Origin of the sequence: Cognatilysobacter xinjiangensis (assembly GCF_014651995.1) — a bacterium.
Classification (GTDB): domain Bacteria; phylum Pseudomonadota; class Gammaproteobacteria; order Xanthomonadales; family Xanthomonadaceae; genus Cognatilysobacter; species Cognatilysobacter xinjiangensis.
In genome coordinates this window covers 165,216-261,960 of sequence record NZ_BMXY01000003.1, presented here as the reverse complement: position 1 = coordinate 261,960, position 96,745 = coordinate 165,216, and the positions used below count along the sequence as shown (strand labels likewise).

The 96,745-nt window shown below is 70.8% G+C and carries 93 protein-coding genes (1 of these 93 running past the window's edge); 43 read left to right on the top strand and 50 right to left on the bottom strand.

The features are described 5' to 3' along the window. The 4 genes from IE066_RS14890 to IE066_RS12010 form a co-directional block, all read left to right on the top strand. The coding region (locus IE066_RS14890) for an energy transducer TonB (protein WP_189450204.1) at window positions 1–462 on the top strand (462 nt) is incomplete at its 5' end. A gap of 63 nt (window positions 463–525) precedes the next feature. Further along, window positions 526–1,299 (top strand): MotA/TolQ/ExbB proton channel family protein, encoded by a 774-nt coding sequence (locus IE066_RS12020; RefSeq protein WP_189450202.1) that lies wholly within the window; start codon window positions 526–528, stop codon window positions 1,297–1,299. Between the two features lie 31 nt (window positions 1,300–1,330). Continuing rightward, window positions 1,331–1,747: an ExbD/TolR family protein gene (locus IE066_RS12015; protein WP_189450200.1), complete on the top strand. Its 417-nt coding sequence runs from the start codon at window positions 1,331–1,333 to the stop codon at window positions 1,745–1,747. Between the two features lie 9 nt (window positions 1,748–1,756). Next, complete coding sequence (locus IE066_RS12010) at window positions 1,757–2,176, top strand: ExbD/TolR family protein (protein ID WP_189450198.1); 420 nt, start codon at window positions 1,757–1,759, stop codon at window positions 2,174–2,176. Window positions 2,177–2,484: 308 nt separating this feature from the next. On the opposite strand, the gene IE066_RS12005 is transcribed toward IE066_RS12010, so the two are convergent. The 4 genes from IE066_RS12005 to cls all read right to left on the bottom strand — a co-directional run bounded on the left by IE066_RS12005 (window position 2,485) and on the right by cls (window position 5,792). Continuing rightward, on the bottom strand, window positions 2,485–3,264 hold the full coding sequence (locus IE066_RS12005) for a pyridoxine 5'-phosphate synthase (protein WP_189450196.1): 780 nt from the start codon (window positions 3,262–3,264) through the stop codon (window positions 2,485–2,487). 229 nt (window positions 3,265–3,493) lie between these two features. Beyond that, entirely contained in the window at window positions 3,494–3,940 is a 447-nt protein-coding gene (locus tag IE066_RS12000; protein ID WP_189450194.1) for a hypothetical protein, read from the bottom strand. Window positions 3,941–3,979: 39 nt separating this feature from the next. Beyond that, a complete protein-coding gene (locus tag IE066_RS11995; protein WP_189450192.1) occupies window positions 3,980–4,246 on the bottom strand; it encodes a hypothetical protein in 267 nt (88 codons plus the stop codon). A gap of 115 nt (window positions 4,247–4,361) precedes the next feature. Next, on the bottom strand, window positions 4,362–5,792 hold the full coding sequence (gene cls / locus IE066_RS11990) for a cardiolipin synthase (protein WP_189450190.1): 1,431 nt from the start codon (window positions 5,790–5,792) through the stop codon (window positions 4,362–4,364). Between the two features lie 229 nt (window positions 5,793–6,021). Between cls and IE066_RS11985 the strand changes: the two genes are divergently transcribed. Together IE066_RS11985 and IE066_RS11980 are read left to right on the top strand one after the other, a co-directional pair. Next, entirely contained in the window at window positions 6,022–7,110 is a 1,089-nt protein-coding gene (locus IE066_RS11985; RefSeq protein WP_229790800.1) for a PA0069 family radical SAM protein, read from the top strand. 132 nt (window positions 7,111–7,242) lie between these two features. Continuing rightward, a complete protein-coding gene (locus IE066_RS11980) occupies window positions 7,243–8,370 on the top strand; it encodes a sensor histidine kinase (RefSeq protein WP_189450186.1) in 1,128 nt (375 codons plus the stop codon). Window position 8,371: 1 nt separating this feature from the next. On the opposite strand, the gene IE066_RS11975 is transcribed toward IE066_RS11980, so the two are convergent. Then, complete coding sequence (locus IE066_RS11975) at window positions 8,372–10,192, bottom strand: SLC13 family permease (RefSeq protein WP_229790799.1); 1,821 nt, start codon at window positions 10,190–10,192, stop codon at window positions 8,372–8,374. Between the two features lie 98 nt (window positions 10,193–10,290). Between IE066_RS11975 and IE066_RS11970 the strand changes: the two genes are divergently transcribed. Both IE066_RS11970 and IE066_RS11965 read left to right on the top strand, forming a co-directional pair. Continuing rightward, window positions 10,291–11,277 (top strand): sensor histidine kinase, encoded by a 987-nt coding sequence (locus tag IE066_RS11970; RefSeq protein ID WP_189450184.1) that lies wholly within the window; start codon window positions 10,291–10,293, stop codon window positions 11,275–11,277. A 7-nt stretch (window positions 11,278–11,284) separates the two neighbouring features. After that, on the top strand, window positions 11,285–11,716 hold the full coding sequence (locus tag IE066_RS11965; protein ID WP_189450182.1) for a response regulator: 432 nt from the start codon (window positions 11,285–11,287) through the stop codon (window positions 11,714–11,716). A gap of 25 nt (window positions 11,717–11,741) precedes the next feature. Here IE066_RS11965 and IE066_RS11960 read toward each other — a convergent pair whose 3' ends face one another. Next, complete coding sequence (locus IE066_RS11960) at window positions 11,742–12,449, bottom strand: 2OG-Fe(II) oxygenase (RefSeq protein WP_189450180.1); 708 nt, start codon at window positions 12,447–12,449, stop codon at window positions 11,742–11,744. Window positions 12,450–12,779: 330 nt separating this feature from the next. Between IE066_RS11960 and IE066_RS11955 the strand changes: the two genes are divergently transcribed. The 6 genes from IE066_RS11955 to IE066_RS11930 all read left to right on the top strand — a co-directional run bounded on the left by IE066_RS11955 (window position 12,780) and on the right by IE066_RS11930 (window position 17,626). Beyond that, window positions 12,780–13,265, top strand: a complete 486-nt coding sequence (locus IE066_RS11955) for a hypothetical protein (RefSeq protein ID WP_189450178.1) — start codon at window positions 12,780–12,782, stop codon at window positions 13,263–13,265. Next, window positions 13,262–13,897, top strand: a complete 636-nt coding sequence (locus tag IE066_RS11950) for a hypothetical protein (RefSeq protein WP_189450177.1) — start codon at window positions 13,262–13,264, stop codon at window positions 13,895–13,897. The genes IE066_RS11955 and IE066_RS11950 overlap by 4 nt, the downstream gene beginning before the upstream one ends. A 44-nt stretch (window positions 13,898–13,941) precedes the next feature. Next, window positions 13,942–14,715, top strand: coding sequence for a hypothetical protein (locus IE066_RS11945; protein ID WP_189450175.1), 774 nt, complete (start codon window positions 13,942–13,944; stop codon window positions 14,713–14,715). 65 nt (window positions 14,716–14,780) lie between these two features. Next, window positions 14,781–15,479 (top strand): C39 family peptidase, encoded by a 699-nt coding sequence (locus IE066_RS11940; RefSeq protein WP_189450173.1) that lies wholly within the window; start codon window positions 14,781–14,783, stop codon window positions 15,477–15,479. Window positions 15,480–15,511: 32 nt separating this feature from the next. Then, complete coding sequence (locus IE066_RS11935) at window positions 15,512–16,285, top strand: hypothetical protein (protein WP_189450171.1); 774 nt, start codon at window positions 15,512–15,514, stop codon at window positions 16,283–16,285. A 27-nt stretch (window positions 16,286–16,312) separates the two neighbouring features. Then, window positions 16,313–17,626 carry a transporter gene (locus tag IE066_RS11930; RefSeq protein ID WP_189450169.1) on the top strand — a complete coding sequence of 438 codons (1,314 nt, stop codon included), beginning with the start codon at window positions 16,313–16,315 and terminating at the stop codon, window positions 17,624–17,626. Here IE066_RS11930 and IE066_RS11925 read toward each other — a convergent pair whose 3' ends face one another. From IE066_RS11925 to IE066_RS11915, 3 genes are all read right to left on the bottom strand, one after another. Beyond that, the gene (locus tag IE066_RS11925) at window positions 17,627–19,117 is read right to left on the bottom strand and encodes a sigma-54 dependent transcriptional regulator (protein WP_189450167.1); all 1,491 of its coding nucleotides are present in this window, start codon (window positions 19,115–19,117) and stop codon (window positions 17,627–17,629) included. A gap of 102 nt (window positions 19,118–19,219) precedes the next feature. Further along, on the bottom strand, window positions 19,220–20,272 hold the full coding sequence (locus IE066_RS11920; protein ID WP_189450165.1) for a class 1 fructose-bisphosphatase: 1,053 nt from the start codon (window positions 20,270–20,272) through the stop codon (window positions 19,220–19,222). Window positions 20,273–20,336: 64 nt separating this feature from the next. Further along, complete coding sequence (locus tag IE066_RS11915; RefSeq protein ID WP_189450163.1) at window positions 20,337–20,657, bottom strand: hypothetical protein; 321 nt, start codon at window positions 20,655–20,657, stop codon at window positions 20,337–20,339. 216 nt (window positions 20,658–20,873) lie between these two features. On the opposite strand from IE066_RS11915, the gene dinB reads away from it, so the two are divergent. From dinB to IE066_RS11900, 3 genes are all read left to right on the top strand, one after another. After that, entirely contained in the window at window positions 20,874–21,983 is a 1,110-nt protein-coding gene (gene dinB / locus IE066_RS11910; protein ID WP_189450161.1) for a DNA polymerase IV, read from the top strand. Between the two features lie 117 nt (window positions 21,984–22,100). Then, on the top strand, window positions 22,101–24,488 hold the full coding sequence (locus IE066_RS11905; RefSeq protein ID WP_189450153.1) for a sensor domain-containing protein: 2,388 nt from the start codon (window positions 22,101–22,103) through the stop codon (window positions 24,486–24,488). A gap of 103 nt (window positions 24,489–24,591) precedes the next feature. Next, window positions 24,592–24,963, top strand: a complete 372-nt coding sequence (locus IE066_RS11900) for a hypothetical protein (protein ID WP_189450151.1) — start codon at window positions 24,592–24,594, stop codon at window positions 24,961–24,963. Between the two features lie 67 nt (window positions 24,964–25,030). Here IE066_RS11900 and phhA read toward each other — a convergent pair whose 3' ends face one another. After that, window positions 25,031–25,921 carry a phenylalanine 4-monooxygenase gene (gene phhA / locus IE066_RS11895; protein ID WP_189450149.1) on the bottom strand — a complete coding sequence of 297 codons (891 nt, stop codon included), beginning with the start codon at window positions 25,919–25,921 and terminating at the stop codon, window positions 25,031–25,033. Window positions 25,922–26,041: 120 nt separating this feature from the next. Here phhA and IE066_RS11890 point away from each other — a divergent pair, with 120 nt between their 5' ends. After that, window positions 26,042–26,518, top strand: coding sequence for an Lrp/AsnC family transcriptional regulator (locus IE066_RS11890; RefSeq protein ID WP_189450146.1), 477 nt, complete (start codon window positions 26,042–26,044; stop codon window positions 26,516–26,518). A 3-nt stretch (window positions 26,519–26,521) separates the two neighbouring features. On the opposite strand, the gene IE066_RS11885 is transcribed toward IE066_RS11890, so the two are convergent. The 6 genes from IE066_RS11885 to IE066_RS11860 form a co-directional block, all read right to left on the bottom strand. Then, window positions 26,522–27,706, bottom strand: coding sequence for a GGDEF domain-containing protein (locus IE066_RS11885; RefSeq protein ID WP_189450144.1), 1,185 nt, complete (start codon window positions 27,704–27,706; stop codon window positions 26,522–26,524). Between the two features lie 80 nt (window positions 27,707–27,786). Further along, window positions 27,787–28,239: a BLUF domain-containing protein gene (locus IE066_RS11880; protein WP_189450141.1), complete on the bottom strand. Its 453-nt coding sequence runs from the start codon at window positions 28,237–28,239 to the stop codon at window positions 27,787–27,789. Between the two features lie 33 nt (window positions 28,240–28,272). Continuing rightward, window positions 28,273–29,298 (bottom strand): patatin-like phospholipase family protein, encoded by a 1,026-nt coding sequence (locus IE066_RS11875; protein ID WP_189450139.1) that lies wholly within the window; start codon window positions 29,296–29,298, stop codon window positions 28,273–28,275. Between the two features lie 182 nt (window positions 29,299–29,480). Next, entirely contained in the window at window positions 29,481–30,509 is a 1,029-nt protein-coding gene (locus IE066_RS11870; RefSeq protein ID WP_189450137.1) for a TIGR00266 family protein, read from the bottom strand. Between the two features lie 194 nt (window positions 30,510–30,703). Further along, on the bottom strand, window positions 30,704–31,246 hold the full coding sequence (locus IE066_RS11865; RefSeq protein WP_189450135.1) for a hypothetical protein: 543 nt from the start codon (window positions 31,244–31,246) through the stop codon (window positions 30,704–30,706). Continuing rightward, window positions 31,243–31,995 carry a ComFC family protein gene (locus tag IE066_RS11860; protein ID WP_189450132.1) on the bottom strand — a complete coding sequence of 251 codons (753 nt, stop codon included), beginning with the start codon at window positions 31,993–31,995 and terminating at the stop codon, window positions 31,243–31,245. Before IE066_RS11860 ends, IE066_RS11865 begins: the two co-directional genes overlap by 4 nt. 77 nt (window positions 31,996–32,072) lie before the next feature. On the opposite strand from IE066_RS11860, the gene bioB reads away from it, so the two are divergent. Genes bioB through IE066_RS11830 form a run of 6 tightly spaced genes read left to right on the top strand, consistent with a single transcriptional unit; the run spans window position 32,073 to window position 37,360 of the window. Then, a complete protein-coding gene (gene bioB / locus IE066_RS11855; RefSeq protein WP_189450388.1) occupies window positions 32,073–33,125 on the top strand; it encodes a biotin synthase BioB in 1,053 nt (350 codons plus the stop codon). Then, window positions 33,061–34,308: an 8-amino-7-oxononanoate synthase gene (gene bioF / locus IE066_RS11850; protein ID WP_189450131.1), complete on the top strand. Its 1,248-nt coding sequence runs from the start codon at window positions 33,061–33,063 to the stop codon at window positions 34,306–34,308. The genes bioB and bioF overlap by 65 nt, the downstream gene beginning before the upstream one ends. Further along, window positions 34,305–34,700: an ACT domain-containing protein gene (locus IE066_RS11845; protein WP_189450129.1), complete on the top strand. Its 396-nt coding sequence runs from the start codon at window positions 34,305–34,307 to the stop codon at window positions 34,698–34,700. The genes bioF and IE066_RS11845 overlap by 4 nt, the downstream gene beginning before the upstream one ends. A 1-nt stretch (window position 34,701) precedes the next feature. Then, window positions 34,702–35,499, top strand: coding sequence for a pimeloyl-ACP methyl ester esterase BioH (gene bioH / locus IE066_RS11840; RefSeq protein WP_189450127.1), 798 nt, complete (start codon window positions 34,702–34,704; stop codon window positions 35,497–35,499). Continuing rightward, the gene (gene bioC / locus IE066_RS11835) at window positions 35,496–36,410 is read left to right on the top strand and encodes a malonyl-ACP O-methyltransferase BioC (RefSeq protein ID WP_189450125.1); all 915 of its coding nucleotides are present in this window, start codon (window positions 35,496–35,498) and stop codon (window positions 36,408–36,410) included. The genes bioH and bioC overlap by 4 nt, the downstream gene beginning before the upstream one ends. Further along, window positions 36,407–37,360 (top strand): multidrug resistance efflux transporter family protein, encoded by a 954-nt coding sequence (locus IE066_RS11830; RefSeq protein ID WP_189450123.1) that lies wholly within the window; start codon window positions 36,407–36,409, stop codon window positions 37,358–37,360. The genes bioC and IE066_RS11830 overlap by 4 nt, the downstream gene beginning before the upstream one ends. Here the strand turns inward: IE066_RS11830 and IE066_RS11825 are convergent. The 3 genes from IE066_RS11825 to IE066_RS11815 all read right to left on the bottom strand — a co-directional run bounded on the left by IE066_RS11825 (window position 37,320) and on the right by IE066_RS11815 (window position 40,804). Continuing rightward, the gene (locus IE066_RS11825; RefSeq protein WP_229790798.1) at window positions 37,320–38,846 is read right to left on the bottom strand and encodes an ArnT family glycosyltransferase; all 1,527 of its coding nucleotides are present in this window, start codon (window positions 38,844–38,846) and stop codon (window positions 37,320–37,322) included. The two genes, IE066_RS11830 and IE066_RS11825, sit on opposite strands and share 41 nt — an antisense overlap. Then, the gene (locus tag IE066_RS11820; protein ID WP_189450121.1) at window positions 38,843–39,787 is read right to left on the bottom strand and encodes a pyridoxal-phosphate dependent enzyme; all 945 of its coding nucleotides are present in this window, start codon (window positions 39,785–39,787) and stop codon (window positions 38,843–38,845) included. The genes IE066_RS11825 and IE066_RS11820 overlap by 4 nt, the downstream gene beginning before the upstream one ends. Window positions 39,788–39,853: 66 nt before the next feature. Then, on the bottom strand, window positions 39,854–40,804 hold the full coding sequence (locus IE066_RS11815; protein WP_189450119.1) for a DMT family transporter: 951 nt from the start codon (window positions 40,802–40,804) through the stop codon (window positions 39,854–39,856). A 209-nt stretch (window positions 40,805–41,013) separates the two neighbouring features. Here IE066_RS11815 and IE066_RS11810 point away from each other — a divergent pair, with 209 nt between their 5' ends. After that, on the top strand, window positions 41,014–41,550 hold the full coding sequence (locus IE066_RS11810; protein WP_229790797.1) for a hypothetical protein: 537 nt from the start codon (window positions 41,014–41,016) through the stop codon (window positions 41,548–41,550). A gap of 679 nt (window positions 41,551–42,229) precedes the next feature. Then, window positions 42,230–44,119, top strand: a complete 1,890-nt coding sequence (gene mnmG, locus IE066_RS11805) for a tRNA uridine-5-carboxymethylaminomethyl(34) synthesis enzyme MnmG (protein WP_189450116.1) — start codon at window positions 42,230–42,232, stop codon at window positions 44,117–44,119. A gap of 181 nt (window positions 44,120–44,300) precedes the next feature. On the opposite strand, the gene IE066_RS11800 is transcribed toward mnmG, so the two are convergent. Both IE066_RS11800 and IE066_RS11795 read right to left on the bottom strand, forming a co-directional pair. Continuing rightward, on the bottom strand, window positions 44,301–44,498 hold the full coding sequence (locus tag IE066_RS11800; RefSeq protein WP_189450114.1) for a DUF378 domain-containing protein: 198 nt from the start codon (window positions 44,496–44,498) through the stop codon (window positions 44,301–44,303). Window positions 44,499–44,525: 27 nt separating this feature from the next. Further along, window positions 44,526–45,059, bottom strand: a complete 534-nt coding sequence (locus IE066_RS11795; protein ID WP_189450112.1) for a fasciclin domain-containing protein — start codon at window positions 45,057–45,059, stop codon at window positions 44,526–44,528. 95 nt (window positions 45,060–45,154) lie between these two features. Here IE066_RS11795 and IE066_RS11790 point away from each other — a divergent pair, with 95 nt between their 5' ends. Further along, the gene (locus IE066_RS11790) at window positions 45,155–46,063 is read left to right on the top strand and encodes a MerR family transcriptional regulator (protein ID WP_189450110.1); all 909 of its coding nucleotides are present in this window, start codon (window positions 45,155–45,157) and stop codon (window positions 46,061–46,063) included. A 60-nt stretch (window positions 46,064–46,123) separates the two neighbouring features. Here the strand turns inward: IE066_RS11790 and IE066_RS11785 are convergent, their stop codons facing one another. From IE066_RS11785 to IE066_RS11765, 5 genes are all read right to left on the bottom strand, one after another. Then, on the bottom strand, window positions 46,124–46,660 hold the full coding sequence (locus tag IE066_RS11785; protein ID WP_189450107.1) for a PA2171 family ribosome-binding persister protein: 537 nt from the start codon (window positions 46,658–46,660) through the stop codon (window positions 46,124–46,126). Between the two features lie 69 nt (window positions 46,661–46,729). Further along, a complete protein-coding gene (locus IE066_RS11780; RefSeq protein ID WP_189450104.1) occupies window positions 46,730–48,658 on the bottom strand; it encodes a S9 family peptidase in 1,929 nt (642 codons plus the stop codon). Window positions 48,659–48,764: 106 nt separating this feature from the next. After that, window positions 48,765–48,935, bottom strand: a complete 171-nt coding sequence (locus IE066_RS11775; protein WP_189450102.1) for a hypothetical protein — start codon at window positions 48,933–48,935, stop codon at window positions 48,765–48,767. 203 nt (window positions 48,936–49,138) lie between these two features. After that, window positions 49,139–49,867: a ferritin-like domain-containing protein gene (locus tag IE066_RS11770; RefSeq protein WP_189450099.1), complete on the bottom strand. Its 729-nt coding sequence runs from the start codon at window positions 49,865–49,867 to the stop codon at window positions 49,139–49,141. Between the two features lie 114 nt (window positions 49,868–49,981). Then, window positions 49,982–51,061, bottom strand: coding sequence for a hypothetical protein (locus IE066_RS11765; protein WP_229790796.1), 1,080 nt, complete (start codon window positions 51,059–51,061; stop codon window positions 49,982–49,984). 224 nt (window positions 51,062–51,285) lie between these two features. Between IE066_RS11765 and IE066_RS11760 the strand changes: the two genes are divergently transcribed. Both IE066_RS11760 and IE066_RS11755 read left to right on the top strand, forming a co-directional pair. Then, the gene (locus tag IE066_RS11760) at window positions 51,286–51,960 is read left to right on the top strand and encodes a DUF4142 domain-containing protein (protein WP_189450097.1); all 675 of its coding nucleotides are present in this window, start codon (window positions 51,286–51,288) and stop codon (window positions 51,958–51,960) included. Window positions 51,961–52,110: 150 nt separating this feature from the next. After that, complete coding sequence (locus IE066_RS11755; RefSeq protein WP_189450095.1) at window positions 52,111–52,287, top strand: hypothetical protein; 177 nt, start codon at window positions 52,111–52,113, stop codon at window positions 52,285–52,287. Here IE066_RS11755 and IE066_RS11750 read toward each other — a convergent pair. From IE066_RS11750 to glyQ, 6 genes are all read right to left on the bottom strand, one after another. Further along, window positions 52,272–52,526 (bottom strand): hypothetical protein, encoded by a 255-nt coding sequence (locus IE066_RS11750; RefSeq protein ID WP_189450093.1) that lies wholly within the window; start codon window positions 52,524–52,526, stop codon window positions 52,272–52,274. The two genes, IE066_RS11755 and IE066_RS11750, sit on opposite strands and share 16 nt — an antisense overlap. A gap of 68 nt (window positions 52,527–52,594) precedes the next feature. Continuing rightward, window positions 52,595–56,734, bottom strand: coding sequence for a translocation/assembly module TamB domain-containing protein (locus IE066_RS11745; RefSeq protein ID WP_189450091.1), 4,140 nt, complete (start codon window positions 56,732–56,734; stop codon window positions 52,595–52,597). Beyond that, the gene (locus tag IE066_RS11740) at window positions 56,731–58,521 is read right to left on the bottom strand and encodes an autotransporter assembly complex protein TamA (RefSeq protein ID WP_189450089.1); all 1,791 of its coding nucleotides are present in this window, start codon (window positions 58,519–58,521) and stop codon (window positions 56,731–56,733) included. The genes IE066_RS11745 and IE066_RS11740 overlap by 4 nt, the downstream gene beginning before the upstream one ends. Window positions 58,522–58,596: 75 nt before the next feature. Then, on the bottom strand, window positions 58,597–60,687 hold the full coding sequence (glyS, locus tag IE066_RS11735) for a glycine--tRNA ligase subunit beta (RefSeq protein WP_189450086.1): 2,091 nt from the start codon (window positions 60,685–60,687) through the stop codon (window positions 58,597–58,599). Continuing rightward, the gene (locus tag IE066_RS11730) at window positions 60,684–61,331 is read right to left on the bottom strand and encodes a glutathione S-transferase family protein (protein ID WP_189450084.1); all 648 of its coding nucleotides are present in this window, start codon (window positions 61,329–61,331) and stop codon (window positions 60,684–60,686) included. Before IE066_RS11730 ends, glyS begins: the two co-directional genes overlap by 4 nt. Then, window positions 61,328–62,236 (bottom strand): glycine--tRNA ligase subunit alpha, encoded by a 909-nt coding sequence (glyQ, locus tag IE066_RS11725; RefSeq protein WP_189450082.1) that lies wholly within the window; start codon window positions 62,234–62,236, stop codon window positions 61,328–61,330. Before glyQ ends, IE066_RS11730 begins: the two co-directional genes overlap by 4 nt. Window positions 62,237–62,401: 165 nt before the next feature. On the opposite strand from glyQ, the gene IE066_RS11720 reads away from it, so the two are divergent. Both IE066_RS11720 and IE066_RS11715 read left to right on the top strand, forming a co-directional pair. Beyond that, window positions 62,402–63,121 (top strand): glutamine amidotransferase, encoded by a 720-nt coding sequence (locus tag IE066_RS11720; RefSeq protein ID WP_189450080.1) that lies wholly within the window; start codon window positions 62,402–62,404, stop codon window positions 63,119–63,121. A gap of 17 nt (window positions 63,122–63,138) precedes the next feature. Then, window positions 63,139–64,014 (top strand): BPSS1780 family membrane protein, encoded by an 876-nt coding sequence (locus tag IE066_RS11715; protein ID WP_189450078.1) that lies wholly within the window; start codon window positions 63,139–63,141, stop codon window positions 64,012–64,014. A 3-nt stretch (window positions 64,015–64,017) separates the two neighbouring features. On the opposite strand, the gene tatC is transcribed toward IE066_RS11715, so the two are convergent. Genes tatC through IE066_RS11695 form a run of 4 tightly spaced genes read right to left on the bottom strand, consistent with a single transcriptional unit; the run spans window position 64,018 to window position 66,328 of the window. Continuing rightward, a complete protein-coding gene (gene tatC, locus IE066_RS11710) occupies window positions 64,018–64,761 on the bottom strand; it encodes a twin-arginine translocase subunit TatC (RefSeq protein WP_189450075.1) in 744 nt (247 codons plus the stop codon). Next, window positions 64,748–65,170 carry a Sec-independent protein translocase protein TatB gene (gene tatB / locus IE066_RS11705; RefSeq protein ID WP_189450073.1) on the bottom strand — a complete coding sequence of 141 codons (423 nt, stop codon included), beginning with the start codon at window positions 65,168–65,170 and terminating at the stop codon, window positions 64,748–64,750. Before tatB ends, tatC begins: the two co-directional genes overlap by 14 nt. 18 nt (window positions 65,171–65,188) lie before the next feature. Next, complete coding sequence (gene tatA / locus IE066_RS11700) at window positions 65,189–65,422, bottom strand: twin-arginine translocase TatA/TatE family subunit (protein ID WP_189450070.1); 234 nt, start codon at window positions 65,420–65,422, stop codon at window positions 65,189–65,191. 57 nt (window positions 65,423–65,479) lie between these two features. Then, entirely contained in the window at window positions 65,480–66,328 is an 849-nt protein-coding gene (locus tag IE066_RS11695; protein WP_189450068.1) for a lipid-binding SYLF domain-containing protein, read from the bottom strand. Window positions 66,329–66,483: 155 nt separating this feature from the next. On the opposite strand from IE066_RS11695, the gene hemH reads away from it, so the two are divergent. Next, window positions 66,484–67,452, top strand: coding sequence for a ferrochelatase (hemH, locus tag IE066_RS11690; RefSeq protein ID WP_189450066.1), 969 nt, complete (start codon window positions 66,484–66,486; stop codon window positions 67,450–67,452). A 1-nt stretch (window position 67,453) separates the two neighbouring features. Further along, window positions 67,454–68,311, top strand: coding sequence for an alpha/beta fold hydrolase (locus IE066_RS11685; RefSeq protein WP_189450064.1), 858 nt, complete (start codon window positions 67,454–67,456; stop codon window positions 68,309–68,311). A gap of 72 nt (window positions 68,312–68,383) precedes the next feature. Here IE066_RS11685 and IE066_RS11680 read toward each other — a convergent pair whose 3' ends face one another. The 8 genes from IE066_RS11680 to ttcA form a co-directional block, all read right to left on the bottom strand. Beyond that, window positions 68,384–69,817: a tol-pal system YbgF family protein gene (locus IE066_RS11680; protein ID WP_189450063.1), complete on the bottom strand. Its 1,434-nt coding sequence runs from the start codon at window positions 69,815–69,817 to the stop codon at window positions 68,384–68,386. Between the two features lie 20 nt (window positions 69,818–69,837). Next, the gene (locus IE066_RS11675) at window positions 69,838–70,311 is read right to left on the bottom strand and encodes a hypothetical protein (RefSeq protein WP_189450060.1); all 474 of its coding nucleotides are present in this window, start codon (window positions 70,309–70,311) and stop codon (window positions 69,838–69,840) included. 1 nt (window position 70,312) lies between these two features. Then, a complete protein-coding gene (locus IE066_RS11670) occupies window positions 70,313–70,993 on the bottom strand; it encodes a C39 family peptidase (RefSeq protein WP_189450058.1) in 681 nt (226 codons plus the stop codon). Further along, on the bottom strand, window positions 70,990–71,415 hold the full coding sequence (locus tag IE066_RS11665; protein ID WP_189450056.1) for a hypothetical protein: 426 nt from the start codon (window positions 71,413–71,415) through the stop codon (window positions 70,990–70,992). Before IE066_RS11665 ends, IE066_RS11670 begins: the two co-directional genes overlap by 4 nt. Window positions 71,416–71,529: 114 nt before the next feature. Further along, window positions 71,530–72,489, bottom strand: a complete 960-nt coding sequence (locus IE066_RS11660) for a hypothetical protein (protein ID WP_189450054.1) — start codon at window positions 72,487–72,489, stop codon at window positions 71,530–71,532. A 368-nt stretch (window positions 72,490–72,857) separates the two neighbouring features. Further along, a complete protein-coding gene (locus IE066_RS11655; RefSeq protein WP_189450052.1) occupies window positions 72,858–73,643 on the bottom strand; it encodes a M48 family metallopeptidase in 786 nt (261 codons plus the stop codon). A 6-nt stretch (window positions 73,644–73,649) separates the two neighbouring features. Next, window positions 73,650–74,555 carry a recombination-associated protein RdgC gene (locus tag IE066_RS11650; protein WP_189450050.1) on the bottom strand — a complete coding sequence of 302 codons (906 nt, stop codon included), beginning with the start codon at window positions 74,553–74,555 and terminating at the stop codon, window positions 73,650–73,652. 286 nt (window positions 74,556–74,841) lie between these two features. Next, the gene (gene ttcA, locus IE066_RS11645; RefSeq protein ID WP_189450047.1) at window positions 74,842–75,765 is read right to left on the bottom strand and encodes a tRNA 2-thiocytidine(32) synthetase TtcA; all 924 of its coding nucleotides are present in this window, start codon (window positions 75,763–75,765) and stop codon (window positions 74,842–74,844) included. A gap of 111 nt (window positions 75,766–75,876) precedes the next feature. Here ttcA and IE066_RS11640 point away from each other — a divergent pair, with 111 nt between their 5' ends. Further along, complete coding sequence (locus IE066_RS11640) at window positions 75,877–76,086, top strand: YdcH family protein (protein ID WP_189450044.1); 210 nt, start codon at window positions 75,877–75,879, stop codon at window positions 76,084–76,086. On the opposite strand, the gene plsB is transcribed toward IE066_RS11640, so the two are convergent. Then, window positions 76,087–78,837 (bottom strand): glycerol-3-phosphate 1-O-acyltransferase PlsB, encoded by a 2,751-nt coding sequence (gene plsB / locus IE066_RS11635; RefSeq protein WP_189450041.1) that lies wholly within the window; start codon window positions 78,835–78,837, stop codon window positions 76,087–76,089. A 413-nt stretch (window positions 78,838–79,250) separates the two neighbouring features. On the opposite strand from plsB, the gene IE066_RS11630 reads away from it, so the two are divergent. After that, window positions 79,251–82,454: an autotransporter domain-containing protein gene (locus tag IE066_RS11630; protein ID WP_229790795.1), complete on the top strand. Its 3,204-nt coding sequence runs from the start codon at window positions 79,251–79,253 to the stop codon at window positions 82,452–82,454. Window positions 82,455–82,571: 117 nt separating this feature from the next. Here IE066_RS11630 and IE066_RS11625 read toward each other — a convergent pair whose 3' ends face one another. Further along, complete coding sequence (locus tag IE066_RS11625; RefSeq protein WP_189450036.1) at window positions 82,572–84,551, bottom strand: UvrD-helicase domain-containing protein; 1,980 nt, start codon at window positions 84,549–84,551, stop codon at window positions 82,572–82,574. Between the two features lie 115 nt (window positions 84,552–84,666). Here IE066_RS11625 and IE066_RS11620 point away from each other — a divergent pair, with 115 nt between their 5' ends. The 3 genes from IE066_RS11620 (at window position 84,667) to IE066_RS11610 (ending at window position 87,013) form a co-directional block, all read left to right on the top strand. Then, entirely contained in the window at window positions 84,667–85,446 is a 780-nt protein-coding gene (locus IE066_RS11620; RefSeq protein ID WP_189450033.1) for an SEL1-like repeat protein, read from the top strand. Between the two features lie 182 nt (window positions 85,447–85,628). Further along, complete coding sequence (locus IE066_RS11615; protein ID WP_189450031.1) at window positions 85,629–86,348, top strand: sel1 repeat family protein; 720 nt, start codon at window positions 85,629–85,631, stop codon at window positions 86,346–86,348. Window positions 86,349–86,377: 29 nt separating this feature from the next. Next, the gene (locus IE066_RS11610) at window positions 86,378–87,013 is read left to right on the top strand and encodes a thymidine kinase (protein ID WP_189450028.1); all 636 of its coding nucleotides are present in this window, start codon (window positions 86,378–86,380) and stop codon (window positions 87,011–87,013) included. 33 nt (window positions 87,014–87,046) lie between these two features. On the opposite strand, the gene IE066_RS11605 is transcribed toward IE066_RS11610, so the two are convergent. The 3 genes from IE066_RS11605 to mutM all read right to left on the bottom strand — a co-directional run bounded on the left by IE066_RS11605 (window position 87,047) and on the right by mutM (window position 91,390). Beyond that, on the bottom strand, window positions 87,047–89,887 hold the full coding sequence (locus IE066_RS11605) for a serine/threonine-protein kinase (RefSeq protein ID WP_189450025.1): 2,841 nt from the start codon (window positions 89,885–89,887) through the stop codon (window positions 87,047–87,049). A gap of 22 nt (window positions 89,888–89,909) precedes the next feature. After that, a complete protein-coding gene (locus tag IE066_RS11600; RefSeq protein ID WP_189450023.1) occupies window positions 89,910–90,485 on the bottom strand; it encodes an ECF-type sigma factor in 576 nt (191 codons plus the stop codon). 92 nt (window positions 90,486–90,577) lie between these two features. Then, on the bottom strand, window positions 90,578–91,390 hold the full coding sequence (mutM, locus tag IE066_RS11595) for a bifunctional DNA-formamidopyrimidine glycosylase/DNA-(apurinic or apyrimidinic site) lyase (protein ID WP_189450020.1): 813 nt from the start codon (window positions 91,388–91,390) through the stop codon (window positions 90,578–90,580). Between the two features lie 210 nt (window positions 91,391–91,600). On the opposite strand from mutM, the gene IE066_RS11590 reads away from it, so the two are divergent. Genes IE066_RS11590 through IE066_RS11580 form a run of 3 tightly spaced genes read left to right on the top strand, consistent with a single transcriptional unit; the run spans window position 91,601 to window position 94,037 of the window. Continuing rightward, the gene (locus IE066_RS11590; RefSeq protein ID WP_189450018.1) at window positions 91,601–92,806 is read left to right on the top strand and encodes a DesA family fatty acid desaturase; all 1,206 of its coding nucleotides are present in this window, start codon (window positions 91,601–91,603) and stop codon (window positions 92,804–92,806) included. A 1-nt stretch (window position 92,807) separates the two neighbouring features. Beyond that, on the top strand, window positions 92,808–93,167 hold the full coding sequence (locus tag IE066_RS11585; RefSeq protein WP_189450016.1) for an EF-hand domain-containing protein: 360 nt from the start codon (window positions 92,808–92,810) through the stop codon (window positions 93,165–93,167). Then, the gene (locus tag IE066_RS11580) at window positions 93,168–94,037 is read left to right on the top strand and encodes a pseudouridine synthase (protein WP_189450014.1); all 870 of its coding nucleotides are present in this window, start codon (window positions 93,168–93,170) and stop codon (window positions 94,035–94,037) included. A 382-nt stretch (window positions 94,038–94,419) separates the two neighbouring features. On the opposite strand, the gene IE066_RS11575 is transcribed toward IE066_RS11580, so the two are convergent. Beyond that, entirely contained in the window at window positions 94,420–95,106 is a 687-nt protein-coding gene (locus IE066_RS11575) for a glutathione binding-like protein (protein WP_189450011.1), read from the bottom strand. Window positions 95,107–95,257: 151 nt separating this feature from the next. Here IE066_RS11575 and IE066_RS11570 point away from each other — a divergent pair, with 151 nt between their 5' ends. After that, window positions 95,258–96,616, top strand: coding sequence for an erythromycin esterase family protein (locus IE066_RS11570; RefSeq protein WP_189450008.1), 1,359 nt, complete (start codon window positions 95,258–95,260; stop codon window positions 96,614–96,616). A gap of 43 nt (window positions 96,617–96,659) precedes the next feature. Next, window positions 96,660–96,745 carry the 5' end (the start) of a diguanylate cyclase gene (locus tag IE066_RS11565; protein WP_189450006.1) on the top strand. Its footprint extends 478 nt past the window's final position, so 86 of the gene's 564 nt are visible here — the first part of the coding sequence; the start codon lies at window positions 96,660–96,662; the stop codon falls past the right edge of the window.

Here is a 96,745-nt window from a genome sequence, read left to right as displayed (position 1 = left end):
CCGCCGCCGCCGCCGCCGCCGCCGGAACCGCCGAAGCAGCTGATCCTGAATCCGCCCAAGCAGCAGATCGTCCAGCCGACGCCGACGCCGCCCCCGCCGGAGAACCCGCCGGTGGTGAACACGGATCCGAGCCCGATCGATCCGCCCGCGCCGCCGCCGGCTCCGCCCGCGCCGCCGGCCGCCGCGCCGCCGCCGCCGACGCCGCAGACCGGTGGCGCCGCCAGCGTCTGCAGCCGTGCGCCGATCTCGTACCCGCCCTCCGCCCTGCGCGAGCAGGCCGAAGGCACCACCTCGGTCACCGTCAGCTGGTCCGCGGACGGCACGATCACCAGCGCGAGCGTCCGCAAGAGCTCGGGCAACCGTGACCTCGACCGCGCCGCCCTGTCGCAGATCAAGCGCTGGAAGATCTGCCCGGGCACCACCGGTACCGGTTACGTCGACTTCCAGTTCTCGCTGGGCTAACGCCCTCGCGCCGCAAATCGATCCTTTGCATCAACTTTCAACTACTCAACAAAGGTAAGCGTCATGCTGCTTGAAACCCTCGCCCAAGCTGCCCCCGCCGGAGGCAACGCCGCATCTGCTCTGACGCAGATGGGCCCGCTGCACCTGCTGCAGGAAATGACCAGCGACCCGGGTGCGTTCCTCGTCTCGTGGGTCGTCCTGCTCACTCTGACCCTGATGTCGGTGCTGTCGATCTACTGGATCGTCATGAACCTCATCAACAACATCCGCCTGCGCTCGCACAGCGACCGCGTGATCAGCACGTTCTGGGAGACCCCGAACGCGCAGGACGCGATCCGCTACATGGAAGAGCAGCCGCGCTCGGAGCCGTTCTCGAAGATCGCGCTCGATGCCGCCCAGGCCGCCGCTCACCACCAGCGCCACGAGGGTTCGCGTCTCGTCGAGTCGCTGAACCGCTCCGAGTTCGTCGACCGCGCCCTGCGCCAGGCCGTGACCCGTGAGTCGTCGCGCCTCGAGGCCGGCCTGACCGTGCTCGCCACCACCGGTTCGACCGCGCCGTTCGTCGGCCTGCTCGGTACGGTGTGGGGCATCTACGGCGCCCTGATCCGCATCGGCGCGTCCGGCCAGGCTTCGATCGACGCCGTCGCCGGCCCGGTCGGTGAGGCGCTGATCATGACCGCGCTCGGCCTGTTCGTCGCGATCCCGGCGGTGCTGGCGTACAACTTCTTCAACCGCCTCAACCGCGTCACCAACAACAAGTTCGATACGTTCGCGCACGACCTGCACGACTTCTTCGCCACCGGCGCTCGCGTCGGCGAAGTCCCGGCCAAGCGCTAAGCCGGTTCGAACGTCTTAACCGGAGTCGAAAATGGCCTTCAGTTCAGGCAACAGCAGCGGCCCCATGGCCGAGATCAACGTCACCCCGCTGGTGGACGTGATGCTGGTGCTGCTGATCATCTTCATGATCACGGCCCCGCTCATGAGCCACAAGGTGAAGGTGGAGCTGCCCGCTGCCAACCTCGATAAGCGCCCTGATCAGGCACCTCCGGTCCCGCCGATCACGCTGACCGTCAAGGAAGACGGCTCCGTGTTCTGGAACGACGAGGCGATCAACCGGAACCAGCTCGAGAGCCAGTTCTCGGTGGCCGCTCAGCAGACGCCGCAGCCGCAGCTCAACGTGCGCGGCGACAAGACGACCAAGTACCAGGTCCTTCGCGAACTGGTCGACATGGCCCAGAAGCAGGGCATGCGCAAGGTCGGCTTCGTCGCCACCAAGGAAAAGTAAGGAACCGCCATGGCTTTCAGCACAGGCTCCGGCAGTGGCCCCATGGCCGACATCAACGTGACGCCGCTCGTCGACGTCATGCTGGTGCTGCTGATCATCTTCATGGTGACGGCGCCGACCCTCTCGTACCCGATCGACATCAACCTGCCGCAGCCCACCCTGAACCCGCCGCCGCAGGATCAGGAGCCGCCGCCGCCGGTCTCGCTCCGCATCGACGCCTCCGGCGTCGTGTACTGGAACGACGCACCGACGCCGCTGAACCAGCTGCAGAACGTGATGACGCAGACGGTGCAGCGCGACCCGAGCAACCAGCCGCGGCTGGAGATCGACGTCAACGGCCAGGCCGAATACGAAGTGCTGGCGCGCGTGCTCGCTTATGCGAAGAACGCCGACATGCAGAAGATCGGCTTCGTCCAGAAAGACCAGTAATCCAGAAACAGAAAACGCGCTTACCTTGTTGAAAACGCCGCCTCCGGGCGGCGTTTTTTTATGCGTGCCGCATGCCCATGCGATGGTGCACCTGCGCGCCGTTTCGGAAACGACGGAAGCCGCGTCGACGCGATGCGCTTCGCACGCGGCAGCGCCGCCAGATTGCGCGTTCTCGTCGTCGGTCGATTCGTCGCATCACCACGCGCGCTGCCGATCGACGCACATCGCCTAGGCGACTGCCCTCGCACCACCGGGCCAGCGCCGCCTTGCATCGACCGCGCCGACCCGCGTGCAGGGTGTCGCGGCCTTCAGCGCACCGAATCGATCAAACGCAGGTAATTGGCGACCGTCGGCGCGAGGCCGTGGTACAGCGCTTCGCCGATCAGCGCGTGTCCGATCGAAACCTCGAGCACGCCGGGCACGTCGGCGAGGAACTGCGCGAGGTTGGCCTGGCTGAGGTCGTGGCCGGCGTTGACGCCGAGGCCCGCGGCCTGCGCGCGCAACGCGATCGTGCGGGCCGAGGCGAGCGCGCGCGTGGCGTCGCCGGCGGCGAAGGCTTCCGCGTAGGGACCGGTGTAGAGCTCGATGCGATCGGCGCCGACGTCCTTCGCCCGTTCCACCCCCGATGCCGCCGATCGCCCGGCAGCGAGGTCGTCCGCGTCCACGAACAGCGAAACGCGGCAACCGAACGACTTCAACGTGGCCACGACGTCCCGCAGCGGCGCGAGGTCGCCGCGGAAGTCGAAGCCGTGATCCGACGTCACCTGGGCATCGCCGTCGGGCACCAGTGTCGCCTGCGCCGGCCTCACCGCGCCGCAGAGCGCGATGAAGCCGGGATAGCCCGGACGCGGCGGCGCGAACGGATTGCCTTCGAGGTTGAGCTCGACGCCGCGCGTGCGGGTCAGTTCGGCCAGCGCGTAGACGTCGTCGCGGGTGACATGGCGCGCATCGGGGCGCGGATGCACGGTAATGCCGAAGGCGCCGGCGTCGAGGCAGGTGCGTGCGGCCTGCACGACATCGGGCTCGCGACCGCCGCGCGAATTGCGCAGCACGGCGACCTTGTTGACGTTGACGCTGAGGTGGGTCATTCGCGGATCGAAGGCCGGCGCCGTCGCGCCACCACCGCGATGCTTGGCCGAAGCCGGGGCGATTGCAAGCCCGCCCGCGAGCCGTGGGTGAAGCGGCATACGCGCGAAGCGGGCGCAGTGGCGACGTGCGCCCATCGGCCGCGCGCTCTCCGGATGGCGGGTTTGCGAGGTGCGACGTGCGGCCTGCAAGGCCACCGACCGCGCGTCGAGACCGGCTGCGCCGTTGCGCTCACTCGCGTGCCCGAGCGGCGTCGGCATCCGCCGTCGTGCAGGGCGGTAGCGCGGCCGAACGATGCGGGCGCCATGCGATGTCGCGCAGCTCGAGCACGAACCGCCCGCTATCGTCGGCGGCCGGCATCGCCGCGGGTTCGATGATGAAAGCCGCCCCGTCGCCCGGCTCGATGACGGCTTCGAACGACGCCGGCCGCGAGTGCTCGAGCAACCGGCTCCAGACGGCGCCGGTATCGGCGTGCAGCAGGGCCACCTGATCCGGTTGCAACCGCCAGGGCGGGCCGTCCGGCCCGTAGACCGCAAACGCGACCGCGCGCGGGCCTGAATTGCGGATCGTCAGCGGCAGCACTCGCGCCGGCAGGCAGTCGCCCGCATCGATGAGCACGCCGTCGGGCGCCAGGGCCGCCAAGTGTCGGCAACCGGCCAGCGTCAGCACCCCCAACACGAGGGCGCTCCGCGCGTGCAGGCCGCGGGGCCTGCGGGCTCAGCCGGCCTGGGGCGGCTCGCTGCCCGCTTCGGCGGCGGCGCGGCGCGCCTCGGCCTGTTCGCGCATGCGCTGCAGCTCGACCGGGTCGATGATCGTCGACGGATCGCCGCTGCGGCTTTCCATGCGGCTCGCCAGCAGGCCCATGAGCCAGGCGCCGAGCAGGCCGAGGCCGGCGAGCAGCGCGACCGCCATCAGCGCGCCGGACGAGGTCTTCAGGGCCACCGCGAACGCGGCGATCGACAGCAGGAGATAGAGCCAGGACATCCCGTACCCCTCGGGTGTTTGGCCGGAGTGTAGCGGAGCGGCCTGGCCGACCGTCGCCCGCAGGGCGCGGTCGTGGATCCGTCCATCGCGATCGCGCCCCCTGCGGTGGCGCCGCTCAAAGCAGCGGCGACATCAGCCGCGCCAGCGCCTCGGGCAGGCGCACGCGCCAGAAGCTCTGGCGGCCTTCGCGGCGCACCCGCGGGGCCTGCGACATGTCGTGCTGCAGCAGCGCCTCCAGCGAGTCGGCGATGCCGGCGTCGCGGAACAGCATCGACACCTCGAAGTTGAGGCGGAAGCTGCGGTGGTCGAAGTTCGCGCTGCCGATGATCGCCATGTCGTCGTCGCAGAGCAGCGCCTTGGTGTGCAGCAGGCGCGGGCCGTACTCGTGGATGCGCACGCCGGCGGCCAGCAGATCGTCGAAGTAGGAGCGGGTGGCGAACGTGACCAGCCGCGAGTCGCTGCGGCGCGGCACCAGCAGGCGCACGTCGAGGCCGGCGAGCGCGGCGGAGGTCAGCGCCATCATCGCCGCCTCGCCGGGCACGAAGTAGGGCGTGGCCAGCCAGACGCGGCGGCGCGCGGCGTGGATCGCGGAGACGTGCAGGCGGTGGATCGCCTCCCACGGCCCGTCCGGGCCCGAGACCAGCACCTGCGCGGCGACGGCGCCGGGCTCGCAGGCCACGCGCGGCATGCTCGGCGCGCGCTGGCCGGTGGCGTAGATCCAGTCCTCGAGGAAGACCTGCTGCAGCAGCGCCACCACTTCGCCTTCCAGGCGCAGGTGCAGGTCGCGGTAGGCGTCGGCGCGCAGGCGCTCGTCCTGCTCGTCGGTGACGTTGATGCCGCCGGTGAAGGCGACGCAGCCGTCGACGATCACGATCTTGCGATGCGAGCGCAGGTTGAGCCACGGGCGGTGCCAGCGCGCGAGCATCGGGTGGAACCAGGCGACCTCGCCGCCGGCCTCGACCAGTGGCGCGAGGAACTGGCGACGCATCTTCGCCGAGCCCACCGAGTCCAGCAGCAGCCGCACCGTGACGCCGGCGCGCGCGCGCTCGATCAGCGCGTCGCGCAGCCGCGTACCGGTGCGGTCGGGCTCGTAGATGTAGTACTCGACGTGGATGTGGTCCTGCGCGGTCGCGATCGCCTCGACCAGCGCGTCGTACTTGGCCGCGCCGTCGACCAGCAGGCGCACGTCGGTGGCGCTCGCCGCGGGCAGGCGGGTGGTGGCCTGGCCCAGGCGCGCGAGCTCCAGCGCGTCCGGCGGCAGCGAGCTGCTTTCCGGCGCGTCGGGCAGGCGCTCGCGCGACCGCCCGCGGCGCAGGCGCTGGCGACGGATGCGTTGCGGGCCGAACACGTAGTAGACGACGAAGCCGAGGTAGGGCAGCGCCGCGAGGCTGATCAGCCAGGCCAGCGTGGCCGCGGGCTCGCGCTTCTGTAGCACGATCCACAGGCCGAGGCCCAGCAGGTAGGCCACCCAGCCGCCGACCAGCCAGTGCCAGAGCGCGGGCTGTGCGCGCACGCTGTCGCAGAGCCACTCGACGAGCCTCAGCATCCGCGTCGGGCCTTGGTGCGACGCGTCGACCCGTGCTCGCGCACGCGCCCGGCTGCCGCAGCGCCGGCTGCGCGGGAATCCGAGGCGGGGAGGCTGGGCGAAAGGGCGTCGTGCATGTCGGCTCGCAGGGCCGGCCGGCCCGGACGTTTCGATGATACGGTCGCTGTGCAAAGCGACCGTCACGACCGCGGTCACCGCCGATGAGACCGGCGCGCCCGACAATCCACGCATGACCGACGCGCGCAAACCGACCTCGCCGATCAAGGGCCGCGGCGCCGCCTCGCGCGTGGCGTCGCGCTTCGACGCCACCACCACCGAGGGCGTCGACGACGGCTGGGGTTCGGTCTACGAGGACCTCGCCGACGCACCGAAGCCGCAGACCACCGTCACCGAGGAACGCGCGCGCACGATCCTGACGCGCAACACATCGCCCGACGTCGGCTTCTCGCAGTCGCTGAACCCGTACCGCGGCTGCGAGCACGGCTGCGTGTACTGCTTCGCGCGGCCCACGCACTCGTATCTCGACCTCTCGCCCGGGCTCGACTTCGAGACCAAGCTGTTCGCCAAGACCAATGCGCTCGACCGACTGCGCGACGAGCTCGCCAAGCCCGGCTACGTGCCGCAGGTGACCGCGCTCGGCATCAATACCGACGCCTACCAGCCGATCGAGCGCCGCTACGGCATCACCCGGCAGGTGCTGGAACTGTTCGCGGAAACCAAGCACCCGGTGAGCTTCGTGACCAAGGGCGCATCGATCGAGCGCGACGTCGACCTGCTCGAGCGGATGGCACGCGAGAACCTGGTCAGCGTGCATTTCTCGGTGACTACGCTCGACAACCGCCTCGCTTCGAGACTGGAACCGCGTGCGTCAGCGCCGCACGCCAAACTGCGTGCGATGAAGGCGCTCAGCGAGGCCGGCGTGCCCGTGGGCGTGATGGTCGCACCGGTGATCCCGATGATCACCGACATGGAGATGGAGCACATCCTCGAAGCCGCGCGCGAGCACGGGGCGCGCGAGGCCGGCTACACGCTGCTGCGCCTGCCGAACGAACTCAAGGACGTGTTCCGCGAATGGCTGGAGCTGCATTACCCCGAACGCGCCGCGCACGTGATGAGCCTGGTGCAGCAGATGCGCGGCGGCAAGGATTACAGCGCCGAGTTCGGCACCCGCATGACCGGTACCGGCGTGTTCGCGCAGCTCATCCAGCAGCGCTTCCGCAAGGCCCGCGCGCGGCTGGGCTACGGGCGCCTGCCCGACCTCGACACCACGCGCTTCGTGCCGCCGCGCAGGCCCTCGCCGCAGGGCAGCCTGTTCTGATCGTCGCGCCTGCCTGCGACGGCGAAGCCCTACACTGATCGGACACCGGCGGCCGTCCACCGCCGCAGCATCGTGCCTGTTGCCGATTCCGACGCCGGCTCCGCAGCCCCTCGTCGAAAGGAACCCCTCCCGATGCAGCTTTCCCGATTCATCGAAACGCAGATGGACGCGATCCTCGTGGACTGGGAGACGTTCGCGCGACGCAACGCGCCGGACGGCTCCGGCATGACCGACCTCGCGCTGCGCGATCACGCCAAGGACATCCTGCAGGCCGTCGCGCTGGATCTCGCGCTGCCGCAGTCGACGGAAGAGCAGTTCGCCAAGTCGCAGGGCGATTCCGACGACATGCCCGGCCCGCGCACCGCCGCGGCGATCCACGGTGCGCTGCGCCAGGACAGCGACTACTCGCTGCTGCAGCTCAGCGCCGAATTCCGCGCCCTGCGTGCCACGGTGCTGCGCCAATGGCTGCCGACCGTCGCCGCGATCGACGAAGCCGCGCTCGACGACATGGTGCGGTTCAACGAATCGATCGACCAGGCGCTCGCGCAGTCCATCGTCGCCTATTCCGAACGCGCCAACGTCGCGCGAGACCTGTTCCTCGCGGTTCTCGGCCACGACCTGCGCTCGCCGCTCGCCAACGTCGCGATGATCGGGGAACTGCTCACCCGCGCCGGCGTGTCCGCGGCGCAGGTACGCGACCTGGGCGAGCGCGCCTCGCGCTCGGCGAGGTTCATGAACCACATGGTCGACGACCTGCTGGGCTACACGCGCGTGCAGATGGGCCGTGGCATCCCGACCTTGCCGGCCGAATGCGACCTCGCCGACGTCGTCAACGCGGCCGTGGCCGACGCCGGCGCCACCTATCCCAACACGCGCTTCGACATCGCGACCGAAGGCGACCTGCGCAGCGATGTCGATGCGGTGCGCGTCCAGCAGTTGCTGACCAACCTGCTGGTCAATGCCGCCCAGCACGGCGGCACGGCCTCGCCGGTGCGCATCGAAGCCGGCGGCAGTGCCGATGCGGTGGTGCTGCGCGTGATCAACCACGGCCGCCCGGTGCCGCAGGAGGACATCGAGCGCATCTTCAAGCCTCTGGTGCAGCTGCCCGCATCCGACACGCGCGCCACCAGCCTAGGGCTCGGGCTCTACATCGCCCGCGAAATCGCGATGGCACATGGCGGCACGCTCGCACTGACCTCCGACGCCGACCGCGGCACCGTGTTCGAGGCACGCCTGCCGCGCCGCGCCACGGCGGCCTGACTCACGCCGGCCACAGCGGCCCGCCCAGCCAGAGCCAGCGCGACATCCATGCGCAGACCAGCGCGATCAGCGCCGTGAGCGGCAGGCCGATCTTGAGGAAGTCGGCAAAGCGGTACTGGCCGGGGCCGAGAATGATCAGGTTGCCGTGGTGGCCGATCGGGGTGAGGAAGGCGACCACCGCGCCGAGCGCCGTGCACACCACGAACGGTGTCGGCGGCAGTTCCAGCGACTGCGCGAGGTTGAGCGCGACCGGCGCGAGCAGCACGGTGGTCGCGCCGTCGGAGAGGATCTGCGTGAGCAGCGCGGCGGCGCCGAACATCACCAGCAGGATCGCGAGCGCGGGCCAGTCGGCGACGAGGTGCAGCAGGCCGTTGGCGAGCAGCTCGGCGGTGCCGGTTGTCTCCATCGCGATGCCGAGCGGGATCACGCCGGCGATCATCACGAAGATGCGCACGTCGATGCCGCGATAGGCCTGCTCGACGTCGATGCAGCGCGTCGCCACCATCGCGACCGCGCCGAACAGGAACGCGAGCGGTGCGGGCACCCATTCGGTGACCGCGGCCAGCACCGTGGCGACGAGGATCGCCAGCGCGAGCGGCGCGCGCAGGCGGCGGCGCGCCTCGCCCGCGAACGGCATCAGCATCAGGAAGCCGTGGTGGCGCGCCAGCTCGGCCAGGCGCGACGCGCGGCCGTACAGCACCAGCAGGTCGCCCTCGCGCAGGCGCTGTTCGGCCAGCCGCAACGTGTGCGGCCCGCGCCGGCGCCACAGCCCCGCGACGACCACATGGAAGCGCCGCGCGAAGTCGAGCTCGCGGATGCTGTGCGCGATGAACTCCGACGCGGGCGCCACCAGCGCCTGCACCAGCTGCGGGTCGCCGTCGCCATCGACGTGGTGCGAAAAGCGTGTCACCGCATGCAGGTCGAGGCCCGGATCGTCGTGCAGCGAGGCCAGCGCGTCGGCCGAGGCTTCCACCAGCAGCACGTCGCCGGCGATCAGCGGACTGTTCTCGCCGAGGTCGCGACGCACGTGGTTGTCGCGCATCCAGCCGTGCAGCTTGAAGCGATCGCCGAGCGCGTCCTGCAGCTCCTTGAGCGGTCGCGTGCTCCAGCGCCCGCCCTCGACGATGCGCAACTCGGTGCGGTAGCAGCCCAGCTGCATCCAGTCCTCTTCGTTCGCATGGCCCGCGCGACGCGGCAGCAGCCAGCGCATCACCAGCATGTAGGGGACGCTGATCCCCACCAGCGCCAGCCCGATCGGGGTGATGGAGAAGATGTGCAGCTCGCCGGCGTCGGCGCGTTCGAGCAGGTCGGCGGCGAGCAGGAAGGCCGGCGCGCTCACCAGCGTGAGCGTGGTGCCCAGCGACGCGGCGAGCGACATCGGCATCAGGAGTTTCGATGGCGACAGCCCGCGTGCCTGCGCGATGCGGGTGACGATCGGCAGCATCATCGCGGTCACCATCACGTGATGGGTGAACGACGACAGCGCCGCCACCGCCGGCATGATGACCAGCACCGCCCGCCATTCCGCCTGCCCTGCCGCGCGGCCGATCCATTGGCCGAGCCGCTCGGTGATGCCGGTCGCCGCGAGCGCGCCGGAGATCACGAACACCGCGGCGACGATGATCGCCGGCTCGCTGGCGAAGCCCGACAGCGCCTGTTTCGGATCGAGCACGCCGGTGAGAACCAGCGCCGCGAGCGTGATCATCGCGGTCACGTCCACGCGCAGCCGCTCGCTGACGAAGAGGTAGAGCGCGCCGGCGAGGATCAGCAGGAACGTGATCTGGTGCAGGTCCATGGCGGAGACGTCGTAATGGAGCGCCATCCTGCCATCCGCGCGTGGACGCCGCGCCTGCGACGCCGCGTGGACCGCCCCGTCACCGCGGTTGCTTACACTGGGCCGTTTTCCGCGAGTCCCGCACCGTGCCCGTCTCCCCGCTGCCCACCGACCGGATGGATCCGACGTCGCCCTCGTTCGAGGCGCTGGTGCGGGCCTGCACGGCACCGAGCGCACTGCTCGATGCACAGGGCACCGTGCTCGCCGCCAATTCCGCATTCGTGCAGCGCCTGCGCCTCGACGCCGGTGCGCGGCTGGACGGGCTCGATGCGTCGCCCGGCGAAGGCGGCGTGTCGATCGACATCGACGGCGGCCGGCTGCACGTGCGCGCACTCGACGCCACGCACCGGCTCGCGCAATGGCTAGAAGCGCCGGTCGACCGGACCGCCGAGCAGCGCCAGCTGCAGATGTTCGCCGACACCGTCGCGCACGACCTGCGCGCGCCACTGCGCTCGATCGACAGCTTCGCGCGCCTGCTCGAGGAGCGCGCCGCGGCCAAGCTCGATGCCGCCGAGCGCATGCACCTCTCGCGCATCCGCGCCGCCGCCACGCGCATGTCGGGACTGCTCACCGCCTTGGGCGAACTCTCGCGCGCGGCCAGCGCGGCGATGCAGCGGTCGGACGTCGACCTGTCGCTGCTCGCCGAATGGGCGATCGCCGAACTGCACGACGCCGAGCCCGAGCGGGATGTCGTGGTGCACGTGCAACCGGACCTGCATGTCCTCGGCGACGAGCGCCTGCTGCGGCAGATGCTGCGCGAGCTGCTCGGCAACGCGTGGACATTCACGCGCCACACCTCGCCTGCCGAGATCGACGTGCGCGGCGAGCGCGTCGGCAACATGTTGCGGATGTCGATCCGCGACACCGGCGCGGGTTTCGACATGCAGTATGCTCACAAGCTCTTCCAGCCGTTCCAGCGCCTGCACGGCGCGGAGCAGGGCGCGGGCCACGGGCTCGGCCTGGCGATCGCGCAGCGCATCGCGCAACGGCATGGCGGCGGCGTGACGGCGGAATCCGTCGAAGGACAGGGCAGCACGTTCACCGTGGAGCTGCCGGTCGCGGACGACGAATGAGGCGACGATGCACAAGGAAATCCTGCTGGTCGAGGACAATCCCGACGATGTCGAGCTGACTCGGCTCGCTTTCGACGAGGCGAAGATCGCCAACCAGCTCGCGGTGGTGGGTGACGGCGCCGAAGCGCTCGACTACCTGTTCGCGCGCGGACGCTTCGCCGATCGCGATCCGGCCGATCTTCCGTCGCTGGTGCTGCTCGACCTCAACCTGCCCAAGATCGACGGCCGCGAAGTGCTGCAGGCCATCCGTGCGAACGAGGCGACGCGCGCGCTTCCCGTGGTCGTGCTCACCACCAGCACCGAGCCGTTCGACGTCGAGGCGACCTACGCGCTCGGTGTGAACAGCTACATCCAGAAGCCGGTCGACTTCGAGCAGTTCGTGTGGGCGGTCAAACAGGTCGGCCTGTACTGGCTCGTGCTCAACCACGCGAAAACCTGAGCGCGCTTGCGGCGCGCCGCAGACATTACGCGCCGAACAGCATTTCCGAGCGCTGGAACAGGATCCAGCTGGTCGCGATCACCTTGTCGCCGCCCTGCGGGCGATTGCCGCGATGGGTGTGCGTGAACGCGGCCGGCGCGATGAGCAGCGAGCCGGCCTTCGGCGCGATCTTGCGGCGCTGGTAGAGGAACTCGGTCTCGCCTTCGTCGAATCCGTCGTTGAGGTAGACCGTCCACAGCAGGTGGCGGTGCAGCGTTTCCGCCGACGCATCGCGCGGGAACAGCTCGCAGTGCCAGTACGGATACCCGCCGCGGCCCGCGCTGTAGCGCTGCAGGTTGATCGCGCCGGGACGGAACACGTGCATCAGCACCGGCATGAGCTGTTCGTCGTCCATCGCCTGCAGACGCTCGGCGGTGAGGCGATGGCGTTTGTCGCCGTCCTGCGTCTCCAGCATCAGCGGCGCCACCAGCGTGTGCGGATACAGGCGCACGTAGTCGCGCAGGCCCGCGATGACCGCCTGGTTGAGTACGTCGACCTCGGCGCTCCAGTCCTCGCGGCCGGAGATGGTCAGATCGAGGCTGTCCTTCATGTCCGGGAACACGCCGCTGCCGATGCGTCCGGGCTGCAGGTCGCGGCTGGCGGCGAGGCGCTCCACCACCCGGCGGCACCAGTCGGCGTCGAGCGCGCCGTCGACGACGTGGATGAAATCGGGCGCTGCGGCGTCGGCGTCCATGCGGTCACGGGAGCGGGTAGGGAGCCGGATCGTCGCATGCCGGGCGACGTTGCGTGGATGAAACTTCCTCGCCGGCGCATGCATCGAAATACTCGCGCACACGGAAGAGGCCGCTGTGACGTGCTTTCGACGCCTGCCGGCAGCCGCCGGGCTGTCGACGCCAGCCTCACGAATCCGAATTCCCGCTGAGCGGCGTATCGCCGCTGCAACGGATTTCACTGAGCGCGCGATGAACGCAGCCGCCATCACAAGAAAAACACGTTTCAAAACAACGGCTTAAGAAGTTGGCACGGGACTGGCTCCATGGGGGATGCCCACCGAGGAGCCGCCGTGTCCCGATCCCCCGCCGTCCTGCTGATCGCCCTCCTTGCCTCGTTCGCGGCGGACGCCGCGTGGGCCGGTGAGCCCGGCGCGCCGGTTGCGGCGCAGGACGAGATGCTGGTGGTCGCCCGCAGCGTGATGCCCCGCATCGCCTATCGCGGCCTCGAGCCGACCGCCAATCCCGTGCGGGTCGAAGCGACGGTGTTCCCGGGCCGCGTCTTCCACGGCGTGCTCGACGGCATGGTCCAGCGCCTCGTCGGCGACGACGACCTCGGCGACCGCGCGCCGCTGCTGCGCCAGGGTCCCGCCGCGGCGCGCGGCATCGGCGTCGACGTGCCGGTGGCGGGCCTCGGCTTGGGCGGCGCGGGCGCGGGCCCCGGTGCATCGCGCGGTGGCGGCTCGATCGGCGGCATGGTGACGTCCGCTACCGCCGGCATCGGCGATCGCGTCAACCAGGCCATGCAGCGCGCGACCGGCGCGGGAGTCGGCCCGTGAAGCGGATGCTGCTCCTGCTGATGCTCCCGCTGGCCGGCGTGGCGATGGCACAGGACGCGCCGACGCCGGACACCCCGGCCGAGCCGCCACGCCCCTCGCTCGACCAGACGGTGATCGGTGGCAGCTTCGCGCACGCGCCGGACGGCGTCTTCAGCGCGAATGCCGCGGCGGGCGTCGGAAACGTGCAGGTCAACCTGCGGTCGATCGCCGACGGCGCCTCGTCCGGCGCGGCCGCCTATGCACGGCAGCGTATCGACGCCACCGGCGCCGACCGCGCACGCGACGCCAGCGCCGTCCTCACCGGCGCGGCGCTCGCCTTGCCGCGCGGCATCGTGGGCCTGAACCAGGCCGCCGGCAGCGCCAACGCGCAGGCCAACGTGCTGGCCATCGGCACGCGGCCCGTCGCCGGCATCGCGCAGCAGATCGACAACCTCGTGCTCGCGTCGGTGCATGCCGACGCCGCGCCGGCCGACGCCGCCACGGCGCCGGCCGCCACTCCGCTGCGCGAAGCGCGCATCGAAGGCAACGCCGGCCGCTCACCGGCCGGGATCTTCCAGCTCAACCAGACCGCCGGCGTCGGCAACGCGTCGGCCAACGTGCTCGTGCTCCAACTGCCGGGGAGTACGCCTTGAACCATGTCCTTCGGCAGAACCGTCGACCCCACAGGAGAGAACCCATGAAACTGCACCGCACCCTGATCGCCCTTGCCGCCGCCTCCCTCTTCGCCGCTCCCGCCTTCGCCTTCGGCGACGACGCCTGGATCGACGGCTACGTCTATGTCGACGACTGGGCGATGACGACGGCCTATGTCGACGTCTCCGGCGACGTCGATGTCGCCAGCCGCTCGTCCGCCACGGTCGATCAGGACCAGGCCGCCGGCTTCAACTACTCGTACGGCGAAGGCGACCAGGCCGCCGACTTCAACGGCAACGCGATGGAAGACGCCAGCGGCAACATCGGCGTGAACATCTCGGCCGGCGCCGGCAACGCGCAGGCCAACGACGCCGCGCTTTCGGCGGTCGACGGCAACCGCGTGTTCGCCAGCGCGCAGGTCTTCGGCTACCAGGAATCGCTGCTCAACGAAGGCACGTCCTACATCGGCGGCTTCTACAGCGCGGTGATCGACGACGACGCGCTGTCCGACGCTTCCGGAAACATCGGCGTGAACGTCGCCGCGGGCGTCGGCAACGTCCAGGGCAACGCGATGGCCGCTTCGGTCAACAGCTCGGGCCGCTACGCGCTCGCCAGCGCCGACAGCGACCAGATCGCCGACTCCAATACGTGGGGTACGTCGACCTTCGCGCCGCACGACCTGTTCGCGGTTCTCGGCGGCAATGCGCTGTCCGACGCCAGCGGCAACATCGGCGTGAACGTGTCGGCAGGCGTCGGCAACCTGCAGCACAACGGCCTGGCGATCGCCTCGGCCTCGTGCGGCACCTGCACGCCGTAATCCACGCCCTGCGGTACTGCGGTGGCCGGCTCCGGCCGGCCACCGGCTTCCGGACGATGATCCCGATGCTCCGTCGAACCTTCCTGGCAATCGCCGCAGGCCTATCGCTCGCCGCTTCGGCCGCGCACGCGGAAAGCCGCATCGAGCTGGCACCGCTGACCGGCGTCAGTGGCCAGAAGTCGATGCGCACGCTGCGCGACATGCGCTTTCTCGACATGACGCCGCAGCGCTACGACTTCAGCTGCGGCTCGGCGGCGCTCGCCAGCCTGCTCAGCTCCGGCTACGGGATCAGGACCACGGAAGAGGACCTGATCCGCTGGATGATGGAAGGCGCGGACACGCAGGAGATCATCCGCAACGGCTTTTCGATGCTCGACATGAAGCGCTACGTCGAGCACCTCAGGGGCTTCCGGGCCCACGGTTTCAAAGTCGACGCCGATGCGCTGTACCGCCTGCAGATGCCGGTGATCGCGCTGCTCGACGTCAAGGGCTACAAGCATTTCGTGGTGGTGAAGGGCGCGTCCGCCGGGCGCGTCTTCGTCGCCGACCCCTCGCTCGGCCATCGCGTGATGAGCGAGCAGGACTTCGTCAAGGGCTGGAACGGCATCCTGCTCGCGGTGGTGGGCGATCGACCGCTCGCCGATTCCTATCTCGTCAACGGACGCGTCTCGCCGGCACTCGCACGCCGCACCGAGGCGCTGGGCATCGCGTCGATGCCGGTGCCGGTGGTCGAGCTCGGGCTGGTGCGCGCGGACCTGTTCTGACCGATGACGACACGTACCGAATCGAGGCACCCATGAAGAGTCGCTCCCTCCCCCTCGCCTTTTTCATGGTCCTCGTGGCAGCGGCGAGCGCTCCGGCGCTCGCCCTGCCCCCTTCTTCGCAGCCCGCGGCGGACGTCCAACCGGTGCGCGTGCAACTGGTCGACGACGCCACCCTTGCCGGCATGACCGGCAAGTTCTTCGGCGCCGACATGCTGGTCGGCGTGCGCATCGACCTGGTGTCCACGCTGTCGACCGCGCAGGGCGCCACCGCCACCGCGACCGGTTCGCTGTACGTGCGCCGCGTCGGCAACGGTTTCGACGTGCGCGTCGACAGCCAGGCCGATGCCACCGCAGGCGCGACCGATGCAGCGCAGGGCGGCGGCGCGCTGGCCATCGGCGGCGACGGCATCCACGTCGACGGCATCGGCCAGGTCACGCAGATCGCCGGCGACGGCAACCGCATGGGCAACCTCGCGGTGGTCCAGCTCGGCAGCGCGCCGGGTGCGCCTTCGGGCTTCAACGGGCAGATGGGCGCGCAGGCCGAGGCCGGCGGCCTCACCGCGCGGGTGAGCTTCGTCGGCGGCGGCGTGCAGCTTGGACTGGTCGCGCCAGGCGCTACCATCCGGCAGGAGGTGACGCCGGGCGCGTCGACCCGGGTGCTGCAGACCGGGCGGATCGCCGGGGATGGCTTCACCGGGAGCAATGCCCTGCATCTGCAGATGATGACGACGGCGCTGCCGACGTCCTCGATGCAGCAGCTGGGCATCCAACAGGCGCTGTCGGCGCTGTCCGGCCTGCGCCGCTGACCGCCTGCCGACGTCAAGGATCACGACATGCCGCCACGCCCGCCGCGTCTCGCCGACGCGCTGCTCGTCACCGCTCTCGCCGTCGCCACGCCGGCGGCCTTCGCCGCCGAACCGCCCGCCAGCGAGGCGGGCGACATCGATTCCACGCTCCGCACGCTCACCACCAAGCTCGATGCGCAGGAAGCCGAGATCGCGCGCCTGCGTGCGCAGGTCGAGGAACTGCAGCTTTCGCAGCAGCGCGGCCGCGGCCTGGCCGACGGGCCTGCGCCCCAGCAGCAGGCTCCCGCGCCCGTGGATGCCGCGCGCATCGCGCGCGAGCAGGCGCCGCCACCCGCCGATGCGCCCGTGCAGGTCGGCGAGGCGCGCCGCGACGAGGACGAGCAGCGCCGCCAGCAGGAGAAGGCGCTGGTGATCCGCGAGCACGCGCCGCTGTTCGAGCGCCGCTTCACCCTCGACGTCGGCGGCTCATACAGCTACTACGACCGCCGCGCGCTCACGCTCAGCGGCTTCCTCGCGCTCGATGCGATCTTCCTCGGCACCATCAACCTCGACCAGAGCAAGGCCAGCATCGGCACCTTCGATGTGACCGGGCGCTGGGGCCTCACCGATCGCCTTAGCATCGAAGCCAACCTGCCCTACGTGGTGCGCGACACGCGCTTCGTGAGCGGCGGCGCCGGCGGTGCGGCGAACACGGTGAGCGAGGTGCACGTGCGCTCGCACGGCGTCGGCGATGCGAGCGCGGCGGTGTACTACCAGCTGGTGAAGGAAGCCGCACGCCGGCCGGACATCGTCGCCAGCCTGCGCGTGCGCGGGCCGAGCGGCCGCGATCCGTTCGGCCTCAAGCTGATCCAGGCCGACGGCGACAACACCAACCTCAACGTGCCCGAGGAACTGCCCACCGGAACCGGCGTGTGGAGCGCGACCGCGAACGTGTCGCTGCTGCGCACCTACGACCCGGTGATCCTGTTCGGCAACCTCGGCTACACCTACAGCCGTCCGCAAGGCTTCGACGACATCTCGCCGATCGTCGGCACCGTGGCACCGGCGGACGTCGCCCTCGGCCATATTCTTCAGCTCAGCGGCGGCGTGGCGATCGCGCTCAACGACCGCGCCGCGATGAGCTTCAGCGTGGCCAGCGCGTTGCAGGCCGCGACGCACACGCGCGCGCCCGGCGGCGCGTACTCACGCGTGCCCGGCAGCTCCAGCAATGCCACCGCGTTCAACATCGGCGCCAGCTACGTGCTGCCGTCGGGCTGGACGTTCAACGGCCAGCTCGCTGCCGGCCTCACGCCCGACGCGCCCAACTTCGTGTTCGCCCTGCGCGGCTCGAAGCCGTTCTGATCAGGCCAGCGACAGGCCGCGCGCACGACGGCGATCGGTCGCCGGCGGCGCGCGGCGGTCGCTGGCGCGACGCCCGCCGGTGACCGCCAGCGTCGTTGCGATGGGCGTCGGCACGAGGCCCGCGGCCGGCGCGTCGTCGCCGGCATCCTCGCGCAGGCCGTAGCGCACCATCAGGCGGTAGAGCGTCACGCGCGAGACGTCGAGTTCGCGCGCGGCATCCACAAGGCGACCCTGACAACGCTGCAGCGCCGCCTCGATCGCGCGCCGCGTCGCGTCGGCGCGAACCTCTTCGAGCGTCGGCGGCGTGGGCGGGGCGATCGCGTCGAGGCCGAGGTCGGCCGCGGTGATCAGCCGGCCCTCGCACATCACCACGGCCTGACGCACGCGGTTGATGAGTTCGCGCACGTTGCCCGGCCAGTCGTAGCTGTGCAACGCGCGCCGTGCGCAGGACGAGTAACCGCGGATCACGCGCTGGCCCTCGCTGGAATAGCGCGACAGCGCATGCGCGGCGAGCAGGTCGATGTCGCCGCCGCGCTCGCGCAGCGGCGGCTGCGCGAGCCGCAGCACGCACAGGCGGTGGTAGAGGTCGGCGCGGAAGCGGCCCTGCTCGATCAGCGCCTCGAGGTCGTGGTGCGTGGCCGAAACGATGCGCACATCCACGCGCACCGTGTCGTGGCCACCGAGACGCTGGAAGGTGCCTTCCTGCAGGAAGCGCAGCAGCGAAGCCTGGCTTTCCATCGGCAGGTCGCCGATCTCGTCGAGGAACAGCGTGCCGCCGTGGGCCATCTCGATGCGGCCGAGCTTGCGCGCCTGTGCGCCGGTGAACGCCCCGCGCTCGTAGCCGAACAGCTCGGACTGGATCAGCGAATGTGGGATGGCGCCGCAGTTGATCGCCACGAACGGCATCCCGCGGCGCCTGGAATGCGCATGCAGCGCCTGCGCGGCGAGCTCCTTACCGGTGCCGGTCTCGCCGGCGATGAAGACCGGCGCTTCGGTCATCGCGGCCTTGCACAGCGCACGCGCCAGGGCCTTCATCGCCCCGCTCTCACCGATGATGCCTTCGAGCCCTTCCTGCACCAGCCGCACCGCCGACTGGCAGGCCAGCCGCGCCATGCCGTGCGCATGCCCGATCACCGTGTCGATCACGTTCTCGGGGCAGGGCAGGGTGACGTAGTCGTAGCAGTAGTCGCGGATCAGCCGGCGCACCGCGGGCTCGTCGAGCTGTTCGGCGGTGACGCCCGCGACCCAGCCGACGTTGCTGGCGGCCAGCGCCGGCCCGAATTCGGCCAGCGCCTGCTCGTCGAAGCCGTCGCGCAGATCGAGCAGGCCCGCGAACGGATGCGTCGCGCGTCGCTGCACGATGCGCAGCACCCCGCGCACGTCGGCGGCGGGATGCAGCTTCCAGCCCAGTGGCTGCAGATGCGCGGGCGGCGGCGCGCATCCCGCCCGCGCAACGTGAATCAGGTCCCGGCCCGCGCTCCCACTCGTCATGCGGCGACTCCCTGTCGTCGGCGCCCACGCGCCGAAGGCCAAAGGTAGCCCCTGCAGGTGTCAGGTCAAGCTTTCGTGACAGCCTTCACACAACCTTGACGTTTACGCGACGGCGCGTGCCTGTGCGTCGTGCTCCGCGTGATAGCGCACCGCGGCCTCGACCTCGTTCTTCGAGCCGAGGAACACCGGCACGCGCTGGTGCAGGCCGGTGGGCCGCACGTCGAGCATGCGCTGGCGGCCGGTGCTGGCCGCGCCGCCCGCCTGCTCGACCAGGAACGCCATCGGGTTGGCCTCGTACATCAGCCGCAGCTTGCCGCCCTTGGGCGCGCACTTGCTGTCGAGCGGATAGCTGAAGATGCCGCCGCGGGTCAGGATGCGGTGCACGTCGGCCACCATCGAGGCGACCCAGCGCATGTTGAAGTCCTTGCCGCGCGGGCCTTCCTTGCCGGCCAGCAGGTCGCCGACGTACTGCTGCATCGGTTCTTCCCAGAAGCGCTGGTTCGACATGTTGACCGCGAATTCCCTGGTCTCCTCGGGAATCCGCATGCCGCGCGTGGTCATCACGAACGAGCCGATCTCGCGGTCGAGCGTGAAGGCGTGCGTGCCGTTGCCGATCGTCAGCACGAGCATCGTGCTCGGGCCATAGGTGCAGTAGCCGGCCGCGACCTGCGCGGTGCCCGGCTGCAGGAAGTGCTCGTCGCCGACCGTCTCCACGTCTTCCGGGCAGCGCAGCACGGAGAAGATCGTGCCGACCGAGATGTTGACATCGATGTTCGACGAGCCGTCGAGCGGATCGAACAGCAGCAGGTACTTGCCGCGCGGGTACTCGTCGGGGATGGCGACGCAATGGTCCATCTCCTCCGATGCGAGGGCGGCCAGATGCCCGCCCCAGGCATTGGCCTCGAGCAGGATTTCGTTGGAGAGCACGTCGAGCTTCTTCTGCGCCTCGCCCTGCACGTTGATGCTGGCTTCGCCGCCGCTGCCGGCATCGCCGAGCACGCCACCGAGCGCGCCCTTGCCGACCTGGATCGAGATCGACTTGCAGGCGCGCGCCACCACCTCGATCAGCAGGCGCAGGTTCGGGCCGATGCGGCCTTCGCGCTGTTCCTCGATCAGGTAGCGGGTGAGCGAAACGGGCGAGGCGGTCGGGTTCATCGGCGGTCGGCATCCGGACGGGATGCGCATTGTCGCCGATCGCGCCGGAGGCAGCGTCGAGGCGTCAGGCGGCGTGGTGGCGCGGCAGGCCGAGCGCATGGCGGCGCACATGGCGCGCGAGGTTGTCGCGCGCGATCGCCAGCATGTGCAGCGGCGCGTCGGGATCGGCTGCGTCCATCACCCGACATGCGGCCTCGGCGGCATCGGCCGCGGCCTGCGCGGCGGCGCGGTCGGCCAGCATCGTCTGCAGCAGGCGCGCCTGCCCCATCAGCCGGCGCTCGAGCACGAAGTCCGGGCCCGCGCCGGCGCGGCGCATGGCATGGCTGATGCCGTCCTCGAAGTAGGCATGCTGCTGGTGGAGGCGGTCGGCGGTGATCTCGTGCATGGAGCGGGTCCGGCAGGGGGCGCAGAGCGTGGTCGTCCGCGCGTGAGCGCGAGGTCGCGATCGCCCGGGAACGTTGCCGGCCGCCTAGACCGGCAGTGGCGACGCGCGCCCGTTCGCGGGCGACAATCGCGGGGCCGTGTCCGTCCGCATCGCCCGTAGCCCAACGCCGACGCGCGCCGTGCGCGCAGGCGTCGTCGCGTGCGCGGGGGCCGCGCGATGAGCGCACCCGTGCGCAAGGTGATCCACGTCGACATGGACGCGTTCTACGCGAGCGTGGAGCAGCGCGACGATCCGTCGTTGCGCGGCCGCCCCGTCGTTGTCGCCTGGAAGGGCCTGCGCTCGGTGGTCTGCGCGGCGAGCTATGAGGCGCGCGTGTTCGGCATCCGCTCGGCGATGCCCGCGGTGCGTGCCGAGCGCCTTTGCCCGGATGCCGTGTTCGTGCCGCCGGACTTCGCGCGCTACAAGGAGGTCTCGCGGCAGATCCGCGCGATCTTCGCGCGACATACGGCGCTAGTGGAGCCGCTGTCGCTGGACGAGGCCTATCTCGACGTCACCGTGCCGCTGTCGGGCCTGGCCAGCGCCACCGACATCGCGAAATCCATCCGCGCCGAGATCCGCGAGACCACTCGGCTGACCGCATCGGCAGGCGTCGCGCCGAACAAGTTTGTCGCCAAGATCGCCTCGGACCACCGCAAGCCCGACGGCCTGTTCGTGGTGCCGCCGTCGAAGGTCGAGGCCTTCCTCGCGCCATTGCCGGTCGGACGCCTGCCGGGCGTGGGCCGGGTCACCCAAGGCGAGCTTGAAGCGATGGGCCTGCGCACGGTCATCGACCTTCGCGAGGCCGGCCGCGAGGCGCTCATCGAACGTTTCGGCCGATGGGGCCGGCGCCTGCACGAGCTGAGCTGGGGCATCGACGAGCATCCGGTGGAGCCCGAGCGCCCGCACACGCAGATCTCCAGCGAGGACACGCTTGAGAACGATCTCGCGCTGGACGCGCTCGCGCCGCACATCGCGCGCATGGCCGAACGCACCTGGGCCGCGTGGCTGCGCCAGCGCGAGCGCGACGCGCACGAGGGGCGCCCCGCCCGCCGCCCCCGCACCGTCGTGCTCAAGCTCAAGACGTCCGACTTCCGCATCCTCACCCGCTCGCTCACGCCGGCGCGCATGCCCGGCGACGCCGCGGCGCTCGCCGCGCTCGCGGTGTCGCTGCGCGAGCGCGTGGCGCTGCCCGCGTCGACGCGGTATCGGCTGATCGGCGTGGGCCTGGCGAACCTCCACGAGCCCGGCCCGCAGGTCGACCTGTTCGAACCCGCGCACGACGCCTGATGCGCGCGGCGCGGGCGTCGGCACGTGGCATCGGTCACGGCCGCGCAAGCATTCCTTTCGACCCCGGCGCATGGCAATGTGAACGGGGGACGGTGCTTCACACCGTGGACAACCGGAATGGCCGCCGATTTCAACGCGTTCGACGCCAGTCCTGTGCCCATGTGGGTCTACGAGCCCGGCAGCCTTCGCATCCTCGCCGCCAATGCCGCGGCCGCCGCGGCCTACGGCTACGACCGCGAGGCCATGCGCTCTCTGACCCTGCTCGACCTGCGCCCCGAATCCGAACACGAACGCCTGCTCGCGCACCTGCGCCGCCCGCGCGGCGCGCGCGACGAGGGCTTCTGGCTGCACTGCCACCGCGACGGCAGCCACATGCACGTGCAGGTGCAGGTCGCAGACATCGATTACGACGGCCGCCCCGCGCGCCTCGTGGTGGCGCGCGACGTCAGCGAGGCCGAGCGCGCGCAGGCCCGCGTGCGCCTGATGGCGCAGGCGATGAGCGATGCCGGCTACGACTGGGACATGGCCACCGGCCGCATCTGGTTCAGCGACAGCTTCGCCATCAACTTCGGTTTCGACTCGGCCACGCTGCCGACCCTGATCGACGACTGGACGCGCCTCGTGCATCCCGACGACCGCAGCCGCGTCACCGCGGGGCTGGATGCCGCGATCCGCGCCGGCGAAACCTACTGGACCGACGAGTACGCGTTCCAGCGCGGCGACGGCACCTACACCGACGTGCTCGACCGCGGCTACATCCAGCGCGACGGCCACGGCCACGCGGTGCGCATGGTAGGCGGCATGATCGACCGTCGCCCGCAGCGCATCATGTCCACGCGCCTGCGCCTGCTCGAGCGCGCGGTGCACGCCTCGGGCAACGGCATCCTGATCGCCGACGCCGCCGATCCGGCGCTGCCGATCGTCTACGCCAATCCCGCGTTCGAACAGATCACCGGCTACGCCGCGGTCGACATCGAAGGCCGCCCGTTCGACTTCCTGCAGGCCGACGAGCCGGCCGTTGCCGAGGCCGTGCACCGTGCGCTGCGCGAGGGCGAGGAAGTGCAGGTCGAGCTGCAGGGCCTGCATCGAGACGGCACCGCGTTCTGGTACGACTACCGCATCACCCCGATGCGCGACGCGCAGGGCCGCGTCAGCCATGTGCTCGGACTGATGGCCGACACCACCGAGCGCCGCCAGCATGCACTGCAGATGCAGTGGCGCGCCACGCACGACGCGCTGACCGGCCTGCCCAACCGCCACTTCGTGCTCGAGCGCATCGGCGAGCTGCTGCGCGGCCTGCAGGGCGAGGCGCGGGTGAGCGTGCTGATCGTCGACCTCGACGAGTTCCGCCTGGTCAACGACGGCTTCGGCCATGCCGCGGGCGATCGCGTGCTGTGCGAAATCGGCGCACGCCTGCGTCGCGTGCTCGGGCCGGCCGCGCTGGTCGGCCGCTCCACCGGCGACGAGTTCGTCGTCGTGCTCGACGGCGAGGACGAGATGCAGGCCGAGCGCGTCGCCGCGCGCGTGCATGCGGCGCTGGTCGAGCCGCTGGAAAGCGTGGTCGAGCGCTGCAACCTCAGCGCCTGCATCGGCTACAGCCATTACCCGGAGGACGCCGGCAGCGCCGAGAGCCTGCTGATGTGCGCCGAGCTCGCGATGGGCAAGGCCAAGAAGCAGGGCCGCAACTGCACGGTGGCCTACCGCGCCGGCGCCACGCCATCGGGCGGCGGCAAGCTGCAACTGCTGCAGGAGCTGCGCGAAGGCCTGGAGCGCCGCGAATTCCGCCTGCTGTTCCAACCGCTGTTTTCCGCCGACCTGCGCCTGGTCGCGCTCGAAGCGCTGGTGCGCTGGCAGCATCCGCGTCGCGGCCTGTTGCCGCCCTCGGAATTCATCGCCGTCTGCGAGGAGAGCGGCCTGATCGTGGAACTCGGCCGCCGCGTGCTGCACGAGGCCGCGCGCCATCATGCGCTGCTCGCGCAACAGGGCCTGGGCCACGTGCGGCTGTCGGTGAACGTGTCGGCCATGCAGTTCGCGCACGGCTTGCTCGACGACGTGCAGCAGGTCGTGCGCGAGTTCCAGTTGCCGCCCGGCGCGCTGGAGCTCGAACTCACCGAGAGCGTGATCGTCGACGATCCCGCGCGCGCCGCGCAGGTGATGGTGGCGCTGGCCGAACTGGGCGTGACGCTCGCCATCGACGATTTCGGCGTCGGCTATTCGTCGCTGAGCTACCTCAAACGCCTGCCGATCCATCGGCTCAAGATCGATCGCTCGTTCGTCAACGACCTCGAATCCGACGCGAGCGACCGATCGATATGCGAGGCGGTGATCGCGCTCGCGCGCACGCTGCAACTGGGCGTGGTGGCCGAGGGCGTGGAATCGGAGTTCCAGCGCGACTGGCTGCGCAGCAGCGGCGCGGGCGAGCTGCAGGGCTACCTGTTCGCCAAGCCCCTGCCGTTCGAGACCGCCACGCAGGTGGCGCCGGTCGCGGCCGAGCCCGCCGGCTGAGCGGCCGTTCAGGCTCTACGGCCGGTCTTCGCCTGGTCTTTACGGCCGCTGGCGATCCTGTGCGCGACGCGAGACCGCGTCGTCTCGAATCCAGGAGCTTTCCATGAACACCAACAAGATGCTGCTCGCGATCGCGCTCGGCCTGGCGCTGACGGCCTGCAACAAGGATCAGGCCGCCGATTCGGCCGGCGAGGCCGCCCAGGCCGCCGGCGAGGCGCAGGAAGCCGCGACCAACGCCGCCGCCACGGGCGATGCGCAGGCTGCCGCCACCGCGCAGTCGGCCGCTGACGCCGCCGCCGCCGCCGCCGATACCGCCGCCAACGCTGCGGCCAATGTCGGTGGCACCGAAGAGACCCGCCGCGACGACCTCGCCGACGCCGCCGAGCAGTCGGCCGACGCCGCCGAGCAGGCGCGCAATGCCGCCGAGGAGGCCAACGCGGCCGCCGACGGCAAGAACAACACGAACGGCCAGTAATCCGCGTTCGGGTGGAAACGAAAAGGGCCGCCTCCGGGCGGCCCTTTTTTTGTGTCGCCAGCGCGGCTCAGACGTCGCCGTCGGTCAGCCAGCCCTCGCCGGTGCCGCGGTTGAACACGCGATCGCCCTCGCGCACGTGGCCGGCGGGGATCGAGTCCTGTTGCGCAAGGCGCGCATAGATCGGGGTGAAGTCCGGCTGCGTCGCCTCGAACAACTGCTCGAACGAGTCGATGACGAAATACGTCTTCTGGTAGGTGTCGATGCGGTAGCGCGTGCGCATGATCCGCTCGAGGTTGAAGCCGATGCGGTTCGGCGCATCCGACTCGAGGCAGTGGATCGATTCGCCCTTCGACGACAGGATGCCGCTGCCGTAGATGCGCAGTCCGTCCGGATCGCGGATCAGGCCGAATTCCGCCGTGTACCAGTACAGGCGCGTGAGATTGGCCAGCGCCTCCGGACCAATGCCGTGCGCCTTGACCCCGCCGCGGCCGTAGGCCTGCATGTAGTCGGCGAACACCGGGTTCATCAGCAGCGGCACGTGGCCGAACAGGTCGTGGAACAGGTCCGGTTCGGACAGGTAGTCCATCTGCTCGGGCGTGCGGATCCACCACGTGACCGGGAAGCGCCGGTTCGCGAGGTGGTCGAAGAAGTCGAGCTCGGGCAGCAGGCCCTGCACGCCGATCAGCTCCCAGCCGGTGGCCGCGCGCAGCACCTTGTTGAGGTCGTCGAACTTCGGGATCTCGTGCGCGCTCATGTGCATGGCGCGCTGCGCGTCGAGGAACGCCTGGCTGGCGCGGCCGACCAGGATCTTCTGCTGGCGCTCGAACAGCTGCGCCCAGACGTCGTGGTCGATCGGCGTATAGCCGGACCAGGGCTGCTCGATCACGGCCGTGGTGTAGACGGGCACGTAGCCCTTGTCGGTGAGCTGGTGCTCGATGCGCTGCGGCTGGGCGTTCATGGCGGGCCTCCGGCTGACGCTCCAATCTAGACGGCGCGGCGCGCAACGGGGTTGCGTTGTTGCGCCCCTGCAGGCCCGTGGCGCACGATCCGTGCGTCATACGAGGAAAACGCGCAACAGATGGCCACCATCGACCTCGACCGCACCGACCTGCTCCTGCTCGCTGCCCTGCAGCACGAGGGCCGGCTGACCAACGCCGAACTGGCCGAGCGCGTGCACCTCTCGCCCTCGGCCTGCCTGCGCCGTGTGCAGCGGCTCGAGCGTGACGGGGTGATCGCCGGCTACGCGGCGCAGGTCGATCCCGAGCGGCTGGGCCTGGGCCTGCAGGCCTTCGTGCGCGTGCAGCTCGTGCGCCACGATGCGGCCTCCGTGGCGGCCTTCAGCGGTTTCGTCGAGCAATGGGAGGAGGTGGTGGCCTGCCATGCGCTGACCGGCGACATGGACTACCTGCTGCAGGTCGCGGTACGCGACCTCGAGCATTTCTCGCGCTTCCTGCTCGACCGCCTGCTCAACCAGGCTGGCGTGGCCGACGTCAATTCGAGCTTCGTGCTGCGCACCGTCAAGGCGTTCCGCGGCCTGCCGCTGCCGCGCGGCTGAGGCTCAGCCGGCCGCCTCGCCCGCGCGGCGGCCACCGGCCGGCTCGACGTCGAGCACCACGCGGTCGCGACCGGCGCGCTTGGCCTCGTAGAGCGCGACATCGGCCCGCGCCAGCGCCCGTGCGAAGGCCACGTCCGCGGGCCAGCCCGCGACGCCGACGCTGATCGTGACCGGCACCCCGCCCAGCGGCGCGGCGGCGATCGAGGCACGCAGGCGCTCGGCGGCCTGCACCGCCTCGTCCAGCGAACCGGCGTCGAGCAGGGCGAGGAACTCCTCGCCGCCGTAGCGCGCCAGCCGCGTGCCGGCGCGCAGCTGGCGCGGCATGTGGCGCCCCAGCGCGCGCAGCACCTCGTCGCCGCCCTCGTGGCCGAAGGTGTCGTTGACACGCTTGAAGTGGTCGACGTCGATGAGCAGCAGCGCGGCCCGCCGCCCCTGCGCGAGCACCTCGGCATGCCAGGCGTCCACGCCCTCGTGCAGCGCGCGGCGCGACATCAGCCCGGTGAGTTCGTCGGTGCCGGCCTGCACCCGCAGGCGCTGGCCCAGCCGCGCATTGGCGAGGTTCAGCACCAGCGCCCCGACCACCAGCGGCAGCAGCGCATAGGTCGCCGCGTACAGGCTGAGCGCGGGCTCGGGCACGTACATGAGGTGGCGTCGCTCGGGGCCCGAGTAGGTCATGGCGCCGAACAGCCCGTAGGCCCAGGTGGCGGCGTAGAACGTCATCGTGGCGGCCACCGTCATCTCGGCCGCGCTGCGCGGCGCCAGCAGCGCGGGGCGCAGGGCCACCGCCGCGGCGCTGGAAACGGCCAGGCAGGCCGCATGGAAGACGATGCCGAACGCGTGGTGGCCCTGCGTCCACGCGAGTGCCAGCACGCCCGTCGGCAGCAGCACGTCGAGCAGCGCCGGATGGCGCACCACGTGGCCGGTTGCCAGGGCCAGCAGGCCGCGCGAGACCAGCGCGGTGGCCGCCAGTGTGGCCGACGCGCCGACGAGGATCGGCAGCCGCCAGGCCCAGCTGGTGAACGCGTTCTGCGACAGCCCGAAGCCCAGCAGCAGGAATCCCCACAGGCACCAGCGAAGCGGCCGGCGCAGGCTGCGGTCGGTCTGCATGGCCAGCCGCATCATGCCGGCACTGACGAACGCGCCGCTGCCGCCGATGACAAGGGCCGACATCATGTCGATGGTGTGCATGGGCGGGCGTCAGGAGGCGTTGGCGCGATATCGGCGCGGCACGGAAGCTCTACAGCGACAGCGACAGCGACAGCGGCGCGTCAGGCGGCCTCGAATTCGTCCCAGAGCGCGACCAGCCGTGCGAGCGGCGCATTGCCCTCGATGCGGTCGCGGACCAGGGCCAGCGAATCGACCCATTCCCCGGTGGCCGCGGCGCGGCGATGGTCGGCATGGAAGCCGCGGAAGCCCATGTACCAGCGGTCGAACGCGCGTTCGACGCCGGTGGCGCGCTCGATCACCGCGAGGTCGTGGTGCAGCGGCGAGGCCTGGATGGCGCCGAGCGTGCGCTCGATCGCGGCGGGCTCGCCTTCGAGGTACTGCACGATGCGGTCGCCGTCGCGCAGCAGCGCGCCGGTGATGCCGCGACGGGCGTTGCGCACGCGCGAGCCGATCAGGATCACCTCGAGTTCGGCATCGGTGAGGCGCTCGTCGGCGCGGCTTTCGTAGAGAAGTGCATCGATCATCGCGACAGTCTGCATGTCGCGCGTCGACATCGCGCGTACCGGCGTCACGCGCCGGCGGATCGATCAACAGGCGGGATCGCGGCCCACCAGCTTCGACAGCCGGCCCTGCTGCGCCTTGCAGGCCGCGCGCGCGCGTTCGGCGTCCTTGGCGGCCTGCGCTTCGGCGCGACTGCGCGCGGCCTGCGCACGCGCCTGCTGCAGCTGCGCGATCTTCGCGCGGATCTGCGGCAGCGCCGCCACCGCCGCGCGCTCGCCCTCGAGGATCGCGGTGGCCTTCTGCTCGAATGCCGCCGGGCCGATGTCGTTGACGCTCGGGCGGATCACCACGTCGGCGCGCGCGAGTTCCTGCGCGCCGAGCTTCTGGCCCATGATCGTGATGGACTGGTTGACCGTGCCCAGCAGGCTGCCCGGCGCCTTGCCGCTGGCCTTGGTCGAGATGTCGACCGCGATGACGATATCGGCGCCGAGCTGGCGCGCGGCGTCCACCGGCACCGGGCTGACCACGCCGCCGTCGACGTAATGCGACCTGCCGATCGCCACCGGCTCGAACACGCCGGGGATGCTGCTGGACGCGCGCACCGCCTGGCCGGTGTTGCCGCGCACGAACACCGTGCGCTCGCCGGTTTCCAGCTGCGTGGCCACCGCAGCGAACGGCTTGCCGAGGCGGTCGATCGGGCGGTTGCGCACCTGCGCGTTGACGTAGTCCTGCAGCGCCTGGCCCTGCACCAGGCCGCCGGAGAACAGGCGCACGTCCTTGATGCGGTCTTCGTCGAGCGCGACCGCCTGCTTCTGCAGCGCGAACGCGTCCATGCCGCTCGCGTAGAGCGCGCCGACCACGCTGCCGGCGCTGGTGCCGCTGACCACGTCGACCTTGATGCCGTTGGCCTCGAGCATCTTGATCACGCCGATGTGCGCGAAGCCCTTGGCCGCGCCGCCGCCGAGCGCGAGGCCCACGCGCACCGGCGCGACGGGCGCGGCGACCACCGCGGGCTTCACCGCCGCCGGGGAGGGGCGCGTCTCGTTGCCGCCGCAGCCGGCGAGGACGGCGGTGAACAGCGTGGCGGTGGCGAGCGTGCGCAGGGACGTCATGGGCTTGATCGGGGCAGCGGGGCGGGCATTGTCGCCGCCCCGCGCCGGTGGCCGCTTAAGACGGGCTGACGGCGTGTGCGTCGTCGCGCAGCGCCATGTCGCGGCCGACGGGGACGCCGGGGACGGCGTTCGCGCCACCGCGGCGGCGACCGCCGCCGTGCGCCATCGTGGCGCCCGCAGGCTCAGAAGCCGTTGTCGCCGTCGAGCAGGCGACCCAGACCGCCGAGCATCGAGCCCTCGCCCACGTTCTTGCCGCCGCCCTGCGGCGCCGCGGCCAGCATGCGCCCCGCCATGCGAGAGAACGGTAGCGACTGCAGCCAGACCTTGCCCGGGCCGGTCAGCGTGGCCAGGAATACGCCTTCGCCGCCGAAGAACATCGACTTGATGCCGCCGACCGGGCGCACGTCCATGTCGACGGTGGGATGGAAGGCCATCACGCAACCGGTGTCGACGTCGAGGCGCTCGCCGGGTGCGAGGTCGCGCTCGACCAGCGTGCCGCCGGCATGCACGAACACCCAGCCGTCGCCCTCGAGCTTCTGCATGATGAAGCCCTCGCCGCCGAACAGGCCGGTGAGGATCTTCTTCTGGAAATGGATGCCGACCTGCACGCCGCGCGCGCCGGCGAGGAACGAGTCCTTCTGGCAGATCAGCCGGCCGCCGTGCTCGGACAGGCGGATCGGCAGCACGGTGCCCGGATACGGCGCGGCGAAGGCCACGCGCGCCTTGCCCTGGCCGTTGTGCGTGTACACCGTGGTGAACAGGCTCTCGCCGGTGATGACGCGCTTGCCCGCGCTCATCAGCTTGTCCATGAAGCCGCCGCCCTGGCCGCTGCGCGAGCCGTCGCCGAACGCGGTCTCCATGCCGACCACCGCGTCCTTGTACATCAGCGCGCCGGCTTCGGCGATCGCGCTCTCACCCGGATCGAGCTCGATCTCCACGAACGGCATGTCGTTGCCGACGATGCGGTAGTCGATGTCGTCGTTCATGCCGCGCGAGCCGGCCATCGGCGGCGGAGGCGGCGGCATGTGCGTGCCGGGGCCGCCGAAGGCCTCGGCGAACTCCGGCATCGCGCGCACCGGCTGCCAGCCCGACAGGCCGTCGCGCCAGCACACGTGGTCGGGGTTCTGCCGCGCGTAGGCGAAGGCGGCGTCCGGATCGAGCGGGCCCACGCGCTCGCTGGTGCGGGAATTGACGAAGAACCACTGGCTCACGGCGCGCTCCATGTCGGCGGAAGGGAGGAAGTGTAGCGAGGGTGCGAAGGCGGGCATCCGTCGCAGGTCATGCGCGCGACACGCAGGCGCCGGCATGCTGCCTGTACGGGAAGCGATTCACCGTGCGCGTCCATCACGCTCCGGCGTCGGACGCGGCCCATTCTCTGGTCGGACCGCGCCGCTGCGGACGCGACTCAGCGTTCCGGGCCGGCCTGGCACGGATCACGGCGCGCATTGAACACCTCGCGCTCCGTGTCGTCGCGGCCATCGCCACACAGCCAACGCCGGCCGGTCACCGCCTCGGGCAGCACGATCGGTACTTCGACCGGCTGGAGGCCGACCGCGGCCGCAAGATTGCGCCAGCGACGCCCGTCGCGCACGTAGACGTAGGCGAGGTCGATCGCGCGGCCATTCACTTCGACCGTCCAGTACGCGCGGCCTTCGGGGCTGCGGTAGACGGTGGCGCCGCGCGGGTCGTCCCAGATGCGGGCGATTCCGCTGGAACGGACGGTCATGCGGCGCGAGGCCGTTTCGCCGCAGGCCGCGCAGTAGACGTGGACGACGCTGCCGATCTGCAGGCGCCGCAGCGCCGCCTGTGCATCCGGCAACTGCACGTATTCAAACTGGTCGGCGCGCACCGCGGGTACGGCGAGCACGGCCAGCGCGGCGAGCAGCAGGGCGGCGAGATGGCGCAGGCGCGCCTGCTGCCGGCGGCGCGGGCGGGGGGCGCCACTCATGGCACGCGTGCCGCCACCCAGGCGTCGACGCGCTTGACCCCGGCCTGGCGCAGGGCGCTCGCGGCCGCGCGCAGCGTGGCGCCGGTGGTCATGACGTCGTCGACGATCGCCACGTGTTCGGGCAGCGGCAGCTTCGGCCAAGCCTGGAACGCGCCCTTGAGGTTGCGCCGGCGCGCGATCGCGGACAGCCGCGACTGCTCCTGCGTCGCACGCAGCCGCACCAACGCTCCCGGCAGCACCGGAACGCCCAGCGCGCGCCCGAGCGGACGCGCGATCTCCAGCGCCTGGTCGAAGCCACGCCGGCGCAAGCGCGCGCGGTGCAGCGGCACCGGCACGATGGCCTGCGGCCGTGCCGCCTCGCGCAGGCGCGTGGCCATCAGCTGTGCGACCAGCCGGCCCGCGGCGAGGTCGCCGCCGAACTTCAGCCGCGGCAGCAGGCGATCGAGCGGCGCGGCGTAGAGGAAGGGCGCATGCGTTTCGGTGATCGGCGAGCGGCCGTCGAGACAGGCGCCGCAGATGCCGCCGGCGTCGGGCAGCGGCAGCGCGCAGCCCAGGCACGCGCTGCGGTTCACCGGCAGCGCGGCCTCGCAGGCGGCGCAGAGATCCAGGCCGTCCAGGCCCGGGTCCTCGCAGGCGAGGCAGCGGGTCGGCCACAGCAGGCGGGTGGCGTCGTTGCGCAGCCAGAAGGCCAGGCGCTCGCGCAGGCCGTCAACCGGCGGCGGGGCGATCGGGTTGACAGTCGCGTCCATAGGTTTCCAGACTGCCCGCCCCGCCTCGGCGTGACTGTCGGAAAAATCCTATGGAAGCTGTCAGTGAAGTGCGCGCCGTGCCCGCCGGCCTGCGCCACGACTGGTCGCGCGAGGAGATCCTCGCCCTGTTCGCGCTGCCGCTGACCGAGCTGCTGCATCGCGCCGGCACGGTGCACCGCCAGCACTTCGACCCGGCCGAGGTGCAGGTCTCGACGCTGCTCTCGGTCAAGACCGGCGGCTGCCCGGAGGACTGCGCCTACTGCCCGCAGGCGCAGCGCTACCACACCGGCGTCGACGCCACGAAGCTGATGGAAACCGACGCCGTGCTCGCCAAGGCCCGGCAGGCCAAGGCCGCCGGCGCCACGCGCTTCTGCATGGGCGCGGCCTGGCGCAGCCCGAAGGACCGCGACATCCCGAAGGTCGCCGAGATGATCCGCGAGGTGAAGGCGCTCGGCCTGGAAACCTGTGCCACGCTCGGCATGCTGTCGGGCACGCAGGCGAAGGCGCTGCGCGAGGCGGGCCTGGACTACTACAACCACAACCTCGACACCGCGCCCGAGTTCTACGGCGAGATCATCCAGACCCGCGAGTACCAGGACCGCCTCGACACGCTGTCGCACGTGCGCGACGCCGGCATGAAGACCTGCTGCGGCGGCATCGTCGGCATGGGCGAGACGCGCGAGCAGCGCGCGGGCCTCTTGCAGGCGCTGGCGAACCTGCCCGCGCATCCGGATTCGGTGCCGATCAACAAGCTGGTGCAGGTGGAAGGCACGCCGCTCGCCGGCACCGCGGCGCTCGATCCGTTCGAGTTCGTGCGCATGATCGCGGTGGCGCGGATCATGATGCCGCGCTCGATGGTGCGCCTGTCGGCCGGCCGCGAGTCGATGAGCGACGAGCTGCAGGCGCTGTGCTTCGCCGCGGGCGCGAACTCGATCTTCTACGGCGAGAAGCTGCTGACCACCGGCAACCCCGACACCGAGCGCGACCTTGCGCTGTTCGACCGCCTCGGCCTGCGCGCGATGCAGGTGACGGAGACGGCGAACACCGTGCACGCCGACATCGTCGATGCCGAGCCGGCGTTCGGCGCCGCCTCGATGGGCTGCGGCACGGGCTGCGGCTGCGCGGCCTGAGGTGATCTGGCGCGAGCGCATCGCCGAATCCAACGCCGCCCGTGACGCCGCGGCGCGACGCCGCGTGCGCCGCACCGTCGGCAAACGCGATGGCATGCGCTGCGAGGTCGACGGGCGCGCGCTGCTGAATTTCTGCAGCAACGACTACCTCGGGCTGTCGCAGCATCCCGAGGTGATCGCCGCGCTGCGCGACGCGAGCGTCGACGGCGTCGGCAGCACGGCCTCGCACCTGGTCTGCGGCCACCATGCGCTGCACGACGCGCTCGAGCGCGAGATGGCCGACTGGCTGCAGGCGCCGCGTGCGCTGCTGTTCGGCAGCGGCTTCGTCGCCAACCTCGCCGTGCTGCAGGCGCTGCTGCGCAAGGGCGACGTCTGCCTGCAGGACAGGCTCAACCACGCCAGCCTGATCGATGCCGCGCGGCTGTCCGACGCCACGCTGCGCCGCTATCCGCACGGCGAGGTCGGTACCGGTGAGCGCCATATCGTGGCCGCCGGTGGCGCACCGGCGCTGATCGCGACCGACGGCGTCTTCAGCATGGACGGCGATGTCGCGCCGCTGCACGACCTCGTTGCCGTCGCGCGGCACCACGACGCGCTGCTCTACGTCGACGATGCGCACGGCATCGGCGTGCTCGGCCCCGAAGGCCGCGGTAGCGTGGCGGCCGCCGGTTACGGCGTTCGCGACGTGCCGCTGCAGCTCGCCACGCTGGGCAAGGCGCTGGGCACGTACGGTGCGGTCGTCGTCGGCGACGAGGACATCGTGCAGTACCTGTCGGAAACCGCGCGCGGCTACGTCTACACCACCGCGTTGCCGCCCCCGCTCGCGGCGGCGAGCCTCGCGGCCGTGCGCATCGCGCGTCGCGCCGACGACCGCCGCGACACGCTGCGCGCGCTCGTCGCGCGTTTCCGTGAGCGCGCCGCGCAGAACGGCCTCGACGTGCTGCCGTCGGACACCCCGATCCAGGCGGTGATGACGCACGACGACCGCCGCGCGCTCGCGATGTCGAAGTCGCTGGAAGACGCCGGCTACTGGGTCTCCGCGATCCGCCCGCCCACGGTGCCGGAAGGCGCCGCGCGGCTGCGCGTCACGCTGACCGCGCTGCATGCCCCGCACGACGTCGATGCGCTCGTCGAAGCGCTGGCGCGTGCGCGCGACACCGCATTCGAGGCGGTGAGTCCGTGAGCGGCGAGACCGATCTCGCGACGATGCTCGGCACGCTCGACGTCGAGCCGCGCGACGGAACCTGGACGCTGCTCACGCGCCGTGCGCCGGACGCCGCGCTCGACGCGCAGGCCGCCGCGCGCATCGACGAGCGCGAGGGCATCACCTACGTCGTGCCGGAACACGTGGCGCGCGAACACGGCGAGTCGCCCCGCTTCGTCGCGGCATGGCTTACCTTGCGCGTGCATTCCGCGCTCGACGCGGTCGGCCTTACCGCGGCCGTGTCGCGTGCGCTGGCCGATGCCGGCATCGCCTGCAACGTGCTGGCAGGCTTTCATCACGATCACCTGCTTGTGCCGGCGGCACGTCGCGCTGATGCGATCGCCGCGCTGCACGCGCTGCGCGGGAACTGACATGCACATCGAATCGCACGGCGATGGCCCGTCCATCGCGCTCGTCCACGGCTGGGCCATGCACGGCGGGCTGTTCATGCCGCTGGTCGAACGCCTGCGCGGCCACTACACGCTGCATCTCGTCGACCTGCCCGGCCACGGGCGCTCGCACGACAGCGACATGCCGCTCGATCCCGCTGCGCTCGCGCCGGTGCTGGTCGATGCGGTGCCCGACGCGGTGTGGCTGGGCTGGTCGCTCGGCGGGCAGTTCGCGCTGCGCGCGGCGCTCGACCAACCGGCGCGCGTGCGCGGACTGGTGATGCTCGCTTCGTCGCCGCGCTTCGTGGTCGCCGACGACTGGCCTCATGGCGTCAAGCCGACGCTGTTCCGCGATTTCGGCGACGCGCTGTCCAGGGATTTCCGCGGCACGCTCGACGGTTTCCTCGCGCTGGAAGCACTGGGCTCGGCCAGTGCGCAGACCGAGCTGCGGGACCTGCGCGCGCGCGCCTTCGAACGCGGCGAGCCCGCGCCCGCGGCGCTGCTGCGCGGGCTCGAACTGCTCGACGCATTCGATGCACGCAATGAACTGCCGCAGCTTCGCGTGCCGAGCCTGTGGATCTCCGGCCGCCGCGACCGTCTCGTGCCCGCCGGCGCCATGCCCGCGGCCGCCGAACTCGCGCCGGATGCCACCAGCCTGGTGATCCGCGACGCCAGCCACGTGCCTTTCCTCGGCGCGGCGGACGAGGTCGCGCAGGCCATCGACGATTTCGCCACGCGCGCTTTCGCGCACGGCCACGACATGACGATGCAGCTTCGATGAGCGAGATCTTCGACCACCGCCAGGTCGGCCGCGCCTTCTCGCGCGCCGCCACGCATTACGACGAAGCCGCCGCGTTGCAGCGCGAGGTCGGCGTGCGCCTCGCCGAATCGCTGCCCTACTACGAGGACAAGGCGCTGGGCGCGCGCACGCCGCAGCTGGTGCTCGACGTCGGCTGCGGCACCGGCCACGGCACCGCGCTGCTGCAGGCGCAGTGGCCGAAAGCGCAGGTGATCGGCCTCGACCTCGCGCCCGGCATGGCGCGCGAGGCGCAGCGTCGCGTGTCGACGAAGCGCGGCCTGCTGGATTTCTCGAGGAAGCCGCAGATCCTGCGCGCCGATGCGCTCTCGCTGCCCTTGCGCGAGAGCAGCGTCGACGTGCTGTTCTCCAACCTCTGCCTGCAGTGGATCGAGGACCTGCCGGCGGTGTTCGCGGGTTTCCGTCGCGTGCTGAAACCCGACGGCCTGCTGCTGGTGTCGACCTTCGGCGACCAGACGTTGATGGAGCTGCACGAGGCGTTCTCGCAGGCCGACGACGCGCCGCACGTGAGCCCGTTCGTCGACATCGCGCGCTTCGGCGACGCGCTGATCGCCGCGGGCTTCCGCGATCCGGTGCTCGACCGCGACCTGTTCCGCGTGTCGCAGCCCGACCTGCCCACGCTGATGCGCGAGCTGCGCACGCTGGGCGCGACCAATGCGATGCGCGATCGCCGCCGCGCGCTCACCGGCCGCGCACGTTTCGCGCGCGCCGCGCAGGCCTACGAGGCGCTGCGCACCGAGCAGGGCCTGCCGGTCACCTGGGACGTCGTCTACGCGCAGGCCTGGGGCCCGAAGCCGGGCGCGCCGATCCGCATGGGCGGCATCGACGAGGTGCGCGTGCCGGTCTCGCAGATCCCGATCCGGCGACGCGGTTGAACGCGCCCGCACGCCTGGCGCTCGCGGCGGTCGGACTGGCGCTCGCGTCGGCGCTGTTCTTCACCTCGACCTACGTGCTCAACCGCGCCGCCGCGCTCGACGGTGGGCACTGGGCGTGGACGGCGTCGCTGCGCTACCTGTGGACGGTGCCGCTGATGCTGCCGCTGATGCGCGGTCGCTGGACGCCGCTGTGGCGCGCGATGCGTGCGCATCCGGGCGCTTGGCTCGCATCGAGCGGCATCGGTTTCGTGCTGTTCTACGCCTGCCTGAGCTATGCGGCGGCGAGCGGCCCGGCGTGGCTGGTCGCTGGCACGTTCCAGCTCACCGTGGTCGCCGGCATGCTCTGCGCGCCGCTGCTGTACCGCGATGCGCGAAGGCGCATTCCGCCGGCGGCGCTGGTCACTGGCCTGATCGCCTTCGCCGGCGTGCTGCTGATGCAGCGCTCGCAGGCCGGTGGACGGCTCGACGCTCAGGCATGGATCGCGATCGCCTGCGTCGCGGTGAGCGCGTTCGCCTATCCGCTGGGCAATCGCGGGCTGATGCTGCACCTGGAACGCGCGGGCATCGAACTCGACGCCACCCAGCGCGTGTTCGGCATGACGCTCGCGAGCCTGCCGCTGTGGCTGCCGTTCGTGGCCTATGCGCAGCTGGCCGCCGGCGCGCCGCCGCTGCGCCAGGTCGGGTTGACGGGCGGCGTCGCGCTCGGCGCGGGCATCGTCGCCACGGTGCTGTTCTTCCGTGCGACGGGACTGGTGCGGCGCGATCCTGTCGCGCTGGCCGCGGCCGAAGCGATGCAGGCGGCGGAGATCCTGTTCGCCACCGCGATCGGCGCGCTCTGGCTCGGCGAGGGCTGGCCGACCGGCCATGCAGCAGTCGGCGCGTTGCTGGTGATCGCCGCGATCGTGCTGTTCAGCGCGCTGGTCGCGCGGCGTCCGCCGGCCGCGGCGTGACGCGGAACAGCACGCGTTCGCGGTAGGGCGCGCCCAGCGCCTCGACGTCGAAGCCCTGCGCCTCGATGCGCTCGCGTACCTGCGGCCACAACCGCGCATGCGTGATCCACAGCGTGTCCGGCTCGTGCTCCCCGAGTTCGGTGGCGAGGTCCTCGTCGTAGTCGGGGTTGAAGCGCGACTGCGGATACGGGTCCAGCGTGATGCGCTCGATCTCCACGCCACGCCCGAGGTGCAGGTGCAGGCCGTAGCGCGCCATGTCGTCGACGAACAGCACCTCGCCGACGCGATCCTGCGTGCGCGCGCGGATCTCGCGCGCCCAGTCGGCGGCGTTCTTGTGCGTGGGCCAGTAAGCCGCGGCGGCCTTGAGCGCGAGCAGCAACACGGCCCAGGCCACGAGCCGCGGCCACGGCGGCAGCGCGCGGCCCTCGCGCTGGCGCTGCATCGCCACGAGCAGCGCGAGCGCGCCGAACAGGGGCAGGATGTAGAGCGGCAGCCGCGAGCGCGACAGGCAGAACACGATCAAGGGCAATGCGAGCCACAGCGTGACCAGCAGCCAGCCACGCTGCTCGTCGCGGCGCACGGGCAGGCGCCATTCGCGCAGTTGGACCGGCAGCGCGCGCAGCCAACGCCACAACGTGCCGGTCCATGGCAGCGTGCCGAGCAGCAGTGTCGGGGCGTAGATCGCGATCCAGCCCCACCACTGGCCATGCCGTCGGAATTCGTTGCTGGCGATGCGGCCCACCACCTCGTCGCCGAGGAAGTAGCGCAGCAGCCCCGGGTTGCCGTGGATCACCGCCGCGTACCAGGGCAGAGCGACCGCCATGAACACCAGCAGCCCGCTCCACTGCAGCACGCGGCGATGCGCATGGCCGCGCAGCAGCCAGTCGTAGGCGAGGATCGGCAGCAGTGGCAGCAGCCCGGGCGGGCCCTTGGTCAGGAACGCGAGGCCGAAACCCGCCCACATCAGCACCAGCCAGTACAGCGCGCGGCGAGCGGAACCGAAGCGCGCCTCGACGAACGCCCATACCCCCAGCGTCTCGGTGGCGGCGAGCACGTAATCGGTGGTGATGAGCTGCGTGGCGCCGAACGGAAACAGCATCGTCGCGTAGACGACGGCCGCGGTGCGTTCGCTGCCCGGCGCGATCCGCCGCGCCATGCGCGCGACGAACAGCACGCACAGCAGGTACGAGAGCGCCGCAGGCAGACGCGCCGCGAAAGGCGTCTGCCCGAACAGCGCGATGCTGCTGGCGATCGCCCAGTACGTGAGCGGCGGCTTGGTCCAGTGGCCGACCTCGTCGTTGCGGCGCGGATTCAGCCAGTCGCCGCTGTCGAGCATGTTGAGCGCGACGTTGGTGTAGCGGCCCTCGTCCGGGTCCCAGATGCCGCGCGAGCCGAGAAAGCCCAGCGCCAGCACGACGGCGAGCAGCGCGATCCACGGCCACGGCCGTCGCAGCATGCGCGGCAGCCGGACCGGGGCCTCGCTCATGCGCGCACCATTGCCTCGATATCGACGTTGCCGCCCGACAGCACGATGCCCACGCGCCGCTCGGCGAAGAGATCGGGATTGGCGAGCACCGCCGCGAGCGCGACGGCCGACGACGGCTCGACGAGCTGCTTCATGCGCGTCCAGACCAGCCGCATTGCCGCGAGCGTGGCGGCGTCGTCCACCACCAGCGCCCTGGCGCCATGCGCGCGCAGCATGTCGAAGTTGATCGCGCCGAGCGTGCCGCGCAGGCCGTCGCAGACGGTGTCGGGCGTGAATGCGGTGACGCGCGCGCCGCGCTCGAGCGAGGCCGCGGTTTCCGCCGCGCCGGCGGGCTCGGCGAGATACAGCTGCGTCGATGGCGACACGCCGGCGATCGCGAGCGCGGTGCCCGCGGCGAGCCCGCCGCCACCGACCGGCACCACGATGGCATCGAGCGCCCGTGTCGCCAGCAGCTCGAGTGCGGCGGTGCCCTGGCCGGCGATGACCAGCGGATCGGTGTACGGATGCACCAGGCGCGCACCGAGCGACTGCTGCAACTGCGCGCACATCGCTTCGCGCGCTTCGATGGTCGGCTCGCATCGATGCAGCACGGCGCCGTAGGCGGCGATGGCCGCGAGCTTGCCGGGCACGGCGCCCTCGGGCACGACGACGTGGCAGGCGATGCCGCGATTCGACGCCGCCAGCGCGAGCGCCGCGCCGTGGTTGCCGGAGGAATGCGTGACCACGCCGCGCCGCGCCCCGTCCTCGTCGAGCGACCACACCGCATTGCAGGCGCCGCGGAACTTGAACGCGCCGATACGCTGCAGATGCTCGGCCTTGAAGTGCAGGTCGCATCCGGCGAGCGCATCGATCGTGCGCGAGGTCAGTACCGGCGTGACGTGCGCATGCGGCGCGATGCGCGCGGCGGCGGCGAGGACGTCGTCGAATCCCGGGTCGGTCATGAAAGCGGGGCGGTCGAAAGAGCGCCTAGGGTAGTGGCTGGCCCGCGATGCGCGCAGCGCCGGTCGTCACGTGGCGCGGCGGCGTCCGAGCAGGCTCACCGCGGTGGAGCCGGCGACCACCAGCGCCGCACCGATCCAGCCGATCGCCGACATCGGCTCGGGCGCGAGCATCGACGGCCACAACCCGTGCACGATCGCCACCACCGCCAGGCACAGCAGCGGCGTCACCGCGAGCACCGCCGACACGCGCGAGGCCTCCCAGTGGGCGAGCGCCTCGGCGAAGGCGCCGTAGGCCACGACGGTGTTGAGCGCGCAGAACGCGAGCAGGCCCCACTGCGCGCCATCCAGGCGCAGCAGCTGCGTCGGATGCGCGAACGGCCACAGCAGCAGGGTGGCGACGACGTAGATCGCCGCGAGGATCTGCATGGAACCCAGCTTCACCAGCAACTGCTTCTGGGCGAGCGCGTACACGGCCCACACCACCGCGCCCAGCACCACCAGCAGCGAGCCGGTGAGGTAGGCCCGGGTACCGCCGTGGCCCGGCGTGGTGTCCACGTGTGCGAGCTGGTCGCGGAAGAACAGTCCGAGCCCGGCGACCAGCAGCGCCATGCCGAGCCACTGCGCGGCGCGGAAGCGCTCGCCGAACACCACGATGCCGCCGACTGCCATCAGAAGCGGCGCCAGCTGGATCAGCAGCTGCGCATTGCCGGGCGAGGTGCGGCCCACGCCCAGCAGGTAGAAGACGTAGTTGCCCACCAGCATCGCCGCGGCGAGCGCCAGCAGGCCCATGCCGCGCCCGCCCAGCCCGCGCAGGCCGCCGAGCTTTCCGCGCAGCGCCAGCCAGCCCATGGTGAGCACGGCGGCGACCAGGAAGCGGAACCAGGTGAGTGTGAGCGGATCGAGCGCCTGCAACGTCACCTTGAGCGCGACGGGCAGCGTCGCCCAGCACAGTGCGGTGACCAGGCTCAGCACGAGGCCGAGGCGGGTGCGCCCGGAAGCGCGATGCAGGTTCGACATGTCGGGCTCCGGGCGAAGGCGTGCGATGCTCGCAGGCGCCCCGTCACCCGGCAATGCGGGCGCGCGCACCACTGTGTGCGGGCGATGCGTCGCGCGCTGCCTGAACCGTCGCGCTGAACCGGTCAGCGGCGTGCGGTCGACAGCGGAAAAGTTAAGCGGTAGTTCAATGCCACCGGCCGAAGCTGCATCGACCGCTACAGGGGAAGTCCATGATCCGCAAGCTGCTGATACCGCTCGCCGCGACCACGCTGCTCGCCGGCTGCGTCACCACCGCGCCCTACGGGTATCGCGGCGGCGGGCAGGGCGACTACTACTACGGTTCGCCGTCGGTCGATTACCGCTACCACGGCGCGTACCCGGGCTACGGCTACGGCTCGCCGTACTACGGCCCGTACCGCTCGGGCATCTCCGTCTGGGGCCGCTACGGCTCGCCGTATTACTACGGCCCGTCCTACTACACCTATCCGCGCTACTACCCGCGCCCGGTGCCGCGGCCGCATCACCCGGGCGACAACCGCCCGCGCGTGGACCGTCCCGATGGCGCGCCCTGGCGCAATCCGGGCGGGCTGACGCATCGCCCGCGCAACGACGACGGCGGCAACCGCCGCCCGCCGCCGCAGATCGCGCGCCCCGAGGGCGGCAGCCGGCCGGCGCCGGCGATTCGTCCGCGCGGTGGCGACGGCGGCTCGCCGATGGGCGAGATGATCCGCCGCGCGCGTCGCGACGGCGGCCAGCAGGAACGCTAGAAACCGTGACGGCGGCGGCTTGCGGGCCCAACCGCCGCTGGTCAAGCTAGCGGCGCATCGCCCGCACCGCGGCCGATCGCGTCTTTCCGCCATGTCGGACCCCGGCGAGGAATCTCGGATCCCCCCTGTTCCGCCCCTCGCCGGGGCCGGCACCCGGTCGCCGACCGGATGGCATCGAGGCATCCTGAAAAGGTGAAGGGCCGGACGTCCCCCGACATCCGGCCCTTCGTGCTTCCCCGCGGGCGCTTGGCCAGCCCCTGTTCCAATACCGGCCGACGCATGCGCCTGCCCCGCTGGGTGCAGGGAAAACAGCTGCATGAAGCGTGCCAGTGCCCGGCGACGGCTTTCCGCGGCCGCTCGGCGGACCGCAGTCACAGATCGGCGCCTGGCGCGCGGGCGCAAGGTGACGCAATGCGGCCATGCCCGGCCGCGGCGGTCAGGCGCTGACGCAGGCGTCGGTCGCCTGTTCAGCCACGCGCCGCCTGTGCCTGCGCGACAATGCGCGCGCATTTCCGGGATCCGCGATGCCTTCTCCCGTTTCGACGTGAGGGCTCGGTGTCGATCCGTCGGCAGGCGTGCGCGCCCGTGGCCGCGCGGACGCCGCCAAGGCGCCGCGCCATCGACGTCCGCCGTGACCCGGCCGGGGCCATGCAGGCCGCCGTCGCATGTGGAGCAATCGATGAGTAACGACTTCTACCGTTTCGACGTGATCGTGGTCGGCGGCGGCCACGCCGGCACCGAGGCCGCGCTCGCGGCCGCCCGCGCCGGCGCGCGCACGCTGCTGCTCACGCATTCGATCGAGACCGTCGGTGCGATGAGCTGCAACCCCGCCATCGGCGGCATCGGCAAGGGTCACCTGGTCAGGGAGATCGACGCGCTCGGCGGCGTGATGGCGCGTGCGGCCGACGCCGCCGGCATCCAGTGGCGCCGCCTCAACGCGAGCAAGGGCCCGGCTGTGCGCGCGACGCGCTGCCAGGCCGACCGCGCGCTGTATCGCGCCTACATCCGCCGCGCGGTGGAATCGCAGCCGGGGCTCACGCTGTTCCAGGCCGCCGTCGACGACATCGGCTTCGACGACGGCCGCGTCTCGTCCGTGCTCACGCAGACAGGGCTGCGCTTCTTCGCGCCTGCCGTCGTGCTCACCGCCGGCACGTTCCTCGCCGGCAAGGTGCACGTCGGGCAGACGACGTACGCGGCCGGCCGTGCGGGCGACCTGCCGGCGACCGCGCTTGCCGCGCGCCTGCGCGAAGGCCCGTTCGTGGTCGACCGCCTGAAGACCGGCACGCCGCCGCGCATCGACGGCCGCACGCTGGACTACTCGGTGATGGAGGAGCAGCCCGGCGACGATCCGCGCCCGGTGATGTCGTTCATGGGTTCGACCGCCGACCATCCCGCGCAGGTGTCGTGCTGGATCACGCACACGAGCGAGCGCACGCACGAGGTCATCCGCGCCGCGCTCGATCGCAGCCCGCTCTACACCGGCCAGATCGAAGGCATCGGCCCGCGCTACTGCCCGTCGATCGAGGACAAGGTGGTGCGCTTCGCCGAGAAGGCGAGCCACCAGATCTTCGTCGAGCCCGAAGGCCTGGACGTCGCCGAAATCTATCCGAACGGCATCAGCACCTCGCTGCCGTTCGACGTGCAGCTCGAACTCGTGCGCAGCATCCGCGGCTTCGAGCAAGCGCACATCACGCGCGCCGGGTACGCGATCGAATACGACTTCTTCGATCCGCGCGGGCTCAAGACCACGCTGGAAACGAAGGCAATCGACGGCCTGTTCTTCGCCGGCCAGATCAACGGCACCACCGGTTACGAGGAAGCCGCGGCGCAGGGCCTGCTGGCCGGCGTCAATGCCGCGCGCTTCGTGCGTGGCGAGGCCGGCTGGAGCCCGCGTCGCGACGAAGCGTATCTGGGCGTGCTGGTCGACGACCTCACCACGCAGGGCACGTCCGAGCCCTACCGCATGTTCACCTCGCGCGCCGAGTACCGCCTGCAGTTGCGCGAGGACAATGCCGATGCGCGGCTCACGCCGGTCGGCCGCGAGCTCGGCCTGGTCGACGACGCGCGCTGGCAGCGCTTTTCCGACAAGCGCGAGGCGATCGAGCGCGAGACCTCGCGCCTGCGCGCGCTTTGGGCGGCGCCGAACAACGCGCTGGGTCGCGACGTCGCCGCCGCGCTCGGCATCGAGGTCAGCCGCGAGACCAATGCGCTCGACCTGCTCAGGCGCCCCGAACTCGACTACGCGAAGCTCGCGTCGGTGCCGATGCTCGGCCCGGCGGTGGCGGATGCTGACGTCGCCGAGCAGGTCGAGATCGGCGTGAAGTACGCGGGTTATCTCGATCGCCAGCGCGAGGAGATCGAGCGCGCGCGGCGCCACGAGGACACCACCATCCCCGAGGCCTTCGACTACGCCGACGTGCGCGGGCTGTCGGCGGAGATCCTGCAGAAGCTCGAGCGCGTGCGTCCGCAGACGGTGGGCCAGGCGCAGCGAATTCCCGGCATGACGCCGGCGGCGATCTCGCTGCTGCTCGTGCACCTGGTGCGCCGGCAGCGCGAACGCGTGGCCTGACCGCACGCGAAAAAAAGAGCCGCGCCTGCGATGACAGGCGCGGCTCCGGCCGGAGCGCGGATCGGCGTGTTCGTTCACCCTCCAGTGCACGGATGCCGACGTGCTGCGTCGACGGCATCGCGCGATCGATCGCGCCCCTCGGACGATGGCGGGAGCAGCGCCCTCGTCCGCCGCCGATCGCTCAGCCCGGGCGGCGCACCAGCGAGCCGATCTGCCACAGCGCCGACAGGCCGACCAGCACGTAGACGATGCGTGCCAGCGGCGCGGACTGCCCGCCGAACAGCGCGGCGACCAGGTCGAACTGGAACGCGCCGACCAGGCCCCAGTTGAGGCCACCGACGATCACCAGCACCAGCGTCACGAGATTCAATGCCTTCATAGCGTTCTCCTGTTAGGGGACGACGGCTCAGCGCGGCGGCATGAGCACCTTGTCGATGACGTGGATGACGCCGTTGCTGGCCATCACGTCGGCCTTGACCACGCGCGCGTCGCCGACGTTGACGGTGCCGCCCGTCGCGCGGATGGCGACGTCGCCGCCCTGCACGGTGGTGGCCTTGCTCATGCCGGCCACCTGGCTCGCGGTCACGCGGCCGGGGACTACGTGGTAGGTGAGGATCGCGACGAGCTGCTCGCGGTTCTCCGGCTTGAGCAGGTTCTCGACGGTGCCGGCCGGCAGCGCGGCGAACGCGGCGTCGGTGGGCGCGAACACGGTGAACGGACCGGCGCCCTTGAGCGTGTCGACCAGGCCCGCGGCCTGCAGTGCGGCGGCGAGCGTCTTGAACTGGCCGGCGGCGACGGCGGTGTCGACGATGTCGGCACGGGCCTGCGTCTGTGCGGCGGTGGAGGCGGCCGGCTGCGCGGCGAACACGGGCGCGGCGACGGCGAGCGCCAGCGCGGTGGTCAGCGCGGCGAGGGGCGCGGGGACTTTGCGGGTGTGCATGGCGAGGCTCCTGGACAGGGACGCCCGCCAGTCTCCGCAGTGCCGGTTAACCGGCTGTACAAGACAGCCTTGTACAGAGGCTGTACATTCGAGCCATGTACCCCATCAAGGCCGCTGCCGACCTCACCGGGCTGAGCCCCGAGACGCTGCGGGCCTGGGAGCGTCGCCACGCCGCGATCCGGCCGGTGCGCGACCCGCAGGGTCGCCGCCTGTACGACGCCGCCACCATCGAGCGCCTCGGCCGCCTGCACCGGCTGACAGGCCGCGGCCATCCCATTCGCGACCTCGCCGCCCTGGATGACGACGCGCTCGAGCGCCTGCTCGACGACGGCCGCCAGGCGGCCTACGGCGGCGTGGAGACGCTGCCCGGCCGGATGCTCGACGCCATCGCCGACTACCGCGTCGACGAATTCGACCGCGACCTGTCGGTAGCGATCGCCACGCTCCCGATGCCGGTGCTGATGGCGCGCGTGGTGATGCCGTTGCTGCGCGAGGTGGGCCTGCGCTGGTCGGACGGGCGCCTGGCGATCGCGCAGGAGCGCCTGGTCAGCAGCCTGCTGCGCATGCGCCTGCTGGCCGTGCTGAACCCGCCGCCGCGCGAGCGCCGCGCACGCGTGCTGTTCGCCACGCTGCCCGGCGAGCGTCACGAGCTCGGCCTGCTCGGCGCCGCGCTGCAGGCGCACGAGGCCGGGCTGCCCGTGCTCTACCTCGGCACCGAGCTACCGGCCGCGGAAATCGCGCGCGTGGCGACGCGGCTGGACTGCGCCGGCATCGCGTTGGGTTCGGTCGACCCCGAGCAGGCGCGCGCGACGCTGGCCGAACTGCGCGAGCTCGACGCCGCGCTGCCGCCGGGCCTGCCGGTGTGGATCGGCGGTGCCAATGCGCGCTACCTCGCCGAGGCGCTCGGGCTGCCGCGCGTGCAGGCGGTGCTCGATCCCGACGCACTCGCGCGCTTCGCCGCCTCGCGCACGCGCGGGCGGCCATCGCAGCGCGCGGCCGCCTGAGGCCGCAAACGCGAAACGCCCGCACGGGGCGGGCGTTCCGTCGAAGCGCGGGTGATGGACTTACTGCAGCGACGCGCGCGGCGGCGCCTGCTCCGAATCGACCTGGCCCTGCTGGCGCTTCATCAGCTCGATCTGCTCGGCGCCCATCTCCAGCAGCTGCTTCTTGCGCTCGGCCATCTGCACGCCGAGCTCGTCGAGCTGCTCGCGGCTGAAGAGCTCGCGCGCCTTCTTGAACATCTCTTTCTCTTCTTCCTCGGCGTGGTGCTCGACGAGTTCCTTCAGCACCTTCGCGCGGCCGCTGAAGCGGTCGCTGGTGATGTCGGTTTCCAGCAGGTCGGGCAGCACGAGCTCGCCGGCGGCGCGGTGCTCCTCCAGCGCCTCGAACACCATCGCCTCGTCCTCGGACTCGCCGACGGCTTCCTTGAACGCGGGATAGAAGATCTCCTCCTCGATCTGGGTATGCACGTCGAGTTCGAGGCGGATCTTCTCGACGAGTTCGGCACGCGTCTTCTCGGCGCGCTTGGTGGTGTTGGTCAGCTGTTCAAACAGGCCGCGCACCTTGTCGTGGTCGGCCTTCAGCAATTCGATCGCATTCATGGAAGCACCCGTGTCAGGTGGGGAAGGAAGCCGGGCGATGACGGTGCCAGCCGCTCCGTGAGGCCGGCGTCAGACATGCGTGTCGATCCATTTCACGACGCGGTCGTGGTAGTCGACGCGGTGCGCGGGCTTGCCGCTGCCGGCCAGCGAGTGCGAGCCGCCGGGGTAGACCACCATCATCGCGTTGGGGTGCCCGGCGCGGATGACGTTGGCGAACATCTCCTCGCATTGGCCGACCGGGCAGCGTTGGTCGTCCTGGCCGTTGAGGAACAGCGTCGCCGTATCGATCTTCGCCGCGTACTCGACCGGCGACAGCCGCGCGTACTGCTCGGCCGACTCGTGCAGGTCCGCGCCCATCGCATACGGCGTGACGTAGTAGCCGGTGTCGGACGTGCCGCCGTGCGACTGCAGGTTCGCGACCGGCGCGCTCACCACCGCCGCCTTGAACATGTCGCTGTTCGCGGCGGTCCACGCGCTGAGATAGCCGCCGTAGGACTTGCCGTAGCAGCCCAGCGCCTCGCCGACCACGCGCTCGTTGCGCAGCTGCGTCAGCACCGCCTCGACCTGCGGCAGGTCGTACTCGCCCCAGTGGCCGATCAGCCGGCGCGCGAACTCGCCGCCGTAGCCGCCCGAGCCGACCGGGTTCGGTGCGATCACCGCATAACCCTTGGCGATCAGCGGATACCAGTAGAGATGGCTGGCGAAGTCGATCAGCGTGATCGACTCGGGACCGCCGTGGAAATCCACCAGCGCCGGGAACGGACCGTCGCCGTCGGGCGGCAGCATCACCCAGGCATCGATGCGCTCGGTGCCGCCCTTCGCGTCCGGGACCTCGAAGCTGCGCTTGCTCACGCGCGGGCGGATGCGCTGGCCGAACCACTTGCGGTTGAACGCCGTCAGGCGCCTCTCGTTGCGGCCGTCCCAGTCGACGCGGAACACCTCGTCGAGCTCGCGCAACGTGGAGGCCACGAACACCAGCGCGTCGCCACTCGGTGCCAGTGCGGTGACGTGACGAAGGCCGCCCTCGATCGGCGTCACCTCGCCGCTATCGACATGCAGTACGGCGATCTCGAACAGGCCGTTGCGCGAGGCGATCGTCGCGATGCGGTCGCCGTCGGGATGCCAGACCACCGTCGCACCTTCGAGTTGCAGGTCATCGCCCCGCGGCGCGCGCTTCTCGCCGCTGTCGACGTCGTAGACGAACAGCGCAACCAGCGACTCGCCTTCGATTCGACCCGCACCGAACGCGAGCTTCTTGCCGTCCGGGGAGAAGCGCAGGCCCGACACCGAATACAGGTCGCGGGTGACCTGCCGCGCATCGCTGCCGTCGCCCTTGGCCAGCCACAGGTCGGCCTGGTGGCGCTGCTGGCCGCTGCGCTTGCGCGCGAACGCGAGCGTCGCGCCATCGGGCGACCACATCGCATCGGCCACGTCGAAATCGCCTTCGACCAGCGTGGTCACCTCACCCGACGTCGCGTCGATCGACACCAGCCGCGTGCGCTCGCCGACCTTCGGTCCCGAACCGTCCATCTTGTACGGCAGGTAGCGCACCACCAGCGGGCGATCCTGCGATTCGGGATCGTCGTTCTCGTCTTCCTTCCACTTGAAAGACTGCAGCGCGAGCAGGCGCTTGCCGTCCTGCGACCACGCGACGAGGCTCGAGACGCCGTTATCGCTCTTCGTCAGCACGCGCGCTTCGCCGCCGTCGGTCGCGATCGTGTAGACCTGCGGGCTCTCGTCGTCCGTGCGTTGCGAGACGAAGGCCACGCGGCTGCCCGTCGGGTCGATCACCAGCGACTGCGCGTTGAACTTCGAGGACGTGAGCTGGCGTGCGCGGCGATCGGACTGCGTATCGAGCAGCCAGGCGGTGGAGCGATAGCCACCCTTGGCCTTGCTGGCGCGCGACATGACGAAAGCGACCCGACCGTGTTCGGTCACGCCGCTGATGTCCTGGAGATGGCGATGCTGGTAGACGTCGTCGGGTGTGACGGGTTCCATGGCGCCTCTGACGGGGCTTGCCGGAAACGGGAAAAAGAAACGCCTTGGCCGTCAAGCCAAGGCGCTCCGGAAAGGAGAAGCGGTCGCGAAGGCGACCGCGGGTTCCTCAGCGACGCTCTTCGCGGTTGTTCTGGTTGTTGCGGTTCTGCTCGTTCTGCTGCGAGCTGCCTTCGCGACGCTGCTGGTCGTTCTGCTGGCCCTGGCCTTCGCGGCGCTCGTTCTGGTTCTGGTTGTTCTGACCTTCGCGACGCTCGTTGTTCTGGTTGTTCTGGCTCATTCGGTCGTCTCCTGGGGGATTTGGGATGGGCCGGCCGAAGCCGGCCCTTTTCGCTGGAGCGCCGCCCTCGGCGCCTGGTCTTTTCGTCGTTGTCTTCTTGAGTCCAGTTCACCGAATTCACGGTTAGCGCTGCGTGCAAAAACGGTCGCTGCAGCGTGACGATGAACCGGGATGCTGAAGAGTTAACCGACGTGCACGACTCGTCAGTGACGGACATGCGAGACGTTGTTCAACTCCGCCGCGAGCCAGCTGCGCACCAGCGTTTCATGGCGCTGCTCGGCCGCGAGTGCGTGGCGGAACCCGTCGGCGATCTCGTCGCGGCCGAAGCCTTCGGCGAGCTCGATGAGAAGCTCCCACGATGCGTTGTCGATCAGCTCCGCCGCCAGCAGCGTGTCCAGCGCCTGCGCGAGCGTGGTGCGCGGGTCGTTCATCGCCTGCAGCAGGCCCATGCCCTGCACGCCAGTGACGTCGGCGCAGGGCGTCATCGCCGTGCTGTCGCCGCCGAGGCGCTCGATGGTGTCGGCGAGCAGGCGGAAATGCGCGGCCTCCTCGTCGCGGATCTCCTGCAGCGCCGCCATCGTCATGCCTTCGGGCAGGCGGTCGAGCTGGCCGATCTTCAGCAGCGCAGCGTCGTACAGGCGCGTGCCGCTGCGCTCGAAGGCCAGGCGCTCGGCGATCTTGTCCAGCAGCACGTGCATGCGATGACCGGTGAGCGCCTGCGCGGTTGCGCCGACCATGCCCTTGACCGAGGTCGGCGGCGGGATCGAGCCGACGCTCTCCTCGCTCATGTACGACGCACGGAACTCCTCCACCGTGACCGGCGGGCGGCCGACGTCTAGCTGATAGCCGTGCATGTCCTGCAGTTCGACCGCATCGAGCGGCGAGGCCTTGAGGCCGGTGCGGTTCTTGCCCAGGGAAACTTCGGGTTGCATGGATGACTCCTTAGTTCGTGCGTCAGGCGGCGCGCGGCATCGGCGGCGCCAGTTCGGTGCCGGGGCGGTAGACGTAGCCCTCGGCCACGGCCTCGGTCGGCGAGCCCTGCGAGTTCATGTGCTCGCGATAGGCGAGCGTGGCCTCGCTCTCCGAGCCGTCGGTCGTGTACTCGTGCCGATCGCGCGGTAGTCGACCTCGCGGGTGAGCACCTCGCGCACGAAATCACGCTGGCTGGCGAACGGGATCGGGTCGGGCAGCGTGTCGCCGATCACCTCGGCGGGATCGCGCCGTTCGTACTGCTTGAACAGCTCCATGACCATCGAGAGCTGGCCCATCTCGTAGTCGAGGAAGCGTTCCCACAGGGCCTTGATGCGCGGGTTGGTCTCCTGCTGCACGCAGCCGTAGTAGTTGTAGACCTCCATCAGCTCGTGCATGAGCCACTGCTCCATCCACGTCTGGTCGGGGTCGATGATCGACTCGTACTGCGTGGTGTGCTGCTCCTCGATCGAGGCGATCTCGGCGTACAGCAGGCGCGCCACCGGGTCGGTGAACAGCGGCCCGATGTTCATGTAGTAATTGTGGGTCTGCTGCTCGGCCGACATGATCGTGAGCGCGTGCAGCTTGCTCAGCGGATGCGCGATCTTCGCGTCCATCGGCGTGCGCAGGTCGTCCTCGGGATCGCGGTGTTCGACGATGGTCGGCCGGCCCGGGAGGATGTCGGTGTAGCACTGCAGGATGTTGTTCGCGTCCTTGCCTTCCAGCCGGTCGAGCATCGCGCTGTAGCGATACATGTGGTCGAAGTCCTCGAGCAGGCCGAAGCGATAGGTCTGCGCGAGGTATTCGTCGGGCTCGCGCTGCGCGACGGCCGCGGTGACCTCGATGGCCACCTGCTCGTAGGCGATGGTGGTTTCCAGCGGCGAGTGGTCGGCGCCGATCAGCCAGTTGATCGCCGTGGCCTGGTGCTGCTCGACGCGGCGGATCTTGGCGAGCGGAAGTCGCAGGTCGCGGTTCATGCGTGCGCACATGTGCGAGAAACGGTTGGCTTCCAACTCCAGGCCGTTCATCAGGATGATGCACACGCGAGTGAATGCGTCATCGTCCAGCTTGCTGATCGGCGTCTGCACCAGCTCGCGCCAGGTGAAGCGCTGCCGGTCTATCGGACATCCCTTGATGTCGTTGAGGCTCAGGGCCATCGGGTATCTCCTTGCACGGGGTCGGAATGCGGCAAACGTCGCAACCTCCGTGCCAGCATGCAGCGACAGCGACAGCGCGCAATGCGTGTCCACATGCCTGAAAAGTTTTCGTTTGCCGGCAGCGGCCGTGCCTTCACGGTGTCTCGCGATGGCGCCGGTTAGCGTCGCGATCCGGCCTCACGGCTGGCCGTACGTGCATCCCCATCCCACGGAGAGACCGACACATGAACACCAAGACCCCGCTCGCACTGGCCGCCGCTGCGCTGGTGCTGTTCGCCACCACCGCCTGCAACCGCAACGAGGATGCGGCCGGCGGCACCAACAACACGCCGGCCGCCACCGCCGACACCGCGCCGGCCGATGCCACCGCCACGCCGGACGCCACCGGCGGCACGATGCCGACGGGCGATGCGGCCGCTGCCGCGCCTTCGCAGACCGAAGCGCTCGCACTGGTCAACGTGATCAACGATCACGAAGTGAAGGCGGCCGAGCAGGCCAAGTCGAAGAACGTCACCGGCGACGTGCTGGCCTACGCCAACATGATGCAGGCCGAGCACACCAAGAACATGGCCGACACCACCGCGCTGCTCGACAAGAACGGCGGCGCGCCGGCCGATACCGCCGCCATCACCGCGCAGAAGCAGAAGGGCGAGGCCGAGCGCCAGCAGCTGGCGTCGCTCGACGGCGATGCGTATGCCAAGGCCTACATCGATGCGATGGTCGCCGACCATGCCGACGCGCTGGGCAAGCTCGACAGCATGCTGATCCCGGCCGCCACCGACGACGCCGTGCGCCAGCACCTCACCACGACGCGCGACCACGTCAAGCAGCACCACGATCGCGCGGTGGAGATCCAGGGCAAGCTCGGCGGTACCGCCGGCGCCCCTGCCGCGCAGTAATTACCGACGTTTCCGTCGCGTAACGGGACCCGCGCTCCGGCGCGGGTTCTTTTTTGCATCGCGAATGACGGGCGCTGCGGTAGCGCCCGCTGTCACGCCCGCTTACGCGCGAGCGGCGAGCCTATCCACCCCTGCTAGCGGATGCGCGACATGTCCCCGAAGGCTCCTCCGTCGAAGACACCCGAACCGCGGGCGCGCAGCCAGCGCGACGAGCGCGAGGAAGTCCGCCGTCGCGAGGAACGGCTGCAGAGCGCCGCGGGGCGCGATGCCGAAGCCGGACGCAACGCGGGGCGCGCCTCCGACGAGATGCGTCAGTCGACCGAGTGATCGACCGGCGCCGCGCCCCGGCCGTTGCCGCCGTCCACCGATGGCGTGCCGGCCGGCGCGGTTTCCGTACGTGGCTCGGTGGCCGGGTCGCGACGCCTGTCGCGCTCGTGGCCGTCGTTCGGCGGCGTCAGCGAGCCGCCCTGGCCGGGCTCCTCGTGGCGGTCGTCGGGCTTGCGCAGCTCGCCCTGCTCGAAGCGCACTTCCTCGCCCTGAGGCCGGTCGCCGTGCAGCTTGCTCATCGCGATGCTCCCGCCGTGATCGATGAGGCGACTCTAGCGCGCGCGGCGAACAATGCGCGTGAGGGCGCTCAGCGTTCCTTGCGGTAGTTGAGCGAGGCGCGGTTCTCGACCGTGCTCGATTCGAACGTGGCATCCACGCCGCGGCGGATCAGGTACTTCAGCGTCAGCACCTGCCCGCTGCCGAACAGCGACACGCCGTAGCCCACGTACAGCCGCGGCGACAGGTACTTGCCGATGCCGAGCACGCTGCCGCCGAGCGTGCGGCTCTCGATCACGCCGGCGTCGTCCAGGCCCAGCCGCGTGCCGAGCTCGGAGGCCAGCAGCGAGCCGCCGGCCGACAGCGCCGCGCTGGCCGCGCCGATCTGCCGCCCCTGTTCGCCGCCGACGGTGCCCAGCGGCCGGCCCAGCGCGAGCATCGACAGCGCCTCGGATTGCGTGCCGCCATTGCTCGACCACACGTTGGCGCGCGGCTCGGTGGCATGGCCGGTGACGTCGATGCCGGCGGTGACGCCGCCGACGTCGCGCTCGGCGCGGATGTTGAGGATCGGATCGGCGATCGCGCCGCCCGACCAGGTCAGCTCGCCGCGCGTGACGTCCAGCCGCTGGCCGTAGGCGAGGTAGCGCCCGGATACGTCCATGCGGCCGCGCGCGGTGATGTCGTCGGTGCCGGAACTGCTGCGCAGCTGCACCTGCCCGGCGAGGCGGCCGTCGAGGCCGAAGCCCTGCAGGCGCACGTCGCGCCCGGACACCACCGCGAGGTCCAGGGCCAGCGCCGTCGGCGGCTTGACGTCGCCGGACGGCTCGACCGGGTCGAGCACCACCACGTCCGGCGAGGCCTTCACCGCGCCATCGAAGCGCTCGAGCATCACCAGCGCCGACGGCACCACCACCGTGCCGGTGACGGTGAACGGCTCGCCCGCGCCGCTGCGCACGCGCACGTCGGGGTTGGCCACAGCACGCAGCTGCCGCGTGTTGGCCACCTGCACGTTGGTGCCGCGCACCGCGAGCTGCAGCGGCGCGCCTTCGCCGCGCCAGCCCAGCCGCCCGTCGACGTTGAGCACGCCGTCGCCGGAGCGCACGCGGCCGTTGATGCGCGCGGTGCCGTCGGGCAGCGCGTCGAGCGCGGCCTCGCCCTGCGTGAGTTCGATGCCCAGCGCCGGCAGCTCGGTCGAGAAGCCGGTGAGCCGCGCCTGCCCGCCCAGCTGCGGCGCCAGCCGCGTGCCGCCCAGCGTGATGCGCCCGCTCAGGCGGCCGCGCGGGTCGACGATGTCGGGCGAGAACAGTTCGATGAAGGTCAGCTCGTCGGTGTCGATGGCCACGTTGCCCGACAGCGGCGCGTGCGCGGCCCAGCCCATCGCCACGCGCCCGTCGATGCGGCCGCGGTCGAACAGGCCCGAATCGAGGTCGACCTGCAGGCGCTGCGGGTCGAAGGCGAGCCGCGCATCCAGCCCGCGCCAGCGCACCAGCTCGTAGTCGTCGCGCGCGTCGAGCCGGAAGCCGCCCTGCGCGGAGGTGATGCGCGCGGTGCCACGCCAGGAATTGCCGACGCCGCGCACCTGCGCCTGCCCGTCGACATTGCCGCTGACGCCCCAGGCGCGGCCATCGGCGTGCTCGGGCAGATAGCCGGCCACCAGCGTGAGCGGCAGGCCGCGCGCGGTCACGTCGGCGCGGCGCGGCCAGTCGGCCGAGCCGCAGAGCTCGCCGCCCGCGTTCGAGCGTAGGCAGGTGGATGCGACGCCGACGCGGCCGCCGCCGAAGCGCAGCTGGGTGGCGCGCGTCAGCTGCCAGGGCGCGCCGCGCGTGGGCGCGAGCTGCAGCGACGCGACGTTCGCCAGCCAGTCGGCACCCGCCTTGCGCAGCCCGCCGGCCACGGCGAGCGCCCCGAACGGGCCGCGCGCATCGGCGCGCAGCTGCAGCGCCTCTACCGCGCCGCGCGCGTCGGCATTCAGTGCGTCGAACGGCAGGCCGACCTGCAGCCCGCTGCCGCGCAGCGTGAGCGCGCCCGGCGTGCCGGCGCGCCAGGGCAGGCGGCCCTTGGCGACGAGCGTGCCGACGCGGTAGTCGGCGAAGGCCACGTCGCGGCCGTCGAGGTCGGCGGCGATGTCGGGCGCCGTGCGCGGGCCGGTCAACCGCAGCGTGCCGCGCACGACGCCGCGCGCGTCCGGCAGCAGGTCGGCCAGCTGCAACGGGCTCAGGCGTGCGTCGATGTCGAGGCGGTCGCCGATGCGGCCGCGCGCGTCGATGCGGCTCGCGCCGGCGCCGAGCTGCAGCTGGCCTTCGACGTCGCCGCCGCGCAGCTCCGCCTGGCCGCGGCCCGAAAGCGCGCGCCCACGCAGCGTGCCGCCGAGCTGCGCGAGTTCGACGCTGGCCTGCAGCTCGGCGGGTCGGCCCGGTGCGCCGAGGCGGCGCTGGCCGGTGCTGCGCAGCTGCGCGTCCACCGCGCCCGGCCAGCCGGCGACGACGAACGACGGATCGAAACGCTCGAGGCGCGCGCTCGCGTTCCAGCGCTGCAGTGCGCCGAAGGCCGCTTCGCCCTGCACGAGGGCGCGACCGCGGTCGGCGGTGAGCGCCACGGTGCCGCGGTAGACATCGTCGATCAGCCGCACCTGCCCGCTGGCGCCGACCGCGCGGCCGCGCAGGCGGCCGCCGAGGCGCGGCACGTCCAGCGTCGCCTGCAGCGCCTGGCCGGTGGGCTGGTGGCCGGTAGTGCGCAGCACGCCGCGCAGCGCGCCGTTCCAGCCCGGTGCGAAATAGCCGGGGTCGAAGCCGTCCAGCTGCGCGTGCAGGTTCCAGTCCAGCGCCGGGCGCCAGGTGATGCGGCCGTTCGCCTCGAGCACGCCGGTCGGCATGCGCGCGAGCAGGCGCTGCACCATGAGCTCGGCTTGGCGCCCGCGCCCGCTGAGCGCGACCTGCGCGCGCTGGCCGTTGCGCAGCAGCGTGCTGTCGCCGTTGACCGTCCACGCCGCCTGCGTGCCGGCCACCGCGAGGTCGGCATCGGCGATCACCTGCGACGCGCCCTCGCCCCAGCGCAGCCCGCGCGCGGCCAGCGTGTAGTCCACGCGCGCATTGCGACGGTCGCCGAAGTCGCCGCGGCCGCGCGCAACGATGCGCCCGCCGAGCAGCTCGACGTCGAGCGGCGCGAATGCGAGTACCTGCTGTTCGAGATGCAGCACCGACGGATTCACCGCGATGCGCATGTCGCCGCGCACGATCGAGCCCTGCAGGCGCGCGTCGCCGCCGGTGCCGTCGGCGCGCACATCGACGTCCACGGCGTCCGGCGGATCGACCGGCGTGCCCGACAGCGCGGCCACGTCGAGGCCGCTCGCGTTCGCACGCAACTGCCAGCGCGGGCGTTCGGCCCCGCGCAGGCTCAGCGTGGCGCGCACCGGACCGGGCGCGGCGCCGGCCAGCGCGACGTCCATCGCGTCGAGATCGCCGCGCGCGACGAAGCCCAGCCGCAGCGGCGTACCGGAACTCTTGGCCGGCACCAGCGCAGTGGCGACCAGGTCGGTGCGGTAGTTCTCCACCGGCGCGTAGGTGCCGTGCGCGGCGAAGCGGCCGCGGTCGCTGTCGACATCGACGCGCGTGAGCGCGAGCCGGCCGTTGCTGGCGTCCACGCCGCCGCGCAGGCGGCGGATCTCGATCAGCGGCTCGGCCTGGCGCGTGATGCGCAGCCCGTCGACGCGGATGTCGTCGGCCTGCAGCGCGAGCGGCACGGTGATCTGCGGCAGCGAGTCGGGCCAGCGCGGCAGCTCGAAGGGCTCGTCGCTCTCGGGCAGGTCGAGCGTGGCGTTCTCGACCTGCATCGCATCCAGCCGCAGGCGACGGCCGAGCAGCGGGCGCAGCGCCGGATCGAGCGTCACCCGCTGCGCGTCGAATGCGACCTTGTTCCAGCGGAAGCGCACGTCGTGCAGCGTGAGCGGGCCCGACGCCGGGCCCTCGGCGTCCTTCCAGTCCAGCGAGGCATTGGCCGGCAGGCGCGCCTTGATCTGCGCGAGCAGCAGGTCGCGCCCGGCAATGGTGGTGAGCAGCCAGTAGGCGAACGCGACCACCAGCAGCAGCACGCCGCCGGTGATGACGCCACTGCGGATCGCGATCTTCTTCGCACGCGCATGACGCTTGGCGCGCAGTTCGCGGATGCGCGCCTCGCGCTCCTCCGGCGTCGGCTCGTCGGGGCGCGCGTTCTTCGCGTCGGGCAGGCGGCTCACAGCTCAGCTCCGAGGCCGAGGTAGATCTGGAACGGCGAGTCGGGGTTCTTCAGCCCGCGTGCGACGTCGATGCGCACGGGGCCGACCGGCGAGCGCCAGCGCACGCCGAAGCCGACGCCGGTGTGCAGGTCGGGGCGGTCGTTGAACGCGCTGCCGGTGTCGACGAACAGCGCATAGCCCCAGCGGTCGTTGAGGTACTGCTCGAACTCGACGTCGCCGGTCAGCACGTTGCGCGCGCCTACCGCGAAGCGGCGCCCGGCATCGCCCACGCGCGGGCCCACCTCACGCCAGCCGTAGCCGCGGATGCTGCGCTCGCCGCCGGCGTGGAAGCGCAGCGACGGCGGCATCGTGCCGATCGGCGCATCGCTCCAGGTGTGGCCGAGCTCGCCGCGCGTGATCAGCCGCGAGCGCGGGCCGAGGCCGCGATACCAGGCAACCGAGGCACGTGCCTGCGCGAACAGCACGCCGTCGTCCTCGGCCACGCGGCCGCGGCCGCCGCGCACGAACGCGTTGGCGCCGAAGCCGCGGCGCGGCAGCAGGCGGTCGTCCACGTCGACGTAGTTGGCGCTGATCTCGGGATACCAGAACGAGGCGTAGCGGTAATCCGGTGGCGTGGCCGGATCGCCGTCGTCCTCGGCCGCGTACGCCCAGCGCTCGCGCAGCACGTGCAGGCTGGCGACGGCCTCGAGCTCGCGGCTGATCTGCCCGCTGCGGCTGGCGAGGAATTCCACGCGGCGGTTGTCGATGAAATCGGTCTGCTCGTCCGCGGCCTGCAGCGCGAACGTGTACCAGCCGTCGAGCCAGGCGAACGCGGGAATGCGGTAGTTGAGCGTGAGCGTCTTGCGCCGCTGCGCGTAGTCCAGCAGCGCGGTGCCCTTGTGGCCGCGGCGGTTGAGGTAGCGGCGGTCGATGCCGAAGCGCACGCCGGCGCCGCTGTCGGAACCGTAGCTCAGGCCGGCGGTGTAGACGGTGCGCTTGGCCGGCGTCAGCGTGACGTCGACCGGCACCTGCAGGTCGACCGCCTTGTCCGGCGCGATCGCCACGTCGATGCCGGAGAAGTAGTCGAGCCGCTGCAGCGATTCGCGCAGGCGCTCCACGCGGTCCTGGTGGAAGGGCGCGCCGCGGCGCCAGAACACCAGCTTCTGCAGCAGGTCGTCGTTGATGATGGATGTCGGCGTCTGGGTGAACTCGACCGGGCCCATGCGGTAGCGAGGCCCGCTGGTCCACAACAGGTCGATGTCGGCCGACCGCGTGGCGCGCGTGACCTCCACGCGATGCGACGGGATCTCGGCATCGAAGTAGCCGCGCTCGGCCAGCACGCGGGTGATGCGCGTCTTGCTGGCCTCGTAGACCGCGTGGTCGAGCACCTCGCCCTCGACCGGGCGGAACGCGTCGACTTCCTCGCGCACCACTTCTTCCGCGCCGGCCTCGCCCTGCACGCGCACCGAACGACCGCGCACGGTGACCGCAGGGCCGGGGTCCACGTCGATGGCGACGACCTCGCCCTCGCGCGACACGCGGATCACCGGCGAGTAGTAGCCGAACGGCTCCAGCGCGGCGCGCGCCTCGGCCTCGATCTCGCCGACGAGATAGTCGAGGCGGCGGTCGCCGATGTCGGCGCCGGTTTCGTCGTTGATGGTCAGCGACAGGCGGATGTTCTCGGCCAGCGCCTCGTCGACGCCGCGCACTTCCACGCGCTCCACGCGCGCGGCCCAGGCGGACGGCGCGACGCAGGCGAGCAGCAAAAGGGTGTAGACGGCGCGCCGGCCGCGGGGATCAGTCCGCATCCGGTCAGGATAGCGATGGCCGCGTTGAAGCGGCCGTGATGGATGCGGACGGCCGCTTCGCCACGCTGCGCCGGTTCAGATCGAGAGGTACTCGATCGCCGCCACGCTGCCGAGGCGGTCGGCGAGGCGCTGCAGCAGGGCGAGGCGGTTGCGGCGCACGGCCACGTCGTCGACGTTCACCATCACCTTGTCGAAGAACGTGTCGACCACCGGGCGCAGCTGCGCCAGGCGCGCGAGCGTGCCGGCGTAGTCGCGGGCATCGAGCATCGGATCGGTGTCGACCTCGGCCTGCGCGAGCGCGACGGCGAGATCCCTCTCGGCGTCCTCGGCGCAGAGCGACGCATCGAACGTCGCCGACGCCTCGCCCTCGGTCTTGCGCAGGATGTTGCGGATGCGCTTGTTCGCCGCGGCCAGCGCTTCGGCTTCCGGCAGCTTCACGAACTCGCGCACGGCCGACACGCGAGCGTCGAAGTCCGGCAGCGATTCGTGCACCGCGTTGAGCACGGCGTCGAACTGCTGCGGCGTGACGTCGCGATCGGCGTAGTAGCCGCGCAGGCGGTCGTAGACGAAATGGGTGATGTCGTAGGCGCCGACATCCGCGGCCTGCACCGGCTGCAGCGCGACCGCGCGCTCGACCAGCCCGTGCAGCATCAGGTCGTGGCCGCCTTCGAGCAGCGTGCGCGCCAGGCCCAGCGCGTTGCGGCGCAGCGCGAACGGATCCTTGTTGCCGGTGGGGCGCAGGCCCGCGGCGAAACCGCCGGCCAGCGTGTCCAGGCGCTCGGCGATCGCCAGCACCTGGCCGAGCCTGGTCGGCGCGATCGCATCGCCCGCGAAGCGCGGCATGTAGACCTCGTCGAGCGACTGCGCGAGGTCGAAGCGCTCGGCATCGCCGACGTCGGCCAGCGCGGCATCGTGCAGCGCGTAATAGCGGCCGGCGATGCCCTGCAGCTCCGGGAACTCGCCGACCATGCGCGACTGCAGGTCGTTCTTCGACAGCAGCGCGGCGCGGCGCGCGAGCGCCGGATCGACGTCGACATCGCTCGCGATCATCTCGGCCAGCGCGGCCACGCGCTGCGCCTTGTCGGCGATCGAGCCGAGCTTGGCCTGGTAGGTCACGCCCGGCAGGCCTTCGCCCATCGCCACGAGGCCCTGCTTGAGGTCCTCGTCGAAGAAGAAGCCGGCGTCGGCGAAGCGCGGGCGGATCACGCGCTCGTAGCCCTTGCGCACCTCGGCCTCGTCCTTCGACTCGATGTTGGCGATGCCGACGAAGTGCTCGGACAGGCGACCGCTGGAATCGAGGACCGGGAAGAACTTCTGGTTCGCCTCCATCGTGGCGATCAGCGCTTCCTGCGGCACGCGCAGGAACTCGCGCTCGAAGCTGCAGGCCACCGCCTTCGGCCATTCGACCAGGCCGTTCACTTCCTCGAGGATGCCCGGCTCGATGCGCGCCACGCCGTCCACCGACTGCGCGGCGCGCTCGACCTCGGCGCGGATGCGGCCGCGGCGCTCGTCGGGATCGACCAGCACCTTCGCCGCGCGCAGCGATTCGACGTAGTCCGACGGATCGGTGAACCACACCGGCTTGTCCGACATGAAGCGATGGCCGCGGCTCATGCGGTCGGCCTTCACCCCGAACAGTTCGACCTCGACGATGTCGCCGCCGTGCAGCACCACCAGCCAGTGCACCGGCCGCGCGAAGCCGAAATCGTTCGCGCCCCAGCGCATCGGCTTGGGGATCGGCATGCCGGCGACGGCCTCGGCCAGCACCTCGCCCAGCAGCGACGCGGTCGACGCGCCCGGCTTCACCGCGCGGTGCACGAAGCGCTCGCCCTTGGCGTCGGTGACGCGTTCGAGCTGCGTCCACTCGACGCCGGCCTTCTGTGCGAAGCCGTCGAGTGCGCGCGTGGGCGCGCCGTTCGCGTCGAGCGCGATGTTGAGATACGGGCCCAGCACCTCGGACTTCTGCTCGGGCTGCTGCGCGGCCACCTTCGGCAGCGCGACGGCGAGGCGACGCGGCGTGTAGAGCGGCTTGGCGCCGGTGCGGTCGAGCTCGATGCCGCGCTTTTCCAGGCCGGCGACCACGCCGTCGAAAAAGGCCTGCGCCAGGCCGGGCAGCGCCTTGACGGGCAGTTCCTCGGTGCCGAGTTCGATCAGCAGGGGCTTCATGCGGGGTCCTTCGCGCCCTTGGGCTGCGGCAGGTAGAACGGCGCGTAATGCGCCCGGAAGACGTCGAGGGCCTCGCAGCGCGCGACGAACGCGGCGAGCGCCGGCCAGCGCGAGAGCTCCAGCGGCACGGCGTCCTTCAGATAGGTCGTGTAGCAGGCGACGGTGATGTCGGCGAGCGTCATCGCGTCGGTAACGAGCCACTGCCCGTCGCGCGCCGCGCAGGCGGCGTCGAGCGCGGTCATCGCACCCTCGATCTGGGTCAGGCTGCGCGCGAGCAGCGCGTTGGAGCGCTTGTCCTCGGCATGGAACAGGCGCTCGAGCACCATCGCGACGCCGCGGTCGGCCGCGCCGCTGGCGAGGCCCATCAGCCGCATCGCCTCGCGGCGTTCGCGGCCCGCGGCGGGCAGCAGCGCATCGCCGTCGGTCTCGTGCTCGATCCAGTCGAGGATGGAGGACGACTCCATCAGCACCTCGCCGTCGTCGAACACCAGCACCGGCACGCGGCCGAGCGGGGAGTACTCGCGGATGCGGTCGAAGTCCGCGCCGACCGACCAGGCGCGGTGCTCGAACGCGATGCCGCGCAGCGCCAGGGCGATGGCGACGCGCCGGGTGAACGGCGAATCCAGCAGGCCGATCAGGATCATGCGGTTTCCGCCGTGGTCTTCAGCCCCGGGAAGCCGAGCTTCTCGCGCTGCGCGTGGTAGGCCTGCGCGACGCCCTGCGCCAGCTTTCGCACGCGCAGGATGTAGCGCTGGCGCTCGGTGACGCTGATCGCGCGGCGCGCGTCGAGCATGTTGAAGCTGTGGCTGGCCTTGCAGACCTGCTCGTAGGCCGGCAGCGGCAGCCCGAGCTCGGTGAGCTTCACCGCCTCGGCCTCGCAGGCGTCGAAGCGGTGGAACAGCTCGGCGACGTCGGCGTGCTCGAAGTTGTACGTGCTCTGCTCGACCTCGTTCTGGTGATAGACGTCGCGGTAGGTGACGGGCGTGCCGTCGGGGCCGATCGTCCACACCAGGTCGAACACGTTGTCGACATTCTGCAGGTACATGCACAGGCGCTCGAGGCCGTAGGTGATCTCGCCGAGCACCGGGCGGCATTCCAGGCCGCCGGCCTGCTGGAAGTAGGTGAACTGCGTGACTTCCATGCCGTTGAGCCAGACCTCCCAGCCCAGCCCCCAGGCGCCGAGCGTCGGCGATTCCCAGTTGTCCTCGACCAGGCGCAGGTCGTGCACCTGCGGGTCGACGCCGAGCGCCTTCAGCGAGTCGAAGTAGAGCTCGACGATGTTCGGCGGCGACGGCTTCATCACCACCTGGTACTGGTAGTAGCGCTGCAGTCGGTTCGGGTTCTCGCCGTAGCGGCCGTCGGTGGGGCGGCGACACGGCTGCACGTAGGCCGCGTTCCACGGCTCCGGGCCGAGCGCGCGCAGGAACGTCGCGGGATGGAAGGTGCCGGCGCCGACCTCGAGGTCGAGCGGCTGGATGAGCACGCACCCCTGTTCGCCCCAGAAGGCGTTGAGGCGCTGGATGAGTTGCTGGAACGTGGGGGCCGGCATGCTGCGTTCCGTGTGGGCGCGCGGAAAGCCGGCTAGTATAGCCACGCGTTTTTCCACCTATTTTCCGGCCGTCATCCGGCCTGCGGCGGCGATTCCGGCACATCGGGTCGAACGCCCGATCCGGGCGGCGACGGCTCCGCGCGAACGATCCGCCGGCCCGCGAACGTGACCCCACACTTCCTCATCCTCGAAACCGGCCAGCCGGTCGCCTCGATGCGCCGCCACGGCGGCTTCCCGCACTGGATCCGCACGGCGGCTGGCCTGCCGCGCGATGCCGCGGTGGTGGTGGACGTCGAGCGCGGCGATGCGCTGCCCTCGCGGGACGGTTTCGCCGGCGTGATCGTCACCGGCTCGGGCGCGATGGTCACCGACCGCCACGACTGGAGCGAGCGCACCGCCGCATGGCTGGGCGAGGCCGCGCAGGCCGGGCTGCCGCTGCTGGGCATCTGCTACGGCCACCAGCTGATCGCCCACGCGCTCGGCGGCGAGGTGGGCTGGCATCCGCGCGGCCGCGAGATGGGCACCGTCGAGGTCGAGCGCCTCGCGTCGTCCAACGACGATCCGCTGTTCTCCGGCCTGCCGGAGCGTTTCGCCGCGCAGGCCACGCACCTGCAGTCGGTGCTGAAGGTGCCCGAGGGCGCCACGCTGCTGGCGCGCTCCGGGCACGATCCCGTGCACGCCTACCGTTGGCGCGACGCGGTCTGGGGCGTGCAGTTCCATCCCGAATTCAGTACCACCCACATGCGCGGCTACGTGCGTGCGCGCCGCGACGCGCTGCACGGCGAGGGCCTGTGCGCGACGTCCACCGAGCGCGCTGTCAGCGCCACCCCGCATGCGCGCCGCGTGCTGCGCCGCTTCGTCGGTTTCGCCCGCCGCCGCGCCTGAACCCGGAAACCGCCTCCATGACACAGATCCGCAAAGTTCCCGCCAGCGCCGGCGCCGACTGGCTCGTCACCGGCTTCCGTCTGCTGCGACGCTCGCCGCTCGGCCTCGGCACCCTGGGCATGCTGTTCGGCCTGCTCGGGCTGGTCGCCAATCTCGCGCTGCAGCGCTCGGTCGAGCTGGCGATGGTGCTGCAGTTCGCGCTGATCCTGCTCGGCCCGCTGCTGCTGGCCGGCATGGTCTACGCGGCGCGCGAGGTCGAGGCCGGCCGCCCGGCCACGCCGGGCCACCTGCTGCGCGGCATGCAGGAAGGCAAGGCGCCGCGCCTTCTGGCCACGCTGCTGCCGCAGATCGCCGCGGTGATGCTGCTCATGGTGCTGCTGTTCGCGCTGATCGGCCCGAGCGGCATCGAATCCATGGCCGAAACGTTGCAGAAGCTGCAGGGCCAGGCGCAGCCCGATCCCGCGCTGGTGTCCGAGCTGCCGCTGCGGCGCATGATGCTGTGGCTGCTGATCGCGATCGTGGTCGGCGTGCTGACCGGCTTCTTCACCTTCACCGCGCTGCCGGACATGATGTTCACCGAGCGCGGCGCGTTCGCCGCGATGGGCGCGAGCTTCCGCGCCTGCCTGCGCAATCTTCCGGCGATGCTGGTGTTCTTCGTGCTGCTCGCGATCGCGGTGGTGGTGCTGCAGGTGCTGGTGCTGCTGATCGCCGCCATCGTCGGCTCGGTGGCCGGCCTGTTCGCCGCCGAGATCGTCGTGCAGCTCGTGGTGCCCGCGGTGCTGATGCCGGCCATCACCGGCGCGATGTACATCGCGTGGAAGCAGATGCTCGGCGACGGCGAGGGCCACAGCGGTGCGGCCGCGCCGCCCGCCTTCCACGGCATCGAGGCCTGAGCCTCAGCGCCTCGCCACCAGTCGCGAGGCGAGGATGCCCGCTTCGTAAAGCAGGCACATCGGTATCGCCAGCATCAGCTGCGACACCACGTCCGGCGGCGTGATCACCGCCGCGACCACGAAGATGCCGACCACCGCGTAGCCGCGCCATTCGCGCAGCTGCGCCGGCGTCACCCAGCCCAGCAGCACCAGGATCACCAGGGCCACGGGCAGCTCGAAGCTGGCGCCGAAGGCGAGGAAGATTACCAGTACGAAGTCGAGGTACTTGCCGATGTCGGGCGTCTGCGCAACGACCTCGGGGGTGAACTTGGCGAGGAAACCGAACGCGGCCGGCAGCACCACGAAGTAGGCGAACGCGCAGCCCAGGTAGAACAGGCCGACCGCCGATACCAAGAGCGGCATCGCCACGCGCTTTTCCTGGCGGTACAGCCCCGGCGCGACGAACGCCCAGGCCTGGTAGAGCAGCCAGGGCGCGGTGGCGAACAGCGCGGTCATGAAGGCGAGCTTCATCGGCACGAAGAAGCCGCCCGCGGGATCGGTGGCGATCAGATGCCCCGAGCCCGGCAGCGTTTTCAGCAGCGGATGCGCGAGCAGCGTGTAGATGTCGGCCGCGAACGGCATCAATGCGACGAACACCACGATGACGCCGACCGCGCCGCGCAAAAGCCGCGCGCGCAGCTCGATCAGGTGGTCGAGCAGGCGGGGCGCGCCGGTCGGCGGCGGCAGCGCGTCGTCAGCGCGGCTCATGCGGCGAAGGCGTGGTGGACGGCTCGGTCATGCGCAGCTCGGCGTCGTCCTGCTGCGCGCGCAGCGCGCTGTCGTCGACACGGGGCGTCGCCGGCTCGGGCTCGGCGACGCCGGGCGGGCGCGCCATGCGTGCCTCGGCATCATCCAGTTGCGCGCGCAGTCGCTCGCCATCGGCGCGCAGGGCGTCCTGCGCCTCGCGCATCTCCTCGCGCGCGCGCAGGATGCTGCGGCGCATGTCCTCGTCGGCCAGTTCGTTCTCGAGTTCGCTGCGCACGGCGTACCACTGCGCGCGCGCGCGGCGTACCCACAGGCCGGCCATGCGCGCGGCCTTGGGCAGGCGCTCGGGGCCGAGCACGATCAGCGCGACCAGCGCGACGACCAGCAGCTCGGAAAAGCCGATGTCGAACATGGCGCCGCGCGCCGGGGCTCAGCGACGGTCGCGGTCGACGTCGCTGGCGTCGCGGTCGCGCTCGCGCGTCGCGGCCTCGTCGCGGCGCTCGTCGGCGAGGCGCTTGGCCTCCTCGTCGCCGCGCACGCCCTTCTTGAATTCGCGCACGGCTTCGCCGACGTCACGCGCGCCGCTGGTGAGCCGCTTGGTGCCGAACACCAGCACGACGATCACCAGAACGATCAACCAGTGGGTAAGGCTCCAGCTGCCCATGGCGCTGCCTGCTTGAAAAATAGAGCGCGCAGGATAACGCAGCGCCCTGTACGGGACTTACGGCAGCGGTTCGGTTTTCACCGCGGGTTCGGCGTCCTGGAACGGCTGCGGCGCCGGCTCGGCGGCCACCGGCGCGGCCACCGGCACCGTCGTAGGGCCGCTCGGCTGCACGGGCGCGGCGACGGCGACGTTCGCGCTGGTGCCGCGTTCGGCGCGCGCGGCGGCCGTCGCTTCTTCCAGTGCGTCGCGGAAGTCGACCAGTGCCGTCGACGGCGCGCTGCGCGCGCGGCCCTCGAAGATCATGCGCGGCGTGGTGCCGGCGCCGTAGGCGAGCTGGTTGGCCTGGTCGTCGACCTGCAGCGCCGCGCCGTCGAGCGCGATGCCGGCGAACAGGCCGCGCGCGCGCGACCACGACCAGATCTCGGCCTTGAGCTGGCCGTCGGTGGCCGTCGCCGCGCTGCGGCCGACGGGGCCCGCGGCAACCGACGCATCGGCGCCCAGCGTCACCTTGCCGTTGACGATCGAATCCACGCCGCGCGCGCCGCGGAACACCAGCACGATGTCGGAGGACTGCAGGCCGGCCTGGAAGCCGATCGAGCCGCCGGTGAGCTTGACGAAGGCCGGCTGCGACCAGGTGCCGTCGGGATTCTTCACCGCCATCACGCCGTGGCCGCGGCGGCCGCCGACGACGAGGCCGATCTTCAGCGTGTCGGGCACCACGACGATCGCGCGTGCCTCGTCGAGCAGCTTGTCGGGGATCGACGACTCGGGAATCTCGCGGATCTCCTGCAGCACGCGCAGCGAATTGCGCGCGCGTTCGTCCTCGGCCGGGCCGGCGATGGCCGGTGCGGCGACGACGAGGCCGAGCGCGAGGACGAGGCCGGACAGGCGGGGAAGACGGGCCATGGTCGATACCGGAAGAGGGCGGGTGGTTCAGGCTAGTGAGGCCGGGATGAATATCAAGCAACCGTAGCCGGCGCCGCGGCCGCTCGGTGCGTCGACGACGCTGCATTCCGTCGCCCCGGCTGCGCCCGCATGTGCGGCGCTGTCATGCTATGCCGATGACCGCCGCGCCCCGCACCGCCCTCGTCCTCGCCAACCTCGGCACGCCGGATGCGCCGACGCCGGCGGACGTGCGTCGCTACCTGTCCGAGTTCCTGCACGACCACCGCGTGGTGTCGATGACGCGCTGGCTGTGGTGCCCGCTGCTGCACTTCGTGATCCTGCCGTTGCGCGGCGGCCCGGTGGCGAAGAAGTACGCGTCGATCTGGATCGACGGCGAGGACGGCGGCTCGCCGCTCGCGGTGTACACGCGGCGCCTGGCGCGCGCGGTGCAGGCCGAGATGCCGGACGTGCGCGTGGTCGAGGCGATGCGCTACCGCCGGCCCTCGCTGCAGGGCGTGCTCGCGCAGCTGGAAGGCGAGGGCTACGCGCGCATCCTGGTGCTGCCGCTGTATCCGCAGTACTCGACCACCACCACCGCGTCGATCGAGGACGTCGCCGCGCGCATGGACGCGATCAGGCCGCGCGTGCTGGCCGACTACCACCTCGACGCCGGCTGGGTCGCCGCCGTCGCCGACAGCATCCGCGCCGGGCGCGAGGGCCTGTCGGGCGATCGCCACCTGTTGTTCTCGTTCCACGGCATCCCCGAACGCCTGATCCGCGGCGGCGACCCCTACCAGCGCCAGTGCGAGGCCTCGGCCGCGGCGATCGCCGACGCGCTCGGGCTCGAGCACCGCCAGTGGTCGCTGGCCTACCAGTCGCAGTTCGGCAAGGAGAAGTGGATCGGCCCGTCGACGCAGGCGACGCTGCAGTCGCTGGCCGCGCGCGGCGTGCACGACGTCGACGTGGCCTGCCCGGGCTTCGCGGTCGACTGCCTGGAGACGCTCGAGGAAATCAGCGAGATGCTCGCGCACGAGTTCGCGCAGGCGGGCGGTCGCATGAACTACATCCCCTGCCTCAACGACTCGCCGGCGCATGCGCGCGTGATCGCCGACATCGCGCGGCGCGAACTCGACGCGATCGCCTGACATGCGCGAGATCCACCTCGACACGCCGTTCGGGCGGCTGGCGGCGCTGCGCTTCGGCCATGGCGGCACGCCGGTGATCGCGCTGCACGGTTGGCTGGACAACGCGGCGAGCTTCCTGCCGCTGTCGGCGCATCTCGACGGCCTCGACCTGGTCGCGCTCGACCTGCCCGGGCACGGCGCCAGCGCACACCTGCCGGCCTCGGCCGAGTACACGCTGGTCAATGCCGCCCGCGCGGTGCTGAGCGCGGCCGATGCGCTGGGCTGGACCCGCTTCTCGCTGCTCGGCCATTCGATGGGCGGCGCGACCGCGACGCTGGTGGCCGCCGGCGCGCCGCAGCGCGTGGCGCGGCTGGCGCTCATCGAAGCGCTCGGCGGGCTGACCGAGGCCGAGGACCGCACCGCGCAGCGCCTGCGCGAGGCGTTCGCGGCGCAGGCCGAGCCGGCCGGCGCGCGTCGTCGTGTGTTTCCCGATGTGGCCCTCGCGGTGCGCGCGCGCCTGCAGGCCGGCGGCCTGGGCGAGCCCGCGGCACGGCTGATCGTCGAGCGCGGCCTCGCGCCGGCCGGCGACGGCGGTTACGCCTGGCGCAGCGATGCACGCCTCACGCGGCCCACCGCGGTGCGCATGAGCGAGGCGCAGATGCGCGACGTGATCGCCGCGATCGAATGTCCCGTGCGGCTGGTGCACGCGGTGCCCGCGTTCCGCTTCTTCCCCGCCGATGTACGCGACGCGCGTGCGGCCTGCCTGCGCGATGCCGAGGTCGTGGGGCTCGACGGCGGGCACCACCTGCACATGGAGATCCCGGCGCAGGTCGCGGCGGTGATCGGCGGTTTCCTGCGCGGCGAACGGGCTGCGTCGTAACGTCGGTTCGACCGGAGGACGCAGCGCGACCGCGGCGGCCGGCCCGATCGCGGGCCGATGCGATGTCAGGGATTAGAACGTGATCGGCAGCCGCACCATCAGCGTGGTGTCCGGCGTGTCGCGGGTGACGCCGACGCCGAGCGAGACGTTGAGGCTCATGTGGTCGTTGAAGCGGTAGGAGCCGCCGAGCAGCAGCGTGCCCAGCATCACCCGCACCGAGGCCGGCAACGGTTCGCCGTTCTGCTCCGTGCGGTCGACCCAGCTGTGGTCGTAGCCGATGGAGATCGCCGCCTTCTCGTTGAGCGCGAGGCCCAGGCCGACGTTGAAGCCGAGCACGTCGCCGGCCTTGAGGTCGCCGATCGGGTCGGTCGTCGTTTGCGGGAAGCCCGGCGGCGCGCCGGTGAGCACGGTGCGCGAGACGTTCTTGCGCTCGAGGTTGTGCAGATAGCTGAAGCTGCCGAAGAACACCACGGGGTCGGAGGCGTACAGCCAGGTCAGGCCCGGCTGGATCGATTCGAAGCCGCTGCCGGTCGGCGATTCCAGTGGCAGGCCGGTGCCGGTCGCGTTCTCCACGCAGCGCGTCACGCAGTCGGTCACCACCTCGAACAGGTCGCGGCCGGTGCGCGACTTGTAGCGCAGCCAGCCGACCCAGTACGCGCTGTCGGGGCTGCCGCGGTTGAACTGGTAGCGCGCGGTCACCTCGACGTCGCCGATGCCACTGCCTTCGGTGTTGAAGGCGGTGTCGGTGGCGCTGCCGGTGAAGATCTCGCGGCTCACCGTGTCGGTGTAGCTGTAGACGTACGGCACCTTCGCTTCGACCTCGAAGCGGTTGGTGACCCCGAAGCGCCCGGTGAGCGCGGCGGTGACGGTGGTCGTCTTGACCTGGCGCACGTCGATGAGGCCGATCAGGATCGCCGGGATGACGGTGTAGCCGATCAGCGCGACGCGGTCGTTCGAGGAGTAGCCGACCTGCATCGAGGGTTCGAGCACGAAGTGCCCGCGCGGCGTGAGCACGCCGGGCTGCTCGAAGATCTGCGCGAGCTGCGGGCGCGAGCTCTCTTCGGTCGGCGCCTGTCCGACCGGCTGCGTCGGTGGTGCGCCGTTGTTCGGCGCGGCGGCCTGCGCGGCATTCACCTGCGGGCCGGTGGACGCGGTCGTCGCGCCACCGCCGGTGGCCTGCGGGTCCGCGGCCATCGGATCGAGCGCGTCCAGCGCGGCAGCACCCGAGACGATGCCGGTCGCCGCCGCGGCGCTGCCGAGCATCGACGGCGCGATGGCGCCTTCGCCCCGCAGCGAGTCGAGCTGGTCGGCCCGCACTTGGTCGCGCAGCTCGGCGATGTCCTGCGACTGCGCATCGAGCTTCTGCCGCAGCGCGGACAGCTCGGCGGCCTGCGCCTCAACGAGCTTCTCCAGCTGCGCCATGCGATCGGCGTCCTGCGCATGCGCGGTGCCGGCGAACGCCAGCGAAACGGCGATGGCCAGGGTCAGGCGACGGAGCGGGGGCATCGGCGACCTCGGAGGGCGTATCAGGGCGTGCCGCCGAGACGCAGCGCGTCGTCGAGCGAACGGGAGAAGTTCATGCTCTGCAGCAGGCCGAGCGTATTCACCGTGGCGTGAAGACCCGTCAACGCCTGGATCTGCTGGTCGTCCAGCGCGTTCTGGATCACCACCGTGCCGATGCCGGGCGTGATCGTGGTGGCGCCGCCGACCTGGATGGTGCGGCCGTCGGTGAGCGAGGCCAGTTCGCGTGCCTGGTCCGGCGTGATCGTGGCGAGGTTCGGGATGTCCACGCGCTGGGCGACCACGAGTTCGCCGTTCACCGAGACGAGGCGCTCCAGCCCGAAGCCGATCGCCAGGCCACCGGGCAGCTGGTAACCGCCGCGCAGCCCGTCGAGTTCGCCGGGTTCGATCGCGGGGCCGAAGTCGTCGGCGGCGCGCACGGCGGGTGCGAATACCAGCACGACGAAGAGGAAGGGTGCGAGCAGGGCGGGCAGGCGCATGTCAGAAATCTCCCGGTCCACGACGTGGCATGACCACGTCCTGCAGCCCCCGCCGCTGGATGCCGATGGCCAGCGGTGCCGCGGGCGCGATGCGCCAGTCGGCGGGGCGGTTGAATTGCGCGACGTCGCGGCGGTTGTGCACCACGAACAGCACGCGGTTGTCCCAGAGCTGCTCGAAACGCGCACGCGGCATCGAGCGCGTGCCACGGGCCGGATCGCCGAGCAGCACGCGACCGCCCTTCAGGCCCTTCACCACGACGAAGTGGCGATAGCCCTTGTCGTTGAGCAGCACGATGGCTGGCACGCCTTCCTCGGCGAGCTTCTCCAGCGGCAGCCGGAAGCCGTCGGCCTGGTAACCCAGCGACGCCAGGTAGCGCCGCATGTCGAGCATCGAGAACCCTTCCTTGCGGATCTTCGCGGCGTCGCCGTTGGCGTACATCTCGCGGAAGACGTCCATCTCGCTGACGCGGTGGCCGTACTGGTAGGTCAGCAGCGTCGCGGTGGCCGCCGAGCCGCAGCTGAAGTCGTACTGCTGGCGCACGGTGTTGCGAAAGCGCGCCTCCTTGAGGCTGGTCACCGGCACCGAATAGGCGCTGCCGGATGCGCGCAGGTCGACCGTGCTCGCGTGCGCATGGCCGGCGAGGCCGACCGTCAGCGCCAGCAGGAATGCCGCTGCCCTCATGGCGTCGGCGCGAACTGGATGCTGACCACCGTGCTGTTCTGGATCAGCACGTTGTTGCCGCTGTTCTGGATCACCGTCGACAGGCCGGTGGCGTTGCCGAACGCGCCGCCGTCGACGAGGTTGGCGCCGCTGGTGACGTTGCTGGCGGTGTTGCCGTCCACCTTGCCGTTGACGTCGGAGACGTTGGTGACGGTATGGACGTTGTCGCCGCCGCGCAGGGCGTCGAGCGACTCGCCGGTGAGCGGCTGGGCGAAGGGATCGCCGGGATCGGCAGGCGCCGTGTCCGGCGCGGACGCGGTGTCGAACGACAGCGGGATCTCGCGGACCTGCAGCTCGGGCAGCATCGGCTCGACGGCCTGGGCCGTGGAGGCGAGCAGGCCGAGGCCGGCGATCGCGAGGGTCTTTCGCAGGGAAATGCGCATGGCGTCTCCTTGGGTCGTGGCTGCCGGAGGCCGGCAGGCGGAACCGGCGGGGCCGAAGCCCCGCCGGCGACAAGGAAGCGACGCGCCGCCTAGGCGACGCGTCGGTCGCACCGCTTAGCGGCCGCCCACGTTGAGGTTGGACTGGACCGTCACGCCCTGCTGGATGAACGACGAAGCGCCCGAGTTCTGGCCCATGACCATAATGCCGGCGGCCGCGTTGGCCGAGCCGTTCATCTGGTTGGAGGCGTCGAACGTGCCGGCGTCGGCCGTGCTGGTGCCGCCCGTGCCGCCCGCGCCGCCGTCGCTGCCCGGCGCATCGCCGTCGCCGTTGGCGTAGCCGCCGTAGCCGTCGCCGCCGTTGCCGGCGCCCGCATTACCCGAGTAGGCGACGTTACCGAAGCTGCCCACCGAGTTGCCCGACACCGAACCCAGCAGCACGGTGGTGGCGACCGCCGAGCTCGAGTTGAACGAGTCGGTCGTGGTCTGCGTCGCCGACGCACCGCCGCTGGCCGCGACGCCCATGTTGTCGGCGGCGGCCATGCTGTTGTCGGAGTTGTCGCTGTTGTCCGAGTTGTCGGAATTGTCGTTATTGGAGTCGTTCGTCGAGTTGTCGGCGAAGTTCAGCGAGTTGTCGGTGTTGTACGAGTCGTTGGTCGAATTGTCGGAGTTGTCCGAGTTGTCGTTGTTCGAGTCGTTGGTCGAGCTGTTGTTGTACGAATCGGCGATCGCGACCGAGTTATCCGAGTTGTCGCTGTTGTCCGAGTTGTCCGAGTTGTCGGAGTTGTCGGCGAAGTTCAGCGAGTTGTCGGAGTTGTCGGTGAAGTTCAGCGAGTTGTCCGAATTGTCGGAGTTGTCGTTGTAGGAGTCGTTCGTCGAGCTGTCGTTTCCGGAATCGGAGACCGCCAGGTCGAGGTTGCCCGAGTCGCTGACGTTGCCGGAATCGGTGTTCGAGTTGTCGTTGTACGAGCCGTTCGTCGAGTTGTCGTTGTAGGACTCGGTGATGTCCTGCGCGAAGGCGGGGGCGGCGAAGCCGAGCGCGATCGCGACGGAAGCGGCGATAAGGGTCTTGCGCATGAGACTGTCTCCTGGAGGTCGACATGGGGGAGGAAGGCGCCTTGGCAGGCGCATCGGCCTCGTCGCACATCCCGTGCCAAGTCGTGACGCACGTCACGAAATGCCGATCATCGCCGCCGAATGAACCCTTCGCGAACGTAGTGCCGCTTCGCCGCTCCAGTGGTTTCGCGCTTTTCCCGGAAAAGCCTTCGCCGCTGCAGAAAATTTTGCCGCGACGGTGCGGTGACGAAACCGTTGGGTTTCGTCGGCGCTTAATGAAGTTTCGACGTCGCCCTGATGCCCGCTTCGCACCGACCGCACATTCCGGCTTTATCGACGGTGTGGCGAGATGAGCCCCGCATGCAGCCGGGCACGAGCGTGTCCGCCTATCAACCCGCAGGCGTATCGCAGGCCGCGCGCAGCGCGGCCTTGATCGGCCGCCCGCGTGTACGCAACAGGTCGCGCTGCGCTTCCCAGTCCGGATAGCGCCGCTCCACTTCGTCCCAGAACGCGCTCGAATGATTCGCCTGGATCAGGTGGCAAAGCTCGTGCACCAGCACGTATTCGAACGCGGCGGGCGGCGCGATGACCAACGCAAGGTCCAGCCGCATGCGGCCGTCCGGGGCGAGCGAGCCCCACAGCGAGGTCAGCGGCCGGATGCTGACGTCGCGCGGCGCCCGTGGCAGCGACGGCAGGTATTTGGGCAACCAGCGGCCGACGTCGGCGCGCGCCTGCGCGAGGTAGAAATCGGCGAAGGCCTTGCGCACGCGCCGCGCGTCAAGCGCAGGTGGCAGGGTGGCGGCGATGCCCGCCTCCTCCAGCTCGACACGCAGGAAGCGGCCCTCGCGCCAGGCCAGCGGCACGTCGACGCCGCGAAGCGGCAGCGTCGTGCTCGTACCGACCTGCAGCGGCTCGACGCCGTCGAACGTATGGCGCAGCTGCCCCGCCAGCCAGCCCGCGTGTTCCTGCACGAAGGCGAGCGCACGTCGCTCGCTCGTGCGCGGCGGCATCGTCAGCCGCACGCCGCGCTCGGTCACCGTCAGGCGCAGGCCGCGCACGCGGCGGTTCTCGACGCAGCGCACTTCGACCGTGCCGCCGTCGGGCAACGTCGCCCGCAGCGGCGCGCGCGGCGCGGCAGGCGTCGCGACCTGCGGCGGCCGTGCGCGGAAGAACACGGCCGCTTACTCGACCTTCGACAGCTTGAACGCGGGCTCGAGCACGCTGAACAACCGGCGCAGCTCGTGGCTCATCAGCGCGAAGCGCGCCTCGAGCTCGGCGCGCAGGTCCTCGCGCTCGGTGTTCTCCAGCGTGTCCACCGCGCCGTCCAGCAGCTTGAACTTGCGGATGACCAGGTCCTCGCCGAGCACGAAGCTCACGTGGTCGTCGAGGTTCAGCGCGAGCCGCGTGACCTGCTTGCCGCTCTGAAGGTGCTTGTCGATCTCGGGGTTCTTCTCGAGCTCCATGCGCTGGCACTTCACCACCGCGCCCTGGTCGAGCGCGTCGCGCAGCTCGCATTCGTCGCCCATCGACAGCCCGTCCGGCAGTGACTCGCCGGCCAGCCAGCCGGTCAGCACCGAGCGCGGCGCCACCTCGGCATTCAGCGGCAGCGCCGGGAAGCTGCCCAGCGCCTTGCGGATCTCGCTGACCACGTTTTCGCCGGACTTCTTGCTGGACGTGTCGATGGCGACGATGCCCTGCTTCATGTCCAGGATTGCGTCGGTACGGGTCGGGCGCACGAAGGCGCGCGGCAGCAGCTCGGTGATGAGCTCGTCCTTCAGCCGCTTGCGCGTGCGCCCGCCCGGGCGGCGGCCTTCCTTCTGCTCGATGTCGTCGAGCTTTTTCTGCAGCATGTCGTTGACCACCGCACCCGGTAGCAGACGGTCCTCGCCGCCGACGGCGAGCCAGTAGGCCTCGTCGAGCACGTGCTTGAGGCCTTCGGTGTCGCGGCCGAACGGCGAGATGAAGCCGCGCGTGGAGAGCTCCATCGGGCCGACGGGGCGCAGCGCGCATTCGGCCAGACCGGCGTCGAAGGCGTCGAGCTGCAGGGAGGTCGGGAAGCGGAAGAGGGTGATATTGCGAAAGAACATTCGGTTTGATTTCTTCTTCGAGGTGCGAGGGATGCCCGTCGCAACGTGTTGAAAAGCGAAAGCGTTTCGTGCGCTGTCGCGCCCGAGTGACTTTTCTTTGCCGCTGCAAAGAAAAGCAACCAAAAGAAAGCAACTTCCCCGACGGATCTACAGCTCGCGACCGGCGACGCCTGCGCAGATCGCCACACTCGGCCTCCTGTCTCGGGTGGCGACGGCCGACATCCTGTCGGCGCCCTTCGGGTCTTACGATTGATTCGGCTTGTGCGTTACCCGTACGAGGCGGCCGTCAGTTCTCGTCGTCACCCGGCGCTCCCGCGAGCCAGGCATGCGCATCGGGCAGCGGCGCGTCGCTGCGCGCGCCGAGCGCCATGAAGTCGAAGAGCTTGGGGTCGCTGAGCTGCGAGGGGCGGATGTCGCCCAGCGCACGCGCGATCGTCTCGATGCGGCCGGGCGATTCGCGCTCCCAGGCGTCCATCATCCTCTTGACCTGCTTGCGCTGCAGGTTCTCCTGCGAGCCGCAGAGGTTGCACGGGATGATCGGGAACTGCTTCGCCTCCGCGTACGCGGCGATGTCGTCCTCCTTGACGTAGGCGAGCGGGCGGATCACCACGTGCTTGCCGTCGTCGCTGAGCAGCTTGGGCGGCATGCCCGAGAGCTTGGCGTGGAAGAACATGTTGAGGAAGAACGTGGCGACGAGGTCGTCGCGGTGGTGGCCGAGCGCGATCTTGGTGAAGCCTTCCTGGTCGGCGTAGGTGTACAGCGCGCCGCGGCGCAGGCGCGAGCACAGCGAGCACATGGTCTTGCCCTCGGGCACGACGCGCGTCACCACCGAATACGTATCCTGCTCGAGGATGTGGTACTTCACCCCGATCGACTCGAGGTAGGCCGGCAGCACGTGCTCGGGGAAATCCGGCTGCTTCTGGTCGAGGTTGACCGCGACCATCTCGAAGCGCACTGGCGCCTTCTTCTGCAACTGCAGAAGGATGTCGAGCATGGTGTAGCTGTCCTTGCCGCCGGACAGGCAGACCATCACCTTGTCGCCGTCTTCGATCATGCCGAAGTCGGCGATCGCGCGACCGACCTGGTGGCGCAGGCGCTTGGCGAGCTTGTTGGCCTCGTGCGCCTGCCGGCGCGCGGGCGACCGCGGAGCGGGTTCGGCGAGCGTCAGGACGGGAAGGTGTTCGACGTGAGCGGGCGACGGCGTACTCATAGGCCGCCATTCTACGGAAGGGCTGTCTCCGCACCTGACGAGGTTCAGCGGCGCGTCCGGCATCACCTTCCGCCGCTCCCCGGCATCGCCGGGCCGGGCTAAGCTCGCGGCATGAACGACGGCCGCACCCCCGCCGACATCGCCCGCCAGCTGGCCGACCTGCGCCAGCAGCACCGCGACCTCGATCTCGCGATCGACGGCCTCGCGCACGCGCCGATCCACGACGAGCTCGCGATTACGCGTCTGAAGAAGCGCAAGCTGCAGCTCAAGGACTGCATCGCGCGGCTGGAATCGGCGCTGATTCCCGACGAACCGGCCTGATCAGGCGGCCGGCTTCGCCGCCTCGGGGCTGACCTTCTCGATCGAATGCCGCAGCTCGCGGCCGAGGATGAACTTCGCGTCCTTGGCCCAGGCATCCAGGCGCTCGTCGAAGGTGAGCTTGCCGTTCTCGTCGGCCCACACCAGGCGCAGCTCGCGCAGCTTGGCGATGAAGCCGCGGAACAGCGACTTGTCGAAGAACTCCGGCGCCGCCGGCGCATACAGCAGCGACAGGCGCTGCGCCGCCAGCTGGCAGAGCGTTTCCAGCTCGCCCGCGCTCAGCGTGCCCGGGCCGTTCTTCACCAGCACCGAGATGGCGATGTAATAGCGCTCGAACGCCTGCTGCAGCGAATGGCCGATCGCACGCAGGCGGAACACCTCGTCGGACTGGCTGGCGTTGCGCGAGAGCTGCTCGCGGTCGTCCTCGTCGCGCGCGCGCAGAAGGCCCTCGGCCTCGAACAGGTCGACGGTCGCGCGCAGGCGCTCGACGAACTGGTCCTCGCTCCACGGCAGGAACAGCTCGGCCTGCAGGAACGGGTACACGCTGCGGCCCAGGCGCAGCACCGAGGACAGCGTCATGCGGCGGTTGTGCTGGAAACAGCAGGCAACCCAGGACGCGGCGGTGAACAGGTGCAGCACGTTGTTGCGGAAATAGCTCAGCAGCACCGCCTTCTCGTCGTCGACCTCCAGCACGTCGCCGAGCGGATGCTTCACGCGCAGCAGCACGCCGATCTCCTCGCCGTGGGCGATGATCTCCTCCGGCGTATGCGGCGTGACGGTGACGCGGTCGGAATACGGCAGCTGCGCGAGGATCTTCTTCGACAGCGCGATCTGCTGCAGCAGGTCGGCCTCGCTCATGGCGTGCTTCGGCGTGGACAGCATCGCCAGCGCGAGCAGGTTGATCGGGTTCACGTCTGCCGCGCGGTTGATGTTGACCTGGATGCGCTCGGCCAGCGTGTCGACCGTCGCCGCCATCCACGACGGCTTCTCGTCCTCGGGCAGCGGGCGGCCGTCCCAGTCGGGCGCCTTCTCGGCCAGCACGTCGGTCAGGCGGATCGGCTCGCCGAAATTCACCACCACCTGGCCGTAGTTGCTCGACAGCACCTTCGGGATGCCCATCAGCAGCTGCCAGATCGATTCCTTTTCCTTCGGCTTGCCGGACAGCTCGTCGAGGTAGCTGCGGCCTTCCATCAGCTTCTCGTAGCCGATGTACACCGGCTGGAACATCACCGGGCGCGTGGGCGCGCGCAGGTAGGCGCGCAGCGTCATCGCGATCATGCCGCCCTTGGGTTGCAGCAGGCGCCCGGTGCGCGAGCGGCCGCCCTCGATGAAGTACTCGATGGAGTAACCGCCGGCGACCAGCTGCGCGAGGTATTCGGAGAACACCGCCGAGTACAGCGCGCTGCCGCGGATCGAGCGGCGCAGGAAGAACGCACCGCCCTTGCGCAGGAACGTGCCCACCACCGGCAGATTGAGGTTCACGCCCGCGGCGATGTGCGGCGGCACGATGCCGCGCGTGTACAGCAGGTAGCTGATCAGCAGGTAGTCCATGTGGCTGCGGTGACAGGGCACATAGACGACTTCGTGGCCGGGCGCGTCTTCCTTCACCCGGTCGAGGTGGTGGACCAGCACGCCGCGGTAGATGCGGTTCCACACCGGCGCCAGCAGGAAGCTCGCCGAGCGCACGACCGGGTGCGAGTAGTCGGCCGCGATCTCGTAGGCGTAGGCATGCGCCTTCTTCCACGCCTCGGCCACGCCGGTGTTGTCGCGGCGCGCCTGGTCGGCGATGGCGTCGAGCACGCTGGGCGCGGCGAGTACGCGGTCGACCAGCAGGCGGCGCGTCGACAGGTCCGGCCCGATCACCGCGCTGCGGATGCGGCGGAAGTGCGTGCGCAGCACGCGCGAGAGCTTGCGCACCGTGCGCTCGGGCGGCAGGCCCTCGTCGGCGATGGCGCGCATCGACACCGGCGGCGCGAAGCGCACGTAGGTCGAGCGGCCGTTGAGCGCGATCGACAGCAGGCGGCGGAAGCGGCCGACCAGCTGCCAGTTTTCCGAGAACAGCACCGAGAACCAGCCGCTGGTCTTCTCCGGCGCGCGGCCGACGAAGATCGACACCGGCACCAGCTGCACGTCGAGCGCCGGATCGGCGCGGTGCGCCTCGATCAGGCGTGCCAGCGATTCCGAATGCGACTTGCCGTTGGGCACCTGCGGCCGCTCGAGCACGCCCGGAATGTTCGGGATCGGCGCGATCGGCCCCACGCTGCGGCGCGATAGCGCGACATAGGCGCGGCCGCGGCCGGTCGGATCGCCGGGAAGCGGGTTCAGCGGGGACGGCAGGCCGGCCTCGCGGCAGGCGCGGTCGAGGATCAGTGCGTTGGAGAGGCCGTAGTCCTCCAGCACGTAGCAGACCGGGCGCCCGTTCCACTCAGGCAGCACGTGTTCGGCGGGCGCCGCCGGTTCGATCTTGAGCGCCACCCACGGCGACAGCACGCGGCCTAGCACGCGCGCCCACAGCGGGCGCGAGGCAGTGTCGACCTGGCGCGGACGCGGCGGCGGGGGCGGCGGGTCGAGCACGGAATCGCCCGGCGTCGCGCCCGGCATCGGCAGCTCCGGCTGGTCGGGATCCACGGCGTCGCCCGCCGGCGGCGCGGACGCCTCGACGGGCGTCGACGCCGGATCGGACGTCGAAGTGCCCGATTCGGGCATGGAGCCGTCGGGAAACGGCAGGGGCGTCTGCTGGGCCATCGCCGGCATTATGCCGAAGCGGCTCCATCGGGCCGCGGGCGCCGCCGGGCCCGTTCACGGACTGCGGCGTGCATCGCAGACCCGTCCGCTCGACCCCGCGGCCGGAAAAGAAAAAGGAGGCCGAAGCCTCCTTCCAAAATCCGACCGGAGCCGGCGGGACAACAACGAGTTGGACAGCGCCGGCCGGAGCCGGACGAGAGATAGCTTAAATAAACGTTATTCCTAACACAACGGCACGGGTTTGCGTCGTAGGTTATTGATTTTTCGATCTGCGTGTCGCCGTCGTCCCTACGCCCCCTCCCAGTAGACGAAATCCGGTCGACAATCCGGCCAGCGCTGTCGTATACCCCTCGGTCCGCGACATGTCGCGGCCAACGGCCTGCCAAGGGGGTGGGCCGTTTTCTTTCAGAAATGGGGATTTCATGAAGAATCGTTCCAAGCGCGACACCCGCGCGGGGCTCGCGCGCTCGCTACTTTCCTGCGCGGTCGTCGCCGGCTTGGCGGTCGGTGCCGTCCTGCCCGCCGCTGCCCAGCAGGCTCCTGCCGAAACCGGCCGCGTCGGCAATCCCGACAGCTGGCGTACGCGCGAATTCAATGCCGACTGGGGGCTGGGCGCCATCAACGCCCAGTACGCCTATGCGCGCGGCCTGACCGGTCGCGGCGTCCGTCTCGGCGTCTTCGACAGCGGCGCTGCGCTGGGCCACGGCGAGTTCGCCGGCAAGAGCACCCGCAGCATCCGCATCGCCGACCTGCTGCGCGATGGAAGCCGCTGCGCCAACAACGTCGCGCTCGACGGCCCGGACGCCTGCTTCAGCTCCGATGGCGGCAGCGTCGCGGTGGACTATTTCGAATACACCGACGAGGACCGCGCGCTCGTGCAGTACCTCGTCGACATCGGTTACCTCTACGACTGGGTGCCGGAGTATCTGGAGTCGCTGGCCGGCTTCCATTACGGCACGCACGGCACGCACGTCGCCGGCACCATGGCCGCCAATCGCGATGGCCGCGGCACCCACGGCGTGGCCTTCGGCGCCGACCTCAGCGCTGCCCGCCTGTTCTCCAATACCTACCAGGACCTCTTCAGCCTGCTCGGCGTGAACGGCGGCCAGAGCCTGGCCATCGGCCCGGACAGCTCGGCCGTCGCCGACATGTATGCGCAGATGGGTGCGCAGGGCGTGCGCGCGATCAACCACAGCTGGGGGCTCTCGACCGAACCGAACACCGCGGCGGACATGGACGAGCTCTACCACCTGCCAGGCGTCGACGAGTACTTCAGGACCTATGCCGACCCGTCGCTCGAGGGCCACGTGCTGCAGGTGTTCGCCGCGGGCAACAACTACGGCGACATCGCGGGCATCTACGCCACGCTGCCGCGCTACGTCGAAGGCCTCGAGAAGTACTGGCTGAGCGTCGTCAACGTCAACGACAGCGGCGACATCGACGAGAGCTCGAGCATCTGCGGCCTGAGCCGCGACTGGTGCGTGACCGCGCCGGGCACCGACATCGCGTCGACCATCGTCGACGGCCGCATCGACGGCAACGTGGTGCGTGACGACAAGGGCAATGTGATCGGCCTGGATATCACCAGCCAGCAGCCCGAGTACGGCTATGGTTACATGACCGGTACCTCGATGGCCGCCCCGCACGTCACCGGGGCGCTCGCGTTGCTGATGGAGCGCTTCCCCTACCTCGACAACCCGCAGATCCGTGATGTCCTGCTGACCACGGCGATGGATCTCGGCGCCAAGGGCGTGGACGAGATCTACGGCTGGGGCCTGATCGATCTCAAGAGGGCCATTGAAGGGCCGGGGCTGCTGCGTGTCGACACCGACGTGGTGATGAACCAGCACGCGGGCGGCGTGCACACGTGGTCGGGCCTGGCCTGGGACGACTGGACCAACGACATCGGTGGTCCGGGCCGGCTGACCAAGTCGGGCATGGGCTGGCTGCGCCTTTCCGGCGACAACGGCTTCGCCGGCGCGACGGTGAAGCAGGGCGTGCTCGAGCTCACCAGCGACAACGCGCTCACCGCGGCGACCACCGTCGACGGCGGCGTGTTTCTGCTGGGCGGTCGTCTTTCAGGCAGCACGCTCACGGTGAACAACGGCGGCACTGCGACCGTCAACGGCGCCGTGGCCGGCGCTACGACCCGCGTCAACGCAGGCGGCCGCCTCGGCGGTACCGGCACGCTCGACGGCCTGTCGGTCTACGGCACCGTCGCGCCGGGCAACAGCATCGGCACGCTGCACGTCAACGGCACCTACCTGCAGGGCGCGGGTTCGTTCTTCGAGGCGGAACTCGGCGCCAACGGCGCGTCCGACCGCATCGACGTGGCCGGCAACGCCGTGCTGCAGGGTGGCACCGTGCGCTTGTCGGGCCCGTCGGGTACCTACCTGCTCGGCCAGCAGTACACGCTGCTCAACGCGACCGGCGGCGTCACCGGGCAGTTCCAGGCGCTGGACCGCAGCGCGTTCTCGCCGTTCCTGCGCTTCGACCTCGCCTACGGCGCGAACGCCATCGGCCTGAACGTCGCGCGCGGAATGGCGCTCGCCGACGCCGGCGGCACCGCCAACCAGCGCCGGGTCGGCGCCGCGGCCGACGCCATGGCGGTCACGAACTCGCTGCTCACCTCGCTGACCCAGCTGTTCCCGGCGCAGGCCCAGGCCGCGTTCGATGCCTTGGGTGGCGAAGCGCATGCGAGCACGCGTGCACTGCTCGTCGACACGAGCCGCCACGTGCGCGAAGCGGCACTCGCCCGCGGCCTGCCGCAGGCGGCACCGGGCGCGGATGCCGAAGGCGGCACGTCGATCTGGGCGCAGGGCCTCGCGACCGGCGGCCACGTGAATGCCGACGGCAATGCGGCGCGCATTGACGCGCAGGGCAGCGGCGTGCTGGTCGGCGTCGACCACACGTTCGCCGGTGGCTGGACCGTCGGTGGCCTGCTGGGCCGCAGCGAGGACGATTTCAGCGCGGGCGCACGCGCCAGCCGCGGCGACACGCGTGCCACGCAGCTGGCGGTCTACGGCGGCAGCCGCCTCGGCGGCGTCGGCCTGAAGGGCGGCGTGGCCTGGGCGGATCACGACATCGACATGCGTCGTCGCGTCGCGTTCGGCAACGTCGACCAGACGCTCGTCGCCGACTACGGCACGCGCACGCTGCAGGGCTTCGTCGAAGGCAGTTGGCGAGTGGAGGGCGCGAATTGGGCGGTGGAGCCCTACGCACAGATTGCCCACGTCCGTGTGGATGCCGATCGCTTCAGCGAGACGGGCGGAAGCGCCGCGCTGACCGTCGAGGGCGACAGTCGTGTCAACCTGTCGACTGCTGGCGTGCGCTTCGCGGTGATGCCAGCCGGCCGCGGTCAGACGCCCGGCTGGCTGCAGTTGCGCGGTGGTGTTGGTTACCGCCACGCGTCCGGCGATCTCGACTCGGCCACGCAGGCCGTGTGGGCAGGCGGCGGTGCGTTCAGCGTACAGGGCGCCACTCTGGCCGAGAACGCATGGACGGCCGAGGCAGGCATTGGTGCGTGGCTGAGCCCGCGCACGCTGCTCGAGCTGGGCTACACAGGCCAGCACGGTGATGAGGCGCGCGACCACGGCGCCTCGGCGCGGATCTCTGTCCGCTTCTGACGGCACAGGATGCATGGATGCATCACGGAGAAGGCGGCCGAAAGGCCGCCTTTTCTTTTTCGCGTCTAGAGACCGATGCAGGTGATTGACGCCCAGGTGTCGGGCATCGACCGATCCTCAGCCGTCAAGTAAGGCCCGGATCGCCGCGAACCCGGCGTCCGCGCGCGCCTTCTTGTTCTCGGCATCGGCCACCGGATCGGCGCCGTCGCGCTGGATTTCGGTAGCGGGCAACTCGTCGAGGAAGCGGCTGGGCTTGAGCCGGAGCACTTCGCCCCAGCGCTCGGCGCGCTTGGAGTACGACAGCCAGAGCCGCTCCTTTGCGCGGGTGATACCGACGTAGAGCAGGCGACGCTCCTCGTCCAGACGGCCTTCGTCTAGGCTCGCCTCGTGCGGCAGCGTGCCGTCCTCCATGCCGACGATGAAGACGTAGCGGAATTCCAGGCCCTTCGCGGCGTGCAGGCTCATGAGGCGCACCTGGTTGCCGGGCTCGCCCTTGTCGGCATGCGAGAGCAGCGCGAGCTGCGCGGCGAGTTCGCCCGGGCCGGCGTTGCGCGCGCCCTCGAACCAACCGGCGAGTTCGTCGATGTTGGCCTTGCGACGCTGGAAGCTCGCCTCGTCCTTGCACTGCGCGCGCACGCTCGCGAGCAGGCCGCTGCGCTCGGCGACCTCGCCGACGAGTTCGGCGGGCGTCGCGTGGGCCGACTTCGCGCGCAGCTGGCGCACCAGCGTCGCGAAGGAATCCAGGGCATTCGCGGCACGCGGCGGCAACTGCTTCAGCGCGCCGACGTTCTCGATCGCGCGCGCCATCGGCATGTGCGCATGCGCGGCGAGTTCGGCGAGCTTGGCGAGCGTGCCCGCACCGACCTCGCGCTTGGGCGCCTGCACCGCGCGCAGGAACGCGGCGTCGTCGTCGGGATTGGCGAGCAGGCGCAGCCAGCTCAGCACGTCCTTGACCTCGCCGCGGTCGAGGAACGCCGTGCCGCCGGAGAGGTGGTACGGCACGCGCTGCAGTTGCAACGCTTTTTCGAGCGCGCGGCTCTGGAAGTTGCCGCGGAACAGCAGGCAGAAATCGCTCCACGGCGCGCACGTGCTGGCCGCGATGAACTGGATCTCCGCCGCCACCTTCTCCGCCTCGTGCGCGGCGTCGCGGCATTCCCAGATGCGGATGCGCTCGCCGTCGGGCTGGTCCGACCACAGCGTCTTCAGGTGCTCGTGCGGGTTGTTGGCGATCAGCGTGTTCGCCGCGCGCAGCACGCGGTTGCTGCAGCGGTAGTTCTGCTCCAGCTTGACGATGCGCAGCGTCGGGTAGTCGCTGCCGAGCTGCAGCAGGTTGTCGGGGTTGGCGCCGCGCCAGGCGTAGATCGACTGGTCGTCGTCGCCCACGCAGGTGAACAGGCCGCGCGGGCCCGCGAGCGCCTTGAGCAAGCGGTACTGCGCGTCGTTGGTGTCCTGGCACTCGTCGACGAGCAGGTAGCCGATGCGCTCGCGCCAGGCCAGGCACATGTCCTCGTCGGCTTCAAGCAATTGCACGGGCAGCCGGATCAGGTCGTCGAAGTCGACCGCGTTGAAGCTCGACAGGCGCTGCTGGTAGAGGTCGTAGACGGTCGCCGCCTCGATCTCGCGCGGGGTGCGCGCCTCGCGCATCGCTTCCTCGGGCGAGAGGCCGGCGTTCTTCGCGCGCGAGATCAGGCCCTTCACCGCGTCGATGACGTCGGGCTTGCTGCCGGCGGGCAGCAGGTCCTTGATCTGCGCGGTGCTGTCGTCGGCATCGAAGATCGAGAAGCCGCGGCGCAGGCCCGCCTTCGCGTGCTCGATCTGCAGGAACTTCAGGCCCAGCGCGTGGAACGTGCAGATGGTCAGGCCGTCGGCCGCATCGCCCCTGATGCGCTTCGCCACGCGTTCGCGCATTTCCTTCGCGGCCTTGTTGGTGAACGTGATCGCCGCGATGCGCTTGGCCGGCATGCGATTGGATGCGATCAGGTGCGCGATCTTCTCGACGATCACGCGCGTCTTGCCCGAACCGGCGCCGGCGAGGACGAGGAGAGGACCGTCGCAATGCTCGACGGCAGCGCGCTGCTGGGGATTGAGGCCGTGCATCGGAACCACCTGCGGGCGGAACATTGTGCCGTACTGCCCGGGGGTGTGAAATTCCCGGATGACGCCGCCAACGTGCGGGCGTAGAGTCGGGCGGGCCTACCATGGAGGGGCCCGGATGAAGCGCTTCGTGCTGCCGCTGTTGCTGCTCTCGCTTGCTGGCCCGGTCGCAGCGGGAGAGCCATTGCCTCCGGACCCGCTGGAAGACCGATCGATGGTCCGTGCGGGGTTCCTCAGCAACCATCCCGACTGGGAATACCGGCTGATCGGCTACGAAGCCTATCGGCAGGGCCGCCATGACGACGCGTTCGCCGCGTTCCGCCGCGCCGGCTTCTTCGCGGACAAGCTGTCGCAGGCGATGATCGCGGAGATGTACTGGAGCGGCACCGGCGTGCAGCGAGATCGCGCGCTCGCCTACGCCTGGATGGATCTCGCGGCCGAGCGGGGCTACGCGAGCTTCCTACGGTTGCGTGAGCGCTATTGGCGCCGACTCGACGCGGCCGAGCGCCAGCGGGCGCTGGACGAAGGGCAGGCGATCTACGCGCAGTTCGGCGATGCCGTGGCGAAGCCGCGCCAGGAGCGCCTGCTGCGTATGGCGCTGCGCAGCGTTGTAGGCAGCCGCACCGGCTTCGGCGGCAATGGCCAGACACTGGTAATCGCCCAGTCGGGCGGCATCGACAGTACTGTCGATAACACGAAGTTCTATGACCGCCAGTACTGGGAACCAAAACAGTACTGGCAGTATCAAGACCTCGTGCAGCGCGACATCCGCACCGGTTACGGCAGCGCGGGCGAACTCGAGCAGCACGCGGCATCGGACGCCACCAATGCACTGATCGCGACGGACGGCGACAGCGTCGACGAGCCCGCACCGCCGGTCGAAGAACGACCGCGCTGAAGCCCTGCGCGGCACGACGTTATCCGCCATTCCGATGCTGAACGGCCGCCTTCATAGGCCATCGGTTGGCTGGTGACGTCGCTGCCGGCCTCCTATCCTGCGCGCCTCTCAAAACCATGCAGGATGCTCCCATGCTGTTCCGTCTCGTTGCGACCACCTTGTCCCTGGCACTAGGCTTGGGCATGGCGTCCGGCGCCGCCTTCGCCGCCGACACGTCGAAGGACGCACCGAAGGACGCGCGCTCGCTCGAGTTCGAGATGATGCTTCGCGGCCATCCAGACTTGGAGTACCGCAAGTACGGCATGGAGGCCTACGCCCGCAAGGACTACGAACGCGCGATGACGTTGTTCCGTCGCGCCGCGTACTTCGGCGACAAGCCGTCGCAGGGAATGATCGCGGAGATGTACGCCGGCGGTCACGGCGTCACGCGGGACATGGCGCTGGCCTATGCGTGGATGGATCTCGCCTCGGAGCGCGGCTACAAGGATTTCGTCATCCGTCGCGAACGCTACTGGGCGCGGATGAGCGAGGCCGAGCGCGCCCGCTCGCTGGAGGAAGGCAAGGCGATCTACGCGGAATACGGCGATGCCGCCGCCAAGCCGCGTTTCGCGCTGCAGCTGCGCCGCGAATCGCGACAGGGCGTGGGTAGCCGCACCGGTTTCGCAGGAAACGCGCGCATCACCATTCCGAGCGCGTTCGGCGACCAGTCCGTCGACGCCACGCAACTGCGTAGCGTCAGCTACTGGGATCCGGAGAAGTACTGGAAGCTGCAGGACGCGATGTGGAGGAACCCGGGCGGCAAGGTGGAAGCGGGCGACCTCGAGGACGTGCGCGCCACGCAGGCCGCGCCGTCGGCGACGAAGACCGACGAGCCGGCCGCACCGGAGTCGGAGCCGCGCTGAGCCGCGTGCGCAGTCGTTAAACTGCGCGCATGGCGAAGCTGTACTTCTACTACTCGGCGATGAACGCCGGGAAGACCACCACGCTGTTGCAGTCGGCGCATAACTACGCCGAGCGCGGCATGCGCACCTACGTGCTCACGCCCGCGCTCGACGATCGCGCCGGGCGCGGCGTGGTGTCCTCGCGCATCGGACTGTCGGCGCAGGCGCAGGCGTTCTCGCGCAGCGACGACCTGGAAGGCTGTGTCCAGCGCGACATCGCCGCGCACGGGCCGCTGCACTGCGTGCTGGTCGACGAATCGCAGTTCCTGACCAAGGCGCAGGTCTGGCAGCTCACCGAGGTCGTCGACCGGCTGCGCATTCCGGTGCTGTGCTACGGCCTGCGCACCGATTTCCGCGGCGAGCTGTTCGAAGGTTCGCAGTACCTGCTGGCTTGGGCCGACGAGATCGACGAGATCAAGACGATCTGCCACACCGGCAAGAAGGCGACGATGACCGTGCGCGTCGACGAACACGGCCGCGCGGTGCAGGACGGGCCTCAGGTGGAGATCGGCGGCAACGAGCGCTACGTGTCGGTCTCGCGCGCGCAGTTCAAGACGGTGATGCGCGGCGAGGGCACCATCGAGCCAATGCAGGTGCCGCTGCCGCTGGAGCGCCGCGAGGGCTGAGCCGCGCCGTCGCGGCAGAACGGTTTTTCGCGCCTACTCGCGCATCGCCATGCGCAGGCCGGCGCGCCGGCACTGCTGGTCCAGCCGTTCCAGCTCGCGCAGCACCACGCTGCCGTCGGGCTGCGCACCGCCCACCGCCTCGACCAGTTGCGACAGATGCCGCGCGGCCCGCGAACGTGGCGCGCCCTGGCAGCGGATCGCGTCGGCATAGGCGGCTGCACGCCAGGCGATCGGTTCGGGCCGTGTCGAGCCGCGACCCGAGGCGGCGATGACATCGAGGACGCGCAGCGCGACGGTATCGCCGCGGGCGGCCTGCGCCCGTGCGAGCGACAGCTGCGCCAGCCGCGTGCGCATGTCCGTCGGGCCGTAGCCGAGGCGCAGGAAATGCAGCGCGCGGGTGAGCTCGGGCAGTGCGCGCGGGTCGCTGCGTTCGGCATCGAGCTCGCCGAGCAGGCGGTCGACGTCGGCCACCGATGCATCCGCCGCGCCATGCCGGTCGACACGCAGCTGCCGCGCCTGCGTGAGCAGCGTGCGCGCGTCCTCGTGGAGGCCGTCCTCCTGCAGCACCTGCGCCTGCAGCGCGAAGGCGGCGGCGATGGCGTCGGTATCGCCGCGCTGTCGGTCGATCGCCAGCGCGGCATCCAGCGCCGACAGGGCCGCGGCGCGACGCCCGAGTTCCCATTCCACCCGCGCCAGCGCGAGGTTGCTGTCGCGCAGCACCAGGCTCGACGCCGGCAGGCGCGCGACCAGCTGCGCGTGGCGCATGCGCAGCGGCAGCGCTGCATCGCGATAGCGCGACTGCTCGATCAGGACCTCGGCAAGTTCGCGGCGCACCGCGAGGGTCACCGGATGCTGCGCGCCGTGCACGTCCTGGGCGACGGCGAGCGTATCCAGCAAGGCGCGCTCGGCGCGGCCGGGGTGGCCGAGCCGGCGCTCGACGGTGGCGATCTGGCGGCCGATGTCGACCTGCAGCGGATGGCGCGGGCCGACCTCGGCATCGAGCCGCGCGCGCGCCGCGCGATAGGTGCCGAGCGCCGCGTCCGATTCACCCTGGTCGACCTGCAGCGAGGCGAGGTCGAGTCGGCTCTCGATCTCCGCCACCGCCGCGCCCGGCGCGTTGACCGACTGGCGCAGCACCAGCGCGCGGGCGAACAGCGCCCGCGCCTCGCGCAGCTCGCCGAGCGCGCGTTCGCAGCGGCCCAGCTGCGACAGGAACTCGGCGGCGGGCGTCGGCAACGCCGCCTGCCGGCGCTCGGCCAGCGGCAGCAGCGGGCGCATGCCGGCGACGCAGCCGCGCGCGTCGCCGGTGCGTCGCAGCACGTCGCCCCGCAGCGCGCCGGCCTCGAGTTGCAGGCCGTCCGGCACGGTGTCCTGCGCGTCGAGCAGCCGGCGCTGGCGTTCGAGCACCGCGAGCGCCTGCGAGTAGTCGCCCAGGCCCATGCGCAGCCGCGCGACCAGACCCAGCAGCTCGGCCTGCGCGACCGGCTCGCGCGCGAGTTCGCGGTCGCCGCGTTCGACGGCGGCATCGAGCAGCGCGCGCAGGTCGACCGCGCGCGCGTCTCGCGTCTCGGCGGCCTTCTCGAAGACGCTGGCGATGAAGTCGCGCATGGCCTGCGCGCGGCGTGCCTCGTCCACCGCCTCGCGGCTCTGCTGCCAGGTCACGCCCACCGCGACGGCGATGAAGACCAGCGCGGCCGCGGTGCCGGCCAGCGCCCAGCGGTGACGGCGCAGGTACTTGCGCGCCAGGTACAGCAGGCCCTGCGGCCGCGCCAGCACCGGCCGCCCGGCGAGGTGGCGTGCGAGGTCCTCGGCTAGCGCTTCGACCGACGGATAGCGCTGCTCGGGCTGCTTGCACAGCGCGCGCATCACGATGTTGTCGAGGTCGCCCATCAGCCGGCGCGCGCGGCGGCGCAACTGCTGGCGCTCCAGGCCCGTCAGCGCCTCGGCGTCGCGCAGCAGGCGCTGCGAGGGCCGCATCGGGTCGTGGCTGAGGATGGCCTCTTCCCATTCCGCGTCGCTCTGACGCTTGAGGCGGTAGGGCTTGCTGCCGGTCAGCAGCTCGTAGAGCACCACGCCGAGCGAGTACACGTCGGTCATGGTGGTGACCGGCGCGCCGCGGATCTGCTCGGGCGCCGCGTAGTGCAGGGTGAACGCGCGCGCGCCGGTACGGGTGTGGTCCATGCGCGGCGCGGCGCCGTCGAGCAGTTTCGCGATGCCGAAGTCGAGCAGTCGCACCTGCCCGTCCTGCGTGACCAGGATGTTCGACGGCTTGAGGTCGCAGTGCACCACGAGGTTGGCGTGCGCATGGCTCACTGCCGCGCAGACCTGCCGGAACATGCGCAGCCGGGCGTCCAGCGGCACGTCCAGGCGCTGCCAGTAGCGGGTGATGGGCTCGCCCTCGACGTACTCGAGCGCGAGATACGGCAGGCCCTCGGGGCTGACGCCGGCGTCGAGCAGGCCGGCGATGTGCGGATGCGCGAGGCGCGCGAGGATCTGCCGCTCGCGCGCGAAGCGCAGGCGCAGGTTCTCGTCGGTCAGGCCCGGCCGCAGCAGCTTGAGCGCGACGCGGCGCTGGTACAGCCCGTCGGCGCGTGACGCGCGCCAGACCTGCCCCATGCCGCCCTCGCCCAGCAGCGTTTCCAGCCGGTACGGGCCGACCTCGCTGCCTTCGCGCAGCAGCGCCTTGGGCACGACGATGGGCTCGGCGAGGAAGTCGTCGCGACCGTCCTCGAGCGCGAGCATGCGCGCGAGTTCGGCGGCGAGCTCGGCGTCGTCGCCGGCGATCGCGTGCAGGCGTTCGTCGCGCGCGGGCGGGTCGAGGTCGAGCAGTTCGTCGAGGTGCGGCGACAGCCGCAGCCAGCGTTCGGCGTCCATGGTCACCGACCGCGCATGGCGATCAGGCGGCCTGCTCGTCGCCTTCGAGGCTCGCGAGCAGGAACAGGCGCGCCTTCTGCCAGTCGCGGCGGATCGAGCGCTCCGAACGCTCCTGCAGGGCGGCGATCTCCAGCTCCGACAGGCCGCCGAAGTAGCGCAGTTCGACCACCTGCGCCAGGCGCGGGTCGACCGCGGCGAGCTTGTCCAGCGCGCCGTCGAGCGCGAGCAGGTCCTCGTCCAGCCGGATCGCGCCCTCGCCGTCCTCGGGGATCGACGTCACGCGCTCCAGCCCGCCGCCGCGCTTCTGCGCCAGCCGCTGGCGCACGTGGTCGACCACGACGCTGCGCATCGCGGTGGCGGCATAGGCGAAGAAGTGCGCGCGGTCGCCGAACTGCGCGCCGTGGCTGCCGATCAGCTTGAGGTAGGCCTCGTGCACGAGCGCGGTGGCGTCGAGCGTCTGCTCCTGCTGGCCGGCCAGCTGGCGCCGGGCCATCGCGTGCAGTTCCTCGTACAGCGTGCCGAGCACGCGGTCGAGCGCCTCGCGGTTACCGTCGCGCGCGGCGTCCAGCCAGTTGGTGATGTCCGCGCTGTCGCTCATCGGCGTCCCGTCCTCACGGTGCGACTATACCCCTGCAGGCTGCACCGGGCTTGGGCCGGAGGGCATGGTCGGACCCGCCGTTGGACCGGCGGTCAGCGCTGGCAGGCCGGGCACCACACGCTCGCCCGCTGGCCGATGGTGGACAGCCGCAATGCGCGGCCGCAGGCACGGCAGGGTTCGCCGTCGCGCCCGTAAACCGACAACTCCTGCTCGAAGTAGCCGGGTGCGCCATCGGGGCTGATGAAGTCGCGCAGCGTGGTGCCTCCGCGGGTGATGGCATAGCCGAGGATGGCCTTCACCGCCTCGGCCAGCCGGCGGTAGCGCTCGCGCGAAACCTTGCCGGCCTCGCGCAGCGGCGCGATGCCGGCCATGAACAGCGCCTCGGCCGCGTAGATGTTGCCGACGCCGACCACCACCGCCTGGTCCATCAGGAAGGTCTTCACCGGCGCGCGGCGGCCGCGCGAGAGGCGGTAGAGGTAGTCGCCATCGAAGGCGTCCGACAGCGGCTCGGGGCCGAGGCCCGCCAGCAGCTCGTGCGTCTCGCCGACCGGCTGCCACAGCAGGCAGCCGAAGCGGCGCGGGTCGTTGAAGCGCAGGACGCGGCCGGTATCGAGCGCGAGGTCGACATGGTCGTGCGCGCGCAGCGGCGTGTCGGCCGGCAGCACGCGCAGGCTGCCCGACATGCCCAGGTGCAGCAGCGCACTTCCGACGGCGGTGTCGAGCAGCAGGTATTTGGCGCGACGGCGCACCGCGTCGATGCGCTGGCCGGGCAGCGCGTTCGACACCTGCGGCGGGATCGGCCAGCGCAGGTCGGGCCGACGCAGCACCACACCGGTCACGCGGCGGCCCTCGACATGCGGCGCGAGGCCGCGGCGGGTGGTTTCGACTTCAGGCAGTTCGGGCATCGGGTCGGCCGTTGGTCAGTGCACGGAACGTGGTGGCAGTCGCGTTTCCGGACAAGCGGCGGCCGCCTTCACGCGATGGCGAGCCCGGCCCGTGCATGAACCGCGCACCCGTCGATGCTTCCGCGCGCCCAGATGCGCGATAGCCGATGGCATGATGCCGGTGCCGCGCGTGCGGCTCGGCGTGCGCGCCGCTTTCACCCGGAGTACTCGATGTCCGCTTCGCTCACCGATTTCCTCGCCGGCGGCCTGCTGCAGCTCGGCTGGGGATCGATGCTCGTCTACCTGCTGGTGGCGACGCAGATCACCATCTTCACCGTCACCCTCTACCTGCACCGCTCGCAGGCGCACCGCGCGGTGGACTTCCACCCGGTGCTGGCGCACTTCTTCCGCTTCTGGTGCTGGCTGACCACCTCGATGATCACGCGCGAATGGGCGGCGATCCATCGCAAGCACCACGCCAAGTGCGAGACCGAGGACGACCCGCACAGCCCGCAGTTCAAGGGCATCAGCACCGTGTTCTGGCGCGGCGTCGAGCTCTACCGCGCCGCTCGCGCCGAGCGCGAGGACATCGAGAAGTACGGCAAGGGCTGCCCGGACGACTGGATCGAGCGAAAGCTCTACACGCCGTACGCCACGATGGGGCCGACCATCCTGCTGTTCCTGAGCTTCGCGCTGTTCGGCTTCAAGGGCGTCGCCGTGTGGGCGATCCAGATGGCGTGGATCCCGTTCTGGGCCGCGGGCGTCGTCAACGGCCTCGGCCACTGGTGGGGCTACCGCAACTTCGAGACCACCGACACCGCGACCAACCTCACCCCGTGGGGCGTGTGGATCGGCGGCGAGGAGCTGCACAACAACCACCACGCCTTCCCGTCCAGCGCAAAGTTCGCGCTGCGTCGTTGGGAGTTCGACATCGGCTGGGCGGCGATCAAGGCGCTCGAGGCGCTGCGCCTCGCCAAGGTGCTGCGCGTGGCGCCCACCCTCGACGTGCGCCCGAACATCGCCATGCCCGACGGCGAGACGCTGAAGGCGCTGCTCGCGATCCGCTTCCAGGCCATGACCGACTACTACCGCACGGTCACGCTGCCAGCGCTGCGCGAGGAAGCGGCGGCGATGAACGCCAAGGCCAGCCAGCTGCTGCCGTCCAAGCTGCGCAAGGGCCTGGCCGATGGCGGCCGCTGGCTCGACGAGGACAAGAAGGCGCGTCTCGCCGCGTTCCTCGCCGAACGTCCGAAGCTCGCCACCGTCGCCGAGTACCGCGCGCGCCTGGCGCAGGTGCTGGACGAGCGCTCCAGCGATGCCAAGGCCACGCTGGCCCGCCTGCACGCTTGGTGCCAGGAGGCCGAGGCCAGCGGCATCGCCTCGCTGCAGCAGTTCTCGGCCCGCATGAAGGGTTATGCGCTGGCGCCGGCGCACTGACATGCGCCGGGCGATCCGCCACCTCGGGGCCGCGCTGATCTGCGCGGCCCCGTCGTTTGCGGGCGCGGCGCTCGCGGCCGGGCCGGTCACCTCCAGCGGCGACTATCTCGCGCGCATGGATACCGACGGCGACGGCCGCGTCTCGCTGCCCGAGTTCCAGGCATGGATGGGCTATGCCTTCGAGCGCATGGACGTCGACCGCGACGGCGTCGTGTCCGCCGCCGAGCTGCCCGGTGGCCGCGGCAAGCCGATCTCGCTGGCCGAGCATCGCGCCGCGCTGGCGGCCACGTTCGCCCGGCAGGATCGCGACCGCGACGGCTATCTCGACCGTCGCGAACTCGCGGCCCCGCCGCAGCGCTGAGTGGCCGCGTTCCGCCCGCCGGCCCTCGATGGCGTCGGCGCGAGCCGCGTGCAGCTGCGGCCGGGCGACGGGGCCACCTATCTCGACGCGCTCTGCGCGCGCTTTCCGAGCGTCGATCGCGCCACGTGGGCTTCGCGCTTCTCGCGCGGACGCGTGCTGGGCGGCAACGGGCACGCACTCGACGCGCAGGCACGTCTGCATACCGGCGGCGAGGTCTTCTACTACCGCGAGGTGATCGACGAGCCGTCTTGCGCCGGCTTGGAAACGCTGCTGCACGTGGACGACGACATCGCCGTCGTCGACAAGCCGCACGGACTCGCCGTGATACCGGCGGGCGGCTTCGTGCGCGATACGTTGCTGGCGCGGCTGGTGCGCCGGCTCGGCATCGACGACATCGCGCCGCTGCACCGGATCGATCGCGATACGGCGGGGCTGGTGCTGTTCTCGCTGCGTGCGCGTTCGCGCGATGCGTATGCGGCGCTGTTTCGCGAGCGGCGCATCCGCAAGCGCTACGAGGCGCTGGCAGGGCCGTTGCCGGGGGTCGCTTTTCCGGTGATCCGCGAGAGCCGGCTGGTGCGCGGCGAGCCGTTTCCCGCGATGCGGGAGATGGAGGGTGTCGCGAATGCCATCAGCGTGGTCGATGTGATCGAGCGGGGCGATGGCGTTTGGCGGTATGCGCTGGAGCCGGTGACGGGGCGGAAGCACCAGCTGCGGGTGCATATGGCGGGATTGGGGTCGCCGATCGTGGGGGATCGGTTGTATGGCGGAGCCTGTTCGGATGGGCCGTTGAAGCTGGTAGCGAAGGCGGTGGAGTTCGAGGATCCGCTGGATGGGGCGCGGCGGGTGTTTACGAGCGCGTTCGAACTCTGAGCGAATTGTGCCGCGGCTTGGTGCTTGATTGCTGCGAGGTCGAAAGGCAACGGCGTTTCGCGCGCTGACGCGCCCGAGTCACTTTCTTTGCTGGTGCAAAGAAAGTAACCAAAGAAAGCACCCTCCCCGATCAGATCTACAGCTCGCGATCGGATGCGACGCAGGGATTCGCACACTCGCCATCCTGGCTCGGGTGCGAACGGCGGCCATCCATGGCCGCCGCCCTTCGGGTCTTACGATTGCCGACGGCTCGCGTGTTGCGTGTTACGTGCCGCGCGCCCGTCGCTGCGCGAAGACATGAGAGCTTTGCCTGCAGTCGCAGTCGCAGTCGCAGTCGCAGTCGCAGTGCGATGCGGCGATAGGTGTCGCGACGCCGCCGCGACTACTTCGCCGGCGTCCCGAACAGCACGCGGCGTTCCTCGTCGGTCATGGGCTTGGCGTAGGCGGCGCTCGCATCGGCGTAGACCTTCCTGGTCGCCTCGCGCTCGCCGATCTGCGCGAACCAGCGCTTGAGGTGGGGCGTGTCGTCGAGGTTCTGCTTGTGCGCCTCGTGCGGGACGATCCACGGGTAGATGGCCATGTCGGCGATCGTGTACTCGCTGCCGGCCACGTACTCGCGATCGGCCAGGCGCTTGTCGAGCACGCCGTAGAGGCGGGCGGTCTCGCGGGTGTAGCGGTCGATCGCGTAGGGCACCTTCTCCGGTGCGTACACGTTGAAGTGGCCGTTCTGGCCGGCCATCGGGCCGAGGCCGCCCATCTGCCAGAACAGCCACTGCAGGACCTCCGCGCGGCCGCGCACGTCGGCGGGGATGAAGCGGCCGGTCTTGTCGGCGAGGTAGAGCAGGATCGCGCCGGACTCGAACAGCGAAAGCGGGTCGCCGCCGTCGGCAGGTGCATGGTCGACGATCGCGGGGATGCGGTTGTTCGGCGCTATGGCGAGGAACTCTGGCCTGAACTGCTCGCCCGCGCGGATGTCGACGGGGATGATTCGGTACTCGAGGCCCACCTCCTCGAGCAGCAGCCGCGGCTTGTAGCCGTTGGGCGTGGCCCAGTAGTACAGGTCGATCATGTCCGGCTCCGTGCATGGGGAAAACGCGATGCTAGGCCGCGCGCCGGAGCCGGGCGTGGTGTCCGCGCGCACGCAGCGTTGCGACGGCCGCTGCTTGATGCTCCGCAGACCCGCGCGGCGCTAGCGTCGATGCCTTCCGGAGTGCGAGGCCATGCAACGAGAAAGCGGCATTTCCCCGTCGCGCGGCGCGCTGCGCGGCGATGCACGCAGCCACGACGGCCTGCCGGCGCGCATCCGCGACGCCATCGAGCCGTTGCCGGACATCGACGATTCCGCCTTCGCCGAGGCCTTCGACCGCTATGCCGACTGTCGCGTGGTGCTGCTGGGGGAAGCCAGCCACGGCACGTCCGAGTTCTATCGGGCGCGCGCGGCGATCACGAAGCGGCTGGTGGAACGCCACGGCTTCCGCATCGTCGCGGTGGAGGCCGACTGGCCGGATGCGGCGGTGATCGACCGCCACGTGCGCCACCGCGAGCCCAATGCCGACGCACCACCCCCGTTCACCCGCTTCCCCACCTGGATGTGGCGCAACGCCGAGGCGGCGGCGCTGTTCCGCTGGCTGCGGCAGTTCAACGCGGCTCGCGCGGCGGACGATCGCGCCGGCTTCCACGGGCTCGACCTCTACAGCCTCAACACCTCGGTCCGCGCGGTGATCGACTACCTCGACGACGTCGACCCCGATACCGCGGCGATCGCACGCCAGCGCTACGGCTGCCTGATGCCGTGGATGAAGGACCCCGCGCACTACGGCCTGGCCGCGCTCACGCACGAGCACGTGCGCTGCGAGGAGAGCGTGCTGGCGATGCTGCGCGAGATGCTCGACCGTCGCGTCGAATTCGCGCGCCGCGACGGCGCAGACGGTTTCGAGGCCGAGCAGAACGCGCGGCTGGTGGCCAACGCCGAGAACTACTACCGCGCGATGTACCGCGGTGCCACCGAATCCTGGAACGTGCGCGACTCGCACATGTTCGAGACGCTGCTGCAGCTGCTGCGAAACGAAGGTGGCGCGTCGCGCGCGGTGGTCTGGGCGCACAACTCGCACATCGGCGATGCCCGCCACACCGAGATGGGCAGCGAGCGCGGCGAGCTCAACCTCGGCCAGCTCTGCCGCGAGCATTTCGGCGACGAGGCGGCGCTGATCGGCTTCGGCACGCACAGCGGCACCGTCGCCGCCGCGAACGACTGGGATGCCCCGATGCGGGTGATGGACGTGAGGCCGTCGATGGCGGGCAGCGTCGAGCGGCAGTTCCTCGACGCCGGCGAGCCGCGTGGCGTGCTGCACCTGCGCGATGCCGACCCCGAGCTGCGCGCCGAGCTGCTCGCCGAGCGGCTGGAGCGCTTCATCGGCGTGATCTACCGGCCCGACACCGAGCGTTGGAGCCATTACGCCGAGGTCTCGCTGGCGCGGCAGTTCGATGCCTACGTCTGGTTCGAGACCACGCGCGCCGTCGAGGCGCTGGATGGCCCGCACAGCGGCGGCGTGCCGGAGACCTATCCTTTCGGCCTGTGACCCGCACCCGCCGATCACCGGCCGCGTCGGATGCTGCGCGTCGATGGACGACGTACTTCCCGCTTCGCTGTTGTGGACGCTGCTCGGCGCGGTGATCTACCCGCTGTGGCTGGCCGCGGGCGTGGCCGA

Excerpts from the sequence above, each read along its gene's own strand:
- IE066_RS11760 (WP_189450097.1), top strand. The coding sequence starts at position 51,286 with ATGAACACCAAGACCCCGCTCGCACTGGCCGCCGCTGCGCTGGTGCTG.
- IE066_RS11630 (WP_229790795.1), top strand. The coding sequence starts at position 79,251 with ATGAAGAATCGTTCCAAGCGCGACACCCGCGCGGGGCTCGCGCGCTCG.
- IE066_RS11665 (WP_189450056.1), bottom strand. The coding sequence starts at position 71,415 with ATGCGCATTTCCCTGCGAAAGACCCTCGCGATCGCCGGCCTCGGCCTG.
- IE066_RS11795 (WP_189450112.1), bottom strand. The coding sequence starts at position 45,059 with ATGCACACCCGCAAAGTCCCCGCGCCCCTCGCCGCGCTGACCACCGCG.
- mnmG (WP_189450116.1), top strand. The coding sequence starts at position 42,230 with ATGAGTAACGACTTCTACCGTTTCGACGTGATCGTGGTCGGCGGCGGC.
- IE066_RS11875 (WP_189450139.1), bottom strand. The coding sequence starts at position 29,298 with ATGACGTCCCTGCGCACGCTCGCCACCGCCACGCTGTTCACCGCCGTC.
- IE066_RS11755 (WP_189450095.1), top strand. The coding sequence starts at position 52,111 with ATGTCCCCGAAGGCTCCTCCGTCGAAGACACCCGAACCGCGGGCGCGC.
- IE066_RS11780 (WP_189450104.1), bottom strand. The coding sequence starts at position 48,658 with ATGGAACCCGTCACACCCGACGACGTCTACCAGCATCGCCATCTCCAG.
- IE066_RS11940 (WP_189450173.1), top strand. The coding sequence starts at position 14,781 with ATGCTCCGTCGAACCTTCCTGGCAATCGCCGCAGGCCTATCGCTCGCC.
- IE066_RS11980 (WP_189450186.1), top strand. The coding sequence starts at position 7,243 with ATGCAGCTTTCCCGATTCATCGAAACGCAGATGGACGCGATCCTCGTG.
- tatA (WP_189450070.1), bottom strand. The coding sequence starts at position 65,422 with ATGGGCAGCTGGAGCCTTACCCACTGGTTGATCGTTCTGGTGATCGTC.
- bioH (WP_189450127.1), top strand. The coding sequence starts at position 34,702 with ATGCACATCGAATCGCACGGCGATGGCCCGTCCATCGCGCTCGTCCAC.
- IE066_RS11860 (WP_189450132.1), bottom strand. The coding sequence starts at position 31,995 with ATGGACGCGACTGTCAACCCGATCGCCCCGCCGCCGGTTGACGGCCTG.
- IE066_RS11885 (WP_189450144.1), bottom strand. The coding sequence starts at position 27,706 with ATGCACACCATCGACATGATGTCGGCCCTTGTCATCGGCGGCAGCGGC.
- IE066_RS11900 (WP_189450151.1), top strand. The coding sequence starts at position 24,592 with ATGAACACCAACAAGATGCTGCTCGCGATCGCGCTCGGCCTGGCGCTG.
- IE066_RS11605 (WP_189450025.1), bottom strand. The coding sequence starts at position 89,887 with ATGGACGCCGAACGCTGGCTGCGGCTGTCGCCGCACCTCGACGAACTG.
- ttcA (WP_189450047.1), bottom strand. The coding sequence starts at position 75,765 with ATGAGTACGCCGTCGCCCGCTCACGTCGAACACCTTCCCGTCCTGACG.
- IE066_RS11600 (WP_189450023.1), bottom strand. The coding sequence starts at position 90,485 with ATGAGCGACAGCGCGGACATCACCAACTGGCTGGACGCCGCGCGCGAC.
- IE066_RS11945 (WP_189450175.1), top strand. The coding sequence starts at position 13,942 with ATGAAACTGCACCGCACCCTGATCGCCCTTGCCGCCGCCTCCCTCTTC.
- IE066_RS11610 (WP_189450028.1), top strand. The coding sequence starts at position 86,378 with ATGGCGAAGCTGTACTTCTACTACTCGGCGATGAACGCCGGGAAGACC.
- IE066_RS11790 (WP_189450110.1), top strand. The coding sequence starts at position 45,155 with ATGTACCCCATCAAGGCCGCTGCCGACCTCACCGGGCTGAGCCCCGAG.
- IE066_RS11905 (WP_189450153.1), top strand. The coding sequence starts at position 22,101 with ATGGCCGCCGATTTCAACGCGTTCGACGCCAGTCCTGTGCCCATGTGG.
- IE066_RS11590 (WP_189450018.1), top strand. The coding sequence starts at position 91,601 with ATGTCCGCTTCGCTCACCGATTTCCTCGCCGGCGGCCTGCTGCAGCTC.
- IE066_RS11660 (WP_189450054.1), bottom strand. The coding sequence starts at position 72,489 with ATGCGCAAGACCCTTATCGCCGCTTCCGTCGCGATCGCGCTCGGCTTC.
- dinB (WP_189450161.1), top strand. The coding sequence starts at position 20,874 with ATGAGCGCACCCGTGCGCAAGGTGATCCACGTCGACATGGACGCGTTC.
- IE066_RS11615 (WP_189450031.1), top strand. The coding sequence starts at position 85,629 with ATGGCGTCCGGCGCCGCCTTCGCCGCCGACACGTCGAAGGACGCACCG.
- IE066_RS11865 (WP_189450135.1), bottom strand. The coding sequence starts at position 31,246 with ATGAGTGGCGCCCCCCGCCCGCGCCGCCGGCAGCAGGCGCGCCTGCGC.
- IE066_RS11820 (WP_189450121.1), bottom strand. The coding sequence starts at position 39,787 with ATGACCGACCCGGGATTCGACGACGTCCTCGCCGCCGCCGCGCGCATC.
- IE066_RS11625 (WP_189450036.1), bottom strand. The coding sequence starts at position 84,551 with ATGCACGGCCTCAATCCCCAGCAGCGCGCTGCCGTCGAGCATTGCGAC.
- IE066_RS11890 (WP_189450146.1), top strand. The coding sequence starts at position 26,042 with ATGGCCACCATCGACCTCGACCGCACCGACCTGCTCCTGCTCGCTGCC.
- IE066_RS11965 (WP_189450182.1), top strand. The coding sequence starts at position 11,285 with ATGCACAAGGAAATCCTGCTGGTCGAGGACAATCCCGACGATGTCGAG.
- IE066_RS11925 (WP_189450167.1), bottom strand. The coding sequence starts at position 19,117 with ATGACGAGTGGGAGCGCGGGCCGGGACCTGATTCACGTTGCGCGGGCG.
- glyQ (WP_189450082.1), bottom strand. The coding sequence starts at position 62,236 with ATGCCGGCCCCCACGTTCCAGCAACTCATCCAGCGCCTCAACGCCTTC.
- IE066_RS12015 (WP_189450200.1), top strand. The coding sequence starts at position 1,331 with ATGGCCTTCAGTTCAGGCAACAGCAGCGGCCCCATGGCCGAGATCAAC.
- IE066_RS11985 (WP_229790800.1), top strand. The coding sequence starts at position 6,022 with ATGACCGACGCGCGCAAACCGACCTCGCCGATCAAGGGCCGCGGCGCC.
- IE066_RS11765 (WP_229790796.1), bottom strand. The coding sequence starts at position 51,061 with ATGGCCCTGAGCCTCAACGACATCAAGGGATGTCCGATAGACCGGCAG.
- IE066_RS11785 (WP_189450107.1), bottom strand. The coding sequence starts at position 46,660 with ATGAATGCGATCGAATTGCTGAAGGCCGACCACGACAAGGTGCGCGGC.
- IE066_RS11695 (WP_189450068.1), bottom strand. The coding sequence starts at position 66,328 with ATGGCCCGTCTTCCCCGCCTGTCCGGCCTCGTCCTCGCGCTCGGCCTC.
- IE066_RS12020 (WP_189450202.1), top strand. The coding sequence starts at position 526 with ATGCTGCTTGAAACCCTCGCCCAAGCTGCCCCCGCCGGAGGCAACGCC.
- IE066_RS11880 (WP_189450141.1), bottom strand. The coding sequence starts at position 28,239 with ATGTCGACGCGCGACATGCAGACTGTCGCGATGATCGATGCACTTCTC.
- IE066_RS11620 (WP_189450033.1), top strand. The coding sequence starts at position 84,667 with ATGAAGCGCTTCGTGCTGCCGCTGTTGCTGCTCTCGCTTGCTGGCCCG.
- cls (WP_189450190.1), bottom strand. The coding sequence starts at position 5,792 with ATGCTGAGGCTCGTCGAGTGGCTCTGCGACAGCGTGCGCGCACAGCCC.
- glyS (WP_189450086.1), bottom strand. The coding sequence starts at position 60,687 with ATGAAGCCCCTGCTGATCGAACTCGGCACCGAGGAACTGCCCGTCAAG.
- IE066_RS11960 (WP_189450180.1), bottom strand. The coding sequence starts at position 12,449 with ATGGACGCCGACGCCGCAGCGCCCGATTTCATCCACGTCGTCGACGGC.
- IE066_RS11740 (WP_189450089.1), bottom strand. The coding sequence starts at position 58,521 with ATGCGGACTGATCCCCGCGGCCGGCGCGCCGTCTACACCCTTTTGCTG.
- IE066_RS11775 (WP_189450102.1), bottom strand. The coding sequence starts at position 48,935 with ATGAGCCAGAACAACCAGAACAACGAGCGTCGCGAAGGTCAGAACAAC.
- IE066_RS11650 (WP_189450050.1), bottom strand. The coding sequence starts at position 74,555 with ATGTTCTTTCGCAATATCACCCTCTTCCGCTTCCCGACCTCCCTGCAG.
- IE066_RS11675 (WP_189450060.1), bottom strand. The coding sequence starts at position 70,311 with ATGCGCCTGCCCGCCCTGCTCGCACCCTTCCTCTTCGTCGTGCTGGTA.
- IE066_RS11750 (WP_189450093.1), bottom strand. The coding sequence starts at position 52,526 with ATGAGCAAGCTGCACGGCGACCGGCCTCAGGGCGAGGAAGTGCGCTTC.
- IE066_RS11585 (WP_189450016.1), top strand. The coding sequence starts at position 92,808 with ATGCGCCGGGCGATCCGCCACCTCGGGGCCGCGCTGATCTGCGCGGCC.
- IE066_RS11770 (WP_189450099.1), bottom strand. The coding sequence starts at position 49,867 with ATGCAACCCGAAGTTTCCCTGGGCAAGAACCGCACCGGCCTCAAGGCC.
- mutM (WP_189450020.1), bottom strand. The coding sequence starts at position 91,390 with ATGCCCGAACTGCCTGAAGTCGAAACCACCCGCCGCGGCCTCGCGCCG.
- IE066_RS11685 (WP_189450064.1), top strand. The coding sequence starts at position 67,454 with ATGCGCGAGATCCACCTCGACACGCCGTTCGGGCGGCTGGCGGCGCTG.
- IE066_RS11810 (WP_229790797.1), top strand. The coding sequence starts at position 41,014 with ATGATCCGCAAGCTGCTGATACCGCTCGCCGCGACCACGCTGCTCGCC.
- bioC (WP_189450125.1), top strand. The coding sequence starts at position 35,496 with ATGAGCGAGATCTTCGACCACCGCCAGGTCGGCCGCGCCTTCTCGCGC.
- IE066_RS11930 (WP_189450169.1), top strand. The coding sequence starts at position 16,313 with ATGCCGCCACGCCCGCCGCGTCTCGCCGACGCGCTGCTCGTCACCGCT.
- IE066_RS11715 (WP_189450078.1), top strand. The coding sequence starts at position 63,139 with ATGACACAGATCCGCAAAGTTCCCGCCAGCGCCGGCGCCGACTGGCTC.
- IE066_RS11825 (WP_229790798.1), bottom strand. The coding sequence starts at position 38,846 with ATGAGCGAGGCCCCGGTCCGGCTGCCGCGCATGCTGCGACGGCCGTGG.
- IE066_RS11995 (WP_189450192.1), bottom strand. The coding sequence starts at position 4,246 with ATGTCCTGGCTCTATCTCCTGCTGTCGATCGCCGCGTTCGCGGTGGCC.
- IE066_RS11915 (WP_189450163.1), bottom strand. The coding sequence starts at position 20,657 with ATGCACGAGATCACCGCCGACCGCCTCCACCAGCAGCATGCCTACTTC.
- tatC (WP_189450075.1), bottom strand. The coding sequence starts at position 64,761 with ATGAGCCGCGCTGACGACGCGCTGCCGCCGCCGACCGGCGCGCCCCGC.
- IE066_RS11575 (WP_189450011.1), bottom strand. The coding sequence starts at position 95,106 with ATGATCGACCTGTACTACTGGGCCACGCCCAACGGCTACAAGCCGCGG.
- IE066_RS11920 (WP_189450165.1), bottom strand. The coding sequence starts at position 20,272 with ATGAACCCGACCGCCTCGCCCGTTTCGCTCACCCGCTACCTGATCGAG.
- IE066_RS12005 (WP_189450196.1), bottom strand. The coding sequence starts at position 3,264 with ATGACCCACCTCAGCGTCAACGTCAACAAGGTCGCCGTGCTGCGCAAT.
- hemH (WP_189450066.1), top strand. The coding sequence starts at position 66,484 with ATGACCGCCGCGCCCCGCACCGCCCTCGTCCTCGCCAACCTCGGCACG.
- IE066_RS11730 (WP_189450084.1), bottom strand. The coding sequence starts at position 61,331 with ATGATCCTGATCGGCCTGCTGGATTCGCCGTTCACCCGGCGCGTCGCC.
- IE066_RS11935 (WP_189450171.1), top strand. The coding sequence starts at position 15,512 with ATGAAGAGTCGCTCCCTCCCCCTCGCCTTTTTCATGGTCCTCGTGGCA.
- IE066_RS11680 (WP_189450063.1), bottom strand. The coding sequence starts at position 69,817 with ATGCCCCCGCTCCGTCGCCTGACCCTGGCCATCGCCGTTTCGCTGGCG.
- tatB (WP_189450073.1), bottom strand. The coding sequence starts at position 65,170 with ATGTTCGACATCGGCTTTTCCGAGCTGCTGGTCGTCGCGCTGGTCGCG.
- IE066_RS11570 (WP_189450008.1), top strand. The coding sequence starts at position 95,258 with ATGCAACGAGAAAGCGGCATTTCCCCGTCGCGCGGCGCGCTGCGCGGC.
- IE066_RS11670 (WP_189450058.1), bottom strand. The coding sequence starts at position 70,993 with ATGAGGGCAGCGGCATTCCTGCTGGCGCTGACGGTCGGCCTCGCCGGC.
- phhA (WP_189450149.1), bottom strand. The coding sequence starts at position 25,921 with ATGAACGCCCAGCCGCAGCGCATCGAGCACCAGCTCACCGACAAGGGC.
- plsB (WP_189450041.1), bottom strand. The coding sequence starts at position 78,837 with ATGCCGGCGATGGCCCAGCAGACGCCCCTGCCGTTTCCCGACGGCTCC.
- IE066_RS11800 (WP_189450114.1), bottom strand. The coding sequence starts at position 44,498 with ATGAAGGCATTGAATCTCGTGACGCTGGTGCTGGTGATCGTCGGTGGC.
- bioF (WP_189450131.1), top strand. The coding sequence starts at position 33,061 with ATGCCGAGCCGGCGTTCGGCGCCGCCTCGATGGGCTGCGGCACGGGCT.
- IE066_RS11815 (WP_189450119.1), bottom strand. The coding sequence starts at position 40,804 with ATGTCGAACCTGCATCGCGCTTCCGGGCGCACCCGCCTCGGCCTCGTG.
- IE066_RS12010 (WP_189450198.1), top strand. The coding sequence starts at position 1,757 with ATGGCTTTCAGCACAGGCTCCGGCAGTGGCCCCATGGCCGACATCAAC.
- IE066_RS11975 (WP_229790799.1), bottom strand. The coding sequence starts at position 10,192 with ATGGCGCTCCATTACGACGTCTCCGCCATGGACCTGCACCAGATCACG.
- IE066_RS11640 (WP_189450044.1), top strand. The coding sequence starts at position 75,877 with ATGAACGACGGCCGCACCCCCGCCGACATCGCCCGCCAGCTGGCCGAC.